This is a genomic window from Marinomonas transparens (genome assembly GCF_016463975.1).
GTDB lineage: Bacteria > Pseudomonadota > Gammaproteobacteria > Pseudomonadales > Marinomonadaceae > Marinomonas > Marinomonas transparens.
In genome coordinates this window covers 284,530-399,872 of sequence record NZ_JAEMNX010000002.1, presented here as the reverse complement: position 1 = coordinate 399,872, position 115,343 = coordinate 284,530, and the positions used below count along the sequence as shown (strand labels likewise).

The following is a 115,343-nucleotide window of genomic DNA, read 5'->3' as shown; positions in this document are numbered from 1 at the left end:
TAGAATGCAGGTCCGCAAGGACTTGTGGAAAGACGCTTGTCGTTTGTTTGACATCCATGCCAGGTTTTAAACGGGGAGAGTAGAGTGCTTTGAGCAAGAGGTAGTCTAATGGGCTTGGGTAGGCATCAATACTGACATCATTAAAAATAGAGGGGAATACATCGTTTGAGTCATTGGGTAAGCCAAGTAGTTGGGTTATTTCTTCCACAATACAATCAAGAAAGCGTGTTTTTTCTCGAGCGTAATCGACTGGAATAATGATGACGCCACGGGTAATTTCAAAGTGTTTATTGCGACGAAAGTTTCCTAGGCATATTGCTTCGTTTAGGGCTGTGCGAATATTTTCTGGGTCGCCTATATATTTTCTAACTTTATTTTCCAGATCTGCATAACTGGTAAAAACAACAATGATACCTGCTTGTTTGGCTTTGCTTGTAAAGTCTATTGGCAGCCCTGTGATATAGGCAAGATGTTGAGCATGGACGCTAAGCATTTCTTTTTGTAAATTGGCATCCCCATAGTCACTTTCAAAATAGAGCCTAATAGGCTTTTCCCAGCGTACCAGTTTAGGGTGTTTGGTTTCTTTATATTCTCTCTCTAGGGCGATTTTGATGAAGCTTTTTTGGATGTAAGCATCATTTTGCCAGCGTTCTTCGCCAAATGCTTGTGGTGTCAAGAAAAAGGCAAATAGGCTTAAGCTAAATAGGATCGTTTGGCTGAGGGCGAACAAGCTGGTTGGCATAATGATATAGAGCGTCTAAAGAGTCGGGAGTAAATAATAGATTATTTGGGTTAGATAGAACACTATTGACGCTCATTTCATGAATCGATGCGACTTCTTTGGCTTGTAAAGTGAGGGGGCCATTTAGCGTTTCATCATATCGGCAACTGTATATTTTTCCCCAAATTCGAAAGCCTTCTCCTTGGGTAAAGAATAGACCATGATTTTCTAATGGGGCATCAAAGCCAAGTTCTTCTTCTAGTTCTCTATGGGCAGACTCTAGGTAAGATTCTCCTTTTTCTACCACACCACCGGTTGTAACACCGTAGTAGCCAGGGCAAAAAGCTTTATCGTTTGTCCTTTTTTGTATTAATAAATTACCAGCGCTATTAAATACCAAAATATAGGTGACACGATGGTAGTCAGTACCGAACTTCATCAGCTTTCTTGGTACATCGCCAATCACTTTATTGTGCTTGTCGACTAATATAATGACTTCATCATTTTTAAGCATATGTACTCAAAATTAAGCGTTGTATCTGAGAGTGGAAGGGTATCGGCATTTATCTTGAAAGAAAAGACTTTGCCGAACTTTTCTCTAGTTCAAAAGTAACAGAGAACAGGCGGAAAACTATTAGCAAGGCGACCTGTTTTTTCGTTTTACTCATTGTGCTGAGGAATCTTGTCTTTCATATCGTAAAAATAGGTATGATGAAGCATTATTTATGGCATTAATTAACGGATAAAGAATAGTGATACCAAACCATGATTTTTTGGCTCTAACTCTTTTATACCCTGAAAAATTGACTCCGTTTGAATTTTCATTTGCTGGTGGTCGAGCTTTTATAGAGGAAACGGGTGTTCTCCGGCTTGAGCCTGAGTGCTCTTCTTCAATTAGCCTTGTGTTATCGGTTGGTATTCATGGTAATGAAACAGGGCCAATTGAGCTTGTTAATGGTTTAGTAGCGGATATTTTAGAGGGGCGGCTTTCGTTAGGAATACGCCTTTTGGTGTTGATTGGCAATCCAGTAGCAGCCAATTTAGGAGAACGTTTTTGTGAAGTGAATTTGAATCGTCTTTTTCGTGGGGCATGGCAAAATCATGAAGGCTTTGAGTCTTTACGGGCACAGTGTTTAGAGAAGGCCGTCAGTGATTTTTTTGAGCCAGTTCCAGAGGGCTCTGCTCATACTCGATTACATTATGATTTGCATACCGCTATTCGTGGTTCTGCATATGAGATGTTTGCGGTTTACCCTTATGTTGAAGAAGCAGTTTACAATCAAGAGCAATTGGCGTTTTTAGCAGCCAGTGGTATTAATGCCGTGCTGTTGTCCCATCAAGCCACGACCACGTTTTCCTATTACAGCTATCTAGTCCATGGTGCTCATGCGTTTACTATTGAGCTGGGTAAGGTTTACTCCTTCGGTAATAATGACCTAGCGCGTTTTTCTGCTCTCAAAACTAGCCTTGTTTCCTTGTTGGAAGAGGGGCAGTTTGCTGCAACCGTTGTTTCACAAATGCAAATTTTTAAAGTAGTGGATGCACTGATCAAGGATCATGAAAATTATGAGTTAAACATTGCTAGTGATGTGAAAAACTTTACTCAGTTTACACAAAACTACTTGCTGACTCATTCGGCTAAGAGTGATTATCGAATAGCACAAACAGGTGATGCTATTGTCTTTCCTAATGTAGAAGTTCCTATTGGCCAAAGGGCTGGGTTAGTTGTTCGCCCAGTTTCCATTGCAGATCTTCAGTTAAACTAAGCCTAAGGTGTATTTAAAAGTGCTCTAAAAGGAGGGTCTTGAGTCTGTTGTTATTTTACTGTATTGTTATGTTATAACATTTTTAATGGTGACATATTTTATGAATAAGCTTCTTCTGACGTTAGGTGTTTCTGCGTTATCTCCTTTGACAATGGCAAAGCCGGTTATTGTAACCAGCATCCAACCTGTTTCTATGGTGGTTGCTGCTATTACAGGTGACCGTGCAGAAATAGAGCAAATAGTTTCTAGCACGGCTTCTCCCCATGACTTTGCGTTGCGACCTTCTGACCTGAGAAAAATTGCTCAAGCGGATACTGTGGTTTGGGTAGGGGAAAGCTTAGAGAGCTTTTTAGAAAAGCCGTTAGAAAATGCAGGAAAAGAAGCTTCTTCCATTGAGTGGTTGGCTCTTGATGGCATGTCATTGCGTGACTTTGGGGAAGAGCATCACGATGAACATGCGGGCCATGATGACCACGACGAACATGCAGGCCATGATGACCACGACGAACATGCAGGCCATGATGATCACGACGAACATGCGGGTCATGATGATCATGACGAACATGCGGGTCATGATGATCACGACGAACATGGGGGTCATGATGATCACGACGAACATGTGGGCCACGAAGGCCATCATCATGATGGCGTTGACCCTCATGTTTGGTTGTCGCCAGATAATGCTAAAGTCTTAGCACGAGCAGTGACCAAGCGTTTAGCCTCTTTAGATGCAGATAATGCAAAATACTATCAAGCAAACTTGGCAAAATTTGAGCAGGGTTTAACGACTCAAGACGCTACAATTCGCGCCGCACTCAATAAAGTCAATAAGGTGCCTTATATTGTCTTTCATGATGGCTACAGTTACTTTGAAGAGCATTATGCTTTGAACCATGCTGGTGAAGTGACGGTTAGTCCTGAACGTAAGCCGGGGGCGAAAAAAGTGGCAGAGTTACGTCATGAGATCGAAGAGCACAAGGTGCAGTGTGTTTTTAGTGAGCCGCAGTTCAGCCCTGCGATTGTAAATACCCTATTGGAAGGTACCAAGGTCAAAACAGCACGTTTAGATCCATTAGGTAGTGATATTAAGCTAGATATGAATGCTTATTTCAATTTTATGAATAGCTTAAGTGATCAATTTCTTAGCTGTCTAGGTTAATCCCTTTCTTATTAATTCGCTCTTTGTGACAACCTACTGCGGAGTAAGTGACTAATACTTGCTTTGTGGTAGGCGTCCAGCCTTGTCCTCTGTATAATAATCTCACCTTACATTTACTGTAATAGAGAGCAGAAAGCTTTTATGAGCGCCCCATCTAATACTCACTTTGACTCAGACCCTCTTATCGAAAGTGCTCGCCGTACTTTATCCACACAAGCTCAAGCCCTTGCTAATTTAGCCAATCAGGTAACAGAAGAATTTGCCAATGCGGTGCGGATGATTCTTGCTAGTAAAGGACGCACAGTGATTTGTGGTATGGGCAAGTCAGGGCTTATTGGTAAAAAAATTGCTGCGACCTTGGCTTCGACTGGTACCCCCAGCTTTTTCTTGCATCCAGGTGAAGCTTTTCATGGCGATTTAGGGATGATTCAAGCTCAAGATACCTTGATACTGATTAGTTATTCTGGCGAAACTGAAGAGTTGATGCGCCTTCTGCCATCGTTGAAAGATTTTGGCAATCCAAGTATCGCTTTGGTTGGTAATATGCAATCGACTCTCGCTAAACATTGTGATTGTGTACTGGATATTTCCGTTGACAAAGAAACCTGCCCAAACAATTTAGCCCCCACGACTTCTACTACCATGACGACGGCCATGGGTGATGCTTTGGCTGTGGCTCTGATGGAGTGTCGAGACTTTCAGCCCCAAGACTTTGCTCGCTTTCATCCCGGTGGTAGCTTGGGGCGTAAACTTCTAACTCGTGTTAAGGACTTGATGCATAAAGACAATTTACCCGTTTGTAGCCCTCAAACGAGCTTGAAAGAGGCGATTTCAGTCATGACTCATGGCCGTATGGGGGTTGTGCTGATTCAAGATGCGGGCAAGCTGTTAGGGATCTTCACCGATGGTGATTTACGCCGTTCCATGTTGAAAGAAAGCGAAGGTATGATACATAAACCTATATCTGAGCTGATGACGCCAAATCCCAAAACCATCAATGAAAATGTCATGATAGTGCAGGCTGAGGAACGCATGTTGCAGGATAAAATCACTCTACTGGTAGCGGTGAACGATGCGCAAAACGTGTCGGGCATTTTAGAAATTTACGACAGATAATCATACTATTTTGCTGTCGCTTCGCTTCGTTTAGTCGGAGTGGAGTATGCGAATTCAATACGGAGTTCTCTATGTCTCAAGAATCAAAAATTATTAAAATTGGCAACAAAATTGAAGTGGCTAACCACTTACCCTTTGTATTGTTCAGCGGTGTTAATGTTCTAGAGTCTCGTGATCTTGCGATGAAGGTTGCAGAAGAACATGTGAAAGTGACAGAAGCACTTGGCATACCATATGTTTTTAAAGGTTCTTTTGATAAGGCGAACCGCTCTTCTATCAACTCTTTTCGTGGTCCGGGTATGGAAGAGGGCCTTAACATTTTACAAGAGATCAAAGATACCTTTGGTGTTCCTGTGATTACCGATGTGCATGAAGAACACCAGTGTATGCCAGTCGCAGAAGTCGCCGATGTGATTCAATTACCGGCGTTTTTGTCTCGACAAACCGATCTAGTGGTGGCAATGGCGAAAACGGGTGCGGTAATTAACATTAAGAAAGCACAGTTTTTAGCTCCCCATGAAATGAAGCATATACTGACTAAGTGCGAAGAAGCGGGTAATAATAATCTGATGCTCTGTGAACGTGGCACCATGATGGGGTACAACAATCTTGTTGTTGATATGCTTGGTTTTGGTGAAATGAAAAAATATCATTATCCAGTCATGTTTGATGTGACCCATTCATTACAACGCCCTGGTGGCCGTGAAGATTCCGCTGATGGCCGCCGTGCTCAAGTAACAGAGCTTGCTCGTGCCGGTATGTCTTTGGGGTTATCTAGTTTGTTCTTAGAAACTCATCCAACACCTGATAGTGCTAAGTGCGATGGCCCATGCGCTTTACCTTTGGGCAAGTTGGCGCCCTTCTTAAAGCAAATGAAACAGCTTGATGAGCTGGTTAAAACCTTTGAAGTACTGGATACGAGCGTCTAAATCATGGATACGATGTTTCTGTCTTCATACCCAGATCTGGGTGATCCTGTGTTAATCACTAAGCTACAGTCTTTGAAACTGGTAGTGTTTGATGTGGATGGCGTCTTAACCGATGGCGGCTTATTTTACGGTGATCAGGGAGAAGCGATGAAACGCTTTAACGTAAAAGACGGTGTAGCCATGAAGTTATTGCCTAAATGGGGAATTCAGGTCGCAGTTATTACTGCTAAAGATTCTGTACCACTGCGCCAAAGAATGTCTGACCTTAACGTCGAGCATTTTTACCCCGGTTGTCATAACAAAGCCGCGGCGTTTGATGAATTAGTGGCTCGTTTAAGTGTGGAATCAGAAGAGGCTGCTTATATTGGTGACGATGTCATCGACCTTCAAGTCATGCCTAAAGTCGGTGTAGCTATGTGCCCCGCTGATGCCCATGTTTTGGTGCAGCGTTATTGTCCACTAGTATTAAATAAAGCCGCAGGCGAAGGCGTCGCCAGAGAAGTCGCAGATATCATTTTGTCTACCCGTATGTCATTAGAAGCTGCGTATGAATTCGCCCAAAAACCGGAGTTTGAAAAATAATGCCCCCAAAGTTTAACAATGATTCTTTGCCTGATTTTCATATTGTCATTCCTGCTCGATATGCATCTCAGCGCTTCCCTCAAAAACTCATGGCAGATCTAGGTGGCAAGCCCGTTTTGCAATGGGTTTATGAACTAGCATTAGGGGCTGGGGCTAAATCGGTTACTGTCGCTACGGATCATGAAGTGATAGAACAAGCGGCCATAGCGGTTGGCGCTCCTGTGGTGATGACCCGTGATGACCATGAAAATGGTACGGAACGGTTGGCTGAAGTAGCAGAAAAAATGGGCTGGCAGCAAGATGAAATCATCGTCAATGTGCAAGGTGATGAACCCTTTTTGCCCGTTGCATTAATTCATTCTGCGGTTGACGCTTTGAGCCGAGACAAGGAAGCCGAGATGGCTACCGCTGCCTGTAAAATAAGCAATGCCAAAGACTTCTTTAATCCTAACGTGGTAAAAGTGGTTTGTGATGAACAGCAGCGAGCGCTTTATTTTAGTCGGGCACCTATGCCATGGGACCGAGACGGCTTTACGCAAGATGCGACTAAGGCTGGTGAGTTAGCAGCAGACTTTCCTGCGTTTCGTCATATTGGGCTTTATGTATACCGCGCTAGTTTGTTAGCCAAATATGCCAGCCTACCCATGTCTCCCTTAGAGCGTTGGGAAAAGCTAGAACAGCTGAGATTTTTGCATCAAGGCATCAAGGTTCAGGTAGCTTTCACTGATACTTTACCTCCCCACGGTGTGGATACGCCGGAAGATTTAGAGGCACTGCGTACAAAATTGTCTTTAGATAACTTATAAAGCACAGGTTCTATTTTTATAAAACCATATTCTCTGGAGAGAATGCGGTTTTTTTACATGTAGAGATTAATGCTTAAAATGCACTTCCTATACTGAGTCTCCATTTGATATGTCTTGTATAAAGAGTTGATTTATTGTGTATTTATTGTGCAAGGCCATGATGTTTTTGCTAGTCTTATTTGAGTTCGTCGATTCTAATGTTGTGACACTTATTTTATGAAGGGTAGCCTAATGAAAAAGACTTTGATTTTTACCACCAGCTTATTAAGTTCTGCGGTTATGGCTGCGATGCCAGTTTATCAGCCGATAGGCTCTAGCTTCACCTTAGGTAGCTCGGTTAATCAAAGAGCGCTAGCCACGGCTTCTGCAAATCCAGCGGCACCCTTTCTTATGGTGAATGAGCAGGATGATGATAACTTTCGTTTTGGTATTATCGGCCCTATTGGTATAGGCGTTGAAATGGGGGACATCAGCGATTTAGGTGATCGAGTTGAGGAAATAGAAGATATTGTAGATATTAACTACCTTAATGCGATTAGTGGGGCGACTTCACAATCCGATGCTATTGCTAAGGCTAAAACCGCTGCTAATAATGCAGCGAGTAAAGTTGATGCTATTTTGGATGACATCGCCGAAGATGCCTATGTCAAAACTTCTATTAGTACTCAAGTTCCTTTTATGCCGATTATCTATAAAACAAAAGATAATGGCGCTTTCATGTTGGACGCAAGTGTTTCTGCAGTCGTTCGCGGTAGCTTGATTTCAGGTGATGTGACAACAGATTTTACAGATCTAACGGATATTCAAGTTACTACTAATTCCTCATTTTATGCTCAGACGGCTGTGGACTTGAATGTAGGTTTTGGTTATAGCCGAGAAGTTTGGAAGCCAGCAGAGGATCTGGGCCGATTAATTGGCGGTGTAAAAGCGAATGTGCATCAAATTTCTCTTGGCAGGGCTTTGGTTGCTTTAGACGATGATAATGTTGAGGTAGAGGATGCCCTTTCAGATGCAGCTTCTGATGACTCTGTAAGTAGTACAGGTGTCGGTTTAGATCTAGGGGCTATTTGGGTCGCTGATAATTATCATGTAGGCATCACACTGGCTAATATAAATGAACCTGAATTTGATGGCGTTGCTTTAGGTCAAAACTGCGCAAGCTCTGATCGAAGCTGTAATGTTGCAAATGGTTTTATTACAAGCGGAGAGTTGGAACAGAAGAGTGCTTATACGATGGAAATGCAGACGACCATTGAGGCTTCTGTGACATCTAAAAATAAGAGTTGGACGTTGGCAGGTTCTTATGATGCTAATTCCGTGAAAGATCCGGTAGGTGATGAATATCAATGGGGAGCTGTGTCTGTGTCTTATTATGGAGACTCACATTTCTTACCTGGCCTTCGAGCAGGTTACCGTCAAAACATGGCAGGTACGGAGTTGAGTTATGTCTCGGCTGGGTTAACCTTGTTGAAACGTTTAAACCTTGATGTGGCTGTCGCGACAGAAACGGTGACAGATGAGGATGGTGATGAAGTGCCTCGCAGTGCTTATATTTCTTTAGGTTATGGCACCGCGTTTTAAAAAAACGTCAAGATTTGATAAGACAGGCCGATAATGTTTAGCATTATCGGCCTTTTTATTAGTCACCATCAGGCCGGGTTCTCAATTGATTCGGGCAAGTGAATGAAAAAGTATTTAGTAACTTTTAGCATGGCTATACTAGGCTCTCATGCCTTGGCATCCCTACCTATTTATCAACCCATAGGAGCGAGCACTGCCTTAGGTGGTTATGCCAACCGACAAGCCTTTATGACCTCATTAGCGAATCCTGCGGCCCCTTACATGATGACCAATATTGAAAGTGCTAGAGTGGGATTTTTAGGACCACTGAGCCTAGGTTATGAAACCGGCGATATTAAAAATCTTGACGATAAAATTGATGAACTGGAAGGGATTTTAGAACTGGACTACAGTGCTTCTTATAATAATTTAAGTGCTACCGATTTAGCGAGTCTTGGATTAACGCTCAATTCAACCGATGCGGAAATCAGTGCTGCCTTGATCCAGGCTGATGCTGACGTCGCAGCAGCCATCAATCAAGCCAATGGCATTATCACCGAAATAGGCAAAACGGCCTATGTTAAGTTATCAGGGTCGGTACAAGCGCCCTTTATGCCGATTATTTATAAAACCAGCAATCGTGGTGCTTTTACACTAGATGCAAGTGCTTCTTTTGTTGGGCGGGTTGGTATTCTCTCTGATGATATTTCTGCGACTGTCTCCGGTTCTGATGTTGAACTGGTTTCTGACACCTCCGTCTATGTTAAGAGGGCGACAGATTATCGTTTTGGTTTAGGCTATAGCCAAGCGCTTGGTCGACCTATAAGTGGGGCCCTTATTCTTGGCGGTCGGCTTAATTTTCATAAAATGGCGTTAGGGCAAAAATTGTCTGTCTTGACCGATGAAGAGAATGATGCCGATGATGGTTTTGGTGATTTTTTATTTGAAAGAGAGAATGTTGAATCAGGTATCAGTTTAGATTTAGGGGCTATTTGGACTGCTCCCAATTACCAGTTAGGTGCTTCATTAGCCAATGTGAATGAGCCTGAGTTTGATTTTGCAGAGTTAGGTAATTGCAGTGGCTTGTCTGGTTCTGAGTTAACGAGCTGTAATGCTGCGGTACGTTTGTCTAATGGAGGCAAGTTGGATTTAAAAGAAACTTATAAAATGAGAGCCCAATTGACCTTGGATGCCGCCGTTATGACAACGGATCAGAATTGGTCTCTTGCTGTTTCCTATGATGCGAATCATATTGCTGATCCTGTAGGGGATGAATATCAATGGGAGGTCATTTCTTTATCCTATTTTAATGATGATCTTTTGTTGCCTGGAATCCGAGTGGGTTACAGAAGGAATCATGTGGGCAGTAAGTTAAGGTATATTACGGCAGGCGCTACTCTATTTAGACGTTTAGAACTTGATCTCGCCTATGGATTAGATAAATTTACCCATGATGGGAGCTCTTTACCCCGTAGCCTTTATTTCTCTGTCGGTTACAGTTTTGGTTTTTAGGTGTCATGATAGCCAGATTAAACGAGAATAGTTTGGCTCGGAGTGATAATGGCTTGTAATGGCACATCCCAGTTTTCTATTGGTAAGCTTTTGACTTGCTGGCAATCATGAGCCAAACCAATTAAAAGTGGTGCTTCGGCGCTGTTTTTATCTGCAAAGGTACGGTCATAAAATCCCCCACCCATACCAAGTCGGCCACCTTGCTCGTCAAATCCAACCAAGGGTAAAACAACCAAATCTAATTCATTCCCTTCTTTGTAGAGAGTCGTAATGGGCTCTTTGATGCCAAAGCGATTCTCTTGCCAGATTGTGTCAGGAGTGTAGGAAGCAAAAACAAGGTGTTTGTCTTTCACCACAGGAAGGTAGGTGTGCAGCCCTTGTAGCCAGAGATATTCGCATAACAAATGCGGAGAAATCTCACCGTCGTTGGTTAGATAGAGAGCAATGTGCTTTATGTCAGAAAGGTAAGGGATGATACGCTCAACAATCTGTTGGGCTGCTGTCTGTTGCTCATCTGCAGATAAATGTCGTCTTGCTTGTCGCAGCTGGCGACGCAGTCTTTGTCTGGAATCTAGAAGTGAGGTCATAAAAGGGTTTCCCAAGTTGCCGTTTCGGCTATTGGCCTTGAACCCAGTGGTTCAAGGTGGAAAGAACTGTGACTTTTTAGGCTTTCCGACGCACGGACATGCACACCAAACCAACAGGCTCTCTCCGGGGTATTACTCATAGGCTCAAGGGCGTTAAGCCGCCTCGAACAACCCAGGAAACAAGCGAAGTATAGAGTAACTTCTAATAGAAATCACGTTACGACCTGGTCGTTTTTTTGACCTACATGAAGAAAATTCGTGTTCCCCACCGACATTCAAAGAAAGCTGCTCAAAGAGTGTACCCGAGAGGTTGTTCTTTAACCTGTTTTGGTTTGATGTGTTAAGGCATCATCCAGCTGTGAAGTCAGTTCTCGCAACTGTTGCTCGTTAGAGCGGACATGTTTTTTACTAGAAAGCATATCGTGAGTAATATTCAATGCAGCTAATACGGCCATTTTTTCAACGCCGTTTATTTTTCCACCATCTTTAATTTCCTGCATTTGATTGTTGAGATAATCCGCTGCTTCTTTTAAATCTGCTTCGTGCCCTTTGGGGCAATTTATCTTGTAAGTTTGTCCCAGTATCTCTACTGCGACCGTTGGCTTATCCATATTGACTCCATTTGATAGCAAGGCCCACAAAAAAATGGTCTGTTTTCCATCATTGAGTAGTGAATAGCATTTTATGCTGCGGGTAAATTCGTTACAATTCGCAATCCACTTTATTCACACTGTTTATAGCAAATTGACGCCAATATGGAAATCAACCCGATACTTTCTAAGATAAAAGACCTATCCGAACGTGCACTAACGCTTCGGGGGTATCTTTGACTACGAGTCAAAGAAAGAACGACTAGAAGAAGTCAACCGAGAACTGGAAGACCCAGAGGTTTGGAACGATCCTGATTATGCTCAAAAACTAGGTCAAGAGCGCGCTTCATTAGAAGCTGTTGTAGAAACCTTGGACAGCATGGAGTCTGGAGTTAATGATTCCAAAGAACTGTTGGAGATTGCGGTTGAAGAAGACGATGAAGAGTCAGTAGAAGCGGTTCAGCTCGAACTGGAAGAACTGGATGCTCTATTAGCGAAGTTAGAATTTCGTCGCATGTTTTCCCATGAAATGGATCCAAGTAATGCCTTTCTAGATATTCAATCTGGTTCAGGTGGTACCGAAGCTCAAGATTGGGCAAATATCCTATTGCGTATGTATTTACGTTGGGGTGAAGATAAAGGTTTTAAAGTCGAATTAATGGAAGTGTCAGCAGGTGATGTGGCGGGTATTAAATCTGCCACGATTCGCTTTGAAGGGGAATACGCCTTCGGTTGGTTACGCACCGAAACTGGCGTGCATCGTCTGGTGCGTAAATCACCTTTTGATTCAGGTAACCGCCGCCATACATCCTTTGCCTCTGTGTTTGTTTCCCCTGAAATTGATGACAACGTAGAGATAGAAATTAATCCAGCGGACATTCGTACCGATACATATCGTTCATCAGGGGCGGGTGGCCAGCACGTAAATACCACGGACTCTGCGGTACGTATTACTCATGAGCCGACAGGCATTGTTGTACAGTGTCAGAATCAGCGTTCTCAACACGCGAACCGTGATTTTGCTATGAAGCAGCTGCGCGCTAAATTATACGAATTTGAAATGATGAAGCGTAATGAAGCGGCACAAATAGTGGAAGACAATAAGTCTGATATCGGTTGGGGTAGCCAGATTCGCTCTTACGTATTGGACGCCTCTCGAATTAAAGACCTACGAACTGGAGTAGAAAGCTCAAATACAGGCGCTGTATTAGATGGCAACCTTGACCAGTTTATTGTCGCAAGTTTAAAGCAAGGCCTATAAAGCGCCTTAATCAATTTATAAACATTTAAAGAGCAATAGCAAAATCATGGCTAACGAAAACAACACTGCAGCAACACAGCAAGCTGACGATAACCGCCTAGTCGCAGAACGTCGTACTAAATTGGCGGCAATTCGTGAAGAGCGTAATGCTTACCCAAATGACTTCCGCCCTAATGCTTATGCAGCGGATTTACAGGCAGAATTTGGTGAGATTGAAAAGCCAGCGCTTGAAGAAAAAGATCACAAAGTCAGCATTGCGGGCCGTATTGTTCGTAATCGTGGTGCTTTCATGTTGTTACAAGACATGACAGGCCAAATTCAAGCCTATGTTAATCGTAAAGCCTTGAGCCCAGAGCTATTGGCAGATCAAAAAACATGGGACCTAGGTGATATTATTGGTATCACAGGCCCAGTACATAAGTCAGGTAAAGGCGACTTGTACATTGATATGCAATCTGCGCAGCTATTGACTAAGTCTTTGCGTCCATTGCCAGACAAACATCATGGCCTAGCGGACATGGAAATGCGTTACCGTCAGCGTTACGTAGATTTGATTGTAAATGAAGAATCCCGTGATACCTTCCAAGTACGTTCAAAAATTATTTCTACTATTCGACGCTTCCTTGAAGACCGTCGTTTTATGGAAGTAGAAACCCCAATGCTGCAAGTGATTCCGGGTGGTGCGACCGCGCGTCCATTTATTACTCATCACAATGCAATGGACATGAGTATGTACCTGCGTATTGCCCCAGAGCTTTATTTGAAACGTTTGGTTGTTGGCGGCTTTGAACGTGTGTTTGAGATAAACCGCAACTTCCGTAATGAAGGCACGTCTACTCGTCATAATCCAGAATTCACCATGATCGAATTCTACCAAGCCTATGCGGATTACAAAGACCTAATGGACTTAACCGAAGACATGCTTCGTACTGTTGCCGAAAAAGTGCTAGGCACAACAACCGTGACTTACCAAGGATCAGAATATGACTTTGGTGCGCCATTTGTTCGTATGACCATGTTGGAGTCTATTCTTCATTACAACCCAGAATTGAAAGTAGAAGACCTAGACACCTTAGAAAAAGCGACGGAAGTGGCTAAGAAGCTACACATTGATGTGAAACCGATCTGGGGCTTGGGCAAACTTTGGACAGAAATCTTTGAAGAAACTGCTGAGAGCAAATTGGATCAGCCAACTTTTATCACAGAATATCCAGCAGAAGTATCGCCATTGGCGCGTCGAAATGACGACAATGACTTTATTACTGATCGCTTTGAATTCTTTGTCGGTGGCCGTGAAATCGCTAACGGTTTCTCGGAGCTTAATGATCCAGAAGACCAAGCCGAGCGTTTCAAGCGTCAAGTGGCTGAAAAAGACGCGGGTGATGATGAAGCTATGCATTATGATGCCGACTACATTAATGCTCTAGAATACGGCTTACCTCCGACGGCAGGTGAAGGCATCGGTATTGACCGTTTGGTGATGCTATTTACTGATGCACCTTCGATCCGTGACGTATTGTTGTTTCCTCATATGCGTCCTCAAGACTAGTTTTAGGCCGGATAGCAAAACGTAATACATAAAGAAGGCCTCAATTGAGGCCTTCTTTTGTTTGAACTCTCTACATTTTATGAAAAACAATGGAGCTTTCCATGAGTCGTTTTTGGACAGATAAAATCGCTTCTCTTGACCCGTATGTGCCGGGTGAGCAACCGCAAGATAAAAAATACATCAAACTGAATACCAACGAGAGCCCATATTCGCCTTCGCCTAACGCAATTAGTGCTATGGCAGCGGAAGTAAACGAAAGTCTACGTTTATATCCAGATCCAAACTGTATGACCCTAAAAACAGCATTGGCAAAAAACTACGGCTTAGCAGCTAATCAAGTGTTTGTAGGTAATGGTTCCGATGAAGTCTTAGCGCTCGCATTTATGGGGTATTTTTCTAATGGCAAACCCTTAGCTTTTGCCGATATTACCTACAGTTTTTATAAGGTTTACGCTGGCTTGTATGGCATTGAACCTAAGTTGATCCCATTAACTGATAGCTTTGATATCGAACCAAGGGATTACCAAAACCTAGACGTATCAGGCGTGGTGGTGACTAACCCCAATGCGCCAACCGGTAAAGCTCTGTCTTTATCAGATATAGAAGTGATTCTAAAAGCTAACTCAGATGTGGTGGTATTAGTAGACGAAGCCTACGTGGACTTTGGGGCCCAAAGTGCCATCTCCTTGATCAACCAATACCCGAACTTATTAGTTGTGCAAACCTTATCCAAATCCCGTGCTTTGGCGGGGATTCGTGTGGGTTATGCATTAGGCCACCTAGACTTGATCGAAGGGTTAGAGCGGTTGAAGAACTCATTCAATTCTTACCCCATTGACCGCATTGCTTTAGCGGGTGCGACGGCTGCGGTGGAAGACGACGCTTACCTGCAGAAAATCTGTGCCAAAACGATGGCTACTCGCGAACAGTCGGTTAAAGACCTAGAAGCGTTGGGCTTTGAAATCGTCCCGTCGGCGACTAACTTTGTGTTTGTGACTCACCCAGAAAAAGACGCCGAAAGTATTTACCTTGCCTTGAAAGAGCAGGGTATTTTAGTGCGTTACTTTGGTAAAAAACCACGTATCGGTAACCATCTTAGAATCACTATTGGCACAGAGGAAGAAATGGCGGCATTGATCATTGCATTGCAGCAGGTATAAAAGGTTTTAATTATCTTAGATGAAAATCTGCTTTTGCGGCTTTTAGTAATAAATACACAGGGCAGTCATCGTCGAGGTTTGTCGTTGATGGGTGTCAGATTTGCTAACCATTAGGCAGAAGCTGTTTGTAGGTTTTCTATTCTTAGCTCTAATTCGGCTCGAGGCATTTCTACATTTCCTTTAGCCGCTTCTTTCTTCCAATCGGATAGTACCTGTAATGCATGTTTTTGGTCATCTGATACTATCTGTAAATCAACATTAAGTTCGTATCTATGGGTCATCGTTTTTTTGTCATGTTCAAAAAAGTATTTGATTCTTTGAGAGGTTCTTTCAAAAATTTGTTTTTGCTTGGCATCTAAATGTTTTTGCTTTTGACATATTCGAATCAATGAAACTAAATGTTTGATATAGATATCAGGGGGGTTAACGAAAGAGTGTTTTGCCAAAGCGATGGCTTTTCTGTATGCGGTTTCTGCTAATTCATAGTCTTGTAGATCCATGCTAAGTTGGGCCAGTAACGCTTGTCGAGTAATGTTTTGAGGGGCTTTATCAACTGATTTTATCAGCATTTGTTGTGCGTCTTTGAACCTGTCTTGAGCAAGGAAGCATTTAGCCAGCCAATCGTAAGCGTTAACAAAGAACTGATTATCAAAGGTAAGTTGTCTAAAGTTATTTTCTGCCTCTGTAAACTTCTTTTGTAGAAACTGAATTTTTGCTTTGCCGAATAAGGCCCATGGCATTTGTCTATCGTTTAGGACATCGTTGTAGACTTTTAACGCCTTGTCGTATTGCTTAAGTTCTACATAGCATTCGCACAAAATTCGTTGACATTTACCCTTAAGAAAAGGGTGTGTTTCGATAGAGGTTAGGCATTCGTCAATGGCTTTTTGATAGTCTTTTTTGTCTAAAGCGGTATTAATTCCAATGAGTTTTTCCTTATTTTCAACGAGACTTATAATTCTTCGATGAAGTAAGGCCTGAGAGAAAGGTTTTGCAATGTAGCCATCAGGTTGGAATTCAACAGCGCCCATGACCATTTCCATGGATGTTTCTGCGGTAACCATAATGTAGGTAGAAGTGTTGGGTATAAGCTTAGCTGTTCTCACTTCTTCGAGGATTTGCTGGCCATTTTTACCTTTACCAAGGTTATAGTCAGACATAACAATGTCATAAGTATTTTTGTTTAATAGTTCAAGTGCTGTATCAGCCTTTGCTACGATATCTACATTGCTGAAGCCAAGCTCAAGTAGCATTTTTTTTTGTATTACTCTTGCTTCTGAAAGGTCTTCGATAACTAGAACTTTCTTTTTTGTAAAATCAATTGTCATGTTCATTTTCCAATTGTCGAGCCTGAATGGTGTTTTGGAATGAATAAAGGGCTCTGAGCGATTTAGGTATTTTTAACCTAATCTCTTGATACTTATTGTAATTGTAGGTGACCTTATCTTTTTAAGCCTACTAAGCCATACAAGATATTTGTTATTTTTAGTCATTTTTGAGTGCTGTGTTAATCCGACTTGGACTAATAAGAGGAGAGATTGACGACGATATCGAGATTAATGCACTTAGTCATTTGCAGAGAAAAGCGATGTTGTGGAATAAATAGGTTTAAGGAAGGAGCCTGTGTCTTTATCTCTGCTTTCGCCAGAGCATGAGGCGGCTATTGATGCTGGTGAAGTTAAGGTTATCAAGCTAAAACGAGTGAGATATTAGATGCTAACAGGCTGTATCTTTTAGTTAGAAGCTCATTTCAATAAACCAATAATATGTGTATCCAGCGAGTAAGGCTGGTACGGTGGAGTAGAGTGTGGCGAGTAACGCGGCTTTAGGAGCTAAGGCAATAGCGGGAAAGAGTGCATCGCCATCGTTACTAATGGCATTAGCAAGTTGTGCTGATAGAGGTATCGCCCCTTGTAAGTATAAGCCCGTCACCATGATTTGAGGGCCACATCCAGGTAATAAACCCACCATGGCTGCAAAGAAGACTGTTGTGCTTCCCCAGAGTTTCAGTGAGTTAAGTATGTCATCACCAGCAATAAGAAGAGTGAGTTCAAAGAGGATAAAAGCCACCACAACCCAGCTAGTGACAAATTGAGTGTCTTGCGCCACTTTTCGAATCCAGTGTTGCGGGAGAACGTTATCATTCTCTTTTGTTAATTCAGAGTAGTGATCATTTTTAGCTGACAAGGCCCATAGCATTAGGCATATAAACCCAGTGATAGCACCTAGGCACTCTATTGATTTCTCAGACAACCCTAGTAAATGATTAACATCCTGTTGCATGGCAAGTAGTAGAGCAATGATGCTTGCAGGAATAATTAATAGGCCCCAAAACGCTGTACTGAAGCGGTTGATGCCTATCTCAAAATAATTCAGGTGTTGTAGTGTTGCTGCTTTTTGTTGATCTATTGGCTTTTTAGCGTCGTGTTTTGGGGCCGGTAAAAACCAATCGGCCACAAGTCCTGATAAGATCCCTACTATGATACTAATAGAGAGCACAATGGCGGCGTCTCTTGGCCGTTGACTAATCAATAAAAAAGCCGCATCTCCCATGGTACTGGTAAGTACAGCCACCACGGCGCCAAAGCCGATTTTACCTTGGGTATATTGAGTGATCACGACAATCGCGCCGCCACATCCAGGCAAAATTCCCATTAGGCCGGCGAAGATGATTTCGCGGTAAGACTTTTGTCGCATCCAATTTTGTAGGGGAGTGGCATTCAGGTTGTGGCTTATGCCGTAGTAGAGTGCCAGTGTCAGCGCGACAAAGGCGGAAACTTGTAAAAAAGCATCCGCTAATACAGAGAAAACGATTTCACGCAAGTTGGGAATAAGCCAAAGTATGGCAAGTGCTAACGGGATTATCATCCGTTTATTGGTGAACCCTTCTACAAGAGTGTGATTTGGTTTTACAAACAAGGTTTTGGTTTCAATTGGCATAAGTAAAAAACATAATTCATTTGCAAATGATTATCGTTTATATGTATGTGGTTATGCAAGACAAGGTAGAAAAATTGACAGAAAGGCGTTATCTATTTTCATGACACTTTATATTGTTAACGGTTTTTAGCATGTGGTTTAGTGTAGAGAAGCTATCAAGTGTCTTATTCTACAAATGTCTATAGGGTTAAGAGGTTGCTTCTTGTTCTAGTTAACGTGCTTGGGCTGGCAATTACTATGTTTGCCCCATGGACGTTTTAATAGCTGGCTTATTGTATTGGGGCTGTTGAGGAATTAGGTAGTTAACTATCTTAAGGGTAACGGCGGTTAGCTAAGGTTAATCCTTTATCCATTTAACTAATTGCTGACATAGCCACTCTGGGTTATCTAATGGGATATCGTGACCATCCAATGGGTTTTCTATAAGCGTTTCGTTCCATTTTTTTGCGATGGCTTGAGTGGCTTTATAGCTGACTAATCTATCTAAGCGGGATGAAATAAAGAGTAATTTGCAGTTTGGTTTTTCTGCTTCGAACTTTAGCGCCGCTGAGAACTGACGGAAAAAATTTTTTCTTCTCATTGGGTGTGCTTGATTAATGGCTACCCAGTCTTCTATCACTTTTACATCCAATGCCTTATTAGACACCATAGAATAAATTAACCTTTCTTTTTGGTGCGGGGAGGAGAATAGTGCGCGCAAAATAGTCACGTAGTTTTTTAATATAAGACGGTGATAGAAAGGACTAAAACCTTTTGCATTGGTGTTGATGCAAACTAGGTGATCAACTTCTTCTGGGTAGAGCTCAGCCCATTTTAGGGCAATCATGCCACCCATTGAGATTGAGATAATATTGAATTTTTTAGATCTGTTTAATTGTGATCGAATACTTTCAACCATACCTTCTATAGAGGAAGGGGAGTCTTGAAAAAATAAATCCCCTGCACCTGGAATATCAACACTGATGACATTTTGATTTGGAAAAAAGCTTTGTAGGGTGTCAGGAAATGCCCCCCAATGATACTTTCCGCGAAATAACCCTCTAATCAATATGATGTCTGAAGCCATCGTCCTTTACTCCATAAATTAAATGTCTTTTATTGCATTAAAAACTAGCATGAGCTCTCTTAGCTCACCCAGTTAGCCAGTTGTAAACAGGTACCTCGCAATAAAACTCGTGAGCTTAGGCTGTCGCCATCGACAACAATCAGTTCAAGGCTATTATTTACGGCTTTCCATTGCGCAGCGGTTAAATTCATTTTCTTGATTCCTACTGCCAATTTAGTCAGCTGAATGAAACTGCCAGTCTCCCGTTCAATTGCCCAAAGTGTGGCATTACTTAGGTCTTGGTTCGGTGTTCGCTCGTTCCAGCGAAACTCTAAACGCGAGGGAGATTTCTCTGTTTTTGAATAGGCGCTAATAACGAGTGGGGGCTCCGTTGAGGCCTGCTGTGACTGCATGACAGCAAGGTAAGATAAGGTGCCAGTGGATGTTGTTTGTTGAGTGGGGGAGTTAAATGGCATGGTAATGAATATGATTAATGCTGTAATAGAAGCAAACGCAGCCCCTTGCCATAGCAAAACGGACTTCCACCAAATCATCACTTGTTCTAATAAAGTACTTGAAGGGGCTTGGTTTTCGCTTTGAATTCGGGCTAAGACCTTTTGCTTTAAGCCAGCTGGAGCCGGCACTTCTTCCGGAATCTCGTTTAAAGGTGCTAGTCGTACTTGCCAGTGGATGACTTCTTGCTCAAAAGTGGCATCGTACTTTATAAAAGCTTCTACTCGCTTTTTTACCTGATTGCTCAATAGTCCCATGGCGTATTGTCCAGCCAAGTGTTCGCGAACGACGGGGTTTTGGTATTTTAGGCTTCTAAACATTCGCGTAACTCCTTCAACCCACGTCGTATCCACGATTTCAACGTACCTAGTGGCGCGTCAAATTTTTTTACCAGCTCAGAATGAGACGAGCCATACACATAAGCATGAACGATCACATTTTGTTGTTCTGCTCTGATGGTTTGTAAACATCGATTTAGGTCAATGTGCTCAGGCCACAGGGTTGCTTCACTTTCACTAAAAGCCTCTGGAACTTCTTCATCACTGGTTTCTTGTAAGCGCTGCCGTTGACGAACACGATCGATTGCTTGGTTACGAGTTAATTGACACAGCCAAGACCAAGCGGAGCCTAGATCCGCTCTATGTTGTTCTGCATTGAGCCAAATCTTATGGTAAGCCTCTTGTAAAGCATCAGTGGCTAATGCTTGGTCTGGTATGATTTTTAATACCAGGCCATACAATTTAGCATTTGTTAACTCATAGAGTTTTTCAAAAGACGGCTGATGTTGCAGTTTTACTTGCGCCAGCGCCTGTTCTACTTCTCGTTTCCAAGCATCATTAGTCAAGAATGAAAAAGCCTCGTTATTGATTTTTTAAGAGAGCGAACCATACGTTTTTAGCACCATTTCCTTTGGTATCGCCTTTTTTACTGTCACCACTCCAAGTATAGAGTGGTTGGTTTTTGTATGCCCACTGTAAAATACCGTCGTCACGTTTGTTTACCGTGAATTCTCCCCATGTTTTAGCATTTTTTTGTGCCTCAAAGGGGATCCAAATAGCAGAGCAACCATCATAGCAGTGAGATTTTGCTTCTTCATCAACTTTGAAGGTATACAGTGTTTTACCGTTTGCTGTCGCAAATACTTTACCAATAGAAGTATCTACTAGGCTAACGACCGAGTTGGCTTTATACGTTGTGCTATTGGCATATCCGCCAGCATAACCTTTTGATGAACAGGCACTTAATACAATAACGGAAAGAAGAGAGGTGAGCATAAGGGTTTTAATATTCATGGTGTTTTCCTATTTAGTAGGGTGAATTTCTGAAACAGCGAGAGCTCTTTTGAACTCACCTATAGGAACGAACTGAATGAGGGGTTTGGATGCAGGGAAAACGATTTTTTATGAAATGGTTGAATTAAAAAATTTATATCAAGGGGCTTAAAGAATGAAAGAGTGCCAATGAGATTGGCACTCTTGGTGATATTTAGAGGCTAGATAGTTTTTTTTCTATAGCGACTAAGATGCCTTCGGCATCTAATCCGACGCGTTTAAGCATAGAAGCATGACTAGCGTGCTCTTCGTATTGATCTGGTAGACCGATATGCAGGGTAGGCACTTGTATGTTGTTAGCTAACAAGAACTCACTCACCGCAGAGCCTGCTCCGCCCATAACGGCGTTTTCTTCGACAGTGACAATGAGCTTGGCACCCTGCTGTGCTAGCAGTGCTTCTTCATCAATGGGTTTGACAAAACGCATATCAAGTAAACTTGCATCGAACTTTTCTGCAGCTTGTAAGGCGTCGTGGGTCGGTCGACCAAAACCACAAATGACAATGCCAGATCGCCCTGTGCGTAAAGTACGAGATTTACCTATTTCGAGCAGGGTTAGCTTGGCTTCAATATCGACTCCAAGGCCTGTACCGCGAGGGTAACGTACTGCTGCTGGCCCTTGGTATTGATAACCTGTTTGCAGCATTTTTCGACATTCATTTTCGTCAGATGGTGCCATTACGATCATATTTGGAATACAGCGTAGGTAGCTTAAGTCGTAAACACCTGCATGAGTTGGGCCATCTTCGCCGACTAAACCGGCGCGATCGATGGCGAATAGCACATCAAGATTTTGCAGGGCAACATCATGGATGAGTTGGTCATAAGCGCGCTGTAAAAAAGTTGAGTAGATGGCTACAACAGGTTTAACACCATCACAGGCCATGCCTGCGGCCAGTGTTACTGCATGTTGTTCTGCGATGGCAACATCAAAGTATCTATCGGGAAAGCGTTCTGCAAAGTCGATTAGGTCAGAGCCTTCTTTCATGGCTGGCGTGATAGCCACAAGTTTGTCGTCTTGCTCTGCGGCATCACAAACCCACTGTCCAAATACGTTACAGTACTTGGGCAACTTACTTTGTGGTGCATTGGGTTTTGGGTCTGGTTCGATCTTATTTATGGCGTGATAACCAATTGGATCACCTTCAGCTGGCTCAAAACCTTTGCCTTTTTTGGTTATAACATGAAGAAATTGTGGGCCTTTTCTGTCTTTTAAGTTGTCTATCGTCGTTAGTAGATGGTCCATATCATGGCCATCAATTGGACCAATATAATTGAAGCCTAATTCTTCAAACATCATGCCTGGCGATACCATGCCTTTCATATGTTCTTCGGCTTTACGAGCCAATTCTAATGCGGAGGGTAAACCAGAGAAGACCTTGCGGCCACCTTCACGAATATGATCGTAGGTTTTACTCGCCCAAATGCGCGCGAAATAGCTGGACAGAGCACCAACGGGTTTCGAGATGGACATTTCATTGTCATTTAGGATGACCAGCATATCTGCTTTTACATCGCCTGCATGGTTAAGCGCTTCAAAAGCCATACCTGCGGACATGGCACCGTCGCCAATAATTGCTACGGCTTTACGGCCCGTTTTAAGCTGGCGCGCGGCCAAAGACATGCCTAAGGCTGCGCCGATGGAAGTGCTTGAATGGCCCACACCGAAGGTGTCGAACTCACTTTCATCACGTTTTGGAAATCCAGATATGCCATTTTCTTGGCGAATATTAAGCAGTGCTTCGCGGCGCCCTGTGAGTATTTTATGGGGATAAGCCTGATGGCCTACGTCCCAAACGATGCGATCCTCAGGTGTGTTATATAGGTAGTGCAGCGCAACGGTTAGCTCAATAACGCCTAGCCCAGCACCGAAGTGTCCGCCTGTTTGGCCGACGCTGTATAGCATGAATTCACGTAATTCTCGGACAAGGGTTGGCAATTGCTCTTTTTTAAAAGCACGCAAATCAGCCGGTGTATCGACTTGATCAAGTAGCGGCGTGTCAGGTCGCGAGGTTGGTATTTCTTCGAACATGGGCACCAGTAAGGTCACTTCTTTAGTTAATCTAAAAAATGGCTAAGTATATCAGTGGTTGCGACCAATAATATAGTTTGCCAGCTGAACTAGAGGTTGAGCTTTATCGCCAAAGGGGGAAACAGATTCAATGGCTTTTCCATATAAAGCTTGGGCAAGTTCCTGTGCACCTTTCAAACCGAGTAATTTAGGGTAAGTCGGTTTGTTTGCTTCTTCGTCAGAGAATTGTGTCTTTCCTAGTGTCTCTGTATCACTGGTAATATCAATGATGTCATCTTGGACTTGGAAAGCCAAACCTATGGCATTGGCATAGATATCCAATGACGTTAGTTGATCAAGGTTTTCAGCTCCAGTACTAATTGCTCCCATTCGTACACTGGCTCGGATTAATGCCCCCGTTTTATGCTGGTGCATTTGCTCTAGAGCTTTGATGTCGATGTTTTTGCCCACGTTTGATAGATCAATCATTTGACCTGTGACCATGCCATGGCGGCCAGAAGCTTTAGCAAGCTCTTGAATTAAAATGATTTGTTGTTGAGCATTTTTATGTTGTTTGTCACTGAGTAGTTCAAAGGCAAAAGTTTGTAGGGCATCGCCCGCTAAAATGGCCGTAGCCTCGTTGAACTGAATATGACAAGTTGCTTTGCCTCGCCTTAGGTCGTCATCATCCATAGCAGGTAAGTCATCATGGATAAGCGAGTAGGCATGTATTGATTCAATTGCGGCCGCACTGGCATCTGTTAAGCTATTTGCTTCGCCAAACAATGAAGCCGTGGCATAGGCTAGCATTGGTCTTACCCGTTTCCCGCCATTAAACAGACTGTATTCCATGGCGGTTTGCAAAGTTAAGGCTGGGTTGTATAGGTCTAATTTTTGCTTTAGATATTGGTCGACACGGTTGCTGGCGTATTGTGAAAAATCGTTTAGAGTCACGAATTAGATTCCGGGTCAAAAATTTCTAGGTGTTCACCATCTTGTTTCTCAAGAAGGATTTGAACTTTTTGCTCGGCTTGCGTTAAAACCGATTGGCAATCTTGACTCAGCTTGACGCCCTTTTCAAATGCTTTCAAGGCATCCTCAAGAGAGAGCTGGTTTGACTCTAATTGATTTATAAGGATGTCTAGTTCATTTAGGTTATCTTCGAAATGGCGAACGCTGTTTTTCCTGGACATGGTGATTACTCTTATTTTGAACCTACATTTTTTAACAGAAAATGACTCACTCTTCGAGGGTATGCAGATGATAATTACAAAAATAGCGCAAGAATGTGTCACCCTTGTCGGCTCTTTCGTTTAAAATTAGATACACTCTAATCGTATTATAGCTTTTTTTGTCGGGAGACGTGTGTGGATATCGCAACGTTATTAGGATTGATTGGCTCTTTTGCCATTGTTATTGCCGCCATCTTTGTTGGTGGTTCTGCGGGAATGTTTTTAGACGTAGCCTCAACCCTGATTGTTTTGATTGGTTCTACCTTTGTTGTTTTGATGCAGTATCCGCTTAGTCAGTTTCTTGGTGCAGGTAAAGTTGCAGCAAAAGCTTTCATGTTTAAAAGTGTTCCGTTAGATACGTTAGTCGACGAAATTTACGGTTTGGCCGATGAGGCGCGTAAAGGGGGGTTGTTGTCATTGGAAGGAAAGGAAGTCGGTCACCCTTTCTTATCGAAGGGGATTCAAATGTTGGTTGATGGCCATGATGGTAGTGTGGTGAAAAGTCAGCTCAGTAAAGAAATGAACCAGTCTTATACTCGCCATGATAATGGCGCCAAACTTTTCAAAGCCTACGGAGATGTTGGTCCTGCCATGGGAATGATAGGGACTTTGGTCGGTTTGGTGCAAATGCTGGCAAATATGGATGACCCCAAATCCATTGGTCCTGCGATGGCGGTTGCACTATTGACGACTCTATATGGCGCCATGTTAGCCAATATGGTGTGTTTGCCTATTAGCGCAAAGCTTGCTAATCGTGCAGAAGAAGAATTACTTTGCCAGAAGTTGATTTTGGATGCTCTCTTAGCGATTCAGTCAGGCCAGAACCCTCGTATACTTGATGGTTCTCTTAAAGCCTATATTGCTGAAGGTAAACGCACTGAGCGTGAATAATCTTTAATAAGTTTAAGATGTAAACGGATTCAATAATAATGAGTGATGAAGAAGAGTCAGAGTGCCCCGAATGTATAGAGGGCTTACCAGCTTACATGGGGACGTTTGCCGACCTTATGTCGCTGTTAATGTGCTTCTTCGTACTTTTATTGTCATTTGCTGAAATGGATGTGTTGAAGTTCAAGCAACTTGCTGGTTCTATGCGCGAAGCATTTGGTGTGCAGAAAGAAATAAAAGCAGATTCGATTCCCATGGGGACTTCTATCATTGCTCAAGAATTTAGTCCTGCACGACCGGAACCTACACCGATTAATGAGGTTCGCCAGGATGCTGATGATACCCAAGACAATACGCTCGAAGTTCTCTGTAAACCTGATTCAGCAGAAATAAATGAGAAGGATGGAGCTGGCTCGCCGTCGCCAGATACTTTTGTTGATAAATCTAAGGCAGATCTAGAAAGAGAAAAGCAGATCCAACAAACGGAAGAGGATGCCAAGCAAATTGCTTCGGTACTGCGAGAAGAGGTTTCTAAGGGAACGGTAGAAATTGAAACGCAAGAACAGACGATTACTATACGACTAAAAGATCAAGGCTCTTTTGAATCGGGCTCAGCGGAACTGAATTATGATTTTATTCCCGTTATCGATTTGGTGCGTGAAGTATTAGTTGGCCTTGAAGGTAGCATTGCCGTAGAGGGGCATACGGATAATGTGCCAATAGAGACAGCGCGTTTCAAATCGAATTGGCAGTTATCCTCTGCCCGTGCGATTGCTGTTGCAGAGGAATTGTTTGCTACTGGAGAGTTGGAGCAAAATCGATTTGCAGTGACTGGCTATGCGGATACTCGTCCTTTGGTCCCTAATGATACGTCAGCTCATCGCGCGACAAACCGTCGAGTGGAACTGGTGATTAAACAGAATGATTTGTCTCGACCAGAAGTGCAGCCAACCACTGATGACTTGTTTAATGATGGTGTGATTGAACTTGATCTGTTTAGTGCTGACGAGGATTCAGATGAAGACTTACTAGGTTTTGATTTGGAACCGAGTGAAATATTCTAAGACTTTGAATAAATAAAATAAGGGGCTTCGGCTCCTTTTTTATTGCTGAGATTTAAGGTTTTTTTTGCTATGGTTGGCGCAGATAAAATTGAGGAAGTAAATAAAATGCGAGTAGCAGTCATTGGCGCATCTGGGCGCATGGGAAAAAATCTAATTACCGCTGTTAATAATGCTGATGGTGTGACGTTAGGCGCGGCGATTTTAAAACCAGCTAGTAGTTTAGTTGGAGCGGATGCTGGCGAAATTGCGGGTGTTGGTAAACTAGGGGTAGCTGCAGTTGCGTCATTAGTGGATTGTGTTAATGATTTTGACGTGTTGATTGACTTTACCACCCCAGCTTTAACATTAAGCAATGCCGCGTTTTGTGCCGAACATCACAAAGCCATCGTTGTTGGAACTACAGGCTTAACCGATCATGAAAAAGCAGAGTTGAATGAGGCTGCTAAACGCTCTCCTGTCGTGTTTGCTCCTAATATGAGTGTTGGTGTTAACTTGACTTTGAAGTTATTAGCAACGGCTGCAGAAATTCTCGGTGATGATTATGATGTAGAAATCGTTGAGGCTCATCATAGACATAAGGTTGATTCGCCTTCAGGAACGGCTTTGCGTATGGGAGAAGTGGTTGCAGAGGCATTAGGGCGTGATCTAAAGGAGTGCGCTGTCTATGGTCGAGAAGGCCAGACAGGTGCGCGAACACAAAAAGAGATTGGCTTTGAAACGATTCGTGCCGGAGATGTGGTTGGTGAGCATAGCGTTTGGTTTGCAACAGAAGGTGAGCGTATTGAAATCGTTCACAAGGCCAGCAGCCGAATGACTTTTGCAAAGGGCGCTGTGCGGGCCGCGAGCTGGTTAGCCGGTAAGCCAGCAGGTATGTATGATATGCAGGACGTTCTTAATCTAAAATAGACGAGCTTGTGTATTGTTATCATAAAAAATGGCCGCTGTGAAAATTGCGGCCATTTTTTGTTTTTAAATTTATTAAAGTTTATCGAGGGCTTTCTCAAGTTTTGTTTTTATGTCTTTGCTCACCCATTGTGACCAAATTTCTTGATGGTTAAGTAGAAAGTTCTCCGCTGCATATTGTCCATCCGCTTGGTTTTCTTCCATCCAGGCAAGTAGGGCATTCATTTGAGCATTGGTGAAAGTACGTTTTGTAAGGTAGGTGTAAGCATCCGGGGCTCTTTTGGCAAATGCCGAGGTTGTAACACTGTAACTGACTGCTGATGGGTACATGGTTACTTTGGGTTCTAGACAGTCTTCTTTGCTGATGCAATTGATGAAGTGTTCTTTATCCACACCAGAACCAAAATCTACTCTTACCATGTCGTATTTTCCTAGCACAGCAGAGGGGCCCCAGTAGTAGCCAAACCAAGGTTGTTTACGCTCATAAGCACGACTTAAGGAACCAGATAACGCGGCTGATGACCCTGGGTTGATTAATTCAAAGCCTGACTCTTGAAGCTTTAGCGCCTGAAATAGATTGGTACTGGATATTTGGCATCCCCAGCCTGCAGGGCAGCCATAAAAAGCAGAAACGGAGGCGTTTTCTGGGTTGGGGAAGTCTTTTGCGTGCTTCTTTATGCCTTCGATGGTGGCTAATGACGGGTTTTTATCAACCATGTATTTAGGAACCCAAAAGCCTTCAGGGCCACCATCTGAGTATGATTTACCTGCGATACGTAAACTATTTTCGGCGACACCGCGGTCAATGAGTGTTTGCACTGCGTTTGACCACATCTCTGGCGCAATATCTGGTCGGCCTTTTTCGGTCATGGCATTACTGATCGGTATGGAGTCACCAGGAATTAATTCTGCATCGCAATCGAAACCATAACGTAAAATAAATTTATCTGTGTAGGCCATGATCGAGGCTGAGTTCCAACTCATATCTGCGATTTCAACCTTGCCACAGCTGCTTGTTGTTGCGAAAGAATAGGTAGCGGTAAGAGCCATAAGACCCGTAATAATACTTTTTTTATACATCATAAAGTCCTTTTTTGATGTTGATATTTATGGAAAAACCTTTTTGAATTTACCTAGTTAGTGAACTTTATAATATTCATTAGTATTTATGAAGAGGTGTCTATGTCTTATAAAATAAAAATGGCTGCTATGAAAATAGCAGCCATTTTGTGTTTGTTGCCTATGCATCAATTTCACGCTTTATTTAGGGTGTCAGTACACTTGCCAGCTTTTGTGGTTCTAGCCTACCTTTTAATTCACCTTTTTTATTAATGACTGGTAAGTCAAAGTGAGTATTTAAGCAGCATACAGGTATTACTGCTTGTAATAGGCTGGTTTGGCTAATGGACTCTACATGGTGCAAGACATCTTTTAGTGGTGCTTCGTCTTCTAGCTGATCCAGTTGTTGCTTGGTAAGCACGCCTTGGTAACCCTCTTTATTGAAGACAAAGGTGTAGTCTTCACCTTGCGGGAAGTCGTTTCTGACTTCTCCTGCTGTATCACCTTCTACTTTATCTGTATTAGGAGTCAGAATAGTATGGACACTAAGTGCTCTTGAGCGGTTTACGTCTTTAGCGAAAGCTCTCACATAATCATCAGCAGGGTTCAATACGATGTCGACAGGTGTGCCAACTTGTACCAGCTTACCGTCTTTTAGCACAGCAATACGGTCACCGAGTCTTAGGGCTTCGTCTAAATCATGGGTGATAAAGATAATGGTTTTGTGTAGGTTCTCTTGCAACTCCATGAGTTGCTCTTGCATCTCGCTTCTTATCAGAGGGTCAAGTGCTGAAAAGGCTTCGTCCATTAATAGGATTTCCGCATCGGTACACAATGCTCGTGCAAGTCCAACACGTTGCTGCTGGCCACCTGATAGCTGTGAGGGATACTGGTCTTCATAACCCGCTAGTCCAACCGTATCTAACCATGAGACGGCTTTGGGAGCCCATTCCGCTCTTTTTTCACCCTTGATAAGTAGGCCGTAACCGACGTTATCAAGTACGCAGCGATGGGGCATAAGGCCAAAATGTTGAAATACCATTGCCATTTTATGGCGACGGAAGGTAATTAGCTCTTTTGCCGACAGTTCCATAATGTTCTCGCCATCGACTTTTATTTTACCTGCTGTCGGATCGATAAGGCGGTTAAAGTGACGAATTAACGTGGATTTTCCTGAGCCGGACAAGCCCATAATCACGAAGATTTCACCGCGTTTTACGTTTAGGTTAATATCTTGTAACCCAATGGTGTGACCTGTTTCGGCTAAAATGTCTTCTTTGGAAGCGCCTGCTTTGACTTTAGGTAGAACATCTTTCGCTGATGGGCCAAATATTTGATATAGGCCTTCAATTTCGATTAGCGTTTCGCGATCATTATCCATTATCAGTCCCTCCAAGGTGTTTCTGGGCGCGTTTTGCATAGCTTTGAGAGACGCGGTCAAAGATGATGGCAAGCGCAACAATAGCGAGGCCATTTAATAACCCAAGGGTAAAGTATTGGTTCGTAATGGATTTTAAAACGGGTTGGCCTAAGCCTTTTACGCCTATCATGGAAGCGACGACGACCATGGCCAGTGCCATCATAATGGTTTGGTTGATACCCGCCATAATGGTTGGCATAGCCAGTGGAATCTGTACTCCAAAAAGTCGTTGTGTCGGTGTTGCTCCGTACGCCTTAGCCGCTTCTAGAGTTTCTTGATTTACTAGTCGGATGCCTAAGTTGGTTAAGCGAATAACCGGAGGAATAGCATAAATTACAACGGCGATGACGCCAGGGATTCTGCCGATACCCAGCAGCATAACCACAGGGATAAGGTAAACGAAAGCTGGCATGGTTTGCATAATATCAAGCAGTGGTGTGATGATGGATCGAGCTCTATCTGAACCTGCCATCAGGATACCAATAGGAATACCGATACAGATAGAAAGAATGGTGCATACAGTGATGATGCTAAGGGTTCGCATGGTATCTTCCCACATACCAAAATAGCCGATGACAAGGAATGAGGCGAGTACCCCAGCGCATAATTTCCAAGACCGTGTGGCGGCATAAACCAAACCGATAATGGCGATTAAAACAATCCACCAAGGGGTTTGGATAAGAAGGTTTTCAAACCAGACAAGGAAGTGTAAAAGAGGGTCGAAGAAGTTTTCAATGGAATCCCCGTAAGTACGGGAGAAGGTTCGATAAGCGCCGTCTAATGTTTGTCTTATAGCGAGAAGGTCACGCCGACTCATATCTGGGAATTCGGTTAACCAAGAGCTGTCTATCATAATAAGTGAGTTCTCAAAGAATAAAATGAAAAAGCAAGAACCGTGCTGTAGAGTTCAGCACGGTTTTTCATTGATTGAATCAATTAAAGATTATTGAGTGCTTTTTCAAGTTTTTCTTTTACGTCTTTATTAACCCATTTTGACCAAATGTCAGCATGGTTAAGCATGAAATTTTCAGCTGCATATTGTCCGTCAGCTTGGTTATCTTCCATCCAAGCAAGCAAGGAATTCATTTGCGCATTAGTAAAAGAGCGTTTAGCTGTATAGGCATAAGCAGCAGGCGCTCTTTTTGCAAAGTCCGTCGTCGTTACGCTATAGACTGGAGAAGGTGGAAACATGGTCGCTTTTGGGTCTAAACAGTCGGCTTTAGTAATACAACTTAGGTAATGCTTCTCGTCTACACCAGAACCAAAGTCCACTTTTACCATGTCGTATTTACCAAGTATGGCGGTTGGTGCCCAGTAGTAACCAAACCACGCTTCTTCGCGTTCATAAGCACGACTTAAAGAGCCAGATAAGCCAGCGGATGAACCTGGATCGATTAGCTCAAAACCTGCATCTTTAAGCTCTAATGCTTTAAAAAGATTACCGCCAGAAATTTGGCAACCCCAACCAGCAGGGCAACCATAAAAAGCGGAAACAGAAGGATCCTCTGGGTTAGGGAACTCTTTGGCATGCTTTTTAATGCCTTCGATTGTTGCTAATGAAGGGTCTTTATCTACCATATATTTAGGTACCCAAAAGCCTTCTTCGCCACCGTCGGATAAAGATTTCCCGGCGACTTTCAAACGTTTTTCGTCTACACCGCGATCAATAAGTGCTTGAACGGCGTTTGTCCACATTTCTGGCGCAAGATCTGGTTGGCCTTTTTCTATCATGGAAGTACTGGTTGGCATGGTATCACCAGGAATCAACTCAGCGTCACAGCCAAAACCGTGATTCAAAATGAATTTATCGACATTGGCCATCAAAGAGGCCGAATTCCAGTTCATATCGGCGATTTCCACCTTGCCACAGCTGTCTGTTGAGGCGAAAGAAGAAGTTGCGGCTAGAGTCATAAGACCCGCAATGATACTTTTTTTATACATTATAATGTTCCTATTGAGTATGAATTATTAGAGTACTAATCTTTTTTAAGTTTACACGTCTAACTAATTATATCAAATCTATGTTGTTGATTTTTATGGCTGAAATTGTGAAAAGTCATTTAAAAACAATGGTATGAAGACTCTTTCTAAATTTTGTAATGAATGGTTTATTTACAGGTTATATCGATTAAACAGGGAGGTGCTTAACGCTGAAAGCATAAAAAAACTCGGCAAACATGGGCTGTTTGCCGAGTCTTAGAGGGTTAACAAAGGGGAGTTAGATATTAGGAGAGTTGATATCGAGCATAGGTGCGGCATCAATATGTTCCGCGTCCATCATCATGGCGATGCGCTGTAGTGATGACAGCACCTGAGTTTGTTCCCAGCCTTCCAGAGATTCAAATTCACCGATAAATTTTTCATGCAGTAAAGGCGGTGCGGTGTGTAAAAGTGCTCGGCCTTCTGGTGTTAACCTTGCGTTGACAATGCGCTTGTCTTTTTGCGCTCTTACGCGTTCCACTAGTTTACGATCCTCAAGCCGATTAAGAATCGTTGTTACCGTGGCTTGGCTTAAAGAAACGCTATTGGAAATACGGCGTACTGTTACATCACCTAGCTCTTCAATAGATCTAAGTACCATGATTTGTGGAATGGTTAAACCGCAAGCCTTAACAACACGTTTAGATTGTAGGTCGGTGGCGCGGATAATACGGCGTAAATGAACAAGAACATCATGTAAGTGTTGGGAGTCAGACATAACTCGAGCTGCCTAAAATATGACGAATGATAGAGGCTGGATTATCCCTATCAAGGGCATCTGAGTGCAAGCTTCTTTTCGCTATTTTTCTCGTCTTGGCTTTGCTCACGACGTCATGCAAAGATACCCTCTGTATCTTACTGTTGTGCTATTTATTTAATGCTGAAAAAGCGTCAATGGCCTGTGCTCTGGCCGGTTTGTAATCAATAATGGGTTCCGGGTAGGCGCACCTCGCTCTTTGCTCTGAGCTTGGGTTGTGTATCGCTTTAGCTTCTAGAGGTTCTAACTCAGGTACAAAGCGACGAATAAAGTCACCGTCTTTATCGTAGGTTTCTGATTGCCTTGTGGGGTTGAACACTCGAAAATAAGGTGCAGCATCACAGCCTGTAGAAGCACTCCATTGCCAGCCACCATTATTGGCGGCAAATTCGCCATCGATGAGTTTGCTCATAAAATAGGCTTCTCCTTTACGCCAATCGGCAAACAGCAATTTAGTAAAAAAGCTGGCACTGATCATGCGTAAACGATTGTGCATCCAACCAGTTTGATTCAGTTGTCGCATGGCGGCATCGACAATAGGGAAACCAGTACGGCCCTCGCACCAAGCCTCAAACTCAGCCTGATTATCTCGCCACTGTATTTTGTCTGTTTCCGCTTTGAAGGGCCTGTGCTTCGCCAGAAAAGAAAAGTGTCCCATGAGCTGTCGATAGAAATCACGCCAAGCTAGCTCTTTCAACCAGATACTCTCTTGCCACAATCGGTCATTTTGCTCACACACATAATGTATCGCCTCTAGACATTGTCTTGGTCCCAGTGCACCGAGTGCCAAATAGGGTGATAGGGTGCTGGTGGCAGGTTTGATCGGATAGTTTCTGTCGTTATCGTAATGTTCTTCCTTGGTATGGCAAAAATGCCACAGCCTTTGTCTAATAATGTCATAGTCTGCTGGCCAAAGGTCTTCCCTAAAACTGGGTGCAGCTGAGCGCACCCAGCTTGGGGGTGACCACGAAAAGTTTAGCGCTTCTGCTTGTTTTGACGGTGCTGGGTAGGGGCTGTGTTCTTGTGACGACAGCAGCATACTCCAACGTTTGAAAAAAGGTGTGAAGACTTTAAACGGCGTCCCCTGTTGGCTCAGGACATCTTGTGGAACGAAAAGATCCGACGCCAGTTTGTTGACCTGAATATCATGACTTTGCAGTGTTTGTTTAACCGAGTTGTCCCGTTGTAATTCGTGCGGTGGAATATCTTGATTAAACCAAATGTGGCGGACGCCTTCAGCAAGACAAAACTTTTCTAAAGCAGGAGCAACCGATTGAAAGGTATCGACTTCTAGAATGTCTAGGGGGATACCTTGTGCTGCAAGAGCATGGCCTAGAGTCGTGATAAATGCTGCTCTTAAGCCGGTCTTTGCCGGAGATTCATTGTGTGCGATCCACTGTTCGGGGGTAGCCGTAATAACAACCCGAATATCACCTTGTTGGGAAGCAAGGTAAAGGGCCGGGTTGTCCTCTAGCCTGAGATCGTTTCTGAGCCAAACGAGATGTTTTGTCGCCATTTTTTACACTCTATTCCTGATGCCCAATGGTGTTGGATAAGGGGCGAAATAGCTTTGTTCCTTGATGTATTTACTACCGTAGTGTTTTAAATAGTGATGTAGCAACGTCATTGGCGTGGCCAGATTGACTTCACCACGACGGTATTGTTCAACCACGTCAAGAATGTCATTTCTGACGGAGGCATCGACCGAACGCTTGAGGTAACCGACTAAATGCATGAGTACATTGCAATGGTTTTTACGCTTCGCTGGTGTGGATAAGGTCATCATGAGAGTTTCAAAATAGGCGTCTTTTAACGCCAAAACGGGTCTTGGGTCACTGCCTGATAACATACGCCCTAGTAACCGGTAAGTCGGTTGAGAATGGGCCATGACCAAATATTTATAGCGGCTGTGGAAAGCAATGAGGTCTTTCATGCTTGGTGTGTCACCGACGGTATGGCGGAAGTCATGGTGGGCAAATACGCGCAGCAAGAAGTTCTCTCTTAATGCCGGATCATTTAAACGACCGTCTTCTTCAATGGGTAACAGTGGATAACGTTGCAGTAAGGCTTTGGTGAACAGGCCCGCACTGCGTTGCATATGTGGATGGCCGTTTTCTTGATACACCTTAATGCGTTCCAAGCCGCAGCTTGGTGAGTTTTTCATCACGATATAACCGTCAAGGTGCGCTAGGTTTTCTAAATAGGCATTTGATGTCGCCATGAAGGTGGCAGAAACGTCCTTGTCGGTTTGCTTAGTGAACACCATACGAGGTTGGTTCGGGTCACCCTCTAAACGTAAGGTAGGACGTGGTGTGCCAAAGCCAGCAGCGACTTCAGGACAAAACTTTTGATAGTCGAAATAATCGCTTAGATCCTTATCGCAATAGTCTGAACGACTATGGCCGCCATTGTAGCGGACATTATCACCGAGTAAGCAGGCACTGATGCCGACAGGAATTTTATGGTCGAGCTGATCGGCTGAAAAACGTGAAAATGGCATAATCCTATCCTCTAAATGACGAGGCTCTTATCGCCTCATTGTCCTGTTTTCATATTCAGTTTTTAAAATCAATAGGCTAAAAATGGCTTCGTTCTAGGAAATGACACAAGGCTAAGGCACTGAGTAGCGCCCCTTCTGCGTCTCCTTGGCATAACCAATCACCTGCCAAGCCAATATTATTTTCGATATCCCAAGCGAAGGCGTTATTGCCTTTATTTTCGTTAAAGCGACTAAGTAGCCAGCGGTGAGCTTCCCCATGCTGGATGACTCTTTGCTCTGTGAGCGTAGAAAAGGCTTGTATCAGCGTGCTCGCTACCAAAGCTTTATCCGCATCGAGATATTGCTTAGTCCATTCTGGGCTGGTTTGAATCACCCAGCGATCCAATTTAGCACTATCGCGCATGGGCTTATGGTTATCTTTCAGCATACGACATATTGGTGAATTGTGTGGGGCGATTAGTGCATTAAGATCACTTATTGGGGTTTCTAACCACATAGCCCACTGAGCTTGACTACTCTGGCAAGCTTGGTTTGCTCTAAGCAGCAAGATGGCAAGATCAGTATGGGTGGCTAATATCATGGCAGCCTGTGGCGCAGGGGCAGTAATAATGACTTTTTCTGCGACCACAACGGCTTGATATTTATCGTCTCGAAGCAACCATTGCTTATGGCTACCTGATGCTTGGGTAATCTGCTCTAGGTGATGCACTCTGGTATTACTAATGAAAGGCGCATTCCCTAACCAATGGCGGGTAATCGCACTCATTTTTGGGATGCCGACAAAGGCTTGCGTGTCTTTTGTATTGAGTTGTTGCCATGGGGCTGCAACCTTGTCATCAACTAAGCCTTCCATTAATGCCAATGAACTAGCGTGACTGGCATGAATGAAAGGAGTGCCAAGGTCACAGCTAGTGCCGTCGTCCAATTTTTTACTGCTAGCACGGCCACCAGTGCCACGACTTTTGTCTATGACACAAACCGTTAAGCCTGATTGGGCGATTAAATGAGCGCACAGGCTACCTGCCAAACCAGCGCCAATAATAGCAACGTCGTATTTGGTGCTGTTTTGATTATTTACGGTTTGATTGCCCATGCAGACGCACCTTTGGTCTATTAATATTTTTCTTGTACAAAAATAATTTTGTATCACTTTATTCTTATACAATATAGAATCTTGTATAGAAAAAGCAATAAACTTTTACAAAATAAATTCATGTATAAGTTTATTGCGGCTTTCGCTTATTATGACGATGATAAGAATTGCACGATGTGAAGGTTAAAATAGCGAGTTGTTGGTAACCCTATGAGTGAATCAGATAATAACGTTTTCCCTGCTAAATCGCCGTCTGATCTGGAGCGACTTTCCGAAGATCAGAACTACTTTCCTATACGAGACTTGTCTTTAAAGACAGGAGTAAACTCTGTCACCTTAAGGGCATGGGAGCGTCGCTATGGATTATTAAAACCTAAGCGTACAGCAAAAGGTCATCGTCTCTACGGTGAAGCCGATGTGCAGCGGGTTGAAGCGATATTGCGTTGGATTCAGCAAGGCGTGGCGGTCAGTAAAGTGCGAGCTTTGTTGGATCAAGGTGTTTCTGTCGAAGAGGCGTCGTCTACAAATGAATGGCTCGCATTACAAAACACCTTAATTGAAGCGGCAAAAAATTATCGAGAAGAGAAAATCGAACAACTCTACCAGCAGGTGTTTTCTCAGTACCCCGCCGCTATTGCAATACGAAATTGGCTATTGCCGAGTTTCGAAAAACTAGATGAAAGTGCCGCTTTGGCTTGTTGTGAAATGCAATTAATCCACGTTCTATCGAATCGCTTAGCCAGTGTTAAATCCCAGCGTAAAAAGGCTGCCAAGGTGTTGGTGACAGGGCTGTCCTCACAACGAACGCTTTGGTGCTATATGGCAGCGGCACTTTTGTCGGATAAAGGTTTTGTCTGTCGAGTAGTACCAAATGTGATGCAGGCTCAAGATTGGACCGCTGTGTTGAATGGCGTGCAAGCGCAAGGCGTGGTGGCATTTTGTGGCAATGAGCAGGCTGGAAAAGCCACTGAGTTATTGCAGCAAATGCAGCAATGGCATAAGCCTGTTGCCGCTATTGGCGCCAGTTTTTGGTTGGCAGCGAATGACGCCGACATGACAAGCTTAGGCAAGGTAACGGTTTATTCCGATGCATTAGAAGCGGTCGTTGGCTTTATTGAAGTCATGGAAAGCGGTGTGATTCATTCGCAATAAAAGTCTAAAGCTATTACATTTATATCGATAATAAATTTTAACGATGGCTCATCTTTCTCTAATATCTTTATTAAATAAAGAGGAGAGAATCAAATGACTAAAACTATTACCTTCGCCATCATGCACTTTTCTATTGCCTTCACCGTGGCTTATCTCATTACCGGCAGCTTTATTGTCGGTGGTTTAGTGGCCATAGTGGAGCCAGCTATTAATACGGTTGCTTTTTATTTTCATGAAAAGATTTGGAATAGAATGTCTCAATCGAATTCACCATCAATGATGGCCAAGATCTTTCAATCCACAGGGGAAAGCTACGCGTTAAAATCCATGTGATCTGCTTGGCACAAAAGCCCCATAAAATTATGGGGCTTTTGCCGTTTACGGTCATCTTCCTGTCAAGGGAAGCCATCAGAAAACCAGACGATTCTTCGGTCTATGCGCTACTTCAAAGCGCAACATTTCATAATTATGTCAAACATGCATTTGGTGCTTAATTTTTAGGCGGCCTTATGACACTATTGCCGCAGCGTTTTACTACGGCTGAAGTACGCTATTCAGCTTTTGAATCTATTAGGTTAAGTAATGGGACAACACACAGTAGAAAAAATCGGCGGCACGTCCATGAGCGACTACCGTTCGGTGCGAGATAATATTATTTTTAAACCTGCGCAAGGTGAAGACCTTTACCAGCGAATCTTTGTTGTATCCGCCTACGGTGGATTAACCGATCAGTTGTTAGAGCACAAAAAAACCGGTGATGCCGGCGTGTATGCCTTGTTTGCCCAAGAGCGCCAACAGGATAATTGGTCTGCTGCTTTGCAGAGTGTTCGTAATAACATGCTGTCTATTAACGAGACATTATTTGGTGCAGGTGAGCTACTTCAAGAAGCGAATGAATTTCTTAATAGCCGTTTGCAAGAAGCAAAAGAATGCTTAGAAGATTTACATCGCCTTTGTCAGCATGGCCACTTTTCGATTAGCGAGCACCTAGCAACCGTACGTGAAATGTTAGCCAGTATTGGTGAAGCGCACAGCGCTTGGAATATGGCTCATCTGTTAAAACGAGATGGTGTTAATGCGGTATTCGTCGATCTAACGGGTTGGAACAGCCCAAGTCATATGTCGTTGGATGAACGCATTGTAGATGCTTTTAAAGCGGTTGATATGACCAAAGAATTGCCGATAGCAACGGGCTATGCGCACAGCGAAACGGGCTTGATGTCGACCTTTGACCGTGGTTACAGTGAAATGACCTTTAGCCGCATTGCCGTATTGACCCATGCCCGTGAAGCGGTGATCCATAAAGAGTTTCACCTTAGCAGTGCAGACCCTCGTTTGGTGGGTGAAAGTAACGCTGTACCGATTGGTCGTACCAACTACGATGTGGCCGACCAGCTTGCCAATCTTGGAATGGAAGCGATTCACCCGAAAGCGGCGAAAGGCTTGCGCCAAAGCGGTATTGCTTTGCGTGTTAAAAATACCTTCGAGCCAGAGCACACAGGTACACTGATTACGGGTGACTACGTGAGCGATGCCCCCTGTGTAGAGATCATTGCAGGTTGCCGTGGTGTGTATGCGGTAGAACTGTTTGATCAAGAAATGGCGGGAGAAATAGACCAATTTGATGTGTCTATTTTAGAAGTGTTAAACCAGTTTAATGCGCACATTATTGCCAAAGACATTAATGCCAATACCATTACTCACTACTTGGCGATCAACCTAAAAACCCTAAAACGCATCATGCGATTCCTAAAAGAGCGTTTTGAAGGGGCTGAAATTACTCAGCGTAAGGTCGCCATTGTATCGGCCATTGGCAGCGACATGAAAACCACTGGCATGCTGGCGCAAGCGGTAAAAGCCATTGCAGAGCAAGAAGTGAACGTATTGGCTATGCACCAATCCATGCGTCAGGTAGACATGCAATTTGTGGTCGATGAAGAAGACTATGAAAAAACAATCTGTAGCTTGCATAAAGAACTGGTAGAGGTGCATAACCACGGTCGAGCAATCTGCTTGGCGTCTTAACGGGAGCGTTAGAATACACCTCGACGATTAAAATTTAGTCACAAAAAAACCAAACTCCGTCTTCCGGTGTTTGGTTTTTTTATTGGTGTTTTTTTAGCTATCTAATCGCTTGCTTATGCAATCGCTAGAAATAAGCCCGCAACCGCTATAATGCTGCCCGTGATGCGAGTAATTATTGGTGCTTGGAAGCGTTCAATGATGGAACCAAGTACAATGCCCGCTACATGCAATAAAGTGGTTGCTGCTGCGAAACCAAGAGCATATTCAGCGCCATTCGCATTCAATGGCATTTCCATACCGTGAGCGGCGCCGTGGAACAAAGCGAACAAACCTGCAATCCCTGCGCAAACCGCAACAGGAAAGCGTGCAGCACCAACAAGTAACGCGCCCATCACGATCACAGACAACAAAATACCTTGTTCAATAAAAGGTACTTGTACGCCTGCAACTGCTAATCCGCCACCAACCATCATAGTGCCAACAAACGCCATAGGCACAGCCCATAAAGCGCGACCGCCAAGGCTAGCAGACCAAAGGCCAATGGCTAACATAGCCAACAAATGATCAAAGCCGCCCAGTGGGTGCATAAAGCCAGTCATAAAGCTGGTGGTGTGTTCATGTCCAGCGTGAGCAAATACAAGAGCCGGTGCGGCAGAAATCAGTGCCACTAATCCCATTTTAAGCGCATTAAGACGCATGATGTAATCTCCTAAATAAAAAATGAGTTAAGTTAAACCACCGCTCTTGCGGCTGGAATAGTTTTGGATTCTAGCATACCTTCGGTGAGGATAAATTGACGGATGTTGTCTCGATCCTGTGCTTTTTTCATCTTACTAATAAATGAGGCTTTCAATGCAGCTGAGTGACCAAAGTTGGTCGTTAAACATCACGTCCCTTCCCTAAGAGGGAATCGTATTTATGTTTCTTATTGTTAACATGGGCGTCGAATCCAGAATGAAATGGTTGGCATCAGGTATTTGATGAAAATATAAGAAGCTGACGCTAATAAATGGATCCACTTAGCTTAATAATACATAAGGAAATAAAAATGAAATTTATATTAGCCATGGTTGTGCTTCTTAGTTCAAGTATAGCTTCTGCGGGTGCTGGCAGCTCTAAGATTGATCGCGTTGGAATAAATAGTGTGGGTCAATTGTATATAGATTTGCAAGACAATGTTGTTCAAGACGGTTGCTTTGCTAATGCTAAAAGACTACTGGTACCAGTAGACCACGCCCAGTTGGATAGATGGTTTTCATTGGCCCTTGATGCACGTATTTATGATTTACCAATAGAATACAGTTCTAACGCATGTACCACTGATGGTTGGAGTGCGTGGCTTGATACTGGCTGGTTTCAGATTACCTATCCTGAAAGCAACGATTAAGTGAATAGAAATTATTGTCATTTATTTAAATCAAGCATAGGAAAAGAATATGAAAATTAAATTGACGTTGGCACTGGTTGCGCTTCTTAGTTCTGGTATCGCTTCTGCGGATGTTGGCATCTCTAAGGTTGAGCGCGTTGGAATAGATAGCGTGGGGCAATTACACATAGATTTGAAAGATGATGTTGTACAAACTGGGTGTAGCCAGATCACACGATTAGTGGTACCAGCATCTCATTCTCAGTTAGATCGATGGTTTACATTAGCGAAAGTGGCACGTATTCATGGTTTGCCAGTCGGTTATAAGTCGTCTGGTTGCGTTGAGGGTAATTGGGGCGCCATCCTTGATGATAGTTGGTTTCAGATTGAATTTCCTGAAAGCAGCGATTCATAAGCTTTAACGTTATTTTGGTCGGGGTAAGGTTTTATATTTTGCCCTGACTTCTTCCCTTTAAAAGACCTGTTTTATCAATACTTCATTTTCCACTTCACTGCTTCCCCATACCTTATTATTTTAAGTTTTCATCGGCTTTCGCTGTTTATATGGGGGATAATGCGTTTTACTTCAAACTTTTTGTATTCCTAAACGTTATTTCGCTCTGTTGAGTCTGTAGCGTTTGCTTACTGTTTTTTAGGAGAGATTAGCAATAAGTTTCCGTTTGAGCTAAAAGATAAACAAGATGAATGGCAGGAGCGTGAAGCTTACGATAGGGGAATGGTGCGACTACTTCGCTTATAAACATCTAGAGAGTTAAAAAATCATTATTTCAATTAGTTAGGGATAAATTATGGCATTTCATATCTGGACGGTGTTCTTCTTGGCCTATTTAGTCACTACGCTTTCGCCCGGCCCCAATGTCTTGTTGGTACTTAAAAACAGTATTCAATACGGCTGGAAGTCTGCTTTTATAACGATTGTTGGTAATCTCTTTTGCCAGTTCTTTATCGTATGTCTTGTTGCGCTTGGTGTTGGGACACTTTTACAAACTTTGCCTAATTGGTTTTTGGTGATGAAGGTTCTAGGCGGTACTTACTTAATTTATCTTGGTATTAAAGCGCTGAGGTCGAGTAAGACATCGACCTTTGAAGCCATGGATAGAAAATTCTTGAAAGAAAAATCAGGGCGAGCATTGTTTGTTGAAGCCTTTTTCGTTTCTGCCAGTAACCCAAAAACACTGATATTTTTGTCTGCCTTTCTGCCTCAGTTTTTGACTCTAGATAACTCTGCTTATGTACAGTTCTCGGTCATGTTTATCACCATCTGCTTTATAGTGATCAGTGTGCATATTGGCTATGCCTTTGGTATTACCTGTCTAAGTCAGCGTTTTTCCCTGAAAAACATGGAAGCTAAAATAGCAAAAGTTACTGGCGGGTTGTTTATTAGCATGGGCAGCGGGATCTTGTTGAGTAATCGCTAATTTTTCTGAGTGCATTAATATCAACAAGTAAGAGGTTTCTAGACAGTGTTTAAACGAGGTTTATTGGATGGCCAGTGGCTGGGCGCAAGATGGTTCGGTACAAGAGCAGATTGATGCGACGGTCGATGCTGAAGTTGAACGCGCTAAAAACAGTTTGCCTAAAGGGGAGAGTCTGACACATTGTGAAGAATGCGATGCAGTAATTCCTGAACCCCGCCGTCTGGCTATTCAGGGTGTGCGTTTGTGTATTCAATGTCAGTCTGAGCAAGAAAAGAACCACAAAGAATTTTCCCTATATAATCGTGCAGGAAGTAAAGACAGTCAATTAAGGTAAATTGAAAGCTCTTTAGTGTTGTCTCTACCATGTTTGTCTTTGAATTCTTCCTGCCTGACCTTCTGCAATATGTTAAGGTTTTGCCTGTCTGGAGAGTGCTACAAGCTAGTGTTTGTGCTCTGTTTTTTTATTGGAAATTTAGAAGGGTAAGGTTGTGGCTGACACTCAATCTGTAGAGATTAATAAGTTAGAAAAATTACGTGCGGCTTGGTTACCAGCCGTTGAGTTTTTATTTGGTGAGGCCGTGGCAGAAGCTCAATTTGATGGTTTTAAAGTGAGTCGTGATATTGCCAAACCTGTGGTGTTGTTTGAAAACTCCGGTGAACCTTTTCGTTACAAAATTCAAATGCCAGCACGCAGTTTCACGAACGACGTTATGTTGTTGGCAGATGTGATTCAAGAGATGGTTCGAGGCCTTTACCCAATCGGTTTTGTTGGTAACGACGCTGGGCGAGAAACGCCGGCATTGTGTGAAGGGGCTGGTGTGTATGCTGCTGTTACTGCGATTAGGCAAGTGTTCGGTGAGGAAACGGTAGATTCTTATCTTGATGCCCTACGCGAGCAAGCCTTTCCCTATTACGATGCTTTTTCCTATGTGGCTGTACTTTTGTCAGACGATCCTCAGGCGATTAAGAAGCTGCGTGCGATACAACCTTTTTTGTATGAGGTTCAGAAAGCCGATTTTATAACGGCAGACGTGCAGGTAGAGAGAAAATTTATCGATGTGCTGTTGTTTACTTTCCGGGCTTGAATAAGCTTTTTTCTAGGAGGGAAAATCTCTAGATCGATAACCTTCCAGCCCAACGTAATAGGCTAGGCTGGAAGGTTATGCTTATTTAGGCTGTAGTTCTTGTAACTCTTCGCTAAACCAAATTTTGCGTTTGAACCGAGGATTCTTAGACGACATGTCAATTTTATAAGGATTAGCTTCTTGAGTTTGTGGTAAGTCGAGAATGTTACACAGTTCTTGAGCAAGCCATTTTTCTACTTTTAATACCACCATCTTTTTACGCAAACGGCCCTGCTCATCACGATTCAAAATAGTAGGTAGCGTATTGAGCGTTAAAATTTCACCCAGTGCCGGATGTGCCATGCGCTCACGTCCTTCGTCACTGGCATAGAAATGCGATACCGCAAAGACCATGCGTTGCGGATTGATTTGTCGTAAAAACTGACAAGATTTTACGACGGTAGAGCCGGTACGTACCATGTCGTCGAATAAGATAATGCTAGCGCCATCTAAACCGTCAAAGGTGTGTTCACTTTCTTTGTGTAGGGTGATTTCTACCTTGCGCTCATGGGTACGTTCTTTGTCTAGCATGATGAATTTTGCTTTGCTGAGCCCCAATCGATTGAACATCTCTTTTACGAAGTCCCGTGCGCCTTTATCTGGAGCACAAAGTACCAGTCCTTCGCCATCTTCGCCGTAGTTCAATATGTTTGAATTCAACAAATAGTGCGCGTAAATCTCATAAGGGATTAGGTTATGAAAGTCACCTTCAAATACTTCGTTAAACATTTTCTGTACGGAATCGGAATGGTTGTGAATGGTCATCACTGTGTCCACTCCAGAAAGCTTTAGCATTTGTGCATAGAGCTTGGCAGTAAAGGGTTGGCCATCAAACTTCTTAACGTCTTTTAAGTCACGTTCAAAACTGGTTTCCCCTAGGTTATGGTGTGGGCCTCGGTCTTGTGCGCTGTAGAACAAATCTGGCTCAACCAGAATAACGCGTGCGGCACCGTTTTCTTTAGCGGCACGGGCAATAATGAAGTTGGTCATTGCGAGTTCTTGGCGGCTTTTTGTGTGGCTACCGGTGCTTACAATAACGATAGATTTGCCTTTGAGCTTACGGCCAATGTTCTCAAAATCCGCCTCGTCAGATATAAAGCGAGGGCAAAATTCAGAGTTCATAAATTGTTTCATACTGATCAAATCAGCGATGTCATCGTATTGACCCATTGCATAGGCGATATCAATAGCAAATGGATTATCGGAAGAGTTACTAACGACTACGACATTAGTTGACTGACTGGTCGACAAAGGCATGAAAGATCCTTAACTAAGGGGTAGGGGATTTGCGCTGATTTTAATACGTGCGGGCGCGTTTCGATAGAGCTGATTGCGGATAAATTGCCTTTTTATTTCAGGTTGTGTTGCTTTGCTTGTGTTCGTGCGAAAATTTAAGGGTAGCGAGCTTTTTTAGACCCACGAATTAGAATGAAAGGCAAATACAAGTAGAGGGTATTTATAATGCGTTGTTGTTGAAGTAGAGAGAATAGACTCATATCTCACTGGGTTTTCTAACATGGATTGTGATGTGATTGTAATCCTGGCGTTCATAAAGCACGGTTTTTAGTATGATAAAACCAATGTTTTTCAGTTCTGTGATTAAATTTTCCATTGAAGTTATGTGTCGATAAGGAATGCCGTCGCGCAGGATCTGATGATTGTCATTGTCTTTCGAGCATAAGCTACTGACAAAAAAGATACCGTCAGATTCCAGTGCCTTGTATGTATGGTTTAAAAATGTAGAGCGGTCATTGCCAATGATGCAATGCAGACAATTTCCATCAATAATGACTTGATATTTATCGGTTAGGGTTAAAGACATCTCGGTTAGATCTGCAACAAAAAAACGGCTTTTAATGCCAGTCAGCACGGCCTTTTCTTTTGCCCATTCGATCGCTGTTGAGGAAATATCCACCCCCGTGGTTTCATAACCCAGCTTTGTAAACGTCCGACAGTGATGGCCTTCACCGCAACCAAGCTCAAGAAGCTTGCCTTTAGATGGTCTTTCTTTCAACGCCATAAATCGTGAAACCAGTTTGGCGTCCGCTAACCCTTGATTACCACCCCAACCATTCCAACCAGCTTCTTTCGCTGCAATGTAGATGTCCTCATGAACTAAATAATTTGGTTTCATATCAATCCTGAGAAAGGCTAGTTACTATTTTGTACCTGACTCGTCGATACTAAAATGCTTTTTAATTGTCTACCAGCATGAAACGATACAAGGCTTTGCGGTTACAGAAGAACAATATTTTCCAATTAAGAAGACTAACTCGCCTCACATTGCTGATAGCAACTGGGTGATCTTGGGCATACCGCGCCGCGTGAGCAGATGAGCCTCGCATCGTTTTCTATGCCGCGTTCTATCCAGTTGATATTGAGGATTTTCGCTACGCTCATTAGATCCTTCTTAATGCTTTTCGGAATGTGTGATGAGCCGCCTTTTGTTACACAGGCTTGGCGTAAGTCGTCAGCGATGGAGAGAGCGTCTTTGCCTTGGGCGTTGATGGCTGGGTTGAGGTCGATGCCAGAGCAAAGTACATGGCTGTTGCCCGCGAGGTCTTGCACCTTGACGGATTCACAAGCATAAATACGTGGTTCGTCTCCCGTATTGAGAATCGATATTTGCGCTGATGTGCCTATGGTGGGTTCGCTGATCATGCGAAATACCGCCCAATGCTGGCAAGGGTCTTCCACCATACTCATATTTCCCCAAGGTAAGGGAATGCCATTACCTCTGTACACGGCTTTGAGTTTACCCGGTGCGTAGGCATCAAAATAATGCCAGTGGGGATAAGGCGACGCAGCGGTCATGCGTCGCATGGCCACGGACTCTGAAACGCCTGCTAATTGGGCTGTATTGATCTCGTAACCGTTACGATCCAGCATTTGCCGAAAGGGGACTTTAGGACACAATAAAGCGCCTGCAAAAAAGCTACATTCAAAATCCCGCCACGCGTGCAAAATATCCTGAGCGTCCATGCCAGAGGATTGCATTTTTGAGTGTTGTGCTTGTAAGGGGGTAATTTCATTGCGCCCTGTGACGAGCACATTTTTCATACCGTCTTTGTCGTGCAATACCGCATGACCAATATGCACTGCGAGGTTGTACTTCAAGCGCTGTGCTTGTTTTTTCATGATTTGATTTACGTAGATGGTACTTGGTGGATCGAAAAATGACGTGACCACATGGCTTTCATCAATGCCCATGCTTTCTAATATTGATAAAGGCGTCTTACGAAACCATTTTATCTGTAGGCCCATTTGCTTGGTGATGGCGATAATATCGTCAAGGCTTAATGGCAAGCGCTTCAGTCCGACTTCTTCAGCGGCACGTTCTAGGTCAGGAAAATGATTTTGATGATGTTCTTGGTGTGCGCGAATTAATAAGTGAGCAAATTGGCGGCCACTGGTGCCAGTTTGTGAGAGCATTTCTGGTATGGCGATTTGTAATATTTCTTTAGAAAATAAAAAGTTCGGTTCTAAAGCCATGCCGTTAATGCCACCACCAGACCCCTTTGATGGAGTGATGGCTTCTTCTTCGGGAATATCGTCCAGAAACCATTCGATATTTTTTTGAAAAACCTCGGCAATAACTTCCAATACGTCTTCACTGGGAATGCGTTTGCCCCTTTCTATCATCGACAGATAAGACACTGAAGGTGCCGATTCCGCGTCGACCTTGATGCATCGTGCCGACAGGTCTTCCATGGTCAAACGGTTGCGCTTACGCAGGTTGCGAATCTTGGTGCCCAAAAAATGGGCTTTGCGATTAAGGTTATTTTTATTTTTCATTTTGTAAAATTTACACTGTGTAATTCTTATTGTGAAATTTTATATTAGTTGGGAATAAACTATAAATCAAGCAAGGGGAACAGGGTTTTCTCATTGCTAACTTGATAAAGATAAGAATAAAGCTCACTAAAGAAGGAAAGCGAGATGAATATGCCTCTATCTAAAAAGAACAATGTGATTCACCCAGAGTTTGGCAGCTTCATCAATGAAGAAGTACTGCCACTTCATGATATTGATCCGACCAAGTTCTGGCATGATCTTGATCAGCTAATCGAGGATCTGTCTCCCATTAATCGACAGCTATTAGTGACCCGAGATCGTATGCAGCAGCAGATCGATCAATGGCATCTTGCTCGACAAGGGCAACCGTTAGATATGCAAGCCTACGAAGGTTTTTTGCGTGAAATAGGTTACCTCGTCGATGAAGGTGAAGACTTCAGTATTACGACAAGCAATGTGGATGCAGAAATTGCGACACTTGCTGGGCCGCAGTTAGTGGTTCCCGTGAAGAACGCGCGCTTTGCATTGAATGCCGCCAATGCTCGCTGGGGCAGTTTGTACGATGCCTTTTACGGTACCGATGTGGTTCCTAAAAGTGCAGGGTTGGAGGCTCATCAGAATTATAACGCGGCGCGTGGTGAGCTGGTGATTGCTAAGGCGAAAGCCTTTTTGGATGAAGTATTCCCTCTTGAGACTGGGTCTCATCAAAACGTCAGCAGTTATGTGATGTATTACCATCATTTATTGGCCTTTTTTGACGATGGCAGTCAGAGCGGGTTGCAGCAGCCTTGTCAGCTAGTGGCGGTAAACGGTCAGCGCAGTGATCCAGAATCTGTATTGTTAAAAAATAATGGTTTGCACGTGGAAATCCAATTTGACCGTAATGGTCAAAATGGCGCCAAAGACAAAGCGCATATCAACGACATCCTGATTGAGTCAGCATTAAGTACCATCATGGATTGTGAAGACTCTGTTGCCGCGGTGGACGCAGAGGACAAGGTTGAAGTTTACCGCAATTGGTTGGGTTTGATGCAAGGCACCTTGGAAGCCCGTTTTGTGAAAGGCGGACAAGTACAGACGCGACGTATGGCCCCTGATCGCTTTTTCACCGATTTGGATAATAAGGAATACCGCTTACATGGCCGTTCGCTATTGTTGGTACGTAATGTTGGGCATTTGATGGAATGCGATTTAATGCAGGATGCACAGGGCAATTTTGTGCCTGAAGGTATTGTGGATGCGGTGGTGACTGTGTTGATTGGTGCACTTGATTTGCAGCGTACAAGCGGTATTCGCAATAGCCGCACCGGCAGCATTTACGTGGTTAAACCCAAGATGCATGGGCCAGAAGAAGTGGCGTTTGCTTGCCAGTTGTTTGGACGCGTAGAACAGATGTTAGGTTTGCCAGAGAACACGGTTAAGGTCGGCATTATGGATGAGGAACGTCGCACCACCTTGAACCTGAAAGAGTGTATTCGTCAGGCAAAATCACGGGTGTTCTTCATTAATACCGGTTTTTTGGATCGAACTGGTGACGAGATTCATACCAGTATGCACGCTGGGCCATTTTTACCAAAAGATCAGATTAAAGCTCAGCCATGGATTCAAGCTTATGAAAATCGCAATGTGGACATCGGTTTGCAATGTGGTTTGCCAGGTAAAGCGCAGATAGGTAAGGGCATGTGGGCCATGCCTGATGAAATGGCGGCGATGATGGAAGCAAAAGTAGCCCATCCTAAAGCGGGTGCGAATACAGCTTGGGTGCCTTCACCAACGGCGGCGACTTTACACGCGTTGCATTATCACCAAGTGAATGTCTTTGAAGTGCAGGAGCGTATTAAACGTCGTTCTACAGCGAGTTTTACCGATTTGCTTACGATTCCAACTATTCCCAATAGTTTGACCTTATCGAGCAAGGTGATTGAGCGGGAAATAGAGAACAACGTTCAAGGTTTGCTGGGTTACGTGGTGCGCTGGGTAGAAGCAGGCGTTGGCTGTTCGAAAGTGCCAGATATTAACAATGTCGGCTTGATGGAAGACCGTGCCACCTTACGAATTTCTAGCCAACACTTAGCGAACTGGTTGCTCCATGGTATTTGCACTAAAGCGCAAATTGATGAGGTGATGCAGCGTATGGCCATGGTAGTGGATGAGCAAAATAAAGGTACCGAAGGTTATTGTCCGATGATGCCTAACGTTGAGTCGAGCTTAGCCTTTCGCGCCGCACAAGACTTGATTTTTAAAGGGGTTATTCAACCCAACGGTTATACCGAACCCCTGCTTCACGCTTACCGACTGAGGGTGAAAGAAGTGAGTTAATCGGCTAGAGGTTTATAAAAAATTATTCATTTGAAAAACGACATTTATCAATCTAAATAGAGTGAGAAAGAGTATGCAAACGTATAAAAACAAAACTCAACAGGCGAGTAATATCATTAATCAACAAGGTCCATCATGGGCGGCGATGAACCCAGAGTCGGTGGCGAGAATGCAGCTGCAAAATCGCTTTCGTAGTGGCTTAGATATTGCTAAATATACCGCCAAAATCCTGCGTGAAGACATGGCGAGCTATGATAAAGATCCTGCTAACTATACTCAGTCTTTGGGGTGCTGGCATGGCTTTATTGGTCAACAGAAGATGATTTCAATTAAGAAGCACTTTGGCACGACACGCAGTCGTTACCTTTATTTGTCTGGCTGGATGGTCGCGGCGATGCGCTCCGAATTTGGTCCTTTGCCAGATCAATCCATGCATGAGAAAACCTCTGTGCCAGCCTTGATTGAAGAATTGTACACCTTTTTGAAACAAGCGGATGCTCGTGAGTTACAGCATTTGTTTAAAGAAATGGACGAAGCTAGAGAAGCCGGCGATCAGGTACGAGAGCAGGCGGTGCAACAACAAGTCGACAGTTTTGAAACCCATGTGGTGCCAATTATTGCGGATATTGATGCAGGCTTTGGTAACGAAGAAGCGACGTATCTGTTGGCCAAGAAGATGATTGAGGCGGGGGCTTGCTGTATTCAAATCGAAAACCAAGTGTCTGATGCAAAACAATGTGGTCACCAAGATGGCAAGGTAACGGTTCCGCATGAAGATTTTTTAGCGAAAATTAATGCCGTGCGTTACGCCTTTTTAGAATTGGGTGTGGACGATGGGGTAATTGTGGCCCGTACTGATTCGTTGGGCGCGGGTTTGACACAAAAAATTCCTGTATCGCAAAACGCGGGGGATTTGGCTGAGCAATACAACGCCTTTATCGATGGAGAAGAAGTGACTTCTTTGCAGCAGATGCAGCCGGGCGATATGGCCGTTAAACTCGGTGATCGCCTGATTAAACCAACGCGTTTAGCTAATGGTTTGGTGCGCTTTAAGCCGGATACCGGCGTGGATCGTGTGGTGTTAGATTGCATTACCTCTTTGCAAAATGGCGCGGATTTATTGTGGATCGAAACGGAAAAACCCCATATCGGGCAAATCGCTGCCATTGTGAATCGTATTCGTGATGTGGTGCCGAATGCCAAGTTGGTTTACAACAACAGCCCATCTTTCAACTGGACATTGAACTTCCGTCAACAAGTATTTGATGCTTGGTTGGCTGAAGGTGAAAATATGACGCCATATCAGCGTGATCAGCTGATGTCGCAAGATTACGATGGTACGGCATTGGCTTTGGAAGCGGATGAGCGCATTCGCGCTTTCCAAAAAGATGCAGCGGCACAGGCCGGAATTTTCCATCACTTGATTACCTTGCCGACTTACCATACGGCGGCTTTATCGACCGATAATTTGGCGAAAGATTACTTTGGTGAGCAAGGTATGTTGGGTTATGTATTGGAAGTACAGCGCAAAGAAATTCGTCAAGGGTTGGCCTGTGTGAAGCACCAAGATATGTCTGGATCGAATATTGGTGATGACCATAAAGAGTATTTTTCTGGCGCTCAGGCTCTTAAAGCTTCAGGCAAAGATAACACCATGAACCAATTTGTGGTTTGATTAAATCAATATCCATTAACTTGAAATTGATAGTAAAGGCCAGCAGTTTATCCCTGCTGGCCTTTTGGTGTATGCCTTAGCGGCCATCTTGATGGTATAAAGTCACTTTAAGTGGGTTTCCAATGCAATTGAAAAGCGACTATTATTGAATGGATTAGATTTCTTCACTGATGTAATCCAAGCTCTTAACCATTGATTCTGAGAATGTCATTGAATAATTCACGTTATACACTGGGTAATAAGCAAGTCAATGATATTAGTTTAAAAGACTTAGCTAGGCGCGCCAGATATGGGGGAATCTTCTATCTGCTTGCATTTTGGGTCATTGTTTTCAGTTCTACGCCAGCGCGTGAACATCTAGGCATTATTGGTGCGTTTTCTGGATGTTTTATGCTGTTACAAGTGTATCGCCTGATTTTGTATTTCAAAGTCTATTCATCCAATGATATTGATATTTCGTCGTGCTATGCCTACCTTAGTTTTATCTACAATGGATCCGCTATTATTTGGGGGAGCAGCACAGCTTGGCTGTATTATGTTAATCCAGACATTAATATAGCTGTTACGGCTAATATGATCGCCACAGCTGGTATAGGTATCGGTGGCGTTACTGTTTTGGCGCCTTCTTATAAGATCTTACGCAGCTATTGTATATTGATCTGCTCTACCTTTGCTTTATCGGCTGCACTGTTTTTGAATGGTCCTGGTAACTGGGTCGTTGCCAGCTTAATTTGTGCCTACGGTGTGTTTGTTTTTCTTACTGGGAAACAGCAAAATCGTGTGTATTGGCAGGCACTGAATGATAATTTAAAGCTTTCAGCTCAAGCCGAAGAGTTAGAAAAAGCGAAGGTGGAAGCTGAGCTTGCAGGCCAAGCAAAAGCGGACTTTTTGGCAGCGATGACCCATGAAATAAGAACACCAATGAATGGTGTGCTGGGTATGGCTCAGTTGCTGGCTATGGGGGATCTTAGTGAGCAGCAGCAGCAGCAAGTTACTGCGATTAATAGTGCTGGTCGCACCTTAATGCACATTATTAATAATATTTTAGATTACTCCAAAATTAATGCAGAGCAACTGGAATTAGAAAAAAGCGCATTTAGCTCACGTAATGTCGTCAATGACGTGATGCTGTTGCTTTCACCCCAGTTTGAGGAAAAGGCAATAAAGTTAACCTGCGCTATTCATGATGTCCCTGAGTTCGTACAAGGGGATTCTTATCGACTTCATCAAATTTTATACAACCTTGTTGGTAATGCCTTCAAATTTACTGATGAAGGAGAAATATCCATAGAAGTCTCCTGCAAGGACAGTGATGATAAAAGTACAGTGATAATGTCTTTTGCAGTAAGGGACACAGGTATTGGTATTTCGCCTCAAGATCAGCAACAGATTTTTGAGCAGTTTTATCAGGTCAACCAGTTTAATCCTAATGTTCGAGGGACAGGGCTGGGGTTAAGTATTACTCAGCGGGTGGTTAATCTTATGGGAGGGACTATTTCTGTGAAGAGTACGGTTGGGGTTGGTACTGTTTTTACCGTAGCACTTCCATTTACCTTACCCGTTGATGAAACGCTGAATGAGCCAGTATCAAAAGGCCCAGAAGAATCAGTGATAAGTGCTGAGGCACAAGGTGGTTTGCATATTTTGTTAGTGGAAGATAACAATGTAAATCAAATGATTTGTGAGCAGTTTCTTATTAAGTTGGGATGCACTGTTGATTTGGCTGAGACGGGCGTCATGGCGCTGGATAAATTTGATTCGTCCCAGTGTTACGATGTCATTTTTATGGACTGCAATATGCCTGAAATGGATGGCTTTTCAGCCACTTTAGGCATTCGTCAGATTGAAAAGGATAAGCATTTAAAGAAAACACCTATTATCGCGCTTACCGCTCATGTTGAGGAAGAGGTAAAACGAAAATGTTTGGCGTCTGGCATGAATGACTTTTTAAGCAAGCCTTTTTTGTTCGAAGACTTAGAATCCATTATTAGTAGCGTTCGAATAGGAAAGGCTTCTTGGGTTGGCTTAGATTGAGTTTTTAAAGTATTAAGTTAAAACAAGGCAAGGTATTAACGCCTGTGCTGATTGACGAGATAGAGGTGATAAGGCCAGCAGCTTAGCTATGCTGGCTTTTTTATTGTTGATATCTAGGGATCACCTTTTCAGCGGAGGTCATTAAAATGTCATCACAAGCCCTTACCCTGAAGTGACAATCATAAGAGTGCTAATTCACTAAAGGGGCAAGAAATGACGGGTAAAATCTGGTTAGCGAGTTTGGTTTCTGCGGCTGTTATCGGTGGCTGTGCTACCAAGGTATCGACGGTATCGACACAAGGGACAACGGACTTTGTGGATAGTTTTCCGAAAGAAGGTAGCGAGTTACCTTATTCTGTATTGCGTGGTGATTTGATTGACGGAAAAACCAATCAAGCGTTTGAAATTCGTAATGGCGGTTATGGTTCTGCAATGACAGCTCACCCAAGCGAAGCGAATCAGTTTTATGCTTTAACTGATCGTGGTCCGAATGCCAACTACAAGGGGGACTATGGTAAAGGCAAGAGTTTCCCTATTGCGTCTTATACTCCTCGTATTGGCCTGTTCGAAGTCGAAGCGGATGGCAAGGTCGTGATGGTGAAAGCTATTTTACTTAAGCACCCTGAAGGTAGTTTGATCTCAGGTTTGCCTAACTCTTCAGCGTTGGGAGGAACGGGGGAAACGCCATATCATGCCAATGGTAAGCCTGTGTTAATGAATGATGATCAGCCTTATGACAAGGTAACCAACCCAATTAAATTGGATGATTATGGTTTAGATGGGGAAGGTTTAGTTGCATTGAAAGATGGCACTTTTTGGGTAAGCGACGAATACGGCCCGCATATTGTTCATTTTGATAGTAATGGCGTGGAAATAGGGCGTATAAATGCTTTTAAAGACGATGGTCGTGATGTATTCCATTTGCCTGCCGTATTCCAACATCGCCGCCCTAATCGTGGCATGGAAGGTCTAGCGATTACGCCAGATGAAACCACCTTGGTGGGCATTATGCAGTCAACCATGAAAAATCCAAATAAAGCGGCACAAAAGGGGGACATAACACGCATAGTGACAGTGGATTTAACCAATGGAAAAACTGAGCAGTATTTGTATCGACAAGAAAAAGCGCAAAATGCCAATTCAGAGATTGCTACTTTGACAGCGAATAAATTTTTAGTAATTGAGCGGGATGGTAGCTTCCTTTTGGGCGGTCCTAAGAAGGCAAATCCTAATGCCCAAAAGCAGGTTTATCGTATCGATTTAACCACGGGAACGAAACTTTCTACTGTTGCTTTGTCGTCCTCTATTACTCGTGATGTCAGCCATGGGTTGATGATTGATGGTTTGACCTTAGAGCAGTATACCGAGAAAAATGGTTGGGATGCGCTAGCGGCAAAAGACATTAAACCGGTTAACAAAACCTTGGTAGTGGACATGGTCAAAGAAGTGGCTTATCCACACGATAAAATGGAAGGTCTTTGGGTAATCGATGAACACCATTTAGGTGTGTTAAATGATGACGATTTTGCCGCTTGGTCAACCAAAGGCAAGTTAGAGCAAAAAATGTTAGATACAGACACGGTTGATTCGAATCGTCTTTATATCATTAAGGCAGACTTGATGGGGAACTAATGCTTATCTTCCCTAGAGAAGAGTAAGAGAAAAAGGAATGTATCCTCGTACATTCCTTTTCTATCCTTCGTTACACTGGTTTCCTTTGTTATACTTTCATTTTACCTTTTCTATAAAAGAGCACTTTGTGAAGATTGTTCCTGTCATTTTGGCTGGTGGCTATGGCGAGCGCTTATGGCCTTTGTCCCGCAGCCATTCACCTAAGCCTTTTATTGATCTGCTCAATGTATCGCACACCTTATTTCAAGAAACTGTTCTGCGCTTTTCAGGGCTAAGCACTTGTTCGCCCATTGTGGTTTGTCATGAGGATCATCGTTTTTTAGTTGCTCAGCAATTACATTCTCTTAGCATTCAAGACGTCAGTATTATTCTCGAACCTTATGGCCGTAATACCGCGCCAGCTATTGCTCTAGCGGCCCTTGAAGCGCAGCAGAAATATGGTGAAGAGGTATTGCTGTTAGTGTTGCCAGCAGACCATGAGATTCAAAATGTGAAGGCGTTTGAAGCGGCTGTTCAACAAGCTATTTTATTAGCGAAAGAAAATGGTAACTTGGTGACGTTTGGCATTAGGCCAACTCGTCCTGAAACAGGTTATGGCTATATTCGCTGTGGTAATGATTTTAGTGTCGAAGAGTTTGTTGAAAAGCCTAATTTAGAGACCGCTTTGGGTTATCTTGCTTCAGAGGATTATCTTTGGAATAGCGGCATGTTTTTATTCGAGGCGAATCGCTATTTAGATGAGTTAGCTTGCTATCGCAGTGATATTCATCAGACGGTTTGCACTGCTTATCGAGGTCGTAAGGAAGATATGGATTTTGTTCGTATTGACCCTGATGCTTTTTTGCAATGCTCAAGTGAATCCATCGATTATGCTGTTATGGAGTTCACAAAGAAGGCCAAGGTAGTTCCTTATGTGGGAGATTGGAGTGATATTGGAACTTGGGATGCGCTTTATGATTATGCAGAAAAAGATGATCAGCAAAACTTGATATTAGGCGATGTGATCGCTGAGGATTCGTCTCATTGTTTGATTCGTTCAGAATCTAGGTTGGTTTCTGTGCTTGGCGTTTCTAATTTAGTCATAGTAGAAACGGCTGATGTCGTTTTAGTGATGGATAAAGATTATGCTCAAGATGTGAAGAAAATCGTCCAGCGTGTAAAAGACAGTGATCGTGAAGAGCACATGTTCCATAAGCTGGTGCATCGACCTTGGGGAAGTTATGAAACCATCGACCTAGGCGAGCGTTATAAAGTAAAACGCATCACGGTGAAAACAGGCGAGAAACTCAGTGTGCAGATGCATCATCACCGCGCGGAACACTGGATTGTTGTTTCAGGAACCGCCAAAGTACAAAAAGGGGATCAGGTGTTTTTTCTACAAGAAAATGAATCCACCTACATTCCTGTGGGTGAAATTCATTCCCTTGAAAACCCGGGTGAAGCCCCTCTTGAACTGGTGGAAGTGCAATCCGGCAGCTATCTTGGAGAAGATGATATCGTGCGTTTTAGTGACTGCTATGGGCGCTAATAATTAAGAAGTTATTTTTTTATATAGGCTGTGGTAACTATCGGCCATCGCTTTAGGTGTGTATTTTTCTAGTCTTGATTTTGCGCACTCTGTAAGCCTTGACTGTAGCGGTTTATCTAGGCTCAACTTAATAATGGCTTGTGCTAATGATTCACTGTCATTAGGAGGTACGAGTAAGCCAGTTTCTTCATGGATTACAATATCAGGAATACCTCCTACATTGGCCGCAACTATTGGTACGCCTGCATCCATAATATCGAGTAATGTAGAGCCTAAGCCTTCGTTTCTAGAAGGAAAGGCAAAAATATCAAAAGTAGGAATGTAATCCCCAATATTCGGTTTGAAGCCCATCCAGCTAATATTGTTATTGTCCTGTGATAATTGTTGTAATTCTTCTTCATCTGCACCATCCCCAAAAAAAACAAAGTGTAGTTCAGGGTTGCTCTGTTCTAGTATGTTTGCTGATTCGATTAAGACCTTTTGGCCTTTATGTTTGTCGACTAAAGCACCAATATGACCAACAATGATTTTGTCTGGGAAAAGAGATCTAAATTCATTGCTTATTGCTTCGTCCGATATTAAATGGGCTAGGACGCTGGGTATTTGACAGACTTCTCCCCAGTTTTTTTCACGCATATGGTTTGATATTAAAGTCGAGATACCGACGAGTACACTGGCATTTCGATAGGTCTTTTGATTAAACCAGCGATCTTTGACTGGTGTATCAACCCTCCTAGTGAGTATATAGGGTGTTTTTCTAATAACTTTATGGAGCCAAGCCCAGTGAACCGCTTTTGCTTCATGGGCATGAACAATGTCGGCTGATGGTGCAGAGAAATGCCCTTCTAGCTGATGATTGGCTGTTACGAACACAAGATCTTTAATATCCGTGAGCTTTTGTTTTAATGGAGAATCGACTCGACAGGCCAGAATTTGCTTTATGTTTGTTTTATTAGAGAGCGCTCTGATTAATAGTTCTGTTTGCCTTTCTCCACCGCGAAAATTTTTGGCTAAATTAACGTGTAGTATCGTAAGTGTTTTTTCCAAAATAATGCGCTCTATTTAATTACCAAATGTTATTAAAGTCGTCTTGTTTGGTGACACTAGGGTCTCGTTGATATTCAAGCAATTTTGCATATTTCAAATAACTATTGATGGCAGAGCTTAATGCTACTGTCATACCATCGACCCCACCTAGGAATCCTCGTTGAAATATATATTTACGAACAAAGGCATTAAGTCCATGTATGAAAGGTGAAAAGGCATTCGCTTTTTTACCTTTAGCGAACATTATTTTAGCGGCCCGGCCACTAAAGTTCCTTCCTGGCTTAGCAAAAAGCTCACCTATATTTTTAAAAGAAAAATGGATGATATCAGCATCAATGTGTTTGACGTTTTTAGCTTGAATGCTGGCGTGTTGCTTTACATTTGAAAACTCCACTTTTTTACTGTTATAAAGGCGAATACAGCGGTCTGGATACCAACCACATTGCTTTATCCAGCGGCTACCAATCATATTACGGCGGCGAAAAGAAAAAGCCTCGATTTGTGTGGTTAAGTCTAATTTTTTAATACTGTTGGTCATTTCTGGTGTAAGTCGTTCATCGGCATCAAGGCTCAATACCCAGTCATTTTGTGTATGTTTTAGAGCGACATTTTTTTGAAAACCATCGCCGAGGTAAGGCTGATTCACGATATTTGCGCCTAAGCTTTGGGCGATTTCTATTGTTTTATCGGTACTGCCTGAGTCAACAACCACTATATCGTCACATACTTCCAGCATCGATTTTATGCAGTCTGCAATATTTTTTTCTTCGTTTAAGGTGATGATATTGCCTGAAATTTTCATTATTGACTCTTTAATAAATTAACAGCGATTTCTGTTACGCTTTTGGTGGAAATCGTTTTGATGTTATTTCCTTTTTGTGGAAGTACTTTAACTGACTTTGCATGGCTAAGGAACCATTCAGTATTTGGCTCTCTAAACAGACCTAGGTATGGCTTCTGCATGCATTGTGCTATATGAGAGGGGCCGCAATCATTTGCGATTGTTAGGTCGCAGTGATCAACTAGTTTGGCAATATCATTTAGAGGAATATTAATGTGAAGAGATAGGTTGGCTATCTTCAACTCTTGTATTTTCTGAATTTCTTCTTTTTCATCAGGTCCTAATAATACATGAACATGGCATTTTTTTTCGAGTTTGTCAGCAATGGATTTTCCTGCAGTAAGAAAGTTATTGATCCCCCACTTTTTTATTTCCCCGGCCCCGCCGCCAGGCATCATTAAGATATTTAGTTCTGCTTTTTCGAGAATCAATTTCGAGTCTTGCATTAATTCCAGAAAAGGAGCCTTAAGTGCTTGTAATAATTTGTATTGTTCTTTTATAAAAATTTTCAGATAGGCGAGGGCTCTATATTCTTCCTCGGATAGGACGTTATGTTTTTCAGATGTAAGGTGCACAAGAAAATCATTTTTTACAAGATCAAAGATACTTCCACCCTTAAGTAATTTATATAAAATGATCGGAAGTCGATTGCGGGGCCGTAAATTAAGCAGGTTGTCGCAATGTCTAAGCTTTTTAAAGTCTGTAAGTTTACTTTTTGAATGAATACATTCTTTTACCCATGGAAGCTGATTATAAACCCATGCAACATCGCTTTTTGCTAAAAGAGTGATAGGGTTTTGTTCTCCGTAGTTTTGGAAGAAGAAAAAAAGTACTGGAATAGTCGTTATTTGAGCCCCAAAATGCGGTCTATTTCTAAGTAATGCAAGATTCATTGTGAAATGACGGCCCTTATAATTACGTTAGGAGTTAGTTGGTTCTGACAATTAGTATGTTCTAGTGGACATATTCGTTTAAAACAAGGAGAGCATTCAAGGTGTAGATTATGGATTGTTTTTTTGTCAGTTAATGGAGGCGTAAATAGTTCGCTGGTTGAGCCGTATATACCATGAACTTCTGTCCCTACCGCTGCGGCTACATGCATTAGGCCGGAATCATTACTAACGACTTTTTTAGCCGCGGCTAATAAATCGATCGCGTCTACTAATTGTGTTTTTCCGCATAGGTTGACAGCAAACACTCCTAAGTCTTTAACGATGTTTTCGCCATCTTCTTGATCTTTGGGACCACCTAATGTCCAAACTTGATAGCCTGCATCAATCGCACTTTTTGCGACTTCATGAAAGTAGCTAATGGGCCATTGCTTTGATGGACCAAATTCTGCTCCAGCCATAAGAGCAAGGGCTGGTCGGTTGCTGAGATTATAGGTTTTGTAGAGTGCTTGCTGATTATCCGGGTCAATATCTAGTATTGGTGCTGGAGTGTTTTTTGGCGGGTAAGCTTCAGACTCAGGTAAACCAAGAGAAACAAAACGTTTTACGGTTTGGTTTAAAATGTTTTTGTCTAATTTCCGGCGCTCATTTAGCAGGAAATAACGTTGTTCGCCGTGAAAGCCAACTCTGTGTCTTACTTTTGCAAAAAAAGGTACGAGAGCCGATTTCCATGAACGAGGCATTACGATCGCTTCGTCATAAGCTTCGTTCCGTAGGGAGTGACCTAGTTTCCTACGTGTGCTGATGCCCCATTCGCCATGGCCTGTTGGCAGAGCAATGGCATTACGAACCTGCGGCATGCGGGCCAAGATAGGCAGGGACCAGTTTGGGCCAATGACATCAATAACGGCCTCTGGATCAAGCTGTGTTAGTGTGATGAAGAGACTTTGGGCCATGACCATGTCACCAACCCAAGAAGGGCCTACAATTAGGTATTTAGCCATTCGCATCTAACCAATTAAGATAATCTTGAACGCCTTGAGCTAAGCCGCGGAAGTTGCCAGTGTAGCCAGTATCTCGCAGCTTAGAAATGTCTGCTTGAGTAAAGCTTTGGTATGCGCCTTTTAGATGTTCTGGGAAAGGAATGTATTCTATTTCTCCTTTTCCGTAGTGGCTAATAACGGTTTCAGCTATTGTTCTAAAGGGTTCTGCATTACCGGTACCTAAGTTAAATATGCCTGATTTTTCCGCATTATCTAGGAACCAAAGTTTGGTGTTTACCAAGTCTTCCACATAGATAAAGTCACGGCTTTGGCCGCCCGCTTCGTACCCGTCGTAGGCGCCAAATAGTTTTGGGTTTTCACCATCTAATACTTGATTGCGTAAATGAAAAGCTACGCTTGCCATGCTGCCTTTATGTTGTTCGCGTGGGCCATATACATTGAAGTAACGAAAGCCAACGATTTGGCTTTTTGCTGTGGGTAGTACGGCACGAATGTATTGGTCGAACTGAAATTTAGAGTAGGCATACATGTTTAATGGTTTTTCGTTTTCACGGGATTCTTCGAAAATAGGTCCAGAACCATATACTGAGGCGGAAGATGCATAGGAGAAGGGAGCTTTATGGATTAAGCAAAAGTCTAATACGGCTTTGGAATATTGGTAGTTAACATCCATAACGTATTTGCCATTCCATTCTGTCGTTGCAGAACAAGCGCCTTCATGAAAAACAGCGGTTGGTGTCACACCAAGCGTACCGCTTTTAATAGCATCTAGAAAATCATGCATATCCATGTAATCCGCAATGTCTAAATCTGAAAGGTTTAAACATTTTTTTCCGTCGGTGAGATCGTCAACCAATAGGATATTACGAATGCCTTTTTGATTGAGTGATCTGATGATGTTGCTGCCGATAAAACCGGCACCGCCAGTGACTATATACATAGCTTGCTGTCCTGAAATAGTGTTTAAGACTCTTTACTTTAATGGGAACAAGACTCTGTCATAAAATTAAAGAGTAAAGTCCGTATTTGTTTGCGCCCATGTTAGCACTTCCGCTAGGCCGAGAAAAATGTGATAGCTGCTGGTGCCTGGCAAAGGGAAGTTTTTTGCTTGGTTGTACTCGTCTAGGTATTCATTCCAGCGACCATTATCTAAAAAGTAGTGTCGCTGCATGAAAGTTAAAGCGCTTTCTAGACGGTGCTGTTTTTCTTCTTGGCCAATTGAAATTACCGTAACGGCTTTTAGATATTCGGTAATAGGCCAAATGCGTTTTTCTTTGTCTAGCGCTTGATAAGAATTAGCGTCTATTTGATTATAAATTCCGCCGTTGTCTGCCATCCCATGACGAATAGCCGTAGTCCATAGATGTTGGGCAAGCTCAATGTAACTTGTATTTGGTAGGATTTTATTCGCCTGATAAAGCAGCCATACCCATTCAAAATGGTGTCCAGGCTCAACCTGGTTGCCTATTTCTGGGTGGGCTTTCCAATCGCTGGTAAAAAACTCCCTTAGGGCCTTTGTTTTTGAGTCGTAAAAGTGCTCAAGAGCAAGTGACAGTAATGATTGAATAGCTTGTTTATAGGTGTCATCTTGGGTGGCATTAAAGACGGCGATGTAGCCTTCAAGTAAGTGCATATGCGGATTTTGACGGCGAACCTGTGTTACATCCACAGGAAAAGCTTCGTAAAAACCACCGGACTGGGCTTGCATCTTTTCCTCTAAAAACTGGTGTGTCAACTTCATGTACGGCAAGGCTTGATCATCGCCTGTTGCTTGAAAATAATGGCTAAAAGACAAGAGCACAAAGGCTAATGCATAGGCGTCAGATTGTGTGTCCTTGATGCTTAAATCGTCATTGAGAGAGAATATCCAGCGTTCGTCTTTAAAATATTTAGCGACAATAAAATCGAAGAGAGGCGTTAGCTTGCTCTGATAGTCGCTTTCTTGGGTAAGTTGGTATGCATGGCTGAAGGTATACAGCTGTCGACACTGGGTTAATAAGCGAACACGACCGACTTCATTACGGGTCCAGTCATGATTCATGCTTTCGTAGCTAAAGCCTTGTTCTGCATCAATTCCATAGTGAGACCAATTGGCTAATAGTTGTTTAAAAAGAAAGCCTTGGCAGGACGATAGAGTGGAATTTAGCATGATGTAAATAGCCTCATCTTTTGTGATTTAGTTGTCATTTAGGTATGTCCAACTTACTGGGGGAGTATGATAAGATGAGCGCTCTCAAAAATCGATTATTATGTGACTATGAACTCTTCGTATTTGAATTTTAAAGATAAACACATCCTCGTGGTGGGTGATGTGATGTTGGATCGTTACTGGCATGGTGGCACGTCTCGTATTTCTCCAGAAGCGCCAGTTCAAGTGGTGAAAGTTTCAAATATCGAAGATCGTCCCGGTGGTGCAGCGAATGTGGCGCTTGGGCTAGCCAAATTAGGTGTCGCGGTGACACTGGTTGGTGTGGTGGGCAATGATGATAATGCTACTGTGCTTGAGCGTTGTCTTGAAGCAGAAGGCGTGGCTTGTCGCTTTGTGCAATCTCTAGATTTACCGACTATCACTAAACTACGTGTGATGAGTCGTCATCAGCAACTTATCCGTTTAGACTTTGAAGAACGAACGGATAGCTTATCTCAGAATGATGCTGTCGCCGCCATGGTGAAAGACTGCCTACCTTATTCTAATGCGGTAATTTACTCTGATTATGCAAAAGGTTGTTTAGCCGATGTACAGAGCCTTATCCAGCTTTCCAATGCGGAAGGTGTTCCTAGCTTTGTTGATCCGAAAGGGGATGACTTCTCCATCTATCAGGGCGCGACCTTAGTAAAACCCAACTTACTTGAATTCGAAAATATTGTGGGTAAATGCCGCTCCTCCAAAGAGTTAGAAGATAAAGCCAAAGCATTGCGTGAGCAATTTGGCTGGAAAGCACTTCTTGTTACTCGTGGTGAAGATGGTTTGGTCTTGCTGGAAGATGATAAACCTGCGTTTTCATTAGCGACAGCGGCAAAAGAAGTATTTGATGTGACCGGGGCTGGCGATACTGTGGTGGCGGTATTGACGGCTGTGTACGTGACCAGCAAGCGCTTTATTGATGCAGTGGAATATGCCAATCAAGCGGCAGGTTATGTGGTCGGTAAATTAGGGACGGCCTCTATTAGTGCAGAGCAATTAGAAGCCATTATGTATCAAAGGACACATACCACTAATTTTGGTGTGTTGTCTCCTGAAGACCTATTAGAACAAATCAAACTCGCACAAATGAATGGCGAAAAAGTCGTTTTTACTAATGGCTGTTTCGATATTCTTCATCCGGGCCATGTGGCTTACATGAAGCAAGCTAAAGCGCTTGGTGATCGACTGGTCGTTGCTGTTAATACGGATGCCTCTGTAAAACGCCTCAAAGGTGATAAGCGACCAATTAATGACCTTACTCATCGCATGGCTGTACTCGAAGGGATGGGCTCAATTGATTGGGTAACCTGGTTTGATGAAGACACGCCGAAAGAAATCATTGAAGCATTAACACCTAGCGTGCTTGTCAAAGGTGGAGATTATACTGTTGATAATATCGTTGGTGCGCAGCATGTTTTAGAACATGGTGGGGAAGTAAAGGTACTAACCTTTGTTGATGGTTATTCAACGACATCTATTATTGAAAAAGCGAACTTATAAATGCAAGACCATGACAATATACAGACTGACGAGGTTCTTTCAAAAGCCCCTGTATCTGGTGTAAAGATATATTTACGTCTACTTGGTTACGTTCGTTCTTCGTGGCTGTATTTGCTTCTCAGTGTGATCGGTTATTTGATTTATGCCGCGATGGAACCCGCTTTAGCTGGGCTGATGAAGCATATCGTAGATGTCGTGTCTGAAGGGAAAATAACAGAAAGCCGCACTCTGATTCCGTTGGCTATTTTGGGGATTTTCATTTGTCGTGGTATTGGCACTTTTTTAGGTGGCTATTTCATGGCGAAGGTGGCGAATAATGTTGTTTATGACTTACGTACAAGTATGTTTAATAAGTTAGTATTGCTTCCTTCAAGTTATTATCATTCCATACCAACTGGCCGCCTATTAGCAAAGTTAACTTATGATACTGAGCAGGTTATCGGCTCGATTACGCAGGCAATACGTGTTTTATTACGCGAAGGTTTAACTGTTGTTGGACTGTTGGGCTATATGCTCTACATGAATTGGCGTTTATCTATATTGTTTTTGCTCGTGGTTCCGCTTATAGGATTTGTCGTCTCGTATGCTTCTAAACGTTTTCGCAAACTAAGTACTCGCATCCAAAATGCCATGGGTGGGGTAACCGATGTTGCTTCTGAAGCCATTAAGGGTCATGAAGTGGTGAAAATATTTGGTGGAACCGAATATGAAAGAGAACGCTTTCGCAAAGCGGCGAATGAAAATAGACGCTCGCAGTTGAAGATGGAGATGACCAAGTCACTTAATGTGCCGCTGGTGCAGTTTATTCTTGCCTTTGCGATGGCCATTTTAATTTGGTTCGCATTGAGCCCATCGATTAGCTCCAATATGACCCCAGGTGACTTTATTGCTTTTCTTACTGCCGCCGGCATGTTGGGTAAGCCCATGCGTCAGTTAACAGATGTGAACAGCATCTTACAAAAGGGCATTGCTGCGTCCTATAGCATTTTTGAATTTTTAGATATGGATGAAGAGGTTGATAAAGGTTCTAAATCTATTGATCGCTTAAAAGGGGAGATTGAATGGCGTTCTATGTCTTTTCAATATCCAGGCGCCGAAAAGACAGCATTAAAAGAGATAACCCTATCTTTATCAGCGGGTAAAACATTAGCTTTGGTAGGGCGTTCTGGCAGTGGCAAGTCTACTATGGCGAATCTCATACCACGTTTTTATGATGTTGGTGATGAGCAGTTGTATATTGATGGTTTATCTATTAATGACTATCAATTGAAAGATTTGCGTCAAAATATTGCTTTAGTAAATCAGCAAGTGGTGCTTTTTAACGGAACAATTCGCGACAATATTGCCTATGGTTATTTGCAAGATACGGACGAAAACACCGTCATTGAAGCGGCGAAAGCTGCAAATGCTTGGGAGTTTATCCAAGAGTTAGATGCTGGATTGGACACGTTAGTTGGCGAAAATGGTGTGTTGTTATCCGGTGGTCAGCGTCAGCGCATTGCCATTGCCAGGGCTATTTTGAAAAATGCGCCTATTTTGATTTTGGATGAGGCGACTTCCGCTTTAGATACAGAGTCTGAGCGAGCGATTCAATTGGCGTTAGAAAACCTGATGGAAAACCGTACCACCATTGCGATTGCCCACCGATTATCCACTATTGAAAACGCTGATATTATTGCCGTAGTGGATCATGGGGAAATTGTTGAAAAAGGCTCCCATAGCGAATTGCTAGCAATGAATGGTGCCTATGCACAGCTACATAATCAGCAGTTTAGTGAAACGCCGCCAGCTATTACGATTGAGAATTCCTAATTATGTGGCTGTATCGTCTTGCTCTATTTTTTTTAACGCCGCTTATTTTGATCAAGGTACGACGTTTTAGCCAAAATTATAAACACTACCGTACTAGAGAAGCGTTAGGCTTTTGGCCCATGATTAAAGCGGATTTGTGGATTCATTGTGCTTCGGTAGGTGAAGTTTTGGCGGTGCGTCCATTAGTCGCCCAGTGGTGTGAAAAATTCCCTACACAGCAATTGTTGATTACCACGATGACGCCCACTGGGGCAGAACAGGTCAAGAAAACCTTTCCTTTTGCTGAGCATAGATATTTGCCAATGGATTGGCGCTTTAGTGTGAAAAGAGCATTCAGTAGGCTCGACTGTAAGCATTTATTGATTGTTGAAACTGAACTCTGGCCGAATTTATTGGTGCAGGCTAAGCGTCGAGGTTTACGAGTTGACGTGGTGAATGCTCGTTTGAGTGAGCGTTCCTTTCTTCGCTATCAAAAATTTTCTCTTATATCTCGCCCTTTATTTCAGTTGCCAGACAGCTTTTTGAGTCATGCTCAAGCAGATGCAGAACGTTTTATCGCCTTGGGAGCTAAGAAAGTATTAGTGACGGGCAGTATCAAATTTGATCTTTCTGTACCCGATGAGGTGTTACAAGACAATTGGTATGATCAACTTGGTCGTCGTTTTGTATGGGTAGGTGGCAGTACTCATCAAGGTGAAGATGAAATCTTGTTACGAGTGCATAAAGCGCTTTTAGAAAAGCGATCCGATGCTTTGTTAATTTTAGTGCCACGTCATCCTGAGCGCTTTGAGGCGGTTTATGAACTGGCAAGGCAGCAGTTTGACCGAGTGGCGCTACGTGGTCAAACGCCATTGGAAAGCTGGTGTGATTTTGACGTGGTGATTGGCGACTCCATGGGTGAGTTAATGCATTATTATCAAGCTTCTGACTTGGCTTTTGTTGGTGGTAGCTTGATTCAACGTGGCGGACATAATCCTATTGAACCTGCTTTGTTGGGAAAGGCGACTTTAGTTGGGCCTTTCACCTTTAACTTTGCAGATATTACCAGCCAGCTATTATCAGCTCATGCTGCTATTCGTTGTCAGGACGAAACACAATTACAAGGGCAAGTTATTTCGCTTGCTGGTAATGCTTCCCAGCGGCAGCGCTTAGGGCAGTTAGCTTTGCGCTTTACCGAACAGAATCAAGGTGCTGTTACGCGAGTGTTATCGGAAATAGACTTCCACTGAGGGACTCTTTACAATAAGCGTTCATTATCTCATGGGGTGCTCTAGACTTTTATTGGAAAGACTAGAGCTGAGAAGCGAATTGATCGCTAACCCACCGAACCTGATCCAGATTATGCTGGCGTAGGAATCGAGATCGCAAGTTGAGCGACAGTAATGCTGTCGTTTGAAAACAGTATCTTGCTACTTTCCTGTACGCCGCTCACTTATTTTTAGGAGCGACACCTTGAACAAACTTTCGTTAACTTCTTTATTTTCCACCTCTTTACTGACTTTAAGCGTGACTTTTTCTTCTGCGACTCTGGCGACAGAAACGCTTAATGTTTATACCTATGATGCCTTTGCCTCTGACTGGGGCCCAGGTCCAAAAATCAAAGCCAATTTTGAGAAAGAGTGCGACTGTGAGTTAAATTTCGTCGCGCTAGACTCTTCTGTCGGTATTCTTTCCCGTGCTCAGTTGGAAGGTAAAGCATCTGAAGCCGATGTTTTGTTAGGGCTTGATCTTAATTTGATGGAAGCGGCTAAGAAGACTGGTTTACTTGCCAATCACTCGGTAGATACTTCGAATGTCACGGTAGCTGGTGGCTGGAATGACAAAACCTTTGTGCCGTTTGATCAAGGGCATTTCGCTTTTATTTATAATTCTGAAACCCTTAAAAACCCGCCAACCAGTTTAAAAGACATCGTTGACAATCAAGATCTACGAGTCATTTATCAAGACCCTAGAACCAGCACGCCGGGCCTAGGTCTGTTGTTGTGGATGAAATCTATCTATGGTGACAAGGCTGCACAAGCATGGGGCCGTTTAGCGACTCATACGGTCACTGTTACCAAAAGCTGGTCTGATGCTTATGGCCTGTTTTTGAAAGGTGAGGCGGATCTTGTATTGAGCTATACCACGTCTCCTGCTTATCATATTGTGGCAGAAGGCGAGAAAAAATATAAAGCCGCTGATGCGAGGGAAGGTTTGTACCCTCAAGTTGAAGTCGCTGCTATGATGAAGAGTGCACCGCACCCTGAACTGGCAAAACGTTTCATGCAATTTATTCTACAGCCGGGCTTTCAGTCTGTTATTCCCACTGGAAACTGGATGTTGCCTGTTGTTGCTTTAGACGAGAAGCTCCCCGCTGCGTTTGATAGTGCATTGAAGCCAACTAAAAACATAGTCTTGCCGGCGGCTGACGTGGCGAAAAATCGTAAGGCATGGGTCAATGAGTGGTTGAATGCCACAACTCGATAAGCTAAACAGGCATTTAGGGTTGCTTCCCGCTCTATTTGGAGTGGGAATGTTTCTGTTAATAGGGGCTGCCAGTTTGGTGGCTCTTTTGCGTTATAGTGATGTGAATGTTTGGTGGGAATATTTGCAAGAGCCTTATCTTTGGCGCGTCATTCAGTTTTCCTTGTGGCAAGCCCTGTTGAGCAGTGTGATCAGTTTAGTGGTTGCAATACCAGTGGCATCTTGTCTTATTCATCGCCAGTTTCGAGGACGAGCCTTACTTCTTCAGCTTTTTGCCGTGTCTATGGTGGTGCCGACTATAGTGGCAATTTTGGGATTGGTGGTAGTTTACGGCCGCACGGGGTGGTTAAGTCAAATTTTTGGTGTGCAAATTCCTTTATATGGTCTAGTCGGTATTTTATTAGCCCATGTGTTTTTTAATATGCCCTTGGCGGTACGCCTTTTACTACAGGGTTATGGTTTGATTCCTTCTGGTCAGTGGCGTCAGGCTTCCCAGTTGGGCTTTTCCCGTTGGACAGCATTTCGTTTGATTGAATGGCATTATATGAAGAAGGTGCTGCCGGGGGCTTTTGTGCTGATTTTTATGTTGTGTTTTTCCAGCTTTGCTGTGGTATTGAGCTTGGGAGGTGGACCAAAGTCGAGTACCTTGGAAGTGGCAATTTATCAGGCATTGAGGTTCGACTTTGACCTGAATAAAGCGAGTTTCTTGTCCTTATTGCAAGTGAGTATCTGTACGCTGTTTGCTGTGATAGTTTATCGTATTGCGCCAATCAACCGACAGGATGCGAGCTTGTTAGCAGTAAAGAGCTACCCTGTAAAAGATTCTATTTGGGCTAGAAGTGCAGACGGCACTGCTTTGTTGTGTGTGCTCATTTTGGTTGTGCCGCCTTTTTTGGCTATTTTTGATCCGGTTTTTTCATCTACTTTTTTGACTACTCTATTGTCATCTGGCCTTTGGCAGGCGGTTTTTATTTCTTTGAAGATAGCCTTGCCTGCTGCTTTGTTGAGTTTGCTGCTGGGTATTTGCTTCTGCGTGTTGGCGCGTTTTTGTATGGAGCGAAAATATCTTTCGGTATTGCCTTCAAAACTGGAGCATCTTGGCAATATGATATTAATGGTTCCAGGCTTGGTCATTGCGACAGGGTTGTTTCTGTGGCTCCGTGATATAGGTTGGCACTTTACATCCAGTTACTGGATTGTCGTTTGGGTGAATGCTGTGATGGCCTTGCCTTTTGTGTTGCGCATTTTGATGCCCATTTTTTACCAGCAAGAGCGACGTTTTCGCCATGTGTATTTGAGTTTAGGTATAAAAAATTGGTCACGATGGCGTTTAGAATGGACGCTTGTTCGTACTAGTGTAGCTCAGGCGTTTGCATACGCTTTATTATTATCCTTGGGGGATATGGGGGTTATTGCCTTGTTCGGCAGCCAAGGGTTGGTGTCTTTGCCTCTGTATTTGTTTCAGCTTATTGGCTCTTATCGCTTAGAAGAGGGCGCTTGTGTCGCCGTTGTATTGATTTCGCTTTGCCTTATTTTATTTTATTGTTCATCTCGTTTCATTGGCGGAGGCGCTGCCAGAGGTAAATCGCATGTTATCCGTTAATCTTCAATATCATTGGGACACATTCAACGCTAATTATCAGATAAATATCGAACCTGGAGTGACCACCTTGCTTGGTGGTAGTGGGGAAGGGAAAAGTACGCTATTGCACATGATTGGTGGCTTTTTAGATGGGAAAGGTGAGTTGTCTTTTTGCGGCGATGCCCTACTTAACTTGCCTGCCTACGAGAGACCCATTTCTACCTTGTTTCAGAGCGATAACCTTTTCCCACAATTAACCGTTTGGCAAAATGTGGCGATTGGCTTGTCTGCATCCCTTTCTTTAACTGATGATCAAAAGCAAAAAGTGGATTGGGCGTTAGAACAAACTCAACTTGTTGATAAAAAGGACCGTTTTCCACAGGCTTTATCTGGTGGACAGGCCCAACGAGTCGCCATCGCTAGGGCTTTGGTACGTAAAAAACCTATTCTATTGTTGGATGAACCCTTTAGTGCCTTGGATCCGGTATTGCGAGAGGAAATGCTAAAACTGGTCAAACAGGTCACTGAGGCGTTTGGTTTAACGACTTTGTTAGTCTCTCATTTACCAAGTGAAGCAAGCTTGGTTGGTGGTCGTGTCATCTTGATAGAAAAAGGCAGAGTCTCTGCCCATGAAGCGGTTTCAGCACTTAATCAATTAGATCTTTATCCACAATTTGCCCATTATTTAGGTAAAACTCCTAGTATGGATAAATAGGATTATATTGGGTACGGTTCTTGTTCATATGGGATAGTAGAAGGGGATGCGTTTTATAAACCGCACCCTTCTACTATTTTTCCCAATGGATGTTAATGCTAAACGCCTAATAACTCTTGTTGTAAGAGCTTGTCAGCTAACAGACTTTCTTTATCGACTGCTATTTTAATGCAACCTTTTTCCATCACGTAGGCTCGTTTAGCTATCGAAAGGCAAAAATCGAGGTCTTGTTCAGCAACGAGTATCGCGATGCCTTGCTGTTCATTAATACGCTTCAAAATACCTGCCATTTCATCAATTATGGATGGTTGAACACCCTCTGTGGGTTCATCCAATAATAAAATTTTGGGACGAGTGGCGAGCGCTCTCGCTAAGGCCAATATCTGTTGTTGTCCTCCTGATAGGCCACCCGCTAAATCACTCGCCTTTGGTGCCAGCATAGGAAAGTCTTTTAAAAAATCAGCGACTGTTTGTTTCGGGTTGTAGCCGTTAGAGGCGGCCGCAACGGCTATATTTTCCGTAACGCTCATACGGGGAAAGACAAAGCGCCCTTGAGGGACATATCCTAGCCCCATTTTGGCTCTTTTCGCTGGAGCGCTAGGGGCGATTTTGCTGTCTATTTCAACTTGTCCATCCATGGCTGGGATTAAGCCAGTCGCATAACGCATTAGTGTGGATTTACCTACCCCATTACGTCCTAGTAGTGCGACGATTTCACCTTCATTCACTGTTAAGGATATGTCTTGAATAATGGTGGTTTTGCCATATCCTCCGGTCGCATTGATGATTTTAAACATGGTTACGCCTCCCTAAATAAATATCGAGTACACGATCATCAGCTCTAAGTGTTTGAATATCACCTTCCGCAAACACTTCTCCTTGGTGCAGGACGGTGACATGCCCTTCCAAGGTGCGGACAAATTCCATGTCGTGTTCCACAACAACGACAGTGGTATGTCGTGCTAACGTACGAATTAACAAGGACAGTTCTCGAGTCTCTTCATTCGTCATTCCAGCTGCTGGCTCATCTAAGAGCACTACTCTAGGGGCAAGGCAGAGGACCACGCCAATATCTAGCCATTGTTGTTGTCCATGGGATAACGCAGAGGCTTGTACGTTCGCATGAGCACTTAATCCCAACATAGTGAGTATCTTGTGACTGATTTCTAATGCTTTAGCATTGCTACGGGTTTGTGAAAAGGCGGCGGTCCAAAGGTTGTTGATAACTGTTAATTCTCCAAATACTTGAGGCTTTTGGTTTTTTACCCCCATACCATTTTTGACTCGGTCAAAAATACGCATTTGACTTATTTCAACATCCCCTAGATAAATGTGGCCTTCCTCTGGCAGGTACATACCAATGCAGGTTTTTAAAAAAGAGCTTTTTCCTGCGCCATTGGGGCCGATTAAAGAATAGGGTTGCCCTGGTTGAAAATTGCGAGAAACTTTATTGACCGGAATGATGCCGCCAAATTGCTTAAACAGGGATGTTGAGACAAGACTTTTTGCTGGTCCTGCTTGTTTTTCAGCGTCCTTTAGAATGTGCTGTAATACATTTGCATCAATTTGTACGGCACCTGAATTTCTTGTCGCTTCATTTGGGTCTGGTAAATATTTTTGCCATAAAGCGTTTAACGTTCCTAATAAGCCATTTTTGAAAAAAAGTACCAGTATGATCAGAATAATACCGAGAATAAGAGTGGTTTGACCGCCAGCTTCGGTTCCTAAAAAGAAAGACAAAGCGCCTATCACAAGGGCGCCAACGAATGGCCCTGCTAAAGTACCTAGGCCACCGACTAATACATAAATTGGGATTAAAAGTGCTTCTTGCACTGAAAAAATAGAAGGGTTGAGAAAGTTTGACCATAACGCGAATAAAGCCCCTGCTAGTCCCGCAACCGCGCCAGAAAAGACAAAGTTGGCTAATTTGAATTTGCGAACATCGTAGCCCAGTAATTCCGTTTTTTCGTGATCGATACGGATACAATCAATAATTCGTCCGAAGTGACTGCGCATTAGCCAACGCGTTATGAAATAAATGATGGCTGAAATAATGACCACAACAGCAAAGCTTGTGTTGGGGTTAAGGGTTTGTGCCTGGGGGTCGAAACCAAGAATAATGCCAGGTATGTTTGATAAACCGCTATCCCCTGAAATACTGGCCTCACCAATATTCATTTTAAATGATTGAGTGACCGACCAAAGTAGCAGGGTAAAAGTATAGGATAAAATGGTGCTTTGCAGGGCTCCCATTCGAGCATAGAAAATAATATACCCCAATAAGCCTGCCGCTATGGCACCAAAAATCGCTCCGGCAGGTAGTGCCCATATCAATGAGTTGCCTGTTATAGGGGCCAAATTGATAGCGACAACGCTGCCAAAATAGCCACCTAGCCCATAAAATGCAGTTTGTCCTAGGCTTAGAAAACCACCTCGCCCCCATACAATGTCAAGGCTAAGGCCCAGTAGACCAAAAATTACCCATGATGTTGCGATAAAAGCGAGATAGGGGTCCATTATTGTTGATAATGCAAGCGCCATGATGACGGCCACAGCAGGAAAAATTAACCCTGAAGATTGATGTATTTTTTTTGAGAAAGACATAGTGCTGACCGCCTTAAAGTTTACGACGCCACTTGGCCGATATACCCATGGGATATCGCCACAGCAGCACTGCGGTGATGATGAAAAAGAACACTTCGCCTGCAACGGAGGTAAGAAGGCTAGCCGTAATGGATGCGCCACCGCCAAGTCCAATGGCGGTAAGTGCGGTACCGGTTAATGCCACAGGGCCGGCAACCACAACGGCTAGAAAGGATTTTACTGCGAAGGCCATTCCCATACTGGGTGTGGCTGGAATAATAGGTAACAGCACGGCCCCTGCAAAGCCTGCTAGTCCACAACCTAATGCAAAGGTAAAGGTATTTACCCTTGATGATTCAATGCCGATTGCCTGTGCCATTTCTGGCTCTTGAATGGAGGCACGGGCCTGCATACCATAGGTTGTTTTTGTCATCAGTAGGTAAATCAAGATCAGCATGATGACAGCAACACCAATGAGGATTAATGGATAACCCGCAAGCTGGTAATCGCCAATAGAGATATTGAATTGCGGCAAATTAATGCTTGGCGTTGCTGTTCCAAACAGTAAAACGGCTAACTGTAACAACACCATGCTTAGTCCCCAGGTCGCCAGCATGGTATCGAATAGGCGTCCGTATAGACGACTAATAATCAATATTTCTACCACGGCGCCAATTGCCATGGTAATGGCTACGGCAATGGGAATAGAAAGTAAGTAGGGAACTCCCGCCTTAGTAATGGTAAGCGCAGCATAAGCCCCCATCATTAGAAACTCGCTGTGAGCTAGGTTTATGACCCCCATGAGACCAAAAACAACGGCTAACCCCATGGCGGCGATTAAAAGAATGGCTGCACTGGATAATGACGAAAGCAATACCGTCACCAGAAAATCAATTTCCATAACTGACTCCATATGAAATAAGCAATTTAGCTGAATATACGGCGCCCTAGAAGATAGGGCGCCTATCAGAGAGTATTATTTTGTGCTTGGTGTGAAGTGTTTTGCCAGTTTTGGATTGGCGATGAGATCACATACTTGGCTTTCATAATTTGGGGCAGCATTGGGGAAGGTTTTTATAATGTTAAAACCATAGTGGTCATTACCCTCTGCAATGTAGACATTTTGTCGCGTATGGTGTGATCCGGCCTCCATCGTGACTAAGCCATTAGGGCCAGTGAAATGAAGGTCTCCCGATTCAAGGGCTTTAATGACGGCGGTATGGTCTGTTGTTCCCGCTTTTTCAACCGCTTTAGCCCAGAGATGTACGGCATTCCATACGGTAACCGCTTCTGGTGAAATAGCGTCAGTTTTACCGTACTTGTCAAACCACCTTGTTAAAAAAGCTTTGTTTTCAGGGGTGTTCAAACTCATAAAGTAAACATGACTCGCAATAATGCCTTTTCCGGCTGAGGGGGACAACAAAACCTGCTCATTCCCTGTGCTGTAGTTTGAAGAAACAATCGGTGTGTTTTCTTTTAAACCGGCAGCGGCAAATTGTTCAATAAAACCGACTTGGCTTGGGCCAACCGGCAGGGCAACTACAAAGTCAGGCTTAGATCTTTGTATTTTTTGAATGGTTGGAGAGTAGTCTGTAACGGTCAGAGCGAGAAAGTCCTCACCGACGACTTCGCCACCAAATTGCTTGGCGTATTCATTAATCCAGCTGGCAGAGATGGTGCCGAAATTATAATCCGGTGCCATGATATAAATTTTAGGTCCATATTTTTTAATGGCCCATTGGATCAGAGGTTTGAGTTGTTGGGATGCCGTTGGTCCTGTTATAAAGGTTTGTTTATCGCAAGCTCCCCCTTCGTAAATAGTGCTGTAGAAATAAGGCATATTGGCGCGACGAAAAATAGGGCGCATGGCTTCGCGTGAAGAGCTCGTTAGCCCTGCGAATATGGCATCTAAACCATCCCTGAGAACGGCGGTTTTAGCAAACTGAGTATATTTATTGAGTGCAGATTGTGTGTCATAAGTGACAACTTTAATTTTTTCACCTAGCACTCCGCCTTTGGCATTGATGTCTTCAACGGCTAAATTAAGACCATTTATTTGTTGCAGGCCAAATATATTTAGATCTCCGGTAATATCATAAATGGCCCCTATTTTTACTTGGGCATAAGATGAACCAGCGAAAAAAATCATAAGGGATAAAGCGATACGTTTTAAAATATACGTCTTCATAGTGATTGTTCCTTTTGTGGTATTGGATAGTTTTTATGTTTGAGTTATTTCAGAGCTATGGTTCGAGCTCGAGTATTACTGCGCCTTACTACCTTTTTATTATTTTTATATTCCATTAAATATTCAGATTTTTTATCTCAGTAAGCGGCCTGATAAATAGAAAGCGCTTCTGACTCATTAATTGATCTCGGGTTATTCGCCAACAGGCGGGTTTGTTTCATTGCGTCTTTTGCCAGCACTGGAAGTATTTCTTCTGGGATCTTCATTTCTCGTAACGATTGCGGTAGCCCACAGAGGTTAGAAAGTTCCACAAGTTTGTCGCACAATGCGGATCCTCGCTTTTGCTCATCTATCGAGTTAAGTTCAGGAAAAATTAAGGTGGCGAGTTCGCAGTAAGCTTGTGGCGACGTTTCAAGGTTAAAGCGTAATACATGGGGTAAAACGAGGGCATTTGATAAGCCATGGGGGATATGAAAATACCCTCCTAGAGGGTAAGCAAGAGCGTGTACGGCCGCCACGGGGGAGTTTGCAAAGGCCTGACCGGCTAACATGGAGCCTAACAGCATGTCTGAACGGGCTTGAAGGTTAGTGCCAATTCGTACAGCGGTTAAAAGCGACGTACTAATGAGTTGTAATGCTTTTTCCGCACAAAAACGCGATATGGGATTGTTATTTGGGTTGGTTGAAGCATAGGACTCAATGGCATGCACCATAGCGTCAATACCAGTTGCGGCGGTGATGTGTGGCGGTAAGCCTAAGGTTAGCAGGGGGTCAAGAAGCGCAATGTCAGGTAATAGGGTAGGGGAAACAACGCCCATTTTTTGACTTGAACCTGTGGTGACAATTGCAATAGGTGTGACTTCTGAGCCCGTTCCTGCGGTGGTTGGCACCAGGAGTAAAGGAAGACGAACAGTACTCGCATTTCCGACACCATAAGCACTAGCCAGTGTACTTTCTCCAGCACACAGTAGGGCAATGAGTTTAGCAACATCAAGAGATGAGCCTCCACCTAAGCCGATGATACCTTCAACTTTAGCAGTTTTAGCTTGTCCAACGGCACTAAGAATGACACTTTCGGTTGGGTCCGCAATCACGTCTTGAAACAGCACAACATCAATGCCAGCTTTTGATAGATGTGTCAGCGCTTGATCAACAATGCCAGTACTCATCATCCCAGAATCCGTTACCAGCATGACACGTGTGCCTATTTCTTGCTGTACCAGTTGACCAATAGTTGAGAGTGCCCCGACACCAAAATGAATGCTCTTAGCCGTATTGAAATGAAATGTGTTCATTGTTATTCATCCTGCTTTTTGTCGTGTTGTGTTGGATTTTGCATATGATTCAAAATATCAGTTAATCCTTCAGGTGCTTCATTACAGAGGACCTTTTGGGCCACTTGTTCAAGTGAGCGACGGCTATTCATTGCCATTTTCTGTAAAAGACGTCGGGCGTTGTTTTGATCTATCTTGTTGTTGTGCATCAACAAAAGCTCGGCAATGCCGATTCTAGAAGTCTGTTCTACTTTAAGTGCGAGTTTTTCTCGTTCAACGCTAATGTTGACGCGTTGTTGCCAACTCTCTCTAGCGATCATTAAATTTGTCAGTAGGCCAAAAGGTTTTATTGGCCGCTCAATGACTGCCGCCGTGCGCATCTCTAATATCAATTGCAGAGTAGAGGGGTCTTCATATTCGACGATGGCAATAAAAGGTGGACTTAGCTCATTAAGTGAATCTAGCAAGAGATTCATTTTTAATCGGTATTCAGGCTCTACAGTAGTGATGACTGTGTCTATATTTTTGGGGAGTTCTTTGAGTATCGGCCATAAAATAATTGGTTCACACCCAATACGTTGTAAGTGTTTGATGAGTAGTTGTGTTTCGGCACTTGGGGGAAGCATAACGCCCACTTGGAGACCGTTAAGGTCACTAAGTCGTGTTTTACTTGGGTGGCTAAACTTTCTATGATGCTTATTCATAATCGTTAGTTTTATTGTTGCTAAAGTTGTAACGAATTAGGTAAGGCTCAGGGCATACCGCCTGTGATGCGACATCGATTATTTCAAAACGACGGTTATGGTTTACTTTTGCAATACGTGGCCAAAGGTATGTGTGGTGATTATCTGAGTGAATTTGAACGCGGCCTTGTGGCGCATCGAATGTTGCTCCACCTAGGTTACCGACAATACTTTCCAACGTTAGGTCAACTGATTGGCGGGCGGCGATGGCAAAAAGGTGAGCTTGAAAATAGGCGCTCTCAGCCCCAGCTGTAATGGGGGAGTTATCACCAAAGCGCTGTTTATATTGCTGTACAAATAGCTGGTTTTTCTCGGATGCTAATGATTCAAAATAAGGCGCCGCGCTGATATGTCCTTCCGCCGCATCGGCGCTCATCATCGAAATATCCGATTCATTAGTGGCAAGGCTGACTATCGGGGTGATCTCACGCTGTAGCTTGGAACGTCCATAGGCTTCGTAAAACGTGGTGGTGTCTTTGCCAACGACAGTGGAGTAAATAACATCAGGGGCTAATGCTTCGGCTCTTTGTATCGCGTAATCAAAATCTTCACTGGAGCTATTCAAAGGGAAATATAAGCTGTCTAAAACCTCGCCCCCTATTTGTTCAAATAGCTCTTGCATAATACGGTTAGATTCATGGGCATAGATGTAGTTGCTGCCTATAAAAAGGACGCGCTTGCCATAATTTTCAATGACATACTTTGCCAGTTGAAAGGAATTTTGATTCGGTGCGGCACCGGTATAAAAGCAATTCGAAGAATATTCAAAGCCTTCATAAAGTGTTGGGTAAAATAATAGCGCACCTTTATTTTCGACAATAGGTAATACCGCTTTACGACTATTAGACATATGTGGGCCGAATATAACGTTGGCTTGATTGGTATCACACATATGCTGAACAGCACCTTGATAGTCTTTAGGCTCGGGGCCTATCGACATTGAAAATGGCGCGAGAGGTATGCCATTAATGCCTCCCACACCATTAATTTCCTCTATGGCGAGAAGCGTTGCCTGCTTTTGAGTCTGTTCTACTGCGGCCGTTAAGCTATGCTGAGAGAATAATAAGCCAACTGGGTAGCCTGCTTTTGTGGCTTTTAATGATTTCATTGTCGTACTCATTTTAGGCTTTATTATGTGTCAGGTTAGGCCAGTCATAGGCCCTTTCGAAGGCGGCAGCGGCTTGATAAATTGTGGCTTCTTTAAAGTCTGGAGCAATGAGCATCATGCCAATAGGTAATCCATTTGATTGCCCACAAGGCAGGCTCATAGCCGGTAAGCCGGTAATATTAAACGGGGCGGTATTGGCATTCATTTCTAGGGCTCGTGTGACAAAGTTTGATGCACTTGCATCCGAGGTAAGTAGTCGAGGGGCTTTTAATGGAACGGTTGGCATTAACAGCAAGTCGAAGTCTTTGAACGCGTTGATATAAGCTGCTTTTAGTCGTCTTACCAAGTTTTGTGCTTTGGCATAATACTGACCTGCGTATTGGCTAGAGAAGTAGTCGCCAGCTAAAAGACAGGATTTTAAATCATGGGGGAATTCGGCCGCATGTTGTTGCCAATCACGTTGTGCTCTCATTAAGCTTGTTACGTACAGGCCTTTCCAATTTGATCCATAGTTGTAACCCTGCAATAGCTGGGTTGTGCCTTCGACGGCAATAGGTGACCAAATGGCATGGCCTTTTCTATGCAACGGAATGCTAACCTCGCTCACCGTCGCTCCTAAGCTTTTATAAAGGTTGGCGGCATTACGAACACTTTCATCAACATCCTTCTCTGAGTTGTCCCAGTTAAATCCCTCTTTGACAACACCAATCCGTAAGTCGTTACAGCCTTTGTTAAGCTTGCTGCTATAGTCAAATGAGATAGGTAGGTGTTGTTGCCTAGGGTCTAGGTTATCTAGGCCTGCTAAGGTTTCTAAAAATAATGCGTTGTGCTCTACGGTATTACTCATTAAGCCAACATGATCTAAGGTCATCTCGATAGGCATAACCCCTGTGTATGGAATAAGGCCATGGGTGGGCTTCATACCATAAAAACCAGAATAAGCGGCGGGGATTCGCACGGATCCACCTTGGTCAGTGCCAATAGCGAGATCCACATGACCACTGGCAATTAATGCGGCACAACCTGATGAAGATCCCCCGGCTGAATGGCCTGCTTTGCGGGGATTTACTACTGCTCCTTGTGCACTCGTATGGCTGCTGCCTGAGACACAAAAATACTCGCATTGCGCTTTGCCTAATATGGTTCCCCCTGCGTCTAACAAGCGTGTTACAACGGTAGCATCAATATCTGGCACATATCCGCGTAGTGTGGATGAACCGTTCATCATTGGTACTCCAGCAAGGCAAACATTGTCTTTGAGGGCGACTTTCAGGCCAGCTAAGCGGCCTTTATTTTTGCCTTTAACTTCGGTTTTTACATACCAGGCATTATAGGGGTTGTCTTCAGGTGTAGGGAATATTCCAGGGGTTCTAGGGTAAGTGACTTGAGTGTGCTCAGGTGTCATTGAGTCCACAATATCGTAGTCAGCGCAAACATCTTCAAGAATGGTGAGGTAGTCACTTATATCGTGGCTTTCTAGACGAAGCCCAAGCTTATCGCTTGATGTGAGTAGGTCTGAATGTTGTGGGCGTCGTATCGTCATGATTCATCCTTAGCTACAATAAAATTTTGGCGTTTGGGGGGCTCAAGAAATCTTCGATATTTTTTTGACATCGAAAGTGAAGTAATGAAATTGATTGCCGAAAGGCTCATTTAAATACTTATCGGTCAGGCTGAATGGTCTTTGGCCTTAATCAGAACTTGCTGTTCTGCATTAGGCCAAACAATCAGACTGGTGATCTAGTAAAAAAAGAATCGACGCTATTGTCGACAAGATTAGAATTGCTTTTGAACTGATGATGTGGCGTTATTGGCACATCGTCTAGCAGAGGTTTTTGTTGTTGCTAAATATAAAATCATACAAAAAATAAAATTTGTCAATAGGTTTTATTTCATAGGGATTTTATAGAACTGTGAATGAGGTGCTTCTTAAATAAACGGAGTCTTTGGATATCGGTGATACTTAGTAGTAGCAGGAGCTCTATTTAAGCTAGTGGATTAATGTGACTTATAAATGGTGTTGTGCCGTTTTCTATTGCTCGACACGTGGGTTTAATTGGGTTAAGACAGCACTTTAAATGGATTTCCTAAGGTGGAAGTGGTCTCGTTATGCAGGGTAGTAAGTTATTGTTAAAAAAAGGCATTGTGATGACGATTGCCTACGCTTTTGTTTTGTCTATTACTGCATTGGCAGCGAAACAGGCGCAAACCATGATCTCGTTGTCGAGCTTGGTATTTTGGCAGAGTTTATTTTGTGCCTTGATTCTTTTGCCCCAAATGCGTGGACGTTGGAAAAGGCGTTCTTTTTCTGTCTGGAAAATCCATTTTTTACGTAGCGTTGGTGGCTTTACTGGTTTTCTTTTTTATTATTGGTCTTTGAATCATATTCCTTTGGTTGAAGCGTCTTTACTGCGAACCTGTGCGCCTTTGTGTGTACCTTTTGTGGTGCTTATATTACATAGAATTAAGATACCAAAATCCCGTTGGTTACCCTTGATAATTGGTTTTGTTGGTGTGGCTTTTGTTATTCATCCGACGCCTAACCATTTAAACCCTTGGCATCTCGTGGGGCTGCTTTCGGCATTAGGGTTGGCTTTTTCAATGGTGACGACCCGTATGTTGTCACAGCAGGTTTCCGGACGGGAAACTCTGTTTGTGTATTTTTTTATATCGACTTTATTATCTCTTCCCTTGGTGTTTATTCAGGGCGGTAGCATGCTATTGCCTGCTAAAGCTTGGCCTGTTGTATTGGCGGTGTCTATTACCCTGTATTTGGGTATGTATCTTTATAACAAGGCGTATAGTTATGCTCCTGCGAGCATTGTTTCGCCAGTGAGTTATATAGGGGTGGTATTTAGTGGTTTTTGGGGAGTGGTGATTTGGGGGCATGTGCCTGATGTTTATGCGGTTTTAGGCATGTTATTTATTTTTATGAGTATATTAATTAGTACTAAAATCGCTCGAGATAGGGGCTAGTTAGCTGCTTGTTAAGAATCGTCGCAACAAAAATACCGGAGAAAATCAGTGCCATGCCAATGTAGTGATATGAGTGCATGCTTTCTCCTAAAAAAATGGCCGATAGACCTATGCTAAATACGGGCATCAGGTGAATAAAATGTCCTGCTGTGGCGGCCCCTAGCTTTTGAATTCCAGTATTCCAGCATAAAAAAGCGCCAATCGAAGCAAAGACTCCCATATAAATAATAGTTGCCCAGTTGCCTGATGTGAAATTGCTTAATTGGCTGTGTCCGAAAAATACAAATAATGGCATTTGGATTAAAGTACCGATTAAGGCGGTACAGGCAAAAAAACCAATTAACGACATTTCTTTTGGGCGTTTGGCTATCATCACAGAATAGATCGCCCAGCATATTGCGGCGCCGATAATCCATAAGTCTCCGTGAGAAATAGTGAGGTGTAACAAGGTATCTAGGTTGCCTCTACTGATGATGGCGATGGCACCGACAGTTGAAATAGTAATGCCAGTATTTTGCAGCCAAGAGGTTTTACTGCCAAGTAGCAGGCGAGCTGTGATTAGTATCATTACTGGCATGACGGCGTTGAGTAATACGGCATTGGTCACCGTGGTAGAGGTTAAGCCAATGTATAAAAATAGATTGTAATTACAAATTCCTAACCAGCCGAATAAAACCAAGAGAGGCCAATTTTTAGCAATAGTTTCCTTTTCTCTCCACAGTTTTTTATACGCAAAAGGCAGAATGATGAGACAGGCGAGACTCCAGCGTAAAAAAGAAATGGTAAAAGGGTCTATGCCCACAGCAACAGTGAAGCGCCCAAGTACATAATTGCCTGACCAAAATAGAACAGGCAGTAATAAGTAGATGAACGAAGGCATAATATGTCTCTTTTATTGTTTTTATGGGGCTTTTCTTTTTGCCCAGTTTTGAATAAATAGGCCAGATAGGATACAAGCTAAACCCACAAGAGTGGAGCTAAGAATGGGTTCATTAGCGATTTGTGATAACCAGATCATTGAGAGTAGAGGTGCTAAGAATATAAGATTAGCGATTTGGCTGGTATTTGATGTTAGCTTCATCGCTTTGTTCCATAAAATAAAGCTTAACCCCATCTCAAATAATCCAATGTAAATTGCGCCTACTACCCCTCTCGTATCCCAATGTGTCAACTCACCCGTTAAGCCGGCGTATATCAATATTAAAGGTAAGGCAAAAGCGAAATTGAGGGTTAAGCCAATCAGACTTGGCCTTTTGTCCTTGGTGTTGAAGAGCCAATAGCAGGCCCAAATGACTGTACTTAGTAGGGCAAAAGCAACGCCTAAAATATTGGAGAATTCTAAAGTGCTGATTTGTCCCCGAGTAGATATGTAGAGAACGCCAAAGTAGCAGGCTCCAGCCGCAATATAGTCAGCTACTTTAAGGCGTTGTTTTAGAATAGGAACTGCCATGAAACTCAGTACAATTGCCCAAGTGTAGTTGATGGCTTGGGCTTCCTGCGCGGGTAATATGTTATAGGCTTGCAGTAATATTAGGTAATAGATAAATGGGTTGATCGCGCCAAAAAATAGGGAGGACTTCCATGACTGCTTGGCGATTGTGATGAGCTGAGTGAACTCCCCTTTAAATAAAATCAGTGACACCAAAAAGAGCAATGAGACTAGGTTGGCAACAATTAATAATTGAGTGGGTGATAGGTATTTGAGTGAAATAGAGAAAGCAGTAGCAACGGTGGACCAAAGTAACACGGCACCTAAACCAAATAGCATGGCTTGAGTGTTATTTGACAGGTTTTTCATGCGTTACTTGCTTTCCTTTAATAACTTTAGGATGTGGTTAGTTATTAGAAATTAACCATGATGCCTGCTAATGCAGAGTTTACAGTGTCATCCTCAACCAGAGGGCTATTGAGAATATCATCATCGTATTTGCTTTGGCTAACGCCGAGCATAATGTTGACACTCTTAGTCACTGGGTACATGGCTTTTATTCCATAGGTGACTAAGGAAACAGATGATGAATCATAGGCGGCAATAGTTCCGCCAGTTTGAGCTGATTCACTTTGTGATACGCCGAAGGCGTGATTGCTCATTTTGCTGTCCATATAGCTGTAGGATATGGACGGAATAACTCTCCAAGAGGCGACAGGCATTGGGTAAGAGAGCTCAACTTCGGCGGAAAACCCATCGTGTGTGCCACTAATATCTTGTGCTAATTTTGTTTTAAACATTCTGCCTAATTGATAAGAGGCAAATGCCATAACGCTGTCGTCCCTATCATCAAGTTGTTTTATGTTGGTATCGCTTGAGTCATCTGGATCGAATTTAGATGCTTGGTAAGCGACACCGACGGCAAGGTTTTGCATGGATTTTTGGGGCAAAAATCGATAGCCAATTTCGGGTAATTTGAAGTAGAAGTTTTCACCCTCATAAGAAATGTTGGGCAGGGCTCTCGATTTAGAATCAGTATCTTTATAAATGGATTCGGATAGTGTACCAAAGATGCCCAGGCTACCATTTGCTTGAGCTATAAGAGGGGTAAGAAACAAGAATGCTGATACTGTTTTTTTCATAGTACTTGTGCCTATTAATGTTAGTCGTGTTTTTCAGGATTCTAGGCCCTTCACCTCTTGCTGTAAAAGGGTTGGCGTAATATGAATGTTTTTTGCAAACTAGTGAGCTTATTTCATGCTGATATATCGTATTTGGCATATGCATTAATAAGGCCTGATTTCGTTTACTTATTGTTCATTAGTGCTATATAATGCGCGTCCCTGTAAATCAATACTCCTTGTCTCACAGCTTTATAACAGGGAAAGCGCGGAGACTAAGAACCCATAAGGAGAGCTTAAATGCGTCATTATGAAATCGTCTTTCTGGTTCACCCAGATCAAAGCGAACAAGTACCAGCAATGGTTGAGCGTTACACCAACCTAATTACTGAAGATGGTGGTCAAGTTCACCGTCTAGAAGATTGGGGTCGTCGTCAACTTGCTTACCCAATCAACAAAATTCACAAAGCACACTATGTTCTTATGAACGTTGAGTGTTCTGACAGTGTTTTGTCTGAATTAAACGACACTTTCCGCTACAACGATGCCATCATCCGTAATTTGGTGATTCGTCGTAAAGATGCGGTTACTGATGTTTCTCCTATCAAAGCTTCTGAAGGTCGTGAAGATCGTCGTCCAGCTCCTCAGCGTGAAGAGCGTAGCAACGATACTTCTGCTGAAGAAGTTACTGAAGAATCTGAAGATTAATCTATTTGTATTAGGAGACACTCATGGCTCGTTTTTTCCGTCGTCGTAAGTTCTGCCGTTTTACTGCAGAAGGCGTTAAAGAGATCGATTATAAAGATCTAGAAACACTGAAAGGTTACGTTACTGAAACTGGTAAAATCGTACCTAGCCGTATTACTGGCACTAAGGCGCGTTACCAGCGTCAACTAGCGACTGCTATCAAACGCGCTCGCTACATAGCTTTACTTCCTTACACTGACAGCCACTTTAACTAAGCGGCTAGTAGAAGCGTCCTTATGAGCGGTTTAGCTAATTGGGTAATGAAAAAACGCTTAAATGCCATTATTGGTGTGATGGTGTTTAATTTGATCCCTATGATGTTTTGGCTAGCGGCTGCCATCCTTGGGTTGGTGATGCTTCGTAAAGGTGTAAAAGAAGGGATACCTGTATTTGCTTGGGGTTGCTTACCAGCACTTGTGTTGTGGGTGATTCAAGGTGATGCTACAGCATTAATGGTGTTGATTGATGTGGCATTGTTGAGCTATTTACTTAGAGTCACAATGTCATGGAGTTGGGTGTTATTGATTGGCAGCTTTTTAGCTGTTATCAGTTCCCTGCTTCAGCCTCTTTTGATGACAGACATATTGAATTTAGCGGTAACGCTGGTACAAAGTGTGCTGACTTCTGAAGGTGTTGAGGCTCCTGAGAAAAGTGTTATTTTCAATCAGGCGGTGGTGGCGATATCCATCTTCCAAGTGGTTTTTGCGATTGCTTCGTTATTCTTAGCGAGGAAGTGGCAGTCAGGGCTCTATAATCCTGGTGGATTACGTGCTGAGTTTCATCGGCTAAGACTGCCGGTAGCATTTAGTTTGATATTGGGTGTGATGGTGCTGATAGGTGAAAGCCTAGGTGGGTCGTTCGCTATTTTATCTCAAGCTGCTGTGCCTGCTTTAGTGTTGCCTGGATTAGCGTTGATACATGGTATTCTTGCTAAAAAAAGAATTGGGAATGTTGGACTAATCGCATTTTATCTTGTTGGATTTTTCGTGTTGAACGTGTATTTCATGAATATTTTGGTTGCTCTCTGTGTAATTGATAGTTTTGTAAATATACGCGAGCGAATCCAAGATAAAGCGTCCAACTCAAGTGATAGCTAATTGATTAATTAGAGGTGATCGAGATGGAAGTTATTCTACTCGACAAAGTAAACAAGCTAGGTGGAATTGGTGACGTTGCTGTCGTTAAACCAGGCTATGCTCGTAACTTTTTGATTCCGAACAAAAAAGCTGTAATGGCTACAAAAGCTAACTTGGCTAGCTTTGAAGAGCGTCGTGTTGAACTTGAAGCGCAAGCGGCTGAGCGTAAAGCCGCAGCTGAAGCTCGTGCTCAGACGCTAGAAGGCAAAACTTTCACTATCGCTGCGAATGCGGGCGATGAAGGTAAGCTTTTCGGTTCTATTGGTACTCGTGATATCGCTGACATTATTTCTGCGCAAGTAGAAGTATCTAAAGCTGAGATCCGTCTTCCTGAAGGCGCGATTCGTCACACAGGTTCTTTCGAAGTAGATGTTCAACTTCATGCTGAAGTTGTTGTTACTATTACTTTGTCTGTAACTGCAGAGTAATTTGCCTAGGTAGATTACTTAAAGAAGATGTGAATCTTCCTTAAAAAGAGAAGGGTATCTTGCTTATTGCAAGATGCCCTTTTTTTATCAGCGTGATAAGCTAATTGTCCTGTTTTTCTTCCATTTTCGTATGAGTATTTTGCGTGCAACTAGATGATTCTGAAATCGCTTCTATTAAGTTACCACCTTATTCTATTGAGGCTGAGCGTTCCGTTGTTGGCGGTTTAATGCTTGACCCTGAGGCTTGGGAAAAGGTCTCTGAGCTGGTTATTGCGGATGATTTTTACCGTCCAGAGCATCAGCTGATTTTTACTGTTATTGCGCGCTTAGCTGATGAGTCTGAACCTATTGATGTGGTAACTATAGGTGAGCGTTTAGATAAGCGTGGTGATTTAGAATCTATCGGTGGCATGGCCTATTTGATTGAGGTTGCCGAAGCCACGCCAAGCTCTTCGAATATTGCCTCTTATGCGGAAATCGTTCGTGAACGTTCGATTTTGCGTCGCTTGATTTCGACAACAAATGAAATTTCTTCCCGCGCCTTTCATCCGGAAGGTATGACGGCTGCCGAAGTGTTGGATGAGGCAGAGCGTAAAATATTTCAAATTGCGGAAGGTGGTGAGAAAAAAGGTGGGCCTCGAATTGCGGCCGATATTCTGAGTGCGACGGTTGATAAAATCGATGAACTTTATCATCAAGAAGGGGCGATTACGGGGTTGAGTACCGGCTTTACGGATCTGGATGCGATGACCGCGGGTATGCAGAAATCGGATCTTATTATCGTGGCTGGCCGTCCTTCTATGGGTAAGACGACCTTTGCAATGAACTTGGTGGAAAATGCCACCATGATTACAGATAAGCCTGTCATTGTATTTAGTTTGGAGATGCCCTCAGAGCAATTGATGATGCGTATGTTGTCTTCTCTTGGTCGTATTGATCAGACGCGTATGCGTTCCGGCCAGTTGATCCAAGAGGATTGGGATAAGCTGATGTCATCTGTAAAGATGCTGAAGGATCGCAAGCTGTTTATTGATGATACTGGTGGTATTAGTCCAACGGAGATGCGTTCTCGTGTACGTCGTATTGCGCGTGAGCATGGTGGTGTCGCGATGATCATGGTCGATTATCTTCAGTTGATGCAAATTCCGGGGTTTACAGAAGGTCGAACCAATGAAATTTCTGAAATTTCACGGTCACTTAAGGCAATTGCGAAGGAGATGGAATGTCCGGTAGTGGCACTTTCTCAGCTAAACCGTAGCTTGGAGAATCGGCCTAATAAACGTCCTGTTAACTCGGATTTGCGTGAATCGGGAGCGATTGAGCAGGATGCGGATGTCATTTCCTTTGTGTATCGTGATGAGGTTTATCATGAAGATACACCACATAAAGGTATAGCTGAAATTATTATTGGTAAGCAGCGTAATGGTCCAATCGGTACCTGTCGCTTGGCCTTTGTGGGTAAATATACGCGCTTTGAAGATTTAGCGCCGGATGCTTATAGGGATTTTGATGACGAGTAGGTCTTATATGGTGTATTTTATGCCGATTAGAGGTGCTCACAATCAATTAAAATAATGAATATGGAATCGAGAGTTATTTATGCGCAAGATGCCAGTAACAAATAAAGAAAATGATTTTCCGGAAAGTGATGTTTTAGTATCTAGTACCGATGTCAAAGGACAGATTACTTTTGTTAACGATGCTTTTTGCAAGGTTGCAGGTTATGAGCGTGAAGCTTTGATCGGTGCTCCTCATAATTTGATTCGTCACCCTGATGTGCCCCCAGCGGTTTTTGCTGATATGTGGGCTAATTTAAAGCAAGGTAAAAGCTGGATGGGGTTGGTGAAGAATCGCTGTGAAAATGGTGACCATTACTGGGTGAGTGCCCATGTTAGTCCGCTGTTGGACGGTAGCCGAGTGATTGGTTATGAGTCGGTTCGGCGTAAGGCGACTCGTGATGAAATTAATCATGCCCAATCTGTTTATGATCGTATTAATGGTGGCAAAAGCTTGCTTCCTTTAATGACGAAAGTTTCTGCCTATTTAAGTAATGTTTTTTGGCCCTTGGCCTCATGTTTTATTTTGTTGGCAATCATTGGCTTATTGTCAGATATGCAGGCGCTACAAGTGGTAGGGCCTATTTTGGCGCTTTTAGGTATTTTGCTGACTTATCATCAAAAGCAGTCATTGAACAGTGTGGTTTCTAGTTTGTCGGCAGAAGCACATAACCCCATTGGTCAGTATTTATATTGTAAAACTATAGGTGTTAAGGCTGCGATAAAATTTGCCAAAATTCACCAAGAGGCGGCAGGTAATACTTTCAGGTATCGTTTGAAGGAAGGCGCGCGGCAGTTGCAGCATAGGGCGTCCGAGGCTAAGTCGAGTGTATCGACTAATTTGGCCAACTCGAATAAACAGCGTCATACTTTTCAGGATGTGGTGGCGGCTAGTTCTCAGTTGCTTGCTAGTGTTACTAATGTGGCAGAGCATGTTCATGTGGCGGTGAAAGCAACAGAGTCTGTTGGTGCGCTTTCTCAGGAGAGTCGTTCATTAGCACAACAAACAGGCGATACCATGCGTCAGGTTTATCATGACATTTCTGATGCGAAGAAAGTCGTAGCTATATTGGCGGAGCGTAGTGACAGCATCAATGATGTCGTTAATTCTATCAGTGATATTGCTGAGCAAACTAACTTATTGGCATTGAATGCGGCGATTGAGTCGGCTCGTGCTGGTGAGGCCGGTAGAGGTTTTGCTGTAGTAGCTGATGAAGTTCGGACCTTGGCGATTCGAACTCAAGATGCGACGCAAAATATTCATAATATGACGGAAGAGTTGAAGGCGAATACATTAGATGTGAGTAATACGATTGATAAAGGCACGTTAGTCGCTCAGCAGGGGGTGGATAGTGTGACTCAAGTCGCTCAGAAAATGGGTGATATAGAAGCGGCCATTAGTCAGATTGTTGAAATGACCGCTCAAATTAATGTGTCTTCGGAAGAGCAGGGTGGTTTGGCTCGTGACCTTAATAATAATATGCAAGATGTTGATGCTTTGAGTGTCAATAGTATTGAAAGTGCGGAAAGTATTGTGTTGAACATTGCTCATATTGAAGAAGAGGCTTATGAGCAAGGTAACCTTGCAGAGCGTATGAAGCAGTAATTTTGATTGTAGGAAAACTTTAAACCCCTTCGGAAGTTATTTTACGAAGGGTTTTTTATGCTTTTTGACTTTGCTTTAGTTGGGTTCTTCGCTTGCTACTTTATAGATGGCTTGTGCAAGTGTTTGGATTTGTTGTTGAGTGATAACATAGGGAGGCATCAGATAAATGAGCTTTCCGAATGGTCTTACCCAAACTCCTAGTTCAACGAATTTAGGTTGAATGTCATGTTGATTGACAGCCTGTTTTAGCTCAACCACGCCAATGCCGCCAAAACATCGAACTTCTTTGACTTGTTCTAGCTTGGAGCAGGGGGCGAGAGCCTCACACATCCAGTTTTCAAGCTGGGTTATTTTATTTGGAATATCATAGGTATTGAGTAGTGCTAGGCTAGCGTTTGCGGCAGAGCAAGCCAGAGGGTTGCCCATAAAGGTTGGACCATGCATGAAAACGCCGCCTTGATCGCTAATGCCAAGGGCAACTTTATCGGTTGTAATGGTAGCTGCTAGTGTCATGTACCCTCCTGTTAGCGCTTTACCAACGCACATTATATCTGGGCAAATGTTGCTATGATCAGTGGCGAAAAGCTTCCCTGTACGTCCAAATCCTGTGGCGATTTCATCAAAAATTAATAAGATATCGAATTCATCACAAAGCGCGCGTAAATGATTGAGATAATCTGGATTATAGAAGCGCATTCCCCCTGCGTTTTGCACCACTGGTTCGATAATGAAGCCGGCTACTTTTTTATGGTTTTGCTGGAAAACCTGTCGTATTTCATCGAGGTATTCGCTTTTTATGGGGTCATGAATCCCTGTGGGCGGTGGGGAAACGAAAAGCTGTTGGGTGAGTGCTTCAGTGAATAGGTTGTGCATGCCATTTTCTGGGTCGCAAACAGACATGGCTGCGAACGTGTCACCATGGTAGCCACTTTTTGGGGTGACAAAAAATTGTTTGTTTGGCTTGTTTTGGGTGTTCCAGTATTGGATTGCCATTTTTAGAGCAACCTCCACAGACACTGACCCTGAGTCAGAAAAGAAAACGCGCTGTAATTCACTAGGCGTCATTGCGACTAATCTACGTGCCAGTTCAATGGCTGGTTTGTGGGTAAATCCGCCAAACATCACATGAGAAAATTGAGACAGTTGCTGTTGGATAGCAGCATTCATTGTTGGGTGGTTGTAGCCGTGGATCACGCTCCACCAAGAAGACATACCATCAATTAGTGTTCGTCCGTCGTTTAGGGTGATTTCACAACCGTTCGCTTTTTCTACAAGGTAATGAGGTGTTGGGTTGCTCATTGAGGTGTAGGGGTGCCACAACAGTTGCTTATCAAGATCTATGTATTCTTCATTTGTTAGGGTGGTTTCTAGCGTTGTTAGAGGGTCTTGTGGTGTTGAAGGAGTTTGCATTATTAAGGCCGTTTTGTTGTTCAAGCCAGAGGATAGTAAACAAATGTGCTTTCTGTTGCGAGTTAGTCGTTAGTTTGGCTTATGGTTTTGTCTGGTGTTCTGGCAATGACCCATACATCGACTCGTTCGGCGCCAGCCTTTAAAAGTTGTTTGGTGCAGTTTTCTATAGTGCTTCCTGTGGTCATAACATCGTCAAAAAGGGCGACATGTTTGGCAATGTGTCCACTTATGCGATAAAGGTTTTTTTGCGTTTTAAGGCGTTCTTTTTTGCTGAGAGTGTGTTGCGCTTGGGTGTGTTCGAGTTTTTCGACAGGGTTTTGCTTTGGTATGTTTAGATCGTGACTTCCTAGGTGATGTTGTAGTTTTTTGGCGAGTAAGCTGGCCATGGTTTTGGTTTGGCAAAAGCCACGTTCTTTAATCCTGTTTGGGTGGCTAGGTACGTAGATGAGTTGTAGTGGCCAACAGTTGTCTGAATACGCTTGAATAAGGTGTTCGCTGAGTAGTTGGATGAGGGGGCGAGTATAGGCATTACCTCGATTGAATTTTATGCTGTGAATGAGTGATTTAATGATGCCTTCGTAACGAAAAGGGGCATGGCAGGAGTGATATGAGGGAGGCTTGACTTGGCAGTGTCCACAGATCGTATGGCTGCTTATACTGGGTAGTTTACATTTGGCGCAATGGTGGTGGTTGTGTGCTAGTCCTTGTGAGCAGTAGTGGCAGATGGGGCTTTCATTTCTTGCATGGCAGAGGTAGCAGCGGTTTAAAAATAACCTATAGTAAACCTCCTCTATTTTTGTGGTTGACAGTATTTTCCAGTCCATTAGTATTGCTCCATTGAATTTCTTTGATCGAGGGTAGAATGTCTTTAAATACGTCTGTAGTAAACACCAGTGAGCCACGGTTTGATTGGACTCAAGCTGAGGTGAAAGCACTTTTTGATCTACCATTTATGGATTTAATGTTCCGTGCTCAGACAGTACATAGGGAAAACTTTACGCCAAATGAAGTGCAAGTGAGTACTCTTTTGTCGATCAAAACAGGTGCTTGCCCTGAAGATTGTAAATATTGCCCGCAGAGTGGTCATTACAATACTGAGCTTGAAAAAGAAAAGTTGATGGAAGTGCAAAAGGTGCTGGAAGAAGCCGCGCTGGCGAAAGAGAAAGGGGCAAGTCGTTTTTGTATGGGAGCAGCGTGGAAGCATCCGTCAGAAAAAGACTTTCCCTATGTGCTTGAGATGATCAAGGGTGTGAAATCTTTAGGTTTAGAGTCCTGCGTTACTTTAGGAACACTGAATGATGAGCAGGCTAAGCGTTTGTCAGATGTCGGTCTTGATTATTACAACCATAACTTGGATACCTCGGCTGAATATTACGACAGTATCATCACTACACGTACCTACCAAGATCGTCTAGATACTCTATCTCGTGTTCGTGACTCAGGTATTAAATTATGTTGTGGTGGTATTATGGGGATGGGGGAAGAGCAAAAAGATCGAGTGGGTTTATTGCGTCAACTTTCTCATATGTCGCCTCATCCAGAAAGTGTGCCTATCAATATGCTGGTTAAGGTGGAAGGAACCCCGTTGGAAAATGTGGATGATCTAGACACCTTTGAATTTATTCGTACCATCGCGGTAGCACGTATCTTGATGCCAAAATCTCATGTGCGTTTATCGGCAGGGCGTCAGGGTATGAATGAACAAACGCAGGCCCTTTGTTTTATGGCTGGGGCGAACTCCATATTTTACGGTGAGAAATTGCTAACGACTGGAAACCCTGAAGCGGACAAAGATATGGCTTTGTTTGCGAATTTAGGCATTAACCCTGAAAAACGTGAAGAACATTCAGATGCTGCCGTGGCAGAGGCAATAGCTGCCCAAGTTGTTCAGCAAGAAGAATCTAAGCTGTTTTATGAAGCCAGCGTTTAATACGCCGGATTGGGTTTTGGCGGCGCTTCAGCAGAGGCGCCAGCATGATCTAATGCGTCGTACCGTGACGTTAGCGAGTCCTCAAGTTCCCCATGCCGTGATTGATGGCCAAGATTACACGTCTTTTTGCTCTAATGATTATTTAGGTTTAGCAAATCATCCTGAGCTGGTTCGAGCAATGCAGGCAAGTGCCCAGCAATATGGTGTGGGTGGCGGTGCTTCTCATTTAGTTTGTGGGCATCTTGCTCCTCATCAACAGCTTGAAGAAGCACTTGCCGACTGGCTTGGTTATGAGCGAGTTCTATTGTTTAGTACAGGCTACATGGCGAATCTTGGTGTGATTTCTGCGCTGGCTGGGAAGGGGGGGGTTGTCCAAGATAAGCTTAATCATGCCTCTTTGATTGACGGTGCTTTGCTCGCTCAAGCTCCACTACGTCGTTATTTGCACGCTGATGTGGTGAGCGCGGAAAAGCTCTTATCGAAATCTGCTAATTCCGGTTTGTTGGTGACAGATGGGGTATTTAGCATGGATGGTGATTTAGCACCCTTATCTGCTCTATCGAGACTGGCTGCTGAGCATCAGTGGATGTTCATGGTGGATGATGCTCATGGTTTAGGGTGTTTAGGGGAAAATGGCCGAGGAAGTTTGTCTCTAGAAGGCTTGGATTCTGCAAGTTTACCTATCTTGGTCGGCACTTTTGGCAAGGCTTTTGGTACGGCAGGTGCTTTTGTCGCGACCTCCCATGACTACGCTGATTATTTAACTCAATTTGCCCGTCCTTATATTTATACGACGGCTATGTCGCCAGCGATAGCCGGTGCGAGCTTGGCGTCTTTGCAGGTTATTCAGTCGGCTGAAGGGCAAGAGCGCCGTGAACAGTTAGCTTCTCATGTGAGTTATTTCCGCCAGAGAATGCAGTCTTTGCCTATTACCTTGATGGCGTCAGATACCGCAATTCAGCCTATTATTATTGGTGATAGTAAAGCTGCCATCCAAGTGAGTGATGCGTTAAGATCTTTAGGTATTTGGTGTACAGCGATTCGCCCGCCTACCGTTCCAGCTGGCAGTGCACGGTTACGAATTACCTTAAGTGCAGCCCACTCGGAGGCGGATTTGGTGCTATTATGTGATTCGCTTGAGCAAGTTTTAACGACAGAAGACTAGAGGGACAGTATGCGTACTCGCATCGAGACAGAAGCGCTTGGAAACTCATCAAATCCAGCTATTTTTATGGTGTCTGGGTGGGCGATGCCGAAAGAGGTGATGCGGCCTTTGGCTGTGCGCTTAAGTCAGCGCTTTTACGTGGTGATGGCGAACTTGCCAGGGATTTCTCTTGATGAAGAGTGGATTATTCGCTCTCGTATTGGACCAAATTACGATATCGATGCGCTTTCTGAGCAACTCATCGATGTGGCTCCGAACAATGCTTGGTGGTTGGGTTGGTCGCTTGGTGGCATGATTTCTGTTTACGTGGCAGCTCGGCGTTCTAGTCAGGTGCTTGGCTTGATTACCTTGTCTACCTCACCGAGCTTCATACAAAGAGAAGGCTGGCCTCATGCTATGTCTGTTGATGATTTTGATGCTTTTGTGCAGTTAGTTGAGCAAACTCCTGAAAAAGGCTTAAAGCGCTTTGTAATGTTGCAAACCAAAGGAGCGAGTAACGAGCGGGCTTTGGTGAAACAGTTGCAAGCTTTATTGCCTGTTCAGACCTTAAATAGAGCGGCGCTTATAGGTGGCCTGAGGTTGCTTAGATCCCTAGACGTGCGCCGTGAATTGTTGTTATTGGATTTGCCTAATTTACACTTGTTAGGAGGCAAGGATGCTTTAGTTTCTGCTCATGGCTTTGAGCAGAATATAGAGCAACAAGCTGATGTGAATCCTTTGCAGCAATGTGTTGTATTACCCAATTGCGCTCACCAGTCTTTTCTTGAAGATGAAGATGAATGTGTGCGTCACATAGAAAATTTTATTGATGCCAATAACACCTGATACCCCCTTGTTTGATTATAAGCAACGGGTCGCCAAACGTTTTGACCGTGCTTCCCATTCCTATGATGCTTATGCACATTTTCAGAAAAAGGTCTTGGGCCGTCTTGTAGGTCTTCTTCCAGTAGAAAAAGCGTCTAGCATTGTCGACCTTGGAGCAGGGACGGGGAAGGCGTTAAATGTTTTGTCCGAAAAGTTAAACCCAGATCATTGTGTTGTTTTAGATTTATCATGTCAAATGCTAGCTGTAGCGCGAACCAAGGCACCTAAAACCCTCAATGCTACCTATGTTTGTGCTGATGCTGAGGCGCTGCCTTTTGCTAACGAATCGTTTGATTTGATCTTTTCCAGTCTGGCAATTCAGTGGTGTTTGACGCCTGAAGCCTTATTTAAAGAGTTGAATCGTGTCGTAAAACCGGGGGGTTATGTTGTTTTTTCCACGCTGTCCCAGAATTCTATGCCAGAAATTAGGAGGGCTTGGCAAGGTTTGGATGATGATGAACATCATCATCATTATATTGCCCATGATTCCTTATTGGCGGTTATTTCCCAGTGTGGCTTTACGGCTTCCTATTCTGAGCTAACGAATATGGTGATGTGGTTTGATTCTCCAGAGGACGCGATATATTCATTGAAAAAAGTGGGAGCCAGTTTTATTTCGCCTTCACCTAGGGGGGCGGTTTCTGCTTCTAAATGGCGGGCTTTTCTTGATCAGTATGAGCATCAACGTGGTGAATGTGGAATTCCATTAAGTTATCAGGTGGCGTTTGTTGTTATGCAAAAACCACTGGAGTGAGAAGTGAAAAAACGATTTTTTATTACGGGTACCGATACCGATGTAGGTAAGACCTATATCACGGTGGGCTTGTTGGGAGCGGCAAAGCGTGCCGGATTAAGGTCGTTAGGCCTTAAGCCAATTGCGGCAGGTGCTGACTGGGTTGATGGCGTGCTGCGTAACGAAGACGCTTTGCTGATTCAGGGGGCGAGCAGTGTTAGCTTGCCTTATGAGCAGATAAATCCTGTGGTGCTAGAGCCAGCGATTGCCCCTCATTTGGCCGCAATTCAGGCGAACAAATTGGTGACGGCGTCGCGCCTAGAAGGGTATTTGAAGGGCGCGTTATTGACGCCCCATGATTTTGCTTTGGTCGAAGGTGCTGGTGGCTGGCGTGTGCCGCTCAATGACAGAGAGCTTTTATCTGATTTAGCGAAATCTATGGGCTTGCCTGTGGTGATGGTGGTGAACATGAAATTAGGCTGTCTAAATCATGCACTTTTGACTGCTGAAGCTATTATTAGAGATGGTTTATCATTGGCGGGTTGGGTGGCGAACGCTGGCCAAGACACCATGCCTTGCTATCAAGAGAATCTTGCTAGTTTATCGGGGCTATTATCGGCACCTTTACTTGGTGCTATGAGTTGGCATCAAGACCAGCACAGTGCAGAGCAAGAATTTGATCAGTTGCTATCTGCTTTTTTGGATTGATAAGGGTTGAAAATTAGCCGTGAAAGCCCATTATACTGGTATGATAAGAGTGGTATATACAGATTTGAGGTGAAGACGTGAAAGCTTGGTTGTGTGGTCTAGATGACGAAGAGATGGCAAGCGTTTCAAGTGTTTTGACCTTTGTGGGTATAGATCACAGCTCGTCTTTTACTGCCTTTCGTTTGCCTGATTTTGTTGTTCTGGGAAAAGGTATTCAGTCTTTTGAGCTGGACGAGTTTATCCCTATTATTTCTTTGAGTGACTCTCTTGAGGTGAATGGTGAATACCCGGTTTGGCTATGCCCTCTGCCTTGGCGCTCACAAGTTTTTTCCTCAATACTAAAAGAAGTTCAGCAGTTACGGACTTTGCCACAACCTTCTGGCGTGAATTTAAATCTCCATGTGCGCCATCTTGAGGCGCTACTAATTCGTCAAGCCTTGGTTTCTACACAAGGTGTCGTTTCTAAAGCCGCACAGAACCTACAAATCCAACGCACTACACTGATTGAAAAAATGCGCCGTTATAACATTAATAAGTCGGAGTTTTAGTGACTAAGGACGAAGAAATTGCGGAGTTAAAAGCGGCTTTTAAGGCTTTTAGTGAATCTTCCGATGTACTAGCAAAATCTTATTTAGATCTCCAGCAGGAGGTGGTGCGTTTGTCTCAACAGTTGGAGAAGGCTGAGCAGGATAAGCGTCAAGAGCAAGATAAAAACCGTATTTTGGTGCAGCAGTTTCAACAGCTATTTGAATCTATGCCTGTAGGCGTTTTGCTGCTGAATGCAGAAGGTCAGGTAGTGATGGCGAATCCGGTAGCGGATCGCTTGTTTAATTTACCTCTTGTTGGTCAGTCGTGGGGTTCTATTGTTCCTTTGAGTTTTCGTCCGCAAAAAGATGATGGTCATGAAGTGTCTATGGTGAGCGGGCGCCGTGTAAGGGTGGAAACCGCGTCGTTGGGTAATGTGCCTGGGCAGCTGGTGATTCTAGTGGACTTAACGGAAACCTTTTTGCTACAGAAAAAACTTACCCACCATGAAAGACTATCTAATATGGGAAAAATGGTGGCTGCTCTTGCGCATCAAATCAGAACCCCTTTATCTTCTGCTACGCTTTATGCAGGTCATCTTCAGAAGCTTGATTTGTCACCATTGATGCGTCAAACCTTTGCGACTAAGTTAGCTGATCGATTAGTGAATATAGAAAGACAAATTCGTGACATGCTGATTTTTTCGCGCAGTGAAATTAAACTGGATGAAAATGTCAGTGTGATGGCCTTTATGGATGAGTTGGTAACTCACTGCCAAGAAATTTGTCAGCAAAAAAACATGCGTTTTGAGTTTTCAGGAAGCGAGTTGTTATCAACAGAGTTTATTCAATGTAATAAAGAAACCTTATTGGGAGCGTTATTGAATTTACTTAATAATGCCGTTGATGCCCAGTCCGCAGATGAGTTGGTTGTTCTTAATTGGTGTTGTGATGAGAATGGCGTGATGTTTGCTTTTAAGGATCGTGGTGTGGGTATGTCGGAAGAACAGTTAGAGCATGTGCAAGAAGGTTTTGTGACCACAAAACAACACGGTACCGGTTTGGGCTTAATGGTTGTTAAGGCGATTGCCAGAGCTCATCATGGACAGTTTGAAATAGACAGTATAGAGGGGGCTGGCACGACAGCCAGTTTAACTATCCCTCTTGTAAGGATGTGAGATGTCTGATGTTAAGTTATTAGTTGTAGAAGATGATAAGGGGTTGGCTGAAGCATTAGAAGATACGCTAATGCTAGCAAGCTACCAGTGCAAAATGGTGTATAGCGCAGAAGATGCCATAGTTGCTTTGAAACATAGCCAATTCGATATGGTGGTGTCTGATGTTAACCTGCCTGGTATGGATGGTTATGACCTGTTGCATCATGTGGTTGATAGCTATCCAGAGCTTCCCATTATGCTGATGACAGCTTATGGAGATATAGCCCATGCAGTGGAAGCGATGCGTGATGGTGCGGTGGATTATTTACTAAAGCCTTTCCAAGAGGAGGAGCTACTAAACGCCATTGGCAAATATACCGTTAAGTCGGCCCCTCAGTCTAACAGTCGGCCTATTGCAGAAGACCCTTCTAGTGTTGCTTTATTAGAGCTAGCAAAACGAGTGGCTGTTACGGACTCTACTGTTTTGATTTGCGGGGAAAGTGGTACGGGTAAAGAGGTGCTGGCTAATTTCATACATCAAGAATCGAATCGTCGTAAGGCGCCTTTTGTTGCTATTAACTGTGCGGCTATTCCAGAGAATATGTTGGAAGCCATTTTATTCGGTTATGAAAAAGGCGCTTATACGGGGGCTGTGTCTTCCCAGGCGGGTAAATTTGAGCAAGCTAATGGTGGTACTTTATTGCTTGATGAAATTACCGAAATGGATATTGGCTTACAAGCTAAGTTGTTACGGGTTCTGCAAGAGCAAGAAGTAGAGCGCCTTGGTGGCAAGAAAGCCATTCCTTTAGATGTGCGCATTATTGCGACAACTAACCGAGACCTAGCTGATTACGTCAGAGAAGGTGGTTTTAGGGAAGATTTGTATTATCGGTTAAATGTATTTCCTTTACGCTGGTTGCCGATTCGTGAACGTAAGGGGGATATTTTACCGCTTGCGCAGCACTCTCTGCTAAAAAATGCTGCCAAAATGCGAATTTCAGGGGCTTTGTTAAAGCCGTCAGCGCAAAGTAAATTAGAAGCTCACCCTTGGCCCGGCAATGTTCGAGAGCTTGATAACGTGATTCAACGAGCTCTGATCCTGAGTTCGAACGCACAGATTGGTGAGGAGCATATTGCGTTTGATATGATGAGTGTTCCTGCGACGGTCGCGGAGCCGGAAGAGGAGGATGATAGTGCGGCTTCTATTTTAGGTAAAGGTGTTCAGCAGCATGAATTTCGGATTATTGCTCAAGCATTGATCGATGCAAATGGTAAGCGTAAGGTGGTTGCGGAGACATTAGGCATTAGCCCTAGAACGTTACGCTATAAAATCGCTAAAATGCGTGAGTGCGGAATCGATGTAGATTGATTTTTGTATCTTGTTTTAATTGGCTTTATGCTAAGCTGTGTAAGTATTGCTTTTTTTAGGTGAGTATAATGGTCTCTGATCGACCAGACATTAATCAAGTGTTATCCCAAATGCGGAATATGCAGTCCCAAGTGCAAGCACCAGGGGCTTCTGAACCTGGTATCCAAAAAATTGCCGGTGCTGATGATGGCCAGGCTATTGGACGTGCAGATTTTGCAGAAATGCTAAAGAATGCGGTCGATAATGTTCACTCCTTGCAGAAAGAAGCGACTCAATTAGCACAATCCTATGAACGCGGTGACGATGGGGTTGATTTACCTCAAGTCATGATTGGTCTGCAAAAATCCAGTGTATCATTTGAAGCTATGACTCAAGTGCGTAATAAACTTGTAGACGCGTATGAAAAAATCATGAATATGCCCATTTAGGCATGATAAATCGCTTGGCGCTTTTGAATGGATAATGTCCCTGCAGAACAATCGGAACAAAAGCTCTATTTAGAGCTGGTCACTGGCTTTAATAAACTGACAGTTATTCGTCAGCTAGCATTAATGGTCGGTCTTGCCGCGTCTATCGCCATAGCTTTGTCTGCTGTGTTATGGACCAGTGGCACAAGTTATAAACCCGTGTTAAGTAGTATCACAGATTATAATGCGGATCAGATTGTTGAAATTCTTAGTACGAATAACATCCCTTTTAAGTTAGATGAAAATACTGGGGCTCTATTAGTCGAGTCTGATTTTTATCACCAAGCACGTCTTAAGCTTGCTGGGTCAGGCATTGTTTCCGACAACATTGTTGGTATGGAAATCATGGACCAAGAGCAGAGCTTGGGAACATCGCAGTTCGTTGAGTCAACGCGTTATCGAAGAGGCTTAGAAGGCGAATTAAGTCGCACTATTACCAGTTTACAAAGCATTAAAAGTGCAAGAGTGCATCTGGCTATTCCTAAAGAGTCGGTTTTTGTCCGTGATACTCGTAAACCTTCAGCCTCTGTTTTTTTGGAGTTGTATCCAGGGCGACGTTTAGATCGTAGTCAGGTCGAGGCCATTGTTAATTTAGTTGCCTCTAGTATTTCTCAGTTAAGCGATAAAGATGTCACTGTGGTTGATCAACGTGGAACCTTATTGACAGAAAAAGATATAGACTCAGAATTATCGGTTGCTGGTAAACAATTTGACTATGCCCGTAAGGTGGAAGAAGTATTATTACGCCGGGTGAATAGTATTCTGGGGCCAGTCGTTGGTGAAGGGCGTTTTAAGGCAGAAGTGTCGGCAGATATTGATTTTACCGCTATCGAAAAAACCAATGAGCAATATAATCCAGATTTGTTGGCGTTACGTAGTGAACAGACGCTTAAGGAAAATCGGGGTGCGGGAGAGACTTCAGGAGGAATTCCAGGCGCTTTAAGTAATCAGCCTCCTGGTGCTGTGTCTGCTCCAGAGGCGGTGGATGAGAATGGCGCTCCTATTGGTGGTAATGCGCCAGCTCAGAATGGTCAGTCCCGAGAAGAAACCACACGAAATTTTGAATTGGATCGAAGTATTAGTTATACCAAGCGCCAGCAAGGCACCATAAGGCGTTTATCCGTTGCTGTTGTGGTGGATGATTTAGCAAGCTTGAATGCAGAGACCGCTGAGCTTGTGCGAACGCCTTGGAATGATGATGAACTGGGGCGTTTAACTTTATTGGTTCGGGACACAGTGGGTTATGATCCGGCTCGAGGTGATAGTGTCAGTGTTATTAATTCACCCTTTGCTGTGCCAGAACCTGTAGAGCCAGAAGCTGAGCTGCCTTTCTATCAGCAGACTTGGTTTATGAATTTATTGCAGCCAGTGCTAGTCGGGGTGTTTGTCCTTCTATTATTGTTGGTTGTGGTTCGTCCAATTTTGAAAACGCTTAGCGAACAGAATAAGATTGCTGTGGCAGAAGATACAGAAGCGGCAATTTTTTCTGATGAGACGGATGATATTTCAGACGATCAAGTGTCGCTGGTGAGTGCTGAAGATATATTGGTGCCTGGTTCTCCTGAGAAAATTGATCGTCAGTTAAATGCGATTCGCGGTTTGATTGCGGAAGAACCAGAGCGTGTTGCTCAGGTTGTAAAACAATGGGTAATGGAAAGTAAATGAGTGAAGCTGATTCAGGTGCAGAGTTAAGTTCGGTTCAGAAGGCGGCAGTTCTTCTGATGTCGCTTGGTGAATCCGATGCGGCACAAATTCTCAAGCATATGGGCCCGAAAGAGGTTCAGCGCATTGGTCAGTGTATGGCTCAGTTGGCGAATGTGCAGCGTCATCAGGTCGAAAAAGTGTTAGATGACTTCTTGGTACTGGTTGGAGATCAAACGGGCTTAGGCTTAGGTGCTGACGGTTATATTCGTAATATGTTGAAAGAGGCCCTTGGGGAAGAGAAAGCGGGCAGTTTGATTGATCGAATTTTATTGGGGGGCAATACCACAGGGTTAGATACCTTAAAGTGGATGGAGTCTCGTGCCGTTGCGGATGTTATTCGTTATGAACACCCCCAGATTCAGGCCATTGTTATTTCTTATCTTGATCCAGACCAAGCGGCTGATATTTTAGCGAACTTTGATGAACGGGTTCGCCTAGACATTGTGTTACGTGTTTCTGCCTTGGAAACAGTGCAGCCAGCTGCGCTGCTAGAGTTGAATAATATTCTAGAGCGTCAGTTCTCAGGCAATCAATCAACACAATCTACGACCATTGGTGGTATTCGTACTGCGGCCAATATCATGAACTTTATTGATAGCTCGGTAGAGACTGAGTTGATGGAGTCTATTCGTGATGTTGATGAAGATCTTGCTAATACAATTCAAGATTTGATGTTTGTCTTCGACAATTTGTTGGATGTGGATGACCGTGGTATTCAGGTTATTTTACGTGAAGTGGAATCTGAAACCTTGATTCTTGCTTTGAAAGGGGCTGATCCAGATATGCAAGAAAAAGTCTTTAAAAATATGTCTTCCCGTGCGGCGGATATGTTGAAAGATGATTTGGAAGCGAAAGGCCCGGTGCGTGTTAGTGAAGTAGAAGTCGCCCAAAAAGAAATACTGGCAGTGGCCAGACGTCTTGCTGATAACGGTGAAATCGTTCTTGGTGGCGGCGGTGAGCAGATGGTTTAGTTAACATATGTCAGACCAAGACAAGGATATACCCGACCGTAAGATGACTGCTTACGAGCGTTGGGAGCTACCTCACTTAGAAAGTAATCAACCTGATGTTTCGGATTCAGGTCCTGCCATACTGATCCAAAAAGATGCCGTTGTTACCACAGAAGAAGTGGATCAAGATTCTCTTGTTTATGAACCTTTGACGGCTTCTCAATTGGAAGAGATTCGTTCAGCTGCCTATGATGAGGGTTTTATACAAGGCGAAGAGGAAGGTTATAACAAAGGTCATGCCGATGGTTTTGCTAAGGGAGAAGTCGATGGCTTTGAAAAGGGCAATGAAGAGGGTCATCAAATTGGTCTTGAGGAGGGCAGAGAGGCAGCGAAAGAGCAAGCTCAAGTCCAGTTAGACAACATCGAAGCCTTATTGGCTAATGTGGTGAAAGAAATTGCTCAGCCTTTGGAAGAGAGTCGTTCGGCCACGGAAGCTATTCTTTATCAAACTATGGCAAGAATCATTGAAAACGTCTGTCTTTCACAAATGAAAGAAGAGGGTCATGAAGTTCTAAAGCAGCAGCTGGATCGGGTATTCAGTGAAATAGGTGAATACGAAGGGCGGGTGCGCTTGAGGCTTCATCCTAATGATGTTATTGCTTTAGAGACTCTTGCGGTTCGCGATCGTTTAACGCTGTTAATTGATGAGGATGACAGTCTAATAGAGGGTGGCTTCGTCATTGATTCAAAATCTTTTCATGTTGATGGCCGTGTTGAGCAGCGTCTTGATGCTGTTTGCAACGAGCTGCGTCACCTATCTCTACCTAAGCAAGGCTAATGGCAATGTCTAGCCTTGAAGAGCGCTTTAAAAAACTTACTACGGTTTCGTCTACCCCTTTGCCTCCTCAGTTGGAAGGTAAGGTAACTCGTATGGTGGGTCTTACCATGGAGGCCGTTGGCTGTGTGGTTGCGTTGGGGGATCGCTGCCTAGTACAGGTGCGAAAAAACCGTTGGGTAGAATCTGAGGTAGTCGGTTTTACTGGTGATTTGACTTACCTCATGCCAACGGAAGCGATTGAAGGTATTTCTCCTGGAGCCCGTGTTCGTCCGTTGCTTGAAGAAAGCATGATGCCAATAGGAGATGAACTGCTTGGCCGTGTTGTGAATGGATTAGGTAAGCCACTAGACGGCAAAGGGCCTATAAAAGCGAAAGACTCAGTGGGCTTGCATGGGGATGTTATAAATCCTTTGCAGCGTAAGCCTATTAGTGAGCCACTCGATGTAGGAATTAAAGCAATTAACTGTTTACTAACCGTAGGTAAGGGGCAGCGTTTAGGGCTTTTTGCAGGTAGTGGTGTGGGCAAAAGTATTTTGCTTGGCATGATGACTCGTTTTACGGAGGCCGATATCACCATAGTTGGATTGATTGGGGAGCGTGGCCGAGAAGTGAAAGAATTTATTGAGCAAATTCTTGGCGAAGAAGGTTTGGCTCGCTCTGTTGTTGTGGCTTCTCCGGCAGATGATTCCGCTCTGATGCGCTTGCGTGCGGCTATGTTAACGACTCGTATTGCTGAGTATTACCGTGATCAAGGCAAAAGCGTTTTATTATTAATGGATTCGCTAACTCGTTACGCTCAAGCGCAGCGGGAAATTGCTTTGTCGGTTGGTGAGCCTCCGGCAACTAAGGGTTATCCCCCTTCTGTATTCTCAAAGCTGCCTCAGTTGGTTGAGCGCGCTGGTAATGGTCGTGATGGCAGCGGATCAATTACCGCCTTTTATACAGTTTTAACAGAAGGTGATGATCAGCAAGACCCGATTGCCGATGCGTCACGTGCTATTTTAGACGGACATATTGTCTTGTCTCGACGTTTAGCTGAAGAAGGGCATTACCCTGCTATCGATGTGGAAGCTTCTGTATCTCGCGCTATGCCGAATATTGTCACTGAGGCACATTTACAAGGGGCGATGCGAGTTAAGCAGTTGTATTCTAAATTTCAGCAAAACCAAGATCTTATTTCCGTTGGTGCTTATGTGCGAGGGGCGGATGCTGATTTAGATCAAGCGATTACCCAAATGCCGGAAATTCGTGATTTTTTACAGCAGTCACTGACAGAAAGCTATACTATTGATCAAAGCTTAGAGGCCTTAGTTGCTGCCATGACGAAAGGCCAGTAGACGTAAGTGGGTTAAAAAGTCTAATATTTACAAAGCCTTTTAGCGGATTTGTTATGAAGAAATCAAAACGAATGCAAATATTGGTTGACCTTGCTAAGCGCAAAGAGGATGTGGTTGCAAAGCAGTTAGCTCTTGATAAGGCGAAGGTTGAGCAAGATAAGCAGAAGCTGAGCGAACTAAAAGAGTACGCTGGTCAATATGAATCTGAGCGGAACCTTTTAGGCTTGAGTGCTTATTTAACGACTAATTATCAGCACTTTGTTGATCGAGTGCAGCAAGCGATTCTGCAGCAAGAAGCGGCGGTTGGTCGGGCTGAACAGCAGTCTGATATGACCATGAGGCGTTGGTTGCAAGCTCGGGGCAAGACTAAAAGTATGGATTTTTTAAAGGAAAAGAATATTAAAGCAGAGTTAGTTATTGAGGCTAAGCAAGAGCAACGTCAAAATGATGAGTTCGCAATGCGTCGTTTTTTCGACAACATGCGTTAGCATTTAATCTCAGCTTATTCTTTATATAATTTGGCTCATATCAGGATAGGGCATGGCGCAGATAGATAACGAATCTACTACTTTATCTCGGCATGTTTCTGCATTAGAAGTGGCGTTGCATGAATACGCACTTTCTCCTCGTGAAGGCTTAAGTCATTTACAGGTTTCTTTGGCCGCTTTTCAGACTATTACTCAATCTGTCATTAATCATAGTGTTTTCCATGAACAGCTTACTGTTTGTCTCAATGCAGTCGATGCTTTATTGGTATCCGGCGCAATTTATTCTAAAGAGCATCAGTTGATTTTATTGGAAGTAACAGATGCTTTATTGCAATTTGCCATTGGTTTTCAATTCGATGAGGAACGAGCTTCTCAGCTGGTCGCTTTGTTATCTATGGACCGTTCCTGTTGGCGGGCATTAAATAGCATTACGCAAAACCTCTCTACTCCCAACTATCTTACTTATGAAGGTTCATGGGTAGGGGGGGGCTCTTATCATGAAGGGGTCGAATTTTATTTAAAGCAACTCTCTGTCCTAGGGGATGTTGCTTTCCACCTAGATTCTATTCAGATGTCAAAGTTGGCAGGTCGCTTTTCATTGACGAGTGCTCAGTCTTTAGCTTGGTTACGACGACGCTTTCCTATGTTTCGTTGGGAACTTGTTGCCGATACGAATGACGAGTCATTACGGGAACTGTTTGAATTAATCTATTTGTTGTTTTTTCAGTCTAATGAGATGGGCAAGCCGTCTAGGCATCGATTGCTTGATTCTATGGAACATCAAGTCAAAAGTTTATTTTATCGGGCGTTTGTTGCCTTGCTCCCTGCTGATTCTAGTGATGAAATTGCTGATCATAAGCGTCTTGTGCCCTTTTTACCTGATTCATTGCTTCCTGCTTTTGAGCGATCTTTAACCGCCTTTCCTATACGAGATGGAGGGCGTTTTTATGTTGCATTACAGGATCGGAAGCAAAAAACGCTTGCAGGGTTTGATTATTTGACATGTCTAGGGCGAGATATTCTCCCTTGTTTTCTTTATGTTATTCAGACTGATTTTGGCCCCTTTGCTTTCGACCAAGCAGAGTGCTTTGGGAGCTATTCTGTATCAGCGGATGACTTTCAACCTTTAGAGCAAGAGTGGTTTTTTTCTCCTGAGCCAGATATTAGCGCTAAACTAATGTTGGAGTTGCCTTTGTCTTCTTTGAATAATGGCTTGATTCCTATTGTTCCTTTGTTAGAGGGTGTGAAGGATGTGCTTGTTGTTCAGCAAGGTGGGAAATACTTTGCACTGCCCTATCTTGCTCTGACTGAGGTAGAAGCTTTTTGTTCTCTTGCTAGAACTAAGAATGAAGGGGTGAAAAATACTTGGTTGAGCTTGTCTAATGGCTCTATTTTAGAGCCTTGGTTAGAATTTTGTTTACCATCGGCTCAGTATTTTGTGTCCCCTGTAAAAAATAAAAGCACAACTTTTTCAAAGAATGGTTATTATCTTGCAGAGGTCGATGGTGTTAGTTTTGTGATTGAAGCAAGTTTAATCGCTGAATTATTGCCTTATCAATGTTCTTGTCATTACCTCTATACGGGGAGGGGTGGCATCCATTATCACCAGTTTATAACTTATGAAGGGCAGAGTTTTTTTCAAATATTGCCTTTGGCTTCTGATGGCAACGGTAGCCAGAATTATAAGACGGTAGAGAAAAGTAAGTTTTCTGCTGTGCTTGAATGGATGGGGGAGTCTGTCATATTGCATTTGACTTCTTGTGATTGGAGCGATTCTTTACCTCAGGCTGAATGCCTTAAAGAATTTGATGTAGCCAAAGAGATAGCGTCGCATGAAGGTGGGATGGGTTATTTCACTTCTTGGCGAGGTAAAAGTGTTCTTCTAAATAATGAAAATTACTTGTCGTTTGTGCGAGCCATCTGGCCGCCTGCGTCATTAGCTTGAAAGTGATGATTGACTATGAATACACCGCATTCTTCTTTTAGTGCTCCAAGAAAAGAGCTCGTCAGTAGTATCCAAAAAAGCCTAGTGCTTTTTATTATGCTTGTTCTGGTGCTTGTTTTTGGTATGTACAAGTTAATGGACTTAAATTTAGAACATCAAAGTAAGCAACAAGATAAGCTTTCAGAGCTTTTGTATCTGGTTCAGAATGCAGAAGAACATTGGTTGGAGTGGATGCTAGTAAATGATGGTGGGAGTGAGGGTGGTACAAGCTTTAGTAATAATCAGACCTTATCTGACTCAGACCATTTTCGGCAAATGTTGCTAAGTGAGTATGAGTTAATTGATTTTCATTTGGTTGATTTTAAGGAAGTCAGTTCTATTGATGTTTCCGATGCGTTAGGTCTGCTGAAAAAAGAAGTTAAGATAGGCCCTTTTTCTGCTCAGGATCAAGATATTATTTATCGGTCTTTTGACCAGTTAGAGATTCTGGATACCAAGCTTTTAGAGGTTGGTGTTAGATTAGATTATGAACGTAAGTTGTTTCTCGAGCGTTTAATATGGGCGCCTATTGCGGCCTTAGTTATTATCGTTCTTGTAGCTGTTATCTTGTCTATGCTTTTTACTCGAAGACTGCGAACTGGCTTTTCTCATTTGCACCATATTCTTGATCACCATAAGCACGGCCACTCATCTATTGAACCACAACGAAAAGTGGTTGATGAATTTACCGATATAGGCCATTTGGTTGATAACGAACTATCTTCTCGTGGCTATGATATTGAGCATAGAAACATCAGAATTAGTCTAATTGAAAAAGCCTTGTCCAAAGTGGATCAACCTCTTTTAGTGGTAAATAATGAAGGCGATATTATTTGGTTTAGTGCAGGCTTTGAACATTTGTGGAATGAGAATGCCTCAGTGTTTGAATCTATATTTGGTATTGATGCTGGATTAGATTCTCCTATGGGAGAGCGTGTCGCTGATGCTGTATTGCAATCCGATGAGTTATTGACTTTAGGCTTGGTTGACGGGTTTTACTCGATGGGAATTCGTGGCTTTGATGGCGGTCAAAGTTCGGACCAAAATAATTTGCAATGCTTAATAGCGATTAACTTGAAGTCTGAAGCGGCCGAGCTGGAAGTATTGCGAAAAAGTTTGGCGTTAATGGAGCAGGATGTGTGGAATATTCCTATTCGAGTGTTACGAGAAGATTCCCCATATATTAGTTTTGCGATGACGTTAGAGGCTTTGCGAGGCAAGGTTGTAGCACTTTTTGACGCTCTCAATGATGTGAAAGGGCAAACAAATTCCTCTGAAAAGATTACTAAATTACAACAAATAGCATCCATTATTGACGAGGAAATAAACGACAATAATCAGGTGGTAAATGAAGTTGTTCCTGTTTTGGATGTTTTGCCAAATGATGTTCAATCGGAGTTAAATGAAGTTGCCATTTTGTCTCAGACAGTAAGAGATTCGTTAATTGTCGGTTATGAATCTGTATTGCAAAGGTTAGCCTTGGTAGAAAAGGATTTGTCTTCAGATGTCTTTTTGCTAGATGATGTGGACCGTTGTTTAAACGAAGTTAGAGCTGGTGCTTTATCAAGTTTGGCAGCAACCGAAGGTGAGAGTGAAAATGTTCGCCGTCGTTTTTCAATTGACTTGAACCATGATATTGATAGTGTCCAAAGTCAGATAGAAAGTATGAAAAAAGCGGCATCTTCAACCTTGTCTTTGCTTGAGTCAGATAGAAGTGTTGGTGTTGCTCGCTTAGATAGGGCTAGAGAGTCTGTAGATGAGATGATTGAGCGCATAAGTGAACTAATGGAGAAAACATCCAATATTTTGGATAGTGATGGGGAGGGAGCTGAGATAGAGTCTTTACAGCAATCTAGTGATGAGTGGGATGAATTTTAAGGCTTCTCACTATGACTTGAGGAGTATGCAGTGGTTGAAAGCCGTTTTGATAAACAAACAGAATGTTTGACGATAAAGATTAGAGGGCGTTTCGACTATAGTTGTCATAAGTCGTTTAAGGATGCTTTTACAACGTTAGAAATGGCAAAATCATATGAAGTGGATTTAGCGGAAGTCACTTATTTAGATAGCTCTGCCCTTGGTATGTTGTTATTGCTTAGAGACCATGTTGGTGGCGAAAAGGCTACTATAAGTTTGACTAAGGCGAATGATGCTGTAATAGATATACTTAAAATTGCTAATTTTCATCGGCTTTTTGATATAACTGGATAACTTAATGGAACAAGTTTTAACCATATTAGTGGCTGATGATAATCCATCTGACCGTACTTTGCTAAAAGCCATTTTGACCCAGTTTGGTCATAAGGTGATTACTGCGAATGATGGTCAGGAGGCTGTTGATAAGTTTGATCCTCAAACGATCCATTTGGTTTGTCTTGATGTAAAAATGCCCTATAAGGATGGTTGGGAAGCAGCATTAGAAATTCAACGAATTGCCGAAGGGGTTTTTGTTCCTATTATTTTTCTTTCTGGGGTGGCGGATCCTGTTGCCCTATCAAATTGCTTACGTGTTGGTGGTACGGACTTTATTTCTAAGCCCTATAGTCCGGAGCTTATTACCGCGAAATTAAATGCAATTGCTCGACTTTTAGTGATGCAAAAAACACTAGAAGAGCAGCGTGATGCTATGACCTTATACAATGAACAATTGCTTCATGAGCAAGAGGTCGCCAAAGTTGTTTATGAAAATATTACCCATTCTAATTGTTTAAATGATCCTTCGCTATCTACATTTCACCATGGTAGTCACACTTTTAATGGTGATGTCATTTTGGCTGCCTACAAGCCCAATGGCGGTATGCATCTCCTGCTAGGGGACTTTACTGGTCATGGCTTGTCAGCCGCGATTGGTGCATTACCTCTTGCTGATATTTTCTTTGATTGGACTAAGAAGGGTTTTTTGATGCGTCAAATTATCCCTGAGATCAATGCTAGGCTAAAAAGTATTTTACCGACGAATATGTTTTGTAGTGCTGCTTTTATTGATATTAAAGTTAATGATAAGACTATTGAAATTTGGAATGGTGGCTTGCCAGATCTATTGTTTTTTTCGAAAAACGGCGACCAACCAAAACGTTTTAATTCTAAGAATTTACCTTTAGGGGTTCTTTCCCCTGACGCTTTTGAATGTTTTGTAGACCCTGTTTCTTTTTTGCCAGGGGATATTTTGATGGCATTCTCTGATGGGGTTTATGAGGCGCTGGATTTATCTGGTGATATGTTTTGTAACTCTGCACTTAAGCCTTTGTATGATGGTCAGGTAGAGTCTACGCAAGCTTTAGACTGGTTGGTTGATTTGCTTGGACAAGAGGGGGTTCTTGATAATCCCCATGATGATATTTCTTGTTTGAATGTTTGTTTAGATACAAGCATCGGAATTGGCTCGCCTGAGGGTGAGATCACCAAGAGTGTTGATCAAGCACCAGCAGACTTTTCTTTTGAATACGCGCTTAATGCTGATTCGCTGCGTAATACGGATCCTTTACCTTATATTCTGCAAATTATTACCACTGTGCCGGGGCTAAGTGGCTTTTCTAGTCAGGTTTTCATGATATTGTCTGAGTTGTATTCTAATGCTCTTGAGCATGGTGTATTGCAATTAAAATCGGATAAAAAAAGCTCGTTAGATGGCTTTTCTAACTATTATGAAGAGCGAGAGCAAGCTCTTGCGAATCTAAAAGAAGGTTATGTCAAAATTTGTGTGAAAGTTGCCTCAGACCATAATAAGCGTATGTTGGTATTGTACGTTGAAGATAGTGGTCCTGGCTTTAAAGTGGACAGTATTAGTTATGATATTTCTAATACAGAACTTTTATATAACCGAGGGTTAGCATTACTTAATCAACTTTGCCAGAAGGTTGAATTTTCCCGTGGAGGGAGTGCGGTAACCGCTTATTATCAGTGGCATATAGACTAAAAACCAGATTGGCCCTTCTATTGCATAGTCCTTTTTATCGTTGGAGGATATTATGCGAACAGCTTCAAATTCAATATTGTCAGTGTTGCCTGAGACACAATCAAAAAATGCAAAAATGCCTACGCCTTCTAAAGGTGAGGGGCGGGTTTTTGCAGATGATTTGAGCAAGGCAAAGGCGGTGCTTGCGCCTAAGCAAACATCGTCCTCCGAGCAATCTACTGCTTCACCTGTGACTGACTCCGCTAAGCATGCGGAGCGTGCAGTTGCTACTCGACAGGCTTCATCCTCCGAACAAGCTTCTACGCTAAAAACAACCAATTCTGCTGAGCATACGGGAAGTGCGGTTGCGTCTGGGCAAAAGGCATTGGATGCTAATTCTTCAAGTGCAAACGTAAACTCCCTCGAACATCATTCTGATGCTGTTGCTGATAAGGCTCAAGCTGCGTTGGTGGCGGAAGGTGGCAAAAAATTGCAGTTAGCTGGCGCTGAATCGCCAGTTGCCGAGCTGGTTGCGGATAAAGTAACTCCCACTTCTGCAACCTTGTTGTCTGGGGATGATTTATTGTCTACCGATAATCAGGCTTTGGCTGGTGCGATGTCAGCATCTAAAGGAAAACTACAATCGGATAAGGTATTCGCTTCGGACAGTGAAGCAGCGATAACGCAACATACGTTAAAAGGTGAAGTGGAACCGCTTCCTGCCAATGTTCAATCTGCCTCTTTGATGACGGCGTCGGTACCGACCTTGGCGGATGAAGAGGCTAAGCAAAGTCATACTGGTCGTTCTGCACAACAGCCTGAGCCGATACTTTCCACAACAACGACACTTTCAAACAATAGCCTTGGTGCTGATTCCGCTATTGCTGCTGGTGCTGTTCAGCAGGCGGTCGACGTTGAATCAATTGTGCCTAGAAATAATGGAGTGGCTGGTCAGGTGGAGACCAGTGCTTTGCCATTGGCTGTGGGAACGGCAAAAGAAACTTTAGTTACTGGTGTTGCAGGTAATGAAGTTGCCTCTGCTTTGCCTCTGCAAACTGAAGTGGCAAAAGGTATTAAGGAGGCTCAGTTATCAGCATCTTCTGCTCAGTCAATGCCATTATCATCACGTTTATTAACCTCTTCTGAGTTTGAGCAGGCTTCAATGCTTGATGATGAAGCTAGTTCTGCTGGGTTGCTTGTTTCGGGAGGGGTTGCTGGACTTGCTTTATCACAAACTGAATTAGCTTCAGATGGTACGGCTTTGACGCCTGAACAGGCAGCAGCTTTGTCGCTAAATGAATCTTTGCCAGAGGCTGGTGTTGCTCCTCAGCAAAGTATTGCATCTAAAGAGTTAATTGACGCTTCTACTGATGAGTCTGTTGTGAGGCCAGTAGGAGGTTTGTCATCGGTAATTGCAGAAGAAGGCGTTGATGCTGCGACAGTATCTGATTCTGGAATTATGTCTGCTGGGGCATTAGGATTGGCAGCTCTAGGTTCTCTTGGTGAATTTACTGATAAAAAGACAAATGCAGCAATTTTGGGCGAGAAGTCCAAGGGACAGTTAGAAGATTCTGCTTTAGATGAGGATGTTGGTGTCGCCGAAGATGGTGAGTTGTCTTGGGTGCTGTCCCAGATGCCTCCCTCTGTGGATAGTGTCGACCCCCTAAATGTTGCTGGTGCTGCGGTGACGGCTGCAGCCGTTGCTGCTCCTATGGTTGGAAATGATAAGCGTCAGCAAGTAAATCAAACGACTGCCGTGGGTTTACCTGAGTCATCAAAAGGCTTAAATGTGGGGCAAATGCCTCCTATGTTTTTGAATGAAGGTAATCTGCAATCTTCCGGTTCTGATAATGAATCAAAATTTACCGATATGATGGGAGATGATGGTGTCCTATTGAGTGAGCCTGTTGAATTACGGAAAAAAGAGCAGGATGCCATGATCGGGCGAATGACGGCTCAATCTGATGGTACAGTCGTGAAAGGCGATTTGGATACAGGGGGGATGAACAGTTCATTTAACAGTAATAATGCTAACCGCCTTACTCTTGGCGCTGGGGCTGTTAACTTGCAGACGCCTAATGCTCAAACTAATTTAACGATGAATTTGCCGCCAAATCATCCAGGTTGGGCTAGTGAAATGACTCAAAAGGTAGCTTGGGTGGCTCGTGATGGTGGCCATACTGCACACATAAGGCTTGACCCACCAGAGTTGGGTAGTCTTACTGTTAAGGTCTCAGTAGATCATGATGCCAATACCCAGGTGAGTTTTGTTGCTGCGACACCTCAAGCGAGAGATTTATTAGAAGGTCAAATGAGTCGATTACGTGATATGTTGGCTCAGCAGGGTATGGATTTGAGCCATGTAGATGTGGATGTTTCGCAACAAGACGCCTCGGGAACCCAATATCGTGAATCAGCAGAAGATAATGCTGGGGCAAGAATGAAAATGCTAGCGCAAGAAGAGGGGGAAGATGATCTGCCTCTTAGCAATGTTTCATACACTTCTGCGGCGGGTATTGACTACTATGCTTAAAGTTACAAAAATTGATGGTGCTATATTTTATTCTTTGTAGAATAGAGGGTTATGAGAGCACAATGAGTTTGCTCTATACTTTATTAAAGAATGTAGTATACCAAGGATTTATAAAATGGCTGAAGAAGACGGATTGGATGTAGGGGTAGATGAAGGGAAAGGTGGCGGCAAGAAAAAGCTAATTATCATAATTGTGCTTCTTTTGGTTTTGTTAGGTGGTGGTGGCGCTGCGTACTTCTTTCTTTTTAGTGGCTCCGATGCTCCTCCCGCAGAAGGCGATGCCGCGGGCGCTGAAAGTACTTTATCCACTTCTGGCCCATCCATTTATTTGGGCTTAGATTCTCCATTTGTGGTTGATTTTATGGTGGGGGGGAAGCAGCGCTACTTGCAGCTTAAAGTATCGGTGAAATCAAAAGATGCTGGTCAGATTGATGCCATGAAACTTCATATGCCTTTGATTCGTAATAGCTTAGTATTGCTTTTTTCTAGTCAATCATTTGATGAACTTCAAACTCAAGAAGGTAAAGTGGCTCTTAAAACAGCCTCTTTAGCTTCTATCAATGGCATTCTTGAGCAGGAAACTGGTCAAGGGGGCATTGATGGCGTGTTGTTTACTAACTTCGTGATGCAGTAGCTATATTATGTCAGCTCAAGATCTGTTATCTCAGGATGAAATTGATGCGCTCTTACATGGCGCAGATGAGAAACCTGAAGAGGAAGATAATCGAGATGCTAATGGTGTAGCATCTTACGATATTACCAGCCAAGAGCGGATAGTTCGTGGGCGTATGCCCACCTTGGAAATGATTAATGAGCGTTTTGCTCGTTATACACGTATTAGTCTTTTTAATTTGCTTCGCCGTACCGCTGATGTTTCCTCTGGTGGATTGCAAATTATGAAGTTTGGTGAATACGTTCATACTCTTTATGTTCCCACCAGTTTGAACTTGGTTAAGTTTCGACCACTCCGAAGTACTGCACTTTTTATACTTGATGCCAAATTGGTTTTTAAGCTAGTGGATAATTTTTTTGGTGGTGATGGTCGGCATGCTAAAATTGAAGGGCGGGAATTTACGCCTACCGAAATTCGCATTGTTCAGCTGATGCTTGAGCAGGTGTTTGTGGATTTAACAGAGGCTTGGGCGCCCGTTCTAAAGCTTGAGTTAGAATACATCAGTTCAGAAGTTAACCCTTCTATGGCAAACATTGTTAGCCCTAGCGAAGTCGTAGTGGTCTCAACCTTTCATATTGAGTTGGATGGCGGTGGTGGCGAATTACATATTACTTTGCCTTATTCTATGATTGAGCCAGTGCGTGAATTGCTTGATGCGGGTGTACAGAGTGATGTGGATGAAAAGGATGACCGCTGGGGGAAATCCCTTGAGCAAGATATGCAAGATATCAATGTGATGCTTTCGGTCAATGTGGCGAATCGAAAAATTTCTTTGGGCGAGGTATTAAAGTTCAAAGAAGGTGATATTATCCCAATAGAAATGCCTGAATTTGTTACTGTTCGTGCTAACAATGTGCCGACGTTTAAAGGCAAATTAGGTAGGAGCAACGATAATTATTCGGTGCAAATGTATGAAAGTTTTAAACCTAAGGTAGCTAAGTAACATGGCAGAAGAATCTCCTGATCAAGAAGGAATGGACGAAGGTCTAGCGGATGAATGGGCTGCGGCCATGACTGAAGCCGGCGAAGGTGAGGGCGATGGTGATGGTTTGGAGGATGAGTGGGCGTCTGCTATGTCCGAGCAGGAGGTTGAACCTGCTAAGTTAGAAGAGCTTACTAATCCTGCTCTACCAAGTGGCGGTGTTGGTTCTGATCTTGATCTCATTATGGATATTCCTGTTTTCTTATCGATGGAATTGGGAAGTACCGAGATTGCAATACGTAATTTGATGCAGCTTACTCAAGGCTCTGTTGTTGAGCTTGATCGCTATGCTGGTGAGCCTTTGGATGTGCTGGTTAATGGCACCTTAATTGCTCATGGTGAAGTGGTTGTAGTTAATGATAGGTACGGTATTCGTCTGACGGATGTTGTTAGCCCAAGTGAGCGTATTAGACGATTGAAGTAGCCTGAGTGATTTCCCCTTTTCTTTTTAGACCTATCTTAACCGCCGTGCTCTGTATGGCGGTTTCTTCTTTACACGCTTCTGATATACAAAATATTTCTCCGGCTTCTTCCGTGTGGAAGGTGGTTGCTTCTTTGGTTTTTATTATTGCCTT

At 43.3% G+C, this 115,343-nt stretch carries 107 protein-coding genes, 1 other RNA gene and 1 riboswitch (2 of these 109 only partly in view); of the genes, 63 read left to right on the top strand and 45 right to left on the bottom strand.

Going from position 1 to position 115,343, the window contains the following annotated elements; all coding sequences use genetic code 11:
• Both I8J31_RS04315 and I8J31_RS04310 read right to left on the bottom strand, forming a co-directional pair.
• On the bottom strand, positions 1–742 hold the 5' portion of the coding sequence (locus I8J31_RS04315; protein WP_199467059.1) for a DUF2927 domain-containing protein. It extends 68 nt beyond the left edge of the window; the window shows 742 of its 810 coding nt (coding positions 1–742); it begins with the start codon at positions 740–742; the stop codon falls past the left edge of the window.
• Positions 699–1,235: an NUDIX hydrolase gene (locus I8J31_RS04310; RefSeq protein ID WP_199467058.1), complete on the bottom strand. Its 537-nt coding sequence runs from the start codon at positions 1,233–1,235 to the stop codon at positions 699–701. Before I8J31_RS04310 ends, I8J31_RS04315 begins: the two co-directional genes overlap by 44 nt.
• Positions 1,236–1,473: 238 nt before the next feature.
• Here I8J31_RS04310 and astE point away from each other — a divergent pair, with 238 nt between their 5' ends.
• From astE to traF (I8J31_RS04270), 8 genes are all read left to right on the top strand, one after another.
• On the top strand, positions 1,474–2,487 hold the full coding sequence (gene astE / locus I8J31_RS04305) for a succinylglutamate desuccinylase (RefSeq protein ID WP_325101169.1): 1,014 nt from the start codon (positions 1,474–1,476) through the stop codon (positions 2,485–2,487).
• A gap of 100 nt (positions 2,488–2,587) precedes the next feature.
• The gene (locus I8J31_RS04300) at positions 2,588–3,646 is read left to right on the top strand and encodes a zinc ABC transporter substrate-binding protein (protein WP_199467057.1); all 1,059 of its coding nucleotides are present in this window, start codon (positions 2,588–2,590) and stop codon (positions 3,644–3,646) included.
• Positions 3,647–3,787: 141 nt separating this feature from the next.
• Positions 3,788–4,762: a KpsF/GutQ family sugar-phosphate isomerase gene (locus tag I8J31_RS04295; RefSeq protein WP_199467056.1), complete on the top strand. Its 975-nt coding sequence runs from the start codon at positions 3,788–3,790 to the stop codon at positions 4,760–4,762.
• Between the two features lie 71 nt (positions 4,763–4,833).
• The gene (gene kdsA / locus I8J31_RS04290; protein ID WP_199467055.1) at positions 4,834–5,691 is read left to right on the top strand and encodes a 3-deoxy-8-phosphooctulonate synthase; all 858 of its coding nucleotides are present in this window, start codon (positions 4,834–4,836) and stop codon (positions 5,689–5,691) included.
• A 3-nt stretch (positions 5,692–5,694) separates the two neighbouring features.
• Positions 5,695–6,273 carry a KdsC family phosphatase gene (locus I8J31_RS04285; RefSeq protein WP_199467054.1) on the top strand — a complete coding sequence of 193 codons (579 nt, stop codon included), beginning with the start codon at positions 5,695–5,697 and terminating at the stop codon, positions 6,271–6,273.
• Entirely contained in the window at positions 6,273–7,079 is an 807-nt protein-coding gene (gene kdsB / locus I8J31_RS04280; protein ID WP_199467053.1) for a 3-deoxy-manno-octulosonate cytidylyltransferase, read from the top strand. The genes I8J31_RS04285 and kdsB overlap by 1 nt, the downstream gene beginning before the upstream one ends.
• 231 nt (positions 7,080–7,310) lie before the next feature.
• Positions 7,311–8,660, top strand: coding sequence for a conjugal transfer protein TraF (traF, locus tag I8J31_RS04275; RefSeq protein ID WP_199467052.1), 1,350 nt, complete (start codon positions 7,311–7,313; stop codon positions 8,658–8,660).
• A 129-nt stretch (positions 8,661–8,789) separates the two neighbouring features.
• The gene (gene traF, locus I8J31_RS04270; RefSeq protein ID WP_199467051.1) at positions 8,790–10,151 is read left to right on the top strand and encodes a conjugal transfer protein TraF; all 1,362 of its coding nucleotides are present in this window, start codon (positions 8,790–8,792) and stop codon (positions 10,149–10,151) included.
• A 17-nt stretch (positions 10,152–10,168) separates the two neighbouring features.
• On the opposite strand, the gene I8J31_RS04265 is transcribed toward traF (I8J31_RS04270), so the two are convergent.
• The 3 genes from I8J31_RS04265 to I8J31_RS04255 all read right to left on the bottom strand — a co-directional run bounded on the left by I8J31_RS04265 (position 10,169) and on the right by I8J31_RS04255 (position 11,349).
• A complete protein-coding gene (locus tag I8J31_RS04265) occupies positions 10,169–10,738 on the bottom strand; it encodes a 5-formyltetrahydrofolate cyclo-ligase (RefSeq protein ID WP_199467050.1) in 570 nt (189 codons plus the stop codon).
• Positions 10,739–10,742: 4 nt separating this feature from the next.
• Positions 10,743–10,920: non-coding RNA, 6S RNA (gene ssrS, locus I8J31_RS04260), on the bottom strand.
• Between the two features lie 135 nt (positions 10,921–11,055).
• Complete coding sequence (locus tag I8J31_RS04255) at positions 11,056–11,349, bottom strand: cell division protein ZapA (RefSeq protein WP_199467049.1); 294 nt, start codon at positions 11,347–11,349, stop codon at positions 11,056–11,058.
• 144 nt (positions 11,350–11,493) lie between these two features.
• Here I8J31_RS04255 and prfB point away from each other — a divergent pair.
• From prfB to hisC, 3 genes are all read left to right on the top strand, one after another.
• A protein-coding gene (prfB, locus tag I8J31_RS04250; RefSeq protein ID WP_199467048.1) for a peptide chain release factor 2 occupies positions 11,494–12,589 on the top strand; the annotation gives its coding sequence in 2 pieces (ribosomal slippage) (positions 11,494–11,565 and positions 11,567–12,589; 1,095 coding nt in all).
• A gap of 46 nt (positions 12,590–12,635) precedes the next feature.
• Positions 12,636–14,138, top strand: coding sequence for a lysine--tRNA ligase (gene lysS, locus I8J31_RS04245; RefSeq protein ID WP_199467047.1), 1,503 nt, complete (start codon positions 12,636–12,638; stop codon positions 14,136–14,138).
• A gap of 101 nt (positions 14,139–14,239) precedes the next feature.
• Positions 14,240–15,298, top strand: coding sequence for a histidinol-phosphate transaminase (hisC, locus tag I8J31_RS04240; RefSeq protein ID WP_199467046.1), 1,059 nt, complete (start codon positions 14,240–14,242; stop codon positions 15,296–15,298).
• 110 nt (positions 15,299–15,408) lie between these two features.
• Here the strand turns inward: hisC and I8J31_RS04235 are convergent, their stop codons facing one another.
• From I8J31_RS04235 to I8J31_RS04195, 9 genes are all read right to left on the bottom strand, one after another.
• Complete coding sequence (locus I8J31_RS04235; protein ID WP_199467045.1) at positions 15,409–16,626, bottom strand: response regulator; 1,218 nt, start codon at positions 16,624–16,626, stop codon at positions 15,409–15,411.
• Between the two features lie 409 nt (positions 16,627–17,035).
• Positions 17,036–18,166 carry a putative manganese transporter gene (locus I8J31_RS04230; protein WP_233402571.1) on the bottom strand — a complete coding sequence of 377 codons (1,131 nt, stop codon included), beginning with the start codon at positions 18,164–18,166 and terminating at the stop codon, positions 17,036–17,038.
• Positions 18,167–18,575: 409 nt separating this feature from the next.
• Positions 18,576–19,304 (bottom strand): alpha/beta fold hydrolase, encoded by a 729-nt coding sequence (locus I8J31_RS04225; protein ID WP_199467043.1) that lies wholly within the window; start codon positions 19,302–19,304, stop codon positions 18,576–18,578.
• 59 nt (positions 19,305–19,363) lie between these two features.
• A complete protein-coding gene (locus tag I8J31_RS04220) occupies positions 19,364–20,116 on the bottom strand; it encodes an anti-sigma factor (RefSeq protein WP_199467042.1) in 753 nt (250 codons plus the stop codon).
• The gene (locus I8J31_RS04215; RefSeq protein ID WP_199467041.1) at positions 20,101–20,640 is read right to left on the bottom strand and encodes a sigma-70 family RNA polymerase sigma factor; all 540 of its coding nucleotides are present in this window, start codon (positions 20,638–20,640) and stop codon (positions 20,101–20,103) included. Before I8J31_RS04215 ends, I8J31_RS04220 begins: the two co-directional genes overlap by 16 nt.
• A gap of 16 nt (positions 20,641–20,656) precedes the next feature.
• Positions 20,657–21,088, bottom strand: a complete 432-nt coding sequence (locus tag I8J31_RS04210; RefSeq protein ID WP_199467040.1) for a COG4315 family predicted lipoprotein — start codon at positions 21,086–21,088, stop codon at positions 20,657–20,659.
• Between the two features lie 193 nt (positions 21,089–21,281).
• Positions 21,282–23,159, bottom strand: a complete 1,878-nt coding sequence (dxs, locus tag I8J31_RS04205; protein ID WP_199467039.1) for a 1-deoxy-D-xylulose-5-phosphate synthase — start codon at positions 23,157–23,159, stop codon at positions 21,282–21,284.
• A gap of 51 nt (positions 23,160–23,210) precedes the next feature.
• The gene (gene ispA, locus I8J31_RS04200; RefSeq protein WP_199467038.1) at positions 23,211–24,092 is read right to left on the bottom strand and encodes a (2E,6E)-farnesyl diphosphate synthase; all 882 of its coding nucleotides are present in this window, start codon (positions 24,090–24,092) and stop codon (positions 23,211–23,213) included.
• A complete protein-coding gene (locus I8J31_RS04195) occupies positions 24,089–24,331 on the bottom strand; it encodes an exodeoxyribonuclease VII small subunit (RefSeq protein WP_199467037.1) in 243 nt (80 codons plus the stop codon). Before I8J31_RS04195 ends, ispA begins: the two co-directional genes overlap by 4 nt.
• Positions 24,332–24,505: 174 nt before the next feature.
• Between I8J31_RS04195 and pomA the strand changes: the two genes are divergently transcribed.
• The 3 genes from pomA (at position 24,506) to dapB (ending at position 27,228) form a co-directional block, all read left to right on the top strand.
• Complete coding sequence (pomA, locus tag I8J31_RS04190) at positions 24,506–25,261, top strand: flagellar motor protein PomA (RefSeq protein ID WP_199467036.1); 756 nt, start codon at positions 24,506–24,508, stop codon at positions 25,259–25,261.
• A gap of 38 nt (positions 25,262–25,299) precedes the next feature.
• Positions 25,300–26,322 carry a flagellar motor protein MotB gene (locus tag I8J31_RS04185; protein WP_199467035.1) on the top strand — a complete coding sequence of 341 codons (1,023 nt, stop codon included), beginning with the start codon at positions 25,300–25,302 and terminating at the stop codon, positions 26,320–26,322.
• A 105-nt stretch (positions 26,323–26,427) separates the two neighbouring features.
• On the top strand, positions 26,428–27,228 hold the full coding sequence (gene dapB / locus I8J31_RS04180; RefSeq protein WP_199467034.1) for a 4-hydroxy-tetrahydrodipicolinate reductase: 801 nt from the start codon (positions 26,428–26,430) through the stop codon (positions 27,226–27,228).
• A gap of 72 nt (positions 27,229–27,300) precedes the next feature.
• Here the strand turns inward: dapB and I8J31_RS04175 are convergent, their stop codons facing one another.
• The 8 genes from I8J31_RS04175 to I8J31_RS04140 form a co-directional block, all read right to left on the bottom strand.
• Positions 27,301–28,308, bottom strand: coding sequence for a glycine betaine ABC transporter substrate-binding protein (locus I8J31_RS04175; protein WP_325101168.1), 1,008 nt, complete (start codon positions 28,306–28,308; stop codon positions 27,301–27,303).
• Between the two features lie 181 nt (positions 28,309–28,489).
• Complete coding sequence (locus I8J31_RS04170) at positions 28,490–29,665, bottom strand: quaternary amine ABC transporter ATP-binding protein (protein ID WP_199467033.1); 1,176 nt, start codon at positions 29,663–29,665, stop codon at positions 28,490–28,492.
• Positions 29,658–30,557 (bottom strand): ABC transporter permease, encoded by a 900-nt coding sequence (locus I8J31_RS04165; RefSeq protein ID WP_199467032.1) that lies wholly within the window; start codon positions 30,555–30,557, stop codon positions 29,658–29,660. Before I8J31_RS04165 ends, I8J31_RS04170 begins: the two co-directional genes overlap by 8 nt.
• A gap of 83 nt (positions 30,558–30,640) precedes the next feature.
• Positions 30,641–31,645 (bottom strand): ABC transporter substrate-binding protein, encoded by a 1,005-nt coding sequence (locus I8J31_RS04160; RefSeq protein ID WP_199467031.1) that lies wholly within the window; start codon positions 31,643–31,645, stop codon positions 30,641–30,643.
• Between the two features lie 277 nt (positions 31,646–31,922).
• On the bottom strand, positions 31,923–32,402 hold the full coding sequence (locus I8J31_RS04155; protein WP_199467030.1) for a MarR family winged helix-turn-helix transcriptional regulator: 480 nt from the start codon (positions 32,400–32,402) through the stop codon (positions 31,923–31,925).
• Positions 32,403–32,550: 148 nt separating this feature from the next.
• On the bottom strand, positions 32,551–33,957 hold the full coding sequence (locus I8J31_RS04150) for a cryptochrome/photolyase family protein (RefSeq protein WP_199467029.1): 1,407 nt from the start codon (positions 33,955–33,957) through the stop codon (positions 32,551–32,553).
• A 3-nt stretch (positions 33,958–33,960) separates the two neighbouring features.
• Positions 33,961–34,941 carry a YbgA family protein gene (locus I8J31_RS04145; RefSeq protein ID WP_199467028.1) on the bottom strand — a complete coding sequence of 327 codons (981 nt, stop codon included), beginning with the start codon at positions 34,939–34,941 and terminating at the stop codon, positions 33,961–33,963.
• A gap of 76 nt (positions 34,942–35,017) precedes the next feature.
• Complete coding sequence (locus I8J31_RS04140) at positions 35,018–36,034, bottom strand: NAD(P)/FAD-dependent oxidoreductase (RefSeq protein ID WP_199467027.1); 1,017 nt, start codon at positions 36,032–36,034, stop codon at positions 35,018–35,020.
• 210 nt (positions 36,035–36,244) lie between these two features.
• Here I8J31_RS04140 and I8J31_RS04135 point away from each other — a divergent pair, with 210 nt between their 5' ends.
• The 3 genes from I8J31_RS04135 to I8J31_RS04125 all read left to right on the top strand — a co-directional run bounded on the left by I8J31_RS04135 (position 36,245) and on the right by I8J31_RS04125 (position 39,211).
• Positions 36,245–37,186 (top strand): MerR family transcriptional regulator, encoded by a 942-nt coding sequence (locus I8J31_RS04135; protein ID WP_199467026.1) that lies wholly within the window; start codon positions 36,245–36,247, stop codon positions 37,184–37,186.
• 93 nt (positions 37,187–37,279) lie between these two features.
• Positions 37,280–37,519, top strand: a complete 240-nt coding sequence (locus I8J31_RS04130; RefSeq protein WP_199467025.1) for a DUF2061 domain-containing protein — start codon at positions 37,280–37,282, stop codon at positions 37,517–37,519.
• Positions 37,520–37,768: 249 nt separating this feature from the next.
• The gene (locus tag I8J31_RS04125; protein ID WP_199467024.1) at positions 37,769–39,211 is read left to right on the top strand and encodes an aspartate kinase; all 1,443 of its coding nucleotides are present in this window, start codon (positions 37,769–37,771) and stop codon (positions 39,209–39,211) included.
• Between the two features lie 113 nt (positions 39,212–39,324).
• On the opposite strand, the gene I8J31_RS04120 is transcribed toward I8J31_RS04125, so the two are convergent.
• Positions 39,325–39,909: a HupE/UreJ family protein gene (locus tag I8J31_RS04120; protein WP_199467023.1), complete on the bottom strand. Its 585-nt coding sequence runs from the start codon at positions 39,907–39,909 to the stop codon at positions 39,325–39,327.
• A gap of 350 nt (positions 39,910–40,259) precedes the next feature.
• On the opposite strand from I8J31_RS04120, the gene I8J31_RS04115 reads away from it, so the two are divergent.
• The 5 genes from I8J31_RS04115 (at position 40,260) to I8J31_RS04095 (ending at position 43,101) form a co-directional block, all read left to right on the top strand.
• Positions 40,260–40,598, top strand: a complete 339-nt coding sequence (locus I8J31_RS04115; RefSeq protein WP_199467022.1) for a hypothetical protein — start codon at positions 40,260–40,262, stop codon at positions 40,596–40,598.
• A gap of 49 nt (positions 40,599–40,647) precedes the next feature.
• Complete coding sequence (locus tag I8J31_RS04110) at positions 40,648–40,992, top strand: hypothetical protein (protein ID WP_199467021.1); 345 nt, start codon at positions 40,648–40,650, stop codon at positions 40,990–40,992.
• A gap of 394 nt (positions 40,993–41,386) precedes the next feature.
• A complete protein-coding gene (locus tag I8J31_RS04105; protein ID WP_199467020.1) occupies positions 41,387–42,016 on the top strand; it encodes a LysE family translocator in 630 nt (209 codons plus the stop codon).
• A 67-nt stretch (positions 42,017–42,083) separates the two neighbouring features.
• The gene (locus I8J31_RS04100) at positions 42,084–42,350 is read left to right on the top strand and encodes a DksA/TraR family C4-type zinc finger protein (protein ID WP_199467019.1); all 267 of its coding nucleotides are present in this window, start codon (positions 42,084–42,086) and stop codon (positions 42,348–42,350) included.
• A 154-nt stretch (positions 42,351–42,504) separates the two neighbouring features.
• Positions 42,505–43,101, top strand: a complete 597-nt coding sequence (locus tag I8J31_RS04095) for a hypothetical protein (protein WP_199467018.1) — start codon at positions 42,505–42,507, stop codon at positions 43,099–43,101.
• Positions 43,102–43,182: 81 nt separating this feature from the next.
• Here the strand turns inward: I8J31_RS04095 and I8J31_RS04090 are convergent, their stop codons facing one another.
• The 3 genes from I8J31_RS04090 to I8J31_RS04080 form a co-directional block, all read right to left on the bottom strand.
• The gene (locus tag I8J31_RS04090; RefSeq protein WP_199467017.1) at positions 43,183–44,397 is read right to left on the bottom strand and encodes a phosphoribosyltransferase family protein; all 1,215 of its coding nucleotides are present in this window, start codon (positions 44,395–44,397) and stop codon (positions 43,183–43,185) included.
• A gap of 235 nt (positions 44,398–44,632) precedes the next feature.
• Positions 44,633–45,274 (bottom strand): class I SAM-dependent methyltransferase, encoded by a 642-nt coding sequence (locus tag I8J31_RS04085; protein WP_199467016.1) that lies wholly within the window; start codon positions 45,272–45,274, stop codon positions 44,633–44,635.
• A gap of 134 nt (positions 45,275–45,408) precedes the next feature.
• On the bottom strand, positions 45,409–46,935 hold the full coding sequence (locus tag I8J31_RS04080; RefSeq protein ID WP_199467015.1) for a DUF3612 domain-containing protein: 1,527 nt from the start codon (positions 46,933–46,935) through the stop codon (positions 45,409–45,411).
• A 144-nt stretch (positions 46,936–47,079) separates the two neighbouring features.
• On the opposite strand from I8J31_RS04080, the gene I8J31_RS04075 reads away from it, so the two are divergent.
• The 5 genes from I8J31_RS04075 to I8J31_RS04055 all read left to right on the top strand — a co-directional run bounded on the left by I8J31_RS04075 (position 47,080) and on the right by I8J31_RS04055 (position 56,123).
• Positions 47,080–49,254 (top strand): malate synthase G, encoded by a 2,175-nt coding sequence (locus tag I8J31_RS04075; RefSeq protein WP_199467014.1) that lies wholly within the window; start codon positions 47,080–47,082, stop codon positions 49,252–49,254.
• Between the two features lie 73 nt (positions 49,255–49,327).
• Positions 49,328–50,929 (top strand): isocitrate lyase, encoded by a 1,602-nt coding sequence (locus tag I8J31_RS04070; protein ID WP_199467013.1) that lies wholly within the window; start codon positions 49,328–49,330, stop codon positions 50,927–50,929.
• Between the two features lie 204 nt (positions 50,930–51,133).
• Positions 51,134–52,963, top strand: a complete 1,830-nt coding sequence (locus tag I8J31_RS04065; RefSeq protein ID WP_233402570.1) for an ATP-binding protein — start codon at positions 51,134–51,136, stop codon at positions 52,961–52,963.
• A 213-nt stretch (positions 52,964–53,176) separates the two neighbouring features.
• The gene (locus I8J31_RS04060) at positions 53,177–54,595 is read left to right on the top strand and encodes an esterase-like activity of phytase family protein (protein WP_199467012.1); all 1,419 of its coding nucleotides are present in this window, start codon (positions 53,177–53,179) and stop codon (positions 54,593–54,595) included.
• 127 nt (positions 54,596–54,722) lie between these two features.
• The gene (locus tag I8J31_RS04055; RefSeq protein ID WP_325101167.1) at positions 54,723–56,123 is read left to right on the top strand and encodes a mannose-1-phosphate guanylyltransferase/mannose-6-phosphate isomerase; all 1,401 of its coding nucleotides are present in this window, start codon (positions 54,723–54,725) and stop codon (positions 56,121–56,123) included.
• A gap of 3 nt (positions 56,124–56,126) precedes the next feature.
• Here the strand turns inward: I8J31_RS04055 and I8J31_RS04050 are convergent, their stop codons facing one another.
• The 6 genes from I8J31_RS04050 to I8J31_RS04025 form a co-directional block, all read right to left on the bottom strand.
• On the bottom strand, positions 56,127–57,170 hold the full coding sequence (locus tag I8J31_RS04050; protein WP_199467010.1) for a glycosyltransferase family 4 protein: 1,044 nt from the start codon (positions 57,168–57,170) through the stop codon (positions 56,127–56,129).
• A gap of 19 nt (positions 57,171–57,189) precedes the next feature.
• Positions 57,190–57,972, bottom strand: coding sequence for a glycosyltransferase family 2 protein (locus tag I8J31_RS04045; protein WP_199467009.1), 783 nt, complete (start codon positions 57,970–57,972; stop codon positions 57,190–57,192).
• A complete protein-coding gene (locus tag I8J31_RS04040) occupies positions 57,972–58,904 on the bottom strand; it encodes a glycosyltransferase family 9 protein (RefSeq protein ID WP_199467008.1) in 933 nt (310 codons plus the stop codon). The genes I8J31_RS04045 and I8J31_RS04040 overlap by 1 nt, the downstream gene beginning before the upstream one ends.
• The gene (gene waaF / locus I8J31_RS04035; protein WP_199467007.1) at positions 58,901–59,905 is read right to left on the bottom strand and encodes a lipopolysaccharide heptosyltransferase II; all 1,005 of its coding nucleotides are present in this window, start codon (positions 59,903–59,905) and stop codon (positions 58,901–58,903) included. Before waaF ends, I8J31_RS04040 begins: the two co-directional genes overlap by 4 nt.
• A complete protein-coding gene (gene rfaD, locus I8J31_RS04030; protein ID WP_199467006.1) occupies positions 59,898–60,845 on the bottom strand; it encodes an ADP-glyceromanno-heptose 6-epimerase in 948 nt (315 codons plus the stop codon). The genes waaF and rfaD overlap by 8 nt, the downstream gene beginning before the upstream one ends.
• A 66-nt stretch (positions 60,846–60,911) precedes the next feature.
• Positions 60,912–62,054 (bottom strand): AGE family epimerase/isomerase, encoded by a 1,143-nt coding sequence (locus I8J31_RS04025; protein ID WP_199467005.1) that lies wholly within the window; start codon positions 62,052–62,054, stop codon positions 60,912–60,914.
• A gap of 108 nt (positions 62,055–62,162) precedes the next feature.
• Here I8J31_RS04025 and hldE point away from each other — a divergent pair, with 108 nt between their 5' ends.
• The 6 genes from hldE to I8J31_RS03995 all read left to right on the top strand — a co-directional run bounded on the left by hldE (position 62,163) and on the right by I8J31_RS03995 (position 70,162).
• A complete protein-coding gene (gene hldE / locus I8J31_RS04020; protein WP_199467113.1) occupies positions 62,163–63,590 on the top strand; it encodes a bifunctional D-glycero-beta-D-manno-heptose-7-phosphate kinase/D-glycero-beta-D-manno-heptose 1-phosphate adenylyltransferase HldE in 1,428 nt (475 codons plus the stop codon).
• On the top strand, positions 63,591–65,402 hold the full coding sequence (msbA, locus tag I8J31_RS04015) for a lipid A export permease/ATP-binding protein MsbA (RefSeq protein ID WP_199467004.1): 1,812 nt from the start codon (positions 63,591–63,593) through the stop codon (positions 65,400–65,402).
• 2 nt (positions 65,403–65,404) lie between these two features.
• Complete coding sequence (locus I8J31_RS04010) at positions 65,405–66,631, top strand: 3-deoxy-D-manno-octulosonic acid transferase (RefSeq protein WP_199467003.1); 1,227 nt, start codon at positions 65,405–65,407, stop codon at positions 66,629–66,631.
• A 22-nt stretch (positions 66,632–66,653) separates the two neighbouring features.
• Positions 66,654–66,776: riboswitch (TPP riboswitch) on the top strand.
• Positions 66,777–66,854: 78 nt separating this feature from the next.
• Positions 66,855–67,868: a thiamine ABC transporter substrate binding subunit gene (gene thiB, locus I8J31_RS04005; RefSeq protein ID WP_199467002.1), complete on the top strand. Its 1,014-nt coding sequence runs from the start codon at positions 66,855–66,857 to the stop codon at positions 67,866–67,868.
• Positions 67,869–67,914: 46 nt separating this feature from the next.
• Positions 67,915–69,468 (top strand): thiamine/thiamine pyrophosphate ABC transporter permease, encoded by a 1,554-nt coding sequence (thiP, locus tag I8J31_RS04000; RefSeq protein WP_233402569.1) that lies wholly within the window; start codon positions 67,915–67,917, stop codon positions 69,466–69,468.
• Positions 69,455–70,162, top strand: a complete 708-nt coding sequence (locus I8J31_RS03995; protein ID WP_199467000.1) for a thiamine ABC transporter ATP-binding protein — start codon at positions 69,455–69,457, stop codon at positions 70,160–70,162. Before thiP ends, I8J31_RS03995 begins: the two co-directional genes overlap by 14 nt.
• A gap of 98 nt (positions 70,163–70,260) precedes the next feature.
• Here the strand turns inward: I8J31_RS03995 and I8J31_RS03990 are convergent, their stop codons facing one another.
• The 8 genes from I8J31_RS03990 to I8J31_RS03955 form a co-directional block, all read right to left on the bottom strand.
• Positions 70,261–70,959, bottom strand: a complete 699-nt coding sequence (locus I8J31_RS03990) for an ABC transporter ATP-binding protein (protein ID WP_199466999.1) — start codon at positions 70,957–70,959, stop codon at positions 70,261–70,263.
• The gene (locus I8J31_RS03985; RefSeq protein WP_199466998.1) at positions 70,952–72,766 is read right to left on the bottom strand and encodes an ABC transporter permease subunit; all 1,815 of its coding nucleotides are present in this window, start codon (positions 72,764–72,766) and stop codon (positions 70,952–70,954) included. Before I8J31_RS03985 ends, I8J31_RS03990 begins: the two co-directional genes overlap by 8 nt.
• A gap of 13 nt (positions 72,767–72,779) precedes the next feature.
• Positions 72,780–73,646 carry a branched-chain amino acid ABC transporter permease gene (locus tag I8J31_RS03980; protein ID WP_199466997.1) on the bottom strand — a complete coding sequence of 289 codons (867 nt, stop codon included), beginning with the start codon at positions 73,644–73,646 and terminating at the stop codon, positions 72,780–72,782.
• Between the two features lie 75 nt (positions 73,647–73,721).
• The gene (locus I8J31_RS03975) at positions 73,722–74,933 is read right to left on the bottom strand and encodes an urea ABC transporter substrate-binding protein (RefSeq protein WP_199466996.1); all 1,212 of its coding nucleotides are present in this window, start codon (positions 74,931–74,933) and stop codon (positions 73,722–73,724) included.
• 137 nt (positions 74,934–75,070) lie between these two features.
• The gene (locus tag I8J31_RS03970) at positions 75,071–76,228 is read right to left on the bottom strand and encodes an iron-containing alcohol dehydrogenase (protein ID WP_199466995.1); all 1,158 of its coding nucleotides are present in this window, start codon (positions 76,226–76,228) and stop codon (positions 75,071–75,073) included.
• A 2-nt stretch (positions 76,229–76,230) separates the two neighbouring features.
• Positions 76,231–76,911, bottom strand: coding sequence for an ANTAR domain-containing response regulator (locus I8J31_RS03965; protein WP_325101166.1), 681 nt, complete (start codon positions 76,909–76,911; stop codon positions 76,231–76,233).
• Entirely contained in the window at positions 76,904–78,058 is a 1,155-nt protein-coding gene (locus tag I8J31_RS03960; protein WP_199466993.1) for a transporter substrate-binding domain-containing protein, read from the bottom strand. The genes I8J31_RS03965 and I8J31_RS03960 overlap by 8 nt, the downstream gene beginning before the upstream one ends.
• Before the next feature lie 13 nt (positions 78,059–78,071).
• Entirely contained in the window at positions 78,072–79,601 is a 1,530-nt protein-coding gene (locus I8J31_RS03955; protein WP_199466992.1) for an amidase, read from the bottom strand.
• 566 nt (positions 79,602–80,167) lie between these two features.
• On the opposite strand from I8J31_RS03955, the gene I8J31_RS03950 reads away from it, so the two are divergent.
• Positions 80,168–81,034, top strand: a complete 867-nt coding sequence (locus tag I8J31_RS03950) for a DMT family transporter (RefSeq protein WP_199466991.1) — start codon at positions 80,168–80,170, stop codon at positions 81,032–81,034.
• Here I8J31_RS03950 and I8J31_RS03945 read toward each other — a convergent pair.
• From I8J31_RS03945 to I8J31_RS03935, 3 genes are read right to left on the bottom strand one after another with little or no spacing between them, the layout of a single operon-like run.
• Positions 81,009–81,914 carry a DMT family transporter gene (locus I8J31_RS03945; protein ID WP_199466990.1) on the bottom strand — a complete coding sequence of 302 codons (906 nt, stop codon included), beginning with the start codon at positions 81,912–81,914 and terminating at the stop codon, positions 81,009–81,011. The two genes, I8J31_RS03950 and I8J31_RS03945, sit on opposite strands and share 26 nt — an antisense overlap.
• Positions 81,915–81,935: 21 nt before the next feature.
• On the bottom strand, positions 81,936–82,832 hold the full coding sequence (locus I8J31_RS03940; RefSeq protein ID WP_199466989.1) for a DMT family transporter: 897 nt from the start codon (positions 82,830–82,832) through the stop codon (positions 81,936–81,938).
• A 44-nt stretch (positions 82,833–82,876) separates the two neighbouring features.
• Positions 82,877–83,605 carry a MipA/OmpV family protein gene (locus I8J31_RS03935; protein ID WP_199466988.1) on the bottom strand — a complete coding sequence of 243 codons (729 nt, stop codon included), beginning with the start codon at positions 83,603–83,605 and terminating at the stop codon, positions 82,877–82,879.
• Between the two features lie 279 nt (positions 83,606–83,884).
• Here I8J31_RS03935 and rpsF point away from each other — a divergent pair, with 279 nt between their 5' ends.
• The 6 genes from rpsF to I8J31_RS03905 all read left to right on the top strand — a co-directional run bounded on the left by rpsF (position 83,885) and on the right by I8J31_RS03905 (position 89,057).
• The gene (rpsF, locus tag I8J31_RS03930; protein ID WP_199466987.1) at positions 83,885–84,292 is read left to right on the top strand and encodes a 30S ribosomal protein S6; all 408 of its coding nucleotides are present in this window, start codon (positions 83,885–83,887) and stop codon (positions 84,290–84,292) included.
• Between the two features lie 23 nt (positions 84,293–84,315).
• Positions 84,316–84,546 carry a 30S ribosomal protein S18 gene (gene rpsR, locus I8J31_RS03925; protein WP_115896216.1) on the top strand — a complete coding sequence of 77 codons (231 nt, stop codon included), beginning with the start codon at positions 84,316–84,318 and terminating at the stop codon, positions 84,544–84,546.
• Between the two features lie 21 nt (positions 84,547–84,567).
• Positions 84,568–85,428 carry a YybS family protein gene (locus I8J31_RS03920; RefSeq protein ID WP_199466986.1) on the top strand — a complete coding sequence of 287 codons (861 nt, stop codon included), beginning with the start codon at positions 84,568–84,570 and terminating at the stop codon, positions 85,426–85,428.
• Positions 85,429–85,451: 23 nt separating this feature from the next.
• On the top strand, positions 85,452–85,895 hold the full coding sequence (gene rplI / locus I8J31_RS03915) for a 50S ribosomal protein L9 (protein WP_199466985.1): 444 nt from the start codon (positions 85,452–85,454) through the stop codon (positions 85,893–85,895).
• 143 nt (positions 85,896–86,038) lie between these two features.
• Entirely contained in the window at positions 86,039–87,415 is a 1,377-nt protein-coding gene (dnaB, locus tag I8J31_RS03910; protein ID WP_199466984.1) for a replicative DNA helicase, read from the top strand.
• Positions 87,416–87,494: 79 nt separating this feature from the next.
• Positions 87,495–89,057 carry a methyl-accepting chemotaxis protein gene (locus I8J31_RS03905; protein WP_199466983.1) on the top strand — a complete coding sequence of 521 codons (1,563 nt, stop codon included), beginning with the start codon at positions 87,495–87,497 and terminating at the stop codon, positions 89,055–89,057.
• A gap of 75 nt (positions 89,058–89,132) precedes the next feature.
• Here I8J31_RS03905 and bioA read toward each other — a convergent pair whose 3' ends face one another.
• Together bioA and I8J31_RS03895 are read right to left on the bottom strand one after the other, a co-directional pair.
• Positions 89,133–90,467, bottom strand: a complete 1,335-nt coding sequence (gene bioA / locus I8J31_RS03900) for an adenosylmethionine--8-amino-7-oxononanoate transaminase (RefSeq protein WP_199466982.1) — start codon at positions 90,465–90,467, stop codon at positions 89,133–89,135.
• A gap of 62 nt (positions 90,468–90,529) precedes the next feature.
• Positions 90,530–91,291 (bottom strand): ComF family protein, encoded by a 762-nt coding sequence (locus tag I8J31_RS03895; RefSeq protein WP_199466981.1) that lies wholly within the window; start codon positions 91,289–91,291, stop codon positions 90,530–90,532.
• A 38-nt stretch (positions 91,292–91,329) separates the two neighbouring features.
• On the opposite strand from I8J31_RS03895, the gene bioB reads away from it, so the two are divergent.
• The 23 genes from bioB to fliO form a co-directional block, all read left to right on the top strand.
• The gene (gene bioB / locus I8J31_RS03890; RefSeq protein WP_199466980.1) at positions 91,330–92,397 is read left to right on the top strand and encodes a biotin synthase BioB; all 1,068 of its coding nucleotides are present in this window, start codon (positions 91,330–91,332) and stop codon (positions 92,395–92,397) included.
• Complete coding sequence (gene bioF, locus I8J31_RS03885) at positions 92,381–93,562, top strand: 8-amino-7-oxononanoate synthase (RefSeq protein WP_199466979.1); 1,182 nt, start codon at positions 92,381–92,383, stop codon at positions 93,560–93,562. The genes bioB and bioF overlap by 17 nt, the downstream gene beginning before the upstream one ends.
• 9 nt (positions 93,563–93,571) lie before the next feature.
• Complete coding sequence (locus I8J31_RS03880) at positions 93,572–94,387, top strand: alpha/beta fold hydrolase (RefSeq protein WP_199466978.1); 816 nt, start codon at positions 93,572–93,574, stop codon at positions 94,385–94,387.
• The gene (gene bioC / locus I8J31_RS03875; protein ID WP_199466977.1) at positions 94,371–95,180 is read left to right on the top strand and encodes a malonyl-ACP O-methyltransferase BioC; all 810 of its coding nucleotides are present in this window, start codon (positions 94,371–94,373) and stop codon (positions 95,178–95,180) included. Before I8J31_RS03880 ends, bioC begins: the two co-directional genes overlap by 17 nt.
• Before the next feature lie 3 nt (positions 95,181–95,183).
• Positions 95,184–95,867: a dethiobiotin synthase gene (bioD, locus tag I8J31_RS03870; protein ID WP_199466976.1), complete on the top strand. Its 684-nt coding sequence runs from the start codon at positions 95,184–95,186 to the stop codon at positions 95,865–95,867.
• Positions 95,868–95,944: 77 nt separating this feature from the next.
• Positions 95,945–96,415, top strand: a complete 471-nt coding sequence (locus I8J31_RS03865; RefSeq protein ID WP_199466975.1) for a helix-turn-helix domain-containing protein — start codon at positions 95,945–95,947, stop codon at positions 96,413–96,415.
• Positions 96,415–97,569, top strand: coding sequence for a sensor histidine kinase (locus tag I8J31_RS03860; protein ID WP_199466974.1), 1,155 nt, complete (start codon positions 96,415–96,417; stop codon positions 97,567–97,569). The genes I8J31_RS03865 and I8J31_RS03860 overlap by 1 nt, the downstream gene beginning before the upstream one ends.
• 1 nt (position 97,570) lies before the next feature.
• On the top strand, positions 97,571–98,917 hold the full coding sequence (locus I8J31_RS03855) for a sigma-54-dependent transcriptional regulator (RefSeq protein WP_199466973.1): 1,347 nt from the start codon (positions 97,571–97,573) through the stop codon (positions 98,915–98,917).
• A gap of 68 nt (positions 98,918–98,985) precedes the next feature.
• Positions 98,986–99,345 (top strand): flagellar hook-basal body complex protein FliE, encoded by a 360-nt coding sequence (fliE, locus tag I8J31_RS03850; RefSeq protein WP_199466972.1) that lies wholly within the window; start codon positions 98,986–98,988, stop codon positions 99,343–99,345.
• 27 nt (positions 99,346–99,372) lie between these two features.
• Positions 99,373–101,049, top strand: a complete 1,677-nt coding sequence (gene fliF / locus I8J31_RS03845) for a flagellar basal-body MS-ring/collar protein FliF (RefSeq protein ID WP_199466971.1) — start codon at positions 99,373–99,375, stop codon at positions 101,047–101,049.
• A complete protein-coding gene (gene fliG, locus I8J31_RS03840) occupies positions 101,046–102,059 on the top strand; it encodes a flagellar motor switch protein FliG (RefSeq protein WP_199466970.1) in 1,014 nt (337 codons plus the stop codon). The genes fliF and fliG overlap by 4 nt, the downstream gene beginning before the upstream one ends.
• A 7-nt stretch (positions 102,060–102,066) precedes the next feature.
• The gene (locus I8J31_RS03835; RefSeq protein ID WP_199466969.1) at positions 102,067–102,876 is read left to right on the top strand and encodes a FliH/SctL family protein; all 810 of its coding nucleotides are present in this window, start codon (positions 102,067–102,069) and stop codon (positions 102,874–102,876) included.
• Positions 102,877–102,881: 5 nt separating this feature from the next.
• The gene (gene fliI, locus I8J31_RS03830) at positions 102,882–104,213 is read left to right on the top strand and encodes a flagellar protein export ATPase FliI (RefSeq protein WP_199466968.1); all 1,332 of its coding nucleotides are present in this window, start codon (positions 102,882–102,884) and stop codon (positions 104,211–104,213) included.
• A 53-nt stretch (positions 104,214–104,266) separates the two neighbouring features.
• Positions 104,267–104,701, top strand: a complete 435-nt coding sequence (fliJ, locus tag I8J31_RS03825; protein ID WP_199466967.1) for a flagellar export protein FliJ — start codon at positions 104,267–104,269, stop codon at positions 104,699–104,701.
• Positions 104,702–104,753: 52 nt separating this feature from the next.
• Positions 104,754–106,646, top strand: coding sequence for a hypothetical protein (locus tag I8J31_RS03820; protein ID WP_199466966.1), 1,893 nt, complete (start codon positions 104,754–104,756; stop codon positions 106,644–106,646).
• Positions 106,647–106,661: 15 nt separating this feature from the next.
• A complete protein-coding gene (locus I8J31_RS03815; RefSeq protein WP_199466965.1) occupies positions 106,662–108,563 on the top strand; it encodes a hypothetical protein in 1,902 nt (633 codons plus the stop codon).
• Between the two features lie 30 nt (positions 108,564–108,593).
• Positions 108,594–108,896 carry an STAS domain-containing protein gene (locus tag I8J31_RS03810; RefSeq protein WP_199466964.1) on the top strand — a complete coding sequence of 101 codons (303 nt, stop codon included), beginning with the start codon at positions 108,594–108,596 and terminating at the stop codon, positions 108,894–108,896.
• 4 nt (positions 108,897–108,900) lie between these two features.
• On the top strand, positions 108,901–110,601 hold the full coding sequence (locus tag I8J31_RS03805; protein ID WP_199466963.1) for a SpoIIE family protein phosphatase: 1,701 nt from the start codon (positions 108,901–108,903) through the stop codon (positions 110,599–110,601).
• A gap of 52 nt (positions 110,602–110,653) precedes the next feature.
• The gene (locus I8J31_RS03800) at positions 110,654–113,113 is read left to right on the top strand and encodes a flagellar hook-length control protein FliK (RefSeq protein WP_199466962.1); all 2,460 of its coding nucleotides are present in this window, start codon (positions 110,654–110,656) and stop codon (positions 113,111–113,113) included.
• A 115-nt stretch (positions 113,114–113,228) separates the two neighbouring features.
• Positions 113,229–113,747 carry a flagellar basal body-associated FliL family protein gene (locus tag I8J31_RS03795; RefSeq protein WP_199466961.1) on the top strand — a complete coding sequence of 173 codons (519 nt, stop codon included), beginning with the start codon at positions 113,229–113,231 and terminating at the stop codon, positions 113,745–113,747.
• A 7-nt stretch (positions 113,748–113,754) separates the two neighbouring features.
• A complete protein-coding gene (gene fliM / locus I8J31_RS03790) occupies positions 113,755–114,729 on the top strand; it encodes a flagellar motor switch protein FliM (RefSeq protein WP_199466960.1) in 975 nt (324 codons plus the stop codon).
• A 1-nt stretch (position 114,730) separates the two neighbouring features.
• Complete coding sequence (fliN, locus tag I8J31_RS03785; RefSeq protein WP_199466959.1) at positions 114,731–115,192, top strand: flagellar motor switch protein FliN; 462 nt, start codon at positions 114,731–114,733, stop codon at positions 115,190–115,192.
• A gap of 53 nt (positions 115,193–115,245) precedes the next feature.
• On the top strand, positions 115,246–115,343 hold the 5' end (the start) of the coding sequence (gene fliO / locus I8J31_RS03780) for a flagellar biosynthetic protein FliO (RefSeq protein WP_199466958.1). 274 nt of this gene lie beyond the right edge of the window; 98 of the gene's 372 nt are visible here — the first part of the coding sequence; it begins with the start codon at positions 115,246–115,248; its stop codon lies off the right edge, out of view.

Excerpts from the sequence above, each read along its gene's own strand:
- I8J31_RS04310 (WP_199467058.1), bottom strand. The coding sequence starts at position 1,235 with ATGCTTAAAAATGATGAAGTCATTATATTAGTCGACAAGCACAATAAA.
- I8J31_RS04300 (WP_199467057.1), top strand. The coding sequence starts at position 2,588 with ATGAATAAGCTTCTTCTGACGTTAGGTGTTTCTGCGTTATCTCCTTTG.
- I8J31_RS04295 (WP_199467056.1), top strand. The coding sequence starts at position 3,788 with ATGAGCGCCCCATCTAATACTCACTTTGACTCAGACCCTCTTATCGAA.
- kdsA (WP_199467055.1), top strand. The coding sequence starts at position 4,834 with ATGTCTCAAGAATCAAAAATTATTAAAATTGGCAACAAAATTGAAGTG.
- I8J31_RS04285 (WP_199467054.1), top strand. The coding sequence starts at position 5,695 with ATGGATACGATGTTTCTGTCTTCATACCCAGATCTGGGTGATCCTGTG.
- kdsB (WP_199467053.1), top strand. The coding sequence starts at position 6,273 with ATGCCCCCAAAGTTTAACAATGATTCTTTGCCTGATTTTCATATTGTC.
- traF (WP_199467052.1), top strand. The coding sequence starts at position 7,311 with ATGAAAAAGACTTTGATTTTTACCACCAGCTTATTAAGTTCTGCGGTT.
- traF (WP_199467051.1), top strand. The coding sequence starts at position 8,790 with ATGGCTATACTAGGCTCTCATGCCTTGGCATCCCTACCTATTTATCAA.
- I8J31_RS04265 (WP_199467050.1), bottom strand. The coding sequence starts at position 10,738 with ATGACCTCACTTCTAGATTCCAGACAAAGACTGCGTCGCCAGCTGCGA.
- I8J31_RS04255 (WP_199467049.1), bottom strand. The coding sequence starts at position 11,349 with ATGGATAAGCCAACGGTCGCAGTAGAGATACTGGGACAAACTTACAAG.
- lysS (WP_199467047.1), top strand. The coding sequence starts at position 12,636 with ATGGCTAACGAAAACAACACTGCAGCAACACAGCAAGCTGACGATAAC.
- hisC (WP_199467046.1), top strand. The coding sequence starts at position 14,240 with ATGAGTCGTTTTTGGACAGATAAAATCGCTTCTCTTGACCCGTATGTG.
- I8J31_RS04235 (WP_199467045.1), bottom strand. The coding sequence starts at position 16,626 with ATGACAATTGATTTTACAAAAAAGAAAGTTCTAGTTATCGAAGACCTT.
- I8J31_RS04230 (WP_233402571.1), bottom strand. The coding sequence starts at position 18,166 with ATGATAATCCCGTTAGCACTTGCCATACTTTGGCTTATTCCCAACTTG.
- I8J31_RS04225 (WP_199467043.1), bottom strand. The coding sequence starts at position 19,304 with ATGGCTTCAGACATCATATTGATTAGAGGGTTATTTCGCGGAAAGTAT.
- I8J31_RS04220 (WP_199467042.1), bottom strand. The coding sequence starts at position 20,116 with ATGTTTAGAAGCCTAAAATACCAAAACCCCGTCGTTCGCGAACACTTG.
- I8J31_RS04210 (WP_199467040.1), bottom strand. The coding sequence starts at position 21,088 with ATGAATATTAAAACCCTTATGCTCACCTCTCTTCTTTCCGTTATTGTA.
- dxs (WP_199467039.1), bottom strand. The coding sequence starts at position 23,159 with ATGTTCGAAGAAATACCAACCTCGCGACCTGACACGCCGCTACTTGAT.
- I8J31_RS04195 (WP_199467037.1), bottom strand. The coding sequence starts at position 24,331 with ATGTCCAGGAAAAACAGCGTTCGCCATTTCGAAGATAACCTAAATGAA.
- I8J31_RS04185 (WP_199467035.1), top strand. The coding sequence starts at position 25,300 with ATGAGTGATGAAGAAGAGTCAGAGTGCCCCGAATGTATAGAGGGCTTA.
- dapB (WP_199467034.1), top strand. The coding sequence starts at position 26,428 with ATGCGAGTAGCAGTCATTGGCGCATCTGGGCGCATGGGAAAAAATCTA.
- I8J31_RS04175 (WP_325101168.1), bottom strand. The coding sequence starts at position 28,308 with ATGATGTATAAAAAAAGTATTATTACGGGTCTTATGGCTCTTACCGCT.
- I8J31_RS04170 (WP_199467033.1), bottom strand. The coding sequence starts at position 29,665 with ATGGATAATGATCGCGAAACGCTAATCGAAATTGAAGGCCTATATCAA.
- I8J31_RS04165 (WP_199467032.1), bottom strand. The coding sequence starts at position 30,557 with ATGATAGACAGCTCTTGGTTAACCGAATTCCCAGATATGAGTCGGCGT.
- I8J31_RS04160 (WP_199467031.1), bottom strand. The coding sequence starts at position 31,645 with ATGTATAAAAAAAGTATCATTGCGGGTCTTATGACTCTAGCCGCAACT.
- I8J31_RS04155 (WP_199467030.1), bottom strand. The coding sequence starts at position 32,402 with ATGTCTGACTCCCAACACTTACATGATGTTCTTGTTCATTTACGCCGT.
- I8J31_RS04150 (WP_199467029.1), bottom strand. The coding sequence starts at position 33,957 with ATGGCGACAAAACATCTCGTTTGGCTCAGAAACGATCTCAGGCTAGAG.
- I8J31_RS04145 (WP_199467028.1), bottom strand. The coding sequence starts at position 34,941 with ATGCCATTTTCACGTTTTTCAGCCGATCAGCTCGACCATAAAATTCCT.
- I8J31_RS04140 (WP_199467027.1), bottom strand. The coding sequence starts at position 36,034 with ATGGGCAATCAAACCGTAAATAATCAAAACAGCACCAAATACGACGTT.
- I8J31_RS04135 (WP_199467026.1), top strand. The coding sequence starts at position 36,245 with ATGAGTGAATCAGATAATAACGTTTTCCCTGCTAAATCGCCGTCTGAT.
- I8J31_RS04130 (WP_199467025.1), top strand. The coding sequence starts at position 37,280 with ATGACTAAAACTATTACCTTCGCCATCATGCACTTTTCTATTGCCTTC.
- I8J31_RS04125 (WP_199467024.1), top strand. The coding sequence starts at position 37,769 with ATGGGACAACACACAGTAGAAAAAATCGGCGGCACGTCCATGAGCGAC.
- I8J31_RS04120 (WP_199467023.1), bottom strand. The coding sequence starts at position 39,909 with ATGCGTCTTAATGCGCTTAAAATGGGATTAGTGGCACTGATTTCTGCC.
- I8J31_RS04115 (WP_199467022.1), top strand. The coding sequence starts at position 40,260 with ATGAAATTTATATTAGCCATGGTTGTGCTTCTTAGTTCAAGTATAGCT.
- I8J31_RS04110 (WP_199467021.1), top strand. The coding sequence starts at position 40,648 with ATGAAAATTAAATTGACGTTGGCACTGGTTGCGCTTCTTAGTTCTGGT.
- I8J31_RS04105 (WP_199467020.1), top strand. The coding sequence starts at position 41,387 with ATGGCATTTCATATCTGGACGGTGTTCTTCTTGGCCTATTTAGTCACT.
- I8J31_RS04100 (WP_199467019.1), top strand. The coding sequence starts at position 42,084 with ATGGCCAGTGGCTGGGCGCAAGATGGTTCGGTACAAGAGCAGATTGAT.
- I8J31_RS04090 (WP_199467017.1), bottom strand. The coding sequence starts at position 44,397 with ATGCCTTTGTCGACCAGTCAGTCAACTAATGTCGTAGTCGTTAGTAAC.
- I8J31_RS04085 (WP_199467016.1), bottom strand. The coding sequence starts at position 45,274 with ATGAAACCAAATTATTTAGTTCATGAGGACATCTACATTGCAGCGAAA.
- I8J31_RS04080 (WP_199467015.1), bottom strand. The coding sequence starts at position 46,935 with ATGAAAAATAAAAATAACCTTAATCGCAAAGCCCATTTTTTGGGCACC.
- I8J31_RS04075 (WP_199467014.1), top strand. The coding sequence starts at position 47,080 with ATGAATATGCCTCTATCTAAAAAGAACAATGTGATTCACCCAGAGTTT.
- I8J31_RS04070 (WP_199467013.1), top strand. The coding sequence starts at position 49,328 with ATGCAAACGTATAAAAACAAAACTCAACAGGCGAGTAATATCATTAAT.
- I8J31_RS04065 (WP_233402570.1), top strand. The coding sequence starts at position 51,134 with ATGTCATTGAATAATTCACGTTATACACTGGGTAATAAGCAAGTCAAT.
- I8J31_RS04060 (WP_199467012.1), top strand. The coding sequence starts at position 53,177 with ATGACGGGTAAAATCTGGTTAGCGAGTTTGGTTTCTGCGGCTGTTATC.
- I8J31_RS04045 (WP_199467009.1), bottom strand. The coding sequence starts at position 57,972 with ATGAAAATTTCAGGCAATATCATCACCTTAAACGAAGAAAAAAATATT.
- I8J31_RS04040 (WP_199467008.1), bottom strand. The coding sequence starts at position 58,904 with ATGAATCTTGCATTACTTAGAAATAGACCGCATTTTGGGGCTCAAATA.
- waaF (WP_199467007.1), bottom strand. The coding sequence starts at position 59,905 with ATGGCTAAATACCTAATTGTAGGCCCTTCTTGGGTTGGTGACATGGTC.
- rfaD (WP_199467006.1), bottom strand. The coding sequence starts at position 60,845 with ATGTATATAGTCACTGGCGGTGCCGGTTTTATCGGCAGCAACATCATC.
- I8J31_RS04025 (WP_199467005.1), bottom strand. The coding sequence starts at position 62,054 with ATGCTAAATTCCACTCTATCGTCCTGCCAAGGCTTTCTTTTTAAACAA.
- hldE (WP_199467113.1), top strand. The coding sequence starts at position 62,163 with ATGAACTCTTCGTATTTGAATTTTAAAGATAAACACATCCTCGTGGTG.
- msbA (WP_199467004.1), top strand. The coding sequence starts at position 63,591 with ATGCAAGACCATGACAATATACAGACTGACGAGGTTCTTTCAAAAGCC.
- I8J31_RS04010 (WP_199467003.1), top strand. The coding sequence starts at position 65,405 with ATGTGGCTGTATCGTCTTGCTCTATTTTTTTTAACGCCGCTTATTTTG.
- thiP (WP_233402569.1), top strand. The coding sequence starts at position 67,915 with ATGTTTCTGTTAATAGGGGCTGCCAGTTTGGTGGCTCTTTTGCGTTAT.
- I8J31_RS03995 (WP_199467000.1), top strand. The coding sequence starts at position 69,455 with ATGTTATCCGTTAATCTTCAATATCATTGGGACACATTCAACGCTAAT.
- I8J31_RS03990 (WP_199466999.1), bottom strand. The coding sequence starts at position 70,959 with ATGTTTAAAATCATCAATGCGACCGGAGGATATGGCAAAACCACCATT.
- I8J31_RS03985 (WP_199466998.1), bottom strand. The coding sequence starts at position 72,766 with ATGTCTTTCTCAAAAAAAATACATCAATCTTCAGGGTTAATTTTTCCT.
- I8J31_RS03980 (WP_199466997.1), bottom strand. The coding sequence starts at position 73,646 with ATGGAAATTGATTTTCTGGTGACGGTATTGCTTTCGTCATTATCCAGT.
- I8J31_RS03975 (WP_199466996.1), bottom strand. The coding sequence starts at position 74,933 with ATGAAGACGTATATTTTAAAACGTATCGCTTTATCCCTTATGATTTTT.
- I8J31_RS03970 (WP_199466995.1), bottom strand. The coding sequence starts at position 76,228 with ATGAACACATTTCATTTCAATACGGCTAAGAGCATTCATTTTGGTGTC.
- I8J31_RS03965 (WP_325101166.1), bottom strand. The coding sequence starts at position 76,911 with ATGAATAAGCATCATAGAAAGTTTAGCCACCCAAGTAAAACACGACTT.
- I8J31_RS03960 (WP_199466993.1), bottom strand. The coding sequence starts at position 78,058 with ATGAAATCATTAAAAGCCACAAAAGCAGGCTACCCAGTTGGCTTATTA.
- I8J31_RS03955 (WP_199466992.1), bottom strand. The coding sequence starts at position 79,601 with ATGACGATACGACGCCCACAACATTCAGACCTACTCACATCAAGCGAT.
- I8J31_RS03950 (WP_199466991.1), top strand. The coding sequence starts at position 80,168 with ATGCAGGGTAGTAAGTTATTGTTAAAAAAAGGCATTGTGATGACGATT.
- I8J31_RS03945 (WP_199466990.1), bottom strand. The coding sequence starts at position 81,914 with ATGCCTTCGTTCATCTACTTATTACTGCCTGTTCTATTTTGGTCAGGC.
- I8J31_RS03940 (WP_199466989.1), bottom strand. The coding sequence starts at position 82,832 with ATGAAAAACCTGTCAAATAACACTCAAGCCATGCTATTTGGTTTAGGT.
- I8J31_RS03935 (WP_199466988.1), bottom strand. The coding sequence starts at position 83,605 with ATGAAAAAAACAGTATCAGCATTCTTGTTTCTTACCCCTCTTATAGCT.
- rpsF (WP_199466987.1), top strand. The coding sequence starts at position 83,885 with ATGCGTCATTATGAAATCGTCTTTCTGGTTCACCCAGATCAAAGCGAA.
- rpsR (WP_115896216.1), top strand. The coding sequence starts at position 84,316 with ATGGCTCGTTTTTTCCGTCGTCGTAAGTTCTGCCGTTTTACTGCAGAA.
- I8J31_RS03920 (WP_199466986.1), top strand. The coding sequence starts at position 84,568 with ATGAGCGGTTTAGCTAATTGGGTAATGAAAAAACGCTTAAATGCCATT.
- rplI (WP_199466985.1), top strand. The coding sequence starts at position 85,452 with ATGGAAGTTATTCTACTCGACAAAGTAAACAAGCTAGGTGGAATTGGT.
- I8J31_RS03905 (WP_199466983.1), top strand. The coding sequence starts at position 87,495 with ATGCGCAAGATGCCAGTAACAAATAAAGAAAATGATTTTCCGGAAAGT.
- bioA (WP_199466982.1), bottom strand. The coding sequence starts at position 90,467 with ATGCAAACTCCTTCAACACCACAAGACCCTCTAACAACGCTAGAAACC.
- I8J31_RS03895 (WP_199466981.1), bottom strand. The coding sequence starts at position 91,291 with ATGGACTGGAAAATACTGTCAACCACAAAAATAGAGGAGGTTTACTAT.
- bioB (WP_199466980.1), top strand. The coding sequence starts at position 91,330 with ATGTCTTTAAATACGTCTGTAGTAAACACCAGTGAGCCACGGTTTGAT.
- bioF (WP_199466979.1), top strand. The coding sequence starts at position 92,381 with ATGAAGCCAGCGTTTAATACGCCGGATTGGGTTTTGGCGGCGCTTCAG.
- I8J31_RS03880 (WP_199466978.1), top strand. The coding sequence starts at position 93,572 with ATGCGTACTCGCATCGAGACAGAAGCGCTTGGAAACTCATCAAATCCA.
- bioC (WP_199466977.1), top strand. The coding sequence starts at position 94,371 with ATGCCAATAACACCTGATACCCCCTTGTTTGATTATAAGCAACGGGTC.
- I8J31_RS03855 (WP_199466973.1), top strand. The coding sequence starts at position 97,571 with ATGTCTGATGTTAAGTTATTAGTTGTAGAAGATGATAAGGGGTTGGCT.
- fliE (WP_199466972.1), top strand. The coding sequence starts at position 98,986 with ATGGTCTCTGATCGACCAGACATTAATCAAGTGTTATCCCAAATGCGG.
- fliF (WP_199466971.1), top strand. The coding sequence starts at position 99,373 with ATGGATAATGTCCCTGCAGAACAATCGGAACAAAAGCTCTATTTAGAG.
- fliG (WP_199466970.1), top strand. The coding sequence starts at position 101,046 with ATGAGTGAAGCTGATTCAGGTGCAGAGTTAAGTTCGGTTCAGAAGGCG.
- I8J31_RS03835 (WP_199466969.1), top strand. The coding sequence starts at position 102,067 with ATGTCAGACCAAGACAAGGATATACCCGACCGTAAGATGACTGCTTAC.
- fliI (WP_199466968.1), top strand. The coding sequence starts at position 102,882 with ATGTCTAGCCTTGAAGAGCGCTTTAAAAAACTTACTACGGTTTCGTCT.
- fliJ (WP_199466967.1), top strand. The coding sequence starts at position 104,267 with ATGAAGAAATCAAAACGAATGCAAATATTGGTTGACCTTGCTAAGCGC.
- I8J31_RS03820 (WP_199466966.1), top strand. The coding sequence starts at position 104,754 with ATGGCGCAGATAGATAACGAATCTACTACTTTATCTCGGCATGTTTCT.
- I8J31_RS03815 (WP_199466965.1), top strand. The coding sequence starts at position 106,662 with ATGAATACACCGCATTCTTCTTTTAGTGCTCCAAGAAAAGAGCTCGTC.
- I8J31_RS03805 (WP_199466963.1), top strand. The coding sequence starts at position 108,901 with ATGGAACAAGTTTTAACCATATTAGTGGCTGATGATAATCCATCTGAC.
- I8J31_RS03800 (WP_199466962.1), top strand. The coding sequence starts at position 110,654 with ATGCGAACAGCTTCAAATTCAATATTGTCAGTGTTGCCTGAGACACAA.
- I8J31_RS03795 (WP_199466961.1), top strand. The coding sequence starts at position 113,229 with ATGGCTGAAGAAGACGGATTGGATGTAGGGGTAGATGAAGGGAAAGGT.
- fliM (WP_199466960.1), top strand. The coding sequence starts at position 113,755 with ATGTCAGCTCAAGATCTGTTATCTCAGGATGAAATTGATGCGCTCTTA.
- fliN (WP_199466959.1), top strand. The coding sequence starts at position 114,731 with ATGGCAGAAGAATCTCCTGATCAAGAAGGAATGGACGAAGGTCTAGCG.